The sequence below is a fragment of the Microvirga terrae genome, assembly GCF_013307435.2.
Taxonomy (GTDB): Bacteria; Pseudomonadota; Alphaproteobacteria; order Rhizobiales; family Beijerinckiaceae; genus Microvirga; species Microvirga terrae.
The window spans coordinates 4,507,501-4,622,843 of sequence record NZ_CP102845.1 but is presented as its reverse complement, the minus strand read 5'-3'; the positions used below and the strand labels follow the sequence as shown (position 1 = coordinate 4,622,843).

Sequence of the window (115,343 nt, the reverse complement as noted above, 5' to 3'; positions counted from 1 at the left end):
CTGTGGGACATTGAGTCCGGCCAGCAGCTCACCGGCCAGCAATACGTGACGGACGCCAATTTCTGGCGCCGCGTCGGCCACATCATCTCCGATGCGGTCTATTCCAAGGTGACGGGCTTCGGCGGCTTCTTCGACACGCGCATCGTGTTCGTCGACGAATCGGGCCCGAAGGAGAACCGGCGCAAGCGCCTGGCGATCATGGATCAGGACGGGGCCAACGTGCGCTACCTGACGCAAGGCGACACCTCGGTGGTGACGCCGCGCTACTCGCCGGCCACCCAGGACATCACCTATTCGGCCCAGGTCGAGGGCCAGCAGCCGCGCGTTCAGGTCATCAACCTGGAGACAGGCACCCGTCAGGTGCTGGGCAACTTCCCCGACATGGCCTCCTCGCCGCGCTTCGCGCCCGACGGGCAGCGCATCGTCATGAGCCTGCAGCAGGGCGGCAACGCCAACATCTTCATGATGGATCTGGGCTCGCGCAACACCACGCGCCTGACATCGACGGCCGCCATCGACACCTCGCCGTCCTTCTCGCCGGACGGCAGCCAGATCGTGTTCGAGAGCGACCGCGGCGGCAAGCAGCAGATCTACGCCATGAACGCGGACGGCTCGAATCAGCGCCGCATCTCCTTCGGCGACGGCGCCTATTCGCAGCCGGCCTGGTCGCCCCGCGGCGACTACATCGCCTTCACGAAGCAGCGCGCGGGCGGCTTCGCCATCGGCATCATGAAGCCGGACGGCTCGGGCGAGCGCATCCTTACGGAAGGCTTCCACAACGAGAGCCCGACCTGGGCGCCCAACGGCCAGTACATCCTGTTCTTCCGCGATCCGGGCGGACAGGCCGGCGGCAAGCTCTACATGGTCGACATCACCGGCCGCGTGGAACAGCCGGTGCCGACCCCGTCCTTCGCGTCCGACCCCACCTGGTCGCCGCTTCTGAGCGAGAGCCGGCAGAGCAACTGAATCGACGTCGAAAGGGCGCCTCTGGCGCCCTTTCCCTTATTTAGGCGGCCATCGGGGCTGCGCTGCCGGTCTCGTCCTTGTGGCCCTTGAGCTTGAAGGCGAGGACCAGGAGGGAGATGCCGAAGACGAGCGCATAGGCGCCGAGCCACCAGGTCAGCACCACGGCGCCGACGAGGGGGGCGAGCAGCAGCGCGACGCCGAACAGCACCGACACGATGCCGCTGAAGATCAGCCAGCCGCGGCCGTAGGTCGGGTTGAGCTTGAACGCGGCCACGATCATCAGGACGCCGGTGATCAGCGACCACACGGCCATCAGGGTGACGAAGAACAGGACCGTCAGCCCGGGCATGATGAACGCGACGACGCCGACCAGGATGTTGAGGATGCCCTCGAGGATCAGAAGGCCCCAGCGCTGGTTGTTGGACGCGGCCCGGACCGCCGCCACGATGCCGAACACGCCGTCGACCAGCATGTAGGCGGCGAAGACCCAGACCAGGGACAGGAGCGTGGCTCCCGGCGAGAAGAAGGCGATGAGGGCAAAGATGATCGCAAAGACGCCGCGGAGCGCCAGAGCCCACCAGTTCTGCGCCAGAAGCTGGCTCATGGCGTGGGTGCGATCAAGGGTGTTGAAAGAGCCGGTGGTGCCTGTAGCCATAGGAGTCCTCCTCGAAAAGGGACGCACTGCTTTCAGCATCGGACGTGGCAAGCGGATCTCCAGTCCGGACCCATCCGATGTTCACTCCCCTGGGGCGCATTCTGATGAACGTCTTGCGGACGCGGTCCTTCCGGCCCGCGCGATGCGCCTGCTCGAGGTCAACGCCAAGCTTGACCGTTGGTTTCCTTTTATTCTTCTCGATGCCTATTCGCCGGGCGACGCCTCGTTCTGCTTGATCTTGCTCAGTTTGCGCCGGAGGGCAAGCTTCCGGTGCCTCAGGCGCACCCGCCGCTTGAGCCGGAAGGCGCGGATCAGGAGCGCGATCCCGAGCCAGGCCAGCACGATGACGATCGGAGAGACGATCACGACAGGGAAGGCCGTGACCAGCGCGGCGAGGGCCAGGAATGCGAAGCCGATGATCGCGACGCTGCTCGCCTCCGTGGCCGTGAGGGAGCGGGATCCGACTGCCTTGCCGACCGTGCTCGACAGCGCCAGGGCGCCGGCCGCGAGCCTGCGCACGCCGCCTCTCTTGAAGCGATGGCCGCGGCGCGAGCGCATGTTCCTGGCCTGGCGCCGCCTCGACTGCCAGCCGGGGACGATCTCCGTCGCGTTGGCTAGATCCTCCAGGTACATCGCCTCCATGGCCTCGGCGAAGCCCGGATCCTCGACCACCACGTCGAGCTCCCAGTTCGTCGCCCAGCTGGCGATGTTGAGGTTGGTGGACCCGACCCGGGCCCAGCGTCCGTCTACCACCGCCGTCTTGGCGTGGAGCATCGAGCCGTTCCATTCATAGACCCTGATGCCGGCTTCGATGAGGGAGCGGTAGCCGGCCCGCACCACCGGCTGCAGGGCCGGCACGTCGCTCGATCCGGGAACGAGGAGACGCACGTCCACGCCGTCTCGCGCCGCTTCCCCCAGGGCCTGCACGTAGGACGTGGTGGCGACGAAATAGGCGTCGGTGAGCCAGAGGTTGCGCTGGGCGGTCGCGGCGATGAACTGGTCGACCCGGTAGGTACGGAACATGCCGGGCTCGCCGCTGATGACCCGCGCCGCCACGGAACCGGCATGCGGGATCAGGTCGGCGTGGGGCATCTCGGACCTCGGGATCGGCTTCATGCCGGCGAGAACCCAGCTCTCGGCGAAGGTCGCGTCGAGATCCGCCACCACGGGCCCTTCCAGGGACAGGCCCGTATCACGCCATGGTTCGTGGCCGTTCTTGCCGACCCAGTTGTCCGAGATGCACAGACCGGACACGAAGGCGATGCGCCCGTCGACGGTGATCAGCTTGCGATGGTCGCGGCGAACCCAGAACGGGTCGGTCAGCCGGGGAGGGTTGAAGACCCGGGCCTCGACCCCGGCCTCGCGCAGGCGTCGCCAGTAACGGGGCAGGGCGCGGAAGGAGGATCCGAGCCAGTCGTAGAGCACCCGGACCCGCACGCCGGCACGGGCCCGCTCCATGAGGGCTTCCGCGAAGGCCTGGCCGGTCTCGTCGTCCGCGATGATGAAGTTCTCGAAATGGATCACGGTCCGCGCCGACCGGATCGCCTCCAGCCAGGCCGGGTAGTTCTCCCGCGAGTCCCGCAGCAGGGCGATGGCGTTGCCGTGGCGCAGGTCGCTGTCGGCGATGCGCGAGAACGCCCTCTCCAGACGGAGATCGTCCAGGGCTTGGCGATAGGGATGTCCGCGGCTTCCGGACTGGGTCGTCACGATATTCATCACCTCTCAACGCTCGAGACGCACAATCGGCAGCAGCCGAGCTTCGCGTGGACCACCTTGCGGGATGACCTTACGATAGGAATGAAGAACGCCGCATGAAGGTTTTTACGGGCGGTTAACCCTAACCCGAACTTCCACAACTTGGCCATAATTCACCTTAATCCCGCATGTCTCCTCACGGTTGACGGAACCCTCCTTTAACCATCCTCCCGATATGAAAGACACAACGTTCGGCAAACGTATGTGTAAGGAGTATTGCCAATGATGACGCTGCGCGCCGTCAAGTTCGCCGCTGCTATCGTCCTCGCCCTCGGGGCGGCGGCGTGTTCGTCCAACAAAGATGGCATGGCCGATGGAGCTGGAGCCGGAGGCTTCGGGGCCGGCGGCGCCGCCACCCCGGGCAGTGCCCAGGATTTCGTCGTCAACGTGGGCGACCGCGTGTTCTTCGAGACCGACTCGACCGACCTGACCCCCACGGCCGTCGCCACCCTCGACAAGCAGGCGCAGTGGCTGCAGCGCTATCCGAACTACACCTTCATCCTCGAAGGCCATGCGGACGAGCGCGGCACCCGCGAGTACAACTACTCGCTCTCCGCCCGCCGCGCCCAGGTCGTCCGCGACTATCTCATCTCCCGCGGCATCCCGGGCAACCGTTTCCGCACCGTGTCCTACGGCAAGGAACGTCCCGTCGCGGTCTGCAACGACATCTCCTGCTGGTCGCAGAACCGCCGCGCGGTCACCGTGCTCGGCGGCGGCGCCGGGGCATAAAGCCTCACCCGGCGCATCGTGCCGACAAGTGGATCCGGTTTTCCGCCCGGACGATGCGCTCTTCAATGAGGGAGCATTGGCTTTGATCCCACGAACCGGGTCCATGGTCGGGTTCGGGTCTCGAGTTCAAGCTCTCGTGACATCGCAAAGCGCCGCCACGGTATCGCCGTGGCGGCGCTTTTGTGTTATCGGCCTCCTCGTCCGAGGACCCTCACGGTATCCCAGCATGTTTCGACGTCTGTTTGTCTTTTTCGCCTTTGCCTTGGCTCTGGCTGCAACTGCGGTCTCCCCTGCCGCTGCGCAGGATGCCGCCGATGCGATCGTGCGCCTGAACCGGCTCGAGAGCCAGTTCCGCCAGCTCTCCGGCCAGATGGAGCAGCTTCAGCACGAAAACCGCCAGCTCAAGGAGCAGCTCCGCAAGTTCCAGGAGGACGTGGAGTTCCGCTTCCAGGAAGGCCGTGGCGGTTCTCGGCCTTCGTCGCCCACCACCACGCCGGCACGCCCGGCGCAGCCCCAGGCCCAGCCGGCCCCAGCCCAGCCGCAGCGCCGGAGCGACGTGTTCGACCCGTCCGAGACGCCGGACGCTCCCGGGGCGCCCAGGCCGCTCGGCACCACGACCCCGTCTGCCCCTCTGACGGCGGATGCGGGCCGTCCCGTGCCGCTGCCCGGCGGGCGGCTCGCCGGGATCGGCGACCTGATCGAGCAGGACGAGGAGGGCGGCCTCGACGGAGTTCCGATGGATGGCGGCGGTGCGCACGAGCGTGTCGCCGGGCTGCCGCAGGGAGCCCTTCCCCAGGGTGCCCTTCCCCAGGGTGCCCTGGCCGAGCGGCCGGGCCCGAGCGTCGCGGCAACGAGCGTCGGCAACCCTCGCTCCGATTTCGATGCCGCCTATGCCTCCTTCGCGCAGAAGCAGTACGACCAGGCCGAGATGGGCTTCCGCCGTTTCCTGCAGTCCAATCCCCGCGACAAGCTGGTGCCCGAGGCGACCTTCTGGCTGGGCGAGACCTACCTCCAGCGCAACCGCTACCGCGAGGCCGCCGAGCAGTTCCTGAACGTCACGGCCGAACACCCCGACGCCGCCAAGGCGCCCGATGCCCTGCTGCGGCTCGGCATCTCGCTGAACGGGCTCGGAGCCAAGGACCGCGCCTGCGCGGTCTTCGCCGAGCTCGACCGCAAGTACCCCCAGGCCTCGGCCCCCGTGCGCCAGGCCTCCGACCGCGAGCAGAAGCGCATCAAGTGCAGCTGAGCCGCTGACCGATTCTGCGAGGGCCGGGTGATGGCCTCTCCTCCGCCCCCCGAGGATGCGCTCTCGGATGATGGGCTGGAGCGCCTTTTCGCCTCTCTGAGCCAAGCCTCGGGCATCGTTGCCGCCGTGTCGGGCGGGCCCGATTCGACTGTCCTGATGCATCTGCTCGCCCGCTGGGCCGCATCCGGCTCACGGCCTCCTGTCCTGATCGCCACCGTCGATCACGGCCTGCGGCCGGAAGCCGCCGCCGAGGCCGTGTTCGTCGGGTGGGAAGCCGCCGCCTTGGGCCTGCCGCACACGATCCTCGCCTGGACCGGCGACAAGCCGCGGACGGGCATCCAGGAGGCGGCGCGCGAGGCGCGCTACCGGCTCCTCGTCGGACATGCCCTCCAGGCCGACGCGACCCATCTCGTCACCGCCCATACCCGCGACGATCAGGCCGAGACGGTGCTGATGCGGATGGCCCGGGGCTCGGGCCTTGCGGGTGTTGCCGGCATGCGCCGCGAGACCGACCGGTCCGGTATCCGGCACGTGCGCCCCCTGCTCGACTGGCCGAAGGCTGCCCTCCTCGATCTCTGCCGGGAGCGGGGCTGGCCCTTCGTGGAGGATCCGTCCAACGCCAGCGAGCTTTACGCCCGCGTGCGCTGGCGCAGGCTCATGCCGCTCCTGGCCGCGGAGGGGCTCGATGCCGAGCGGCTGGCGCGCCTCGCCGGGCGAGCCGCCCAGGCCGAGGAGGCGCTCGGCCTCAAGGCGCGCGAGGTTCTGGACCAGGCGGATCCGATCTTCGAAGGCAACTGTCTCTCGTTCCAGGCCGGCATCCTTGCAAGCGAGCCTTTCGCCATTGCCGTCCGGGCGCTGGATCAGGCCCTGGTCAGGGCGGGTTTCGCGGCCGGCCGTCTCGACCGGCTCGAAGCCTGTACGGAGCGGCTCCGGGACGCCCTCAGGGCAGGGGAGGGCTCGAGCCTCACCATCGCCGGCGCCCTCGTGCGGCTCAATCGCGCGGGGCGGGTGTCCATCCGGCCGGAACCGCCCCGGCGCCGGGGCCGTTAGCCGAATCTCTTAGCCAACGTTATCGGATCGCGCCCCATGGGTGCCGCATTCCCTTGGCAAGGCGGGACGGTGTGCCTACATTGAGTTTAACCGTGCGGGGAGATCTCCCTGCGCTTCATCTCCCTCTGGGGCAGAACCTGATCCGATGAATTCAAATTTCCGCAACTTCGCCTTGTGGGTCGTCATCTTCCTCCTGGTGCTGGCGCTCGTGACCCTTTTCCAGAGCCCGGGCCAAAGGGGCGGCGGCAGCGATATCGCCTACAGCCAGCTCCTCAGCGAGGCCGATGCCGGACGCATCACCAGCGTCGTCATCTCCGGGCCGGAGATCAGCGGCACCTACACGGACGGGCGCACCTTCACGACTTATGCGCCGAGCGACCCGATGCTGGTCACGAAGCTGCAGCAGAAGGGCGTGCAGATCACGGCCCGCCCGCAGTCGGACTCGACCCCCTGGTTCATCGCGGTCCTCATGAACATCCTGCCCATCGCGCTCTTCATCGGGGCCTGGGTGTTCCTGTCGCGCCAGATGCAGAGCGGCGCCGGCCGGGCCATGGGCTTCGGCAAGTCCAAGGCGAAGCTCCTGACCGAGGCGCATGGCCGCGTCACCTTCGACGACGTGGCGGGCATCGACGAGGCCAAGGAAGACCTGCAGGAGGTGGTGGAGTTCCTGCGCGACCCGCAGAAGTTCCAGCGCCTGGGCGGCCGGATCCCCCGCGGCGTGCTGCTCGTCGGCCCTCCCGGCACCGGTAAGACCCTGACCGCCCGGGCGGTCGCGGGCGAGGCCAACGTGCCGTTCTTCACCATCTCGGGCTCCGACTTCGTCGAGATGTTCGTGGGCGTCGGCGCCTCCCGTGTCCGCGACATGTTCGAGCAGGCGAAGAAGAACGCCCCCTGCATCATCTTCATCGACGAGATCGACGCGGTCGGCCGCCATCGCGGCGCCGGCCTCGGCGGCGGCAACGACGAGCGCGAGCAGACCCTCAACCAGCTCCTGGTGGAGATGGACGGATTCGAGGCCAACGAGGGCGTGATCATCATCGCGGCCACCAACCGCCCCGACGTGCTCGACCCGGCGCTTCTGCGCCCGGGCCGCTTCGACCGCCAGATCGTCGTCCCGAACCCGGACGTGGTCGGCCGCGAGAAGATCCTGCGCGTCCATGTCCGCAAGGTGCCGCTGGCGCCCGACGTGGACCTGAAGATCATCGCCCGCGGCACCCCCGGCTTCTCGGGCGCCGATCTCATGAACCTCGTCAACGAGGCGGCCCTGCTGGCCGCCCGCCGCGGCAAGCGCATCGTCACCATGCGCGAGTTCGAGGACGCCAAGGACAAGGTGATGATGGGCGCCGAGCGCCGCACCCTCGTCATGACCGACGACGAGAAGCGCCTGACCGCCTATCACGAGGCCGGCCATGCCGTCGTGGCGCTGAACGTGCCGGCCACCGACCCGGTGCACAAGGCCACCATCATCCCGCGCGGCCGTGCGCTCGGCATGGTCATGCAGCTCCCCGAGCGGGACAAGCTGTCCATGTCCTACGAGCAGATGACCTCGCGTCTCGCCATCATGATGGGCGGCCGCATCGCCGAGGAGATGATCTTCGGCAAGGACAAGGTCACGTCCGGCGCCCAGTCCGACATCGAGCAGGCAACCCGCCTCGCCCGCATGATGGTGACCCGCTGGGGCTTCTCGCCCGAACTTGGGACGGTTGCCTACGGCGAGAACCAGGACGAGGTCTTCCTCGGCATGCAGATGGGACGCCAGCAGAACGTGTCCGAGGCAACGGCTCAGAAGATCGACTCGGAGGTCCGCCGCCTGGTCGAAGACGGGCTCAACGACGCCCGGCGCATCCTGACCGAGAAGGCGCACGAACTCGAAGCCCTGGCCCGCGGCCTGCTCGAGTACGAGACCCTGACCGGCGAAGAGATCCGCAATCTGCTCGACGGCCAGCCGCCGGTGCGCGACACCGGGGAGCCTGCCACGCCGAGCCGCGGCTCCGCCGTCCCCACCGCCGGCCGCGGCCGGCCTCGGGAGAACGATGGCGGCATGGAGCCCCAGCCGCAGGCCTGAGAACCATCGAAAACCCTCTGATCCAGTACGCCCGCCCCCCTGGCGGGCGTACTTTTTTGTTTACCTCAAAGATCTAATACTCCGTAAGGACCAGGTTGAGACCTGTAACAATCGCTTATCACTTGTGATGGCGCGCATTGGCTCGGGTCCCTTGACCGAATTCAGGGAGGTTGCTTTGAAAAAGCCAAAGCGTGGATCAGCGCTACGGAATGCGGAGACAAAGCACGTGCGGAAATACTTCGGGACCGATGGCATTCGGGGCCGCGCCAACGGCATCATCACGCCGGACCTGGCCCTGCGGGTCGGGCAGGCGGCCGGCCTCATGTTCCAGCAGCGCGGCGATTACCGCCACCGGGTCGTGATCGGCAAGGATACGCGGCTCTCCGGCTACATGATCGAATCCGCCCTTCAGGCGGGCTTCACCTCGGTGGGCATGGACGTGCTGCTCCTGGGCCCGATCCCGACCCCGGCGGTCGCCATGCTGACGCGCTCCATGCGCTGCGACCTGGGCGTGATGATCTCGGCCTCCCACAACCCCTACGAGGACAACGGCATCAAGCTGTTCGGCCCGGACGGGTTCAAGCTGAACGACGAGATCGAGCTTCAGATCGAGGCGCTGATCGATTCCGACCTGACCCGTCGGCTGGCCGGGTCGTCCACCCTCGGCCGCGCCAAGCGCATCGAGAGCGTCCAGGCCCGCTACATCGAGTTCGCCAAGCGCACCCTGCCGCGCCAGATCGACCTGGAGGGCATGCGCGTCGTGGTCGATTGCGCCAACGGGGCCGGCTACAAGGTCGCCCCTGAGGCGCTGTGGGAGCTCGGCGCCGAGGTGGTGTCCATCGGCGTTGAGCCGAACGGCTTCAACATCAACCACGACGTCGGCTCCACGGCGCCGGACGCCCTGATCCACAAGGTCCGCGAGCTGCGCGCCGACGTTGGCATCGCCCTCGACGGCGACGCGGACCGGGTGCTGATCGTCGATGAGAAGGGCCACAAGGTCGACGGCGACCAGCTCATGGGCGTGGTCGCCCGCTCCTGGAAGGAGGACGGCCGCCTGGCGCAGCCCGGCCTCGTGGCGACGATCATGTCCAATCTCGGCCTGGAACGGTACCTGAACGGCCTGGGCCTAGGCCTCGTGCGCACCGCCGTCGGGGACCGCTACGTGCTCGAGCACATGCGCGCCCATGGCTACAATCTCGGCGGCGAGCAGTCGGGCCACATCATCATGTCCGACTACACCACCACGGGCGATGGCCTCGTGGCGGCCCTCCAGCTCCTCGCCGTGGTGAAAAGCCTGGGCAAGCCGGTCTCCGAGGTCTGCCATTGCTTCGAGCCGCTGCCGCAGGTGCTCAAGAACGTGCGCTACAAGGCCGGCAAGCCCCTGCAGGAGGCCTCGGTCATCCAGGCCATCGAGGCGGGCCGCGAGACCCTCGGGCATGCGGGCCGCCTCGTGATCCGTCCCTCCGGCACCGAACCGGTCATCCGCGTGATGGGCGAGGGCGACAACGAGGATCTCGTCAATCGCGTGGTGGACGACGTGGTGGAAGCCGTATCGCAGGCGGCCTCCAGGGCTGCGGCGTAGGACGCGACGTCCGTTCGGTCGTCGGAATCAAAAAAAGCCCCGGCGATCGGCTCGCCGGGGCTTCTGTTTCGAGCCGCTTTTACGTCATCACCGGCCTCGTGCCGGTGATCCCGATTGGAAGAACTCAGCGCTTCACAGCATCGGGATGGCCGGGACAAGCCCGGCCATGCCGGGACAGGGTATTGCTTCCGGCCTGACCTTGAGGGCTGAGGGCCACTAAGCCCTCAGCCACTCGTCCTCAGATCACTCCGCCGGGTGGGCCGGCGGCACGTCCTTCGTCCGCGACGGCAGGTCCTCGCCATGCGCGACCTGGCCGGTCTCGGCACGGAGCCTGTCGAGCAGCTCGCTCACATAGGTGGCGGGCTTCGTGAAGCCGCCGAGGAGCAGGTAGATCGAGGGCACGACCAGCATGGTCAGGATGGTCGACACCGTGACGCCGCCCACGATCACCGACCCGATGGCATTGCGCGCCTCGGCGCCGGCGCCGGTGGACCAGGCGAGCGGGATGGCGCCGCCGATCATGGCGATCGACGTCATCAGGATCGGCCTAAGGCGCAGCACCGAGGCCTCGACCACCGCATCGCGCACCGAATACCCGCGCTCGCGCAGCTGGTTCGAGAACTCGACAATCAGGATGCCGTTCTTGGTCATGAGGCCGATGAGCAGGATCATGCCGATCTGGCTGTAGATGTTGAGCGTCTGTCCGGTGACGAACAGGGCCAGCAAGCCGCCGGTCACCGCGAGCGGCACCGTGAGCATGATGATGAACGGGTTGATCCAGCTCTCGAACTGGGCGGCGAGCACCAGGAACACCACCAGGAGCGCCATCGCGAACGTCACGTAGATCGCCCCGGTCGAATCCAGGAAGTCTTTGGACTGGCCCGTATAGCCGATGCGCACCTCCGCCGGCAGGTTGTCGCGCACGATCTGCTGGAGGATCTCCAGGCCCTCCCCGATGGATACGCCCGGCGCCAGGGACGACTGGATCGTGATCGACCGCAGGCGGTCGAACCGGTTCAGGGCCTGCGGGGCGGCCGATTCCGTCAAGGATACGAAGGAGGAGAGCGGAACGAGCTCGCCGTTGGCGGCACGGATGAAGGTGTTGGTGAGATCGTTGGGCGTCGCGCGGTCCTGGGCCCGGGCGCGCATGATCACGGGATATTCGTCGCCGCGGCTGACGAAGGTCGAGACTTCGGTCTCGCCGAACATAAGCTCCAGCGTGCGGCCGATATCCTCCACCGAGACGCCGAGGTCGGCGGCGCGCTGGCGGTCGATCTGGACGCGGATGTCGGGCTGGGACTCACGGTAGTTTGAGTCCATGTTGACGAACTTGCCCGTCTCCTGAGCCTTCTGCATGACGATGTCACGCCAGCCGCGGATCGTCTCGTAATCGGGGCCGCCGAGGACGAACTGGATCGGCTGGCCGAAGCCGCCGGCGCCGCCGAAGGCCGGCGGGTTGACCACCGAAACGCGCGCGCCGGGGAAATTCGATACCCTCGGGGTGATCTGACGGACGATGTCCTGCTGGCTTTCGGTCCGGTCCTCCCAGGGAACCAGGCGTACGATCACGATGCCCTCGTTGACCGGGGAGGGACGGGCGAAGCCCGGAGCGACCTGGCTCAGCATGGAGGCGACGAGGCCCTTCTCCTGCAGGGGCATCAGGGCCTTTTCGACCTCCTTCACCCGATCGCGGGTGTAGTCGAGGCTCGCGCCCTCCGGCGCCTGGAGCCGGACGATGATGGCGCCGCGATCCTCGGTCGGGGCGAATTCCTTCGGCAGGGACTGAAACAGGCCGTAGGCCGACAGGGACACCAGGACGCCGATGAACAGGATGACGACCGGAATCCTCAGGGCCCGCGAGAGCAGCCAGCGATAGCCGCCGTTCATCTTCTCGAAAAGCGGCTCCGTCATGCGCTGGATCCGGCCATGCGCGGGAACCATGAGCTTGGAGCACAGCATCGGGGTGAGCGTGCGGGCGACGACGCCCGAGAAGAAGATGGAGGCTGCGAGCGTGATGCCGAACTCGCGGAAGAGCTTGCCCGTGTTGCCGGTCATGAAGGCGAGGGGGACGAACACCGCCATGAGGGTCGCCGTGGTGGCGATCACCGCGAAGCCGATCTCGCGCGCGCCGTCGAAGGAGGCGAGCAGCGGCGGCTGGCCCTCCTCGATGCGCCGGTGCACGTTCTCGATCTCCACGATCGCATCGTCCACCACGATGCCGATGGCAAGCACGATCGCGAGGAGCGTCAGCACGTTGATGGAGGCGCCGAAGAAGGCCATGACCATGAAGGCCGCGGTGATCGAGACAGGAATCGCCACCATGGCCACGATGGTCGAACGCCAGTCTCGCAGGAAGATCAGGATCACCAGGATCACCAGGGCGACGCCTTCCACCAGGGTGTGCAGCACGCCTTCGATCGAGGCGCGGATGAACTGGCTCTCGTCATAGGCGATTTCCGCCGTGGTGCCGGGCGGCAGCGAACTGCTCAGTTCATCTAGCTCCTTGCGAACCCCGTCGACTACGGACAGCGTGTTCGCGGTCGACTGACGCACGACGCCCATGCCGATGGCGGTCTCGCCCGATTGGTAGAACTCGAAGCGCGTGTCCTCCGGACCGACTTCGACCTGGGCGACTTCGCCGAGCCTGACCAGATAGCCGTTCTTGTTGGTGACGATCACCTGCGAGAACTGCTCGGGCGTCGCGAGGCGGGAATCGGTCTTGACGGTGAATTCGCGCTGGCTGGACTCGATCCGGCCGCCGGGCAGCTCCACGTTCTGGCGCTTGATCGCCGTCTCCAGGTCCTGAACGGTGAGGCCGCGGGCCGCGAGCGCGGGCCTGTCGACCCAGATGCGCATGGCGTAGCGCCGCTCGCCGCTCAGGTTGACGTTGGCGACGCCCGGCACGGTGGAGAGGCGGTCCACATAGACGCGCTTGAGGAAGTCGCTGAGCTCGAGCGCATCGAGGCTCGTGGACGTGACGCCGATCCACATAATGGCCGAGGCGTTCGCATCGACCTTGCGCACCACGGGCGTATCGGCGCCGTCCGGCAGTCGTCCGGCGACGCGGGAAACGGCGTCGCGCACGTCGGAGGTCGCGGCCTCCGGATCGCGGGAGACCTCGAACTCGATCGAGACGGACGAGCGGTCGTTCTGGCTCTGCGAGGTGATCTGGCGGATGCCCTCGATGCCGGCGACCGCGCCCTCGATGATCTCCGTCACCCGGCTCTCGATCACCTCGTTCGAGGCGCCGCGATAGACCGTGGAGACCGACACGACGGGGCGGTCCGTTTGCGGATATTCGCGGACCGGCAGGTTCATGAGCGACGCGAGGCCGCCCACGATCAGCAGGAGGCTCACCACGACGGCGAAGACCGGGCGGCGGATGAAGAGGTCTGAAACCTGCATGGCGGTTCGGCTCTATACCAGTCAGTAAAACGAAAACCTCCCGCCGGGGCGGGAGACAGAAATCACTTCCGCTCGGCCGCCTGGGCAGCCCCGATGGCCTGCGGCACGTTCAGTGAGGAGCGGGAGGGCTGCTCCCGATTGGCCGCCGGGACAGGGGCCGCCGGTGCGCCCGAGCCCACCGGGCGGGCGACGACCTCGGCTCCCGGCCGCACGCGCTGGACGCCCAGCACGACGATGGTCTCGCCGGCCTTGAGGCCATCCACCACCTCGACCTTGCCGCCCTGGCGCTGGCCGATGGTGATGACGCGGCGCTCTACCTTGTTGTCCTTCACCGGATAGACGATGTGGCGCAGGCCCTCGCTGACCACGGCCTCCTCCGGGACCACGACGGCATCGTCCTTGGTCGAGACCTCCAGGGCCACCGACAGGAACATGCCGGGCTTCAGGGCTTCGTCCGAATTCTCGAACTCGGCCGTCAGGCGCGCCGTACGGGTCGTCTGGTCCACGCGCGGATCGATGGTCGACACGCTGCCCTTGAAGGTGCGGCCCTTGTAGGCCGCCGAGATGGCGTTGACCGTCTGGCCCGGCTTCAGGCGGCCCAGCAGGTTCTCCGGCACGGCGAAGTCGAGGCGCACCTTCGACAGGTCGTCCAGGGAGGTGATGCGGGTGCCCGGGGCCACATAGGCGCCGAGGGAGACGGAGCGGGTGCCCACGCGGCCCGCGAAGGGCGCGCGGATGATCAGGTCCTCGAGCCTGGCTTCGGCCGCCTTGCGCTGGGCCCGGGCGGACGCAATGGAGCCCTCGAGCGACTTCATCTGAGCCGTCAGGTCGTCGACCTGAGCGCCAGTGCCAGCGCCGGTGCGGTTGAGCGCCTGAGCACGCTCCAGCTTGATGGCGACCTCGTTCCTCAGCGCCTCGGCGCGGCTTGCCTCGGCGATCGCCTGCTCGATCTCGGCGCGCCGTTCGGCAGCGTCGAACTGGACCAGCATGTCTCCGGCCTTGACCTTCTGGCCTTCCTCGAAGCCGATCTCATTGACGATGCCAGCCACCTTGGCGGTCACGGTGATCGATTCAAAGGCACGGACCGTGCCGACGGATTCCCGCATCTCCACGATGCGTCCGGTCTTGACCGTGTCGACGTCGACCGTTGCGGGACCGGTCGGGCCGCCGCGCCCGCGTCCGCCCTGGGCGGCCTGCTGGCCTGCGGGTTGGCTCACATACGCGCCGATCACGGGCACATTGGCCAGATGGCCGCCCTGGTAGGCGTACCAGCCGCCAAAGCCTGCTGCCCCCAGCACGGCAATGACAGCGAGTTGACCGGACACACGCATGCTCGCTCCTTACTCAGTCGTCGGCCTTTTCGGCATTTTTGGTCACAAATGTCGGAAGTTGTCCTAGCACAATATAGGCCGGGCGCTGCGAACATAACGCAGCAAACACGATGTTTTGTATTACGATTTCGTAATCTGACCTTTTGCTCCGGCGACCAATGCCTTGACCGTGGCCTTCGCCTCATTCATACCAATCGGCGGGACACCTCTCCCCACCGAGAGGCGCCCATCTGAAAGGATGGATACCATGACGAGCCTGCCCGCCGCGCGTCCGCGCGCGCCCTTCTTTTCATCCGGACCCTGCGCGAAGCGCCCCGGATGGTCTCTCCAGAACCTCAAGACCGACAGCCTCGGCCGCTCGCACCGCGCCAAGCTCGGCAAGGCGCGCCTGAAGCTCGCCATCGACCTCACCCGCGAGGTGCTGGCGGTGCCGGCCGATTACCGTATCGGCATCGTGCCCGCCTCCGACACGGGTGCCGTGGAGATGGCCCTGTGGTCGATGCTGGGCGCCCGGCCGGTCGACATGCTGGCCTGGGAGAGCTTCGGCGAGGGCTGGGTCACGGACGTGGTCAAGCAGCTCAAGCTCGACGACGCCCGCGTGATCACCGCGCCCTACGGTGAGCTTCCTGACCTCGCGCAGGTCGATACGAAGACCCGCGACGTGGTCTTCACCTGGAACGGCACCACCTCGGGCGTGCGCGTGCCCAACGCCGACTGGATCGCGGCCGACCGCGAGGGCCTGACCATCTGCGACGCCACCTCGGCGGCCTTCGCGCAGACCCTCGATTTCGCGAAGCTCGACGTGGTCACCTTCTCCTGGCAGAAGGTTCTGGGCGGGGAGGCGGCCCACGGCATGCTCATCCTGTCGCCCCGCGCCGTGGAGCGGCTCGAGACCTACAAGCCGGCCTGGCCGCTGCCGAAGATCTTCCGCATGACCAAGGGCGGCAAGCTCATCGAGGGCATCTTCGAGGGCGAGACCATCAACACCCCGTCCATGCTGGCCGTCGAGGATTACATCGACGCGCTCGAATGGGCGAAGTCGATCGGCGGCCTGAGCGCCCTGGTGGCCAAGGCCGACGGCAACGCCAAGGTCATCCATGACTGGGTGGCCAGGACCCCGTGGATCGCCAATCTTGCCAAGGTCCCGGCCACCGCGTCCAACACCAGCGTGTGCCTCGTGATCGCCGACCCCGATGTGGTGGCCAAAGGCCCGGAGGCCGTCACGCAGGTGGCCAAGGGCATCACGGCGGCGCTCGAGAAGGAAGGCGTGGCCCTCGATATCGGGGCCTACCGCGATGCGCCTCCCGGCCTTCGCATATGGTGCGGCGCGACCGTCGAGCAGTCGGATCTCGAAGCCCTGACGCCCTGGCTCGACTGGGCCTTCGCGCAGGAAAAGGCGAAGCTCGCGAAAGCGGCTTGAGGCCACACCTCTCACGACCGTCATCCCCGGGCACGGCCCGGGGATCCACGCCTTTCAAGGGCTGAGCTTGCGATACCGGCGGACGTGGATGGCCGGGACAAGCCCGGCCATGACGCCATGAGGTTCAACCCATGCCCGCTCCCCGCGTACTCATTTCCGACGCCCTGTCCCCGGCCGCCGTGCAGATCTTCAAGGATCGCGGCATCGAGGTCGACTTCCAGCCCGATCTCGGCAAGGACAAGGAGAAGCTCGCCCAGATCATCGGCCAGTATGACGGCCTCGCCATCCGGTCCGCCACAAAGGTCACGGCAAAGATCCTGGAACAGGCCAGAAACCTGAAGGTGATCGGCCGCGCCGGCATCGGGGTCGACAATGTCGAGATCCCCGCCGCCACGGCCAAGGGCATCATCGTGATGAACACGCCTTTCGGCAATTCCATCACGACCGCCGAGCACGCCATCGCCATGATGTTCGCGCTCGCCCGCCAGATCCCGCAGGCCGATGCCTCGACCCAAGCCGGCAAGTGGGAGAAGAACCGCTTCATGGGCGTCGAGCTCACCGCCAAGGTGCTCGGCGTGATCGGCTGCGGCAATATCGGGTCCATCGTGGCCGACCGCGCCATCGGGTTGCGCATGAAGGTGATCGCCTACGATCCCTTCCTGTCGCCGGAGCGCGCCCTCGAACTCGGCGTCGAGAAGGTGGAGCTCGACGACCTGCTGCGCCGCGCCGACATCATCACCCTGCACGTGCCGATGACCGAGAAGACGAAGAACGTCCTGTCGGCGGAGAACATCGCCAAGACCAGGAGAGGCGTGCGCATCGTCAACTGCGCCCGCGGCGGTCTCGTCGACGAGGTCGCGCTGCGTGCCGCGCTCGATTCCGGCCATGTGGCGGGCGCCGCCTTCGACGTGTTCGTCGAGGAGCCGGCGACGTCCAATCCGCTCTTCGGCCATCCCAACGTGGTCTGCACGCCGCATCTGGGCGCCGCCACCACGGAGGCGCAGGAGAACGTGGCCCTGCAGGTGGCCGAGCAGATGTCGGATTACCTGCTCCAGGGCGCGATCCAGAACGCCGTGAACTTCCCGTCGATCACCGCCGAGGAGGCGCCTCGCCTGAAGCCGTTCGTGGCGCTCGCCGACAAGCTCGGCTCCTTCCTCGGGCAGCTCACGGAAGCTCCGATCAAAGGCATCCGGATCGAATACGAGGGCGCCGTGGCGGAGATGAACACCCGCGCGCTCACCTCGGCCGCCGTGACCGGCGTGCTGCGTCCCTTCCTGCAGGACATCAACATGGTGTCGGCCCCCGTGGTGGCGCGCGAGCGCGGCATCACCGTGGAGGAGGTCAAGCGCGAGAGCGCGGCCCGCGACTACGAGAGCTTCGTGCGCATCATCGTCGATGCGGACGACATGCCGCGCCATGCGGGCGGCACCGTGTTCCAGGACGGCAAGCCGCGTGTGACCGAGATCCGCGACATCACGGTCGACGCGGAGTTCGCGCCGAACATGATCTACGTCCGCAACGACGACAAGCCCGGCTTCATCGGCCGCTTCGGCACCCTGCTCGGCGAATCCGGCGTGAACGTCGCGACCTTCGCGCTCGGCCGCGACAAGCCCGGCGGCGATGCCATCTGCTTCGTGTCCGTCGACCAGCCGGTCTCCGACGAGCTCCTGCGCCGGATCGAGGAGATCCCGCAGGTCAAGCGCGCCCGCGCGGTGCGGTTCTGAGAAGAGGTTTCGAGATGGCCTCCGTCCCGTCGCAGCGCTTCGTCCTGACGCTCGCCTGTGCGAACCGTCCCGGCATCGTGGCCGCGGTCGCGGGACATCTGTCGGATGCCGGTCTCAACATCCTCGACGCCCAGCAATACGACGACACGCAGACGGATCGCTTCTTCATGCGTGTCGTGTTCGATCCCGTCTCGGGAACGAGCGACATCGAGGCCCTCAAGAGCGGCTTCGCGCCGCTCGCCGATCGCTTCGGCATGACATGGACCCTTCGCGATCCGGGCGAGAAGCGAAAGGTCATGCTGCTGGTCTCGAAGTTCGACCATTGCCTCGCCGATCTGCTCTACCGCTGGCGCATCGGCGAGCTCGATTTCGAGCCCGTCGGCGTCATCGCCAATCATCCGGCAGACACCTACAGCCATGTGGATCTGGGCGACGTGCCGTTCCACTGGCTGCCCGTCACCAAGGACACCAAGCTCGAACAGGAAGCCCGGGTCTGGGAGATCATCCGCGACTCGAAGGCCGACCTGGTGGTGCTCGCCCGTTACATGCAGGTGCTGTCGGACGGCCTCGCGGCGAAGCTCGCAGGTCGCTGCATCAACATCCACCACTCGTTCCTTCCGAGCTTCAAGGGCGCCAAGCCCTATCACCAGGCCCATGCCCGCGGCGTGAAGCTGATCGGCGCGACCGCGCATTACGTAACGTCCGATCTCGACGAGGGGCCGATCATCGCGCAGGACGTGGAGCCCATCACCCATCGCGACTCGGCCGAGGATCTGGTCCGCAAAGGGCGCGACATCGAACGGCGCGTGCTCGCGCGCGCCGTGCGCCACCACCTCGAGGACCGCATCCTGCTCAACGGTCGCAAGACCGTGGTGTTCGCGGACTAGAGCATCGGACCCAAAAGTGGACTGGCACTTTTGGAATCCATTCCGATGCTCATCCTCTGAGCTCGCGCATCGTTCGGGGCGGAAAACCGGATCCACTTTTCCGTGCGATGCGCCAGTCCTGCAGGTCACCATACCTCCCACGTCATCACCGGCCCTGTGCCGGTGGTCCCAATGAGAAAGGCGCCCGAGGCCGGCCATGACGGGGAGGCTGGCATCGCGGGTGAGCGTAGCCAGGAAGGCTTGCCGCACTCCGTCCCTACCGCCGCCGTTCCGCCAGCCCGATTCCGCCGAGCACCAGTGCCAGCCCGATCGCGTGATAAAGGGCGAAAGGTTCGCCGAGCAGGACCACCGCGAGCAGGGCGCCGAAGACCGGCACGAGGTTGACGAAGAGGCCCGCCCGCGCAGGGCCGATCAGCTCGACGCCGCGGATGAAGAAAATCTGCGAGAGCAGCGAGGGGAGGAGCGCGACGTAGAGCAGGATCAGCCATCCATTGGGGGTCGGAAACTGCGCCGTGCCCTGGATCATCTCCACGCCGACCAGAGGCAGGGAGCTGGCGAAGGCCACGAGGGCCATGGCGGCGAAGAACACGAGGCCCGGCATCTCCGGACGGTAGCGCAGGCCGAGCGTGTAGACGGAATAGAACACGCAGGCGATGAGCATCCACACGTCCCCGATATTGATCGCCAGCGCCTTCAGGATCTCCCAATCGGCCTTCACCGACACGGTGATCACGCCCACCAGGGTGACGACCATGCCGATGATCTGCAGCGGGATCACCCGGGCGCGGAAGACCACGATCATGCCGATGAGCACGAAGACCGGGATCGAACCCTGAAAGATGGTGAGGTTGACGGCGCTGGTGTGATGGGCGGCGGCGTAGAAGAGCGCGTTGAAGGCGGTGAAGCCGAAGACACCCATGACCAGGGTGAAGAGCCAGCGCGCCCGGAACTTCGCCCGCTCGGCCACGAGCTGGCGCCCGACGAGGGGCATCAGGATCGCCACCACGACCACCCAGCGCAGGCAGGTGAGCACCATGGGCGAGACCTGCCCGATGGCGAGCCGGCCGGCGATGCCGTTGCCGGCCCACATGAGCGTGGTGAGGACAAGCAGCAGGTAGGCCTGTCCCCACAGCCCGTGCCGGAGCGAATGCAGTAATTTCATCGGAGGCCGGACCTCTCTGGCGCCTCGCGGGCAGAAGCGGCTCCACTTCTGCGCGGCCGACGATGCGCCGACTCCATGAAGATCGTACCGGATCGACCCCAAGAGCGGATTCGACGTTCGGGTCCGGTACGATTGCCCTTGCCGCCGCGCGCCGTTCGGCTAAACCGGCATGACGAGGAGCGGATGACACGCATGGCCTTACGGTTTCTGGTGGTTGAGGGCAATACGCGGGGTGCAAGGCAGGCCCACAGGCAAGCCTATGGACTCACGCTGTCGGAATCCTATGCGGACGTGATCCAGGGCATCGACCGGGAGGCCGTCTGCGACATCGCTTTCCCGACGGACGAAGGCGCGAACCTGCCGGATGCGGCCGGGCTCGAATCCTATGACGGCATCGTGCTCACCGGTTCGCATCTCAACATCTATGACCGCACCCCCGATATCCTGCGCCAGATCGACCTGATGCGGGCGGTCTACGCCTCCCGCACCCCGTCCTTCGGCTCCTGCTGGGGCCTGCAGGTGGCGGCCGTCGCGGCAGACGGGGACGTGCGGCCCAACCCGCTCGGGCGCGAGGTGGGTGTCGCCCGCAAGATCACCCGGACCGAGGCCGGCCAGGGCCATCCGATGCTCGACGGCCGCCCCCCGGCCTTCGACGCGCCGGCCATCCACCTCGACATGGTGACGGCCCTGCCGGGCGACTGCACGGTGCTCGCCGGCAATGCGATCTCGCCGGTGCAGGCCGCCGAGATCCGCCAGGACGGGGGCGTGTTCTGGGGCGTGCAGTATCATCCCGAGTTTTCCCTGGGCGAGCTCGCGGCCATCCTGGGCCGCCGGACCGATATGCTCGTGACGGAGGGCTTCTGCCGCACGACCGAGGACGCCGTCGCGTATACGCAGGACCTGGCGGCCCTCGACCGGGACCCGACCCGCTTCGATCTCGCCTGGCGGCACGGCATCGACGCGGAGGTGCTCGACCCCCAGCGTCGCGTCCGCGAGATCCGCAACTTCATCGAGCATCGGGTGAAGACGGCAAAGAGCGCCCGCGGACGGGCCTGACGGGAGGGCCTGCTCTCACGGTGCCGTCCCTTCGTCTCGCCACCTTCCGCCCTTCCTCGCCACCCTCCGTCCGTGCTGGCACCCACCTGTGTCGGCCACCCTCCGCCCGTCATTCCACTCTCCCCGTCATGGCCGGGCCTGTCCCGGCCATCCCGATGCGGTGAGGCGCGTCGCTTCCCGGATCGGGATCACCGGCACAGGGCCGGTGATGACGTGGCAGGGTCTGCGCAACGATGTGTTCTCACTTTGTTCTTGACAGGCGGTGCCAAGCTAAGCTATATCATGGCGCAGATCGGTTCCTTCGAGGGGCGCGCTCGCGAGGCGTCGCAAGTGTGGGAGCCGGCACGGTCCTGCGACAGGCTTCGCACCCCTGGGCGCGCAGGAGGCCGACCTTGGGCTCTGCCCAGCTGGTCCGCCTGAAAAGAACCGTGCGCGACGAGCAGCTTGGCTCTCGCTTATCACCTCAGACATCGAGCCGGGCTGCCACTCGCGCCACCCTCGATCATCCTGAAGGCTCGCAGCGCAAGCTGCGGGCCCGCAGGTGCTGGCTCTTTGACATCACCACAGATCACAAACCGGCACCGCAGCGCGACGCTCCTCCGTCATCCGACCCTGCCACGTCATGGCCGGCCCTGTGCCGGCCATCCCGATCCGGTGAGGCACCGGCGCTTCAGACAGGCGAGATCACCGGGACAAGCCCGGTGATGACGGGAGAGGATCAGGACGGGCCATCCCGATCCGGTGAGACGCGGCGTTCCAACCAATCGAGATCACCAGCACAGAGCCGGTGATGTCGGAGGGGGTGTCAGGACCCGCCACTCCAATCCGACAGGCCCCGCGCCTCGCAGCATCGGCACACGCCCGGCAATGCAGGAAAGGGGATCCGCCCATCGACCTCCAGGCGATCGCGGCTCGATGCAAAATCATATTCCCGCCGCGCAGGGCTCCTATGATGGCGGAATCGAGGCGCATTCCGCCTTGACCTGAGGCGCGCGATCCACCATGAGGGTTTGCAAGGTTTTTGACCCAACCCTGGCCTTGCGCCGGGGTTTTTTTGTGTGAGGCATTGAGCGATGGCGAACGTGGTTGTCGTGGGCGCCCAGTGGGGCGACGAAGGCAAGGGCAAGATCGTCGACTGGTTGTCCGAACAGGCGGACGTGGTCGTGCGGTTCCAGGGCGGGCACAATGCCGGCCATACCCTCGTGATCGGCGACAAGGTGTACAAGCTCTCGCTGCTGCCCTCCGGGGTCGTGCGCCCGGGCAAGCTTTCCGTCATCGGCAACGGCGTGGTTCTCGATCCGCATGCGCTCGCCGGAGAGGTGGAGCGCCTCGCCGAGCAGGGCGTCTCGATCACCCGCGAGTCCCTGCGCGTGGCCGAGAACGCCACGCTGATCCTCTCGATCCATCGCGAGCTCGACGCCCTGCGCGAGAGCGGCAGCGCCGGCACGAAGATCGGCACCACCAAGCGCGGCATCGGTCCGGCCTACGAGGACAAGGTCGGCCGCCGCGCCATCCGCCTCATGGACCTCGCCGATCTCTCGGCTCTGCCCGAGAAGATCGAGCGGCTGCTCACCCACCACAACGCCCTTCGCCGCGGCTTCGGCCTCGATGAGTTCGAGCCGAAGGCGATCTACGAGGAATTGGCCTCCGTGGCCCCGAAGGTGCTGCCCTACATGGACGCCGTATGGCGCCTGCTCGACGAGGAGCGGCGGGCCGGCAAGCGCATCCTGTTCGAAGGCGCGCAGGGCGCGCTGCTCGACGTGGATCACGGCACCTATCCCTTCGTCACGTCGTCCAACACGGTGGCCGGCCAGGCGGCGACCGGCTCGGGCCTCGGGCCGGGCGGCGTCGGCTACGTGCTCGGCATCGCCAAGGCCTATACGACCCGCGTCGGCGAGGGGCCGTTCCCGACCGAGCTGTTCGACGAGATCGGCGAGATGATCGGCCAGAAGGGCAAGGAATTCGGCGTGGTCACGGGCCGCAAGCGCCGCTGCGGCTGGTTCGATGCCACCCTGGTGCGCCAGACGGTGCGCACCTCCGGCATCGACGGCATCGCGCTCACCAAGCTCGACATCCTCGACGGCTTCGAGACCATCAAGATCGGCGTCGGCTACAGGCTCGACGGCGAGACCATCGACTACTTCCCGGCGAGCCAGGGCGCGCAGGCCCGCGTCGAGCCCATCTACGAAGAGATCGAAGGCTGGAGCGGTTCGACCGCAGGAGCACGCTCCTGGGCTGACCTTCCGGCACAGGCCATCAAGTATGTTCGCCGCGTCGAGGAACTGATCGGAGCGCCCGTCGCGGTGCTCTCCACCTCGCCGGAGCGTGACGACACAATCCTCATGAAGAACCCCTTTGAGGGTTGACGACGGAGCCACGGCGGGTCATTCCCAGAGAGAAATGGCAGATTATTACCCTCTCATCGCACGAGCCGTCGAAGGCTTGCCCGAGCAGACGCCCGACAAGCGGCGCGCCGTCTACGAGCGCGCCCGCACGGCTCTGATCGCCCAGCTGCGTTCGCTCAATCCGCCTCTGAGCGAGACGGAGATCCAGCAGGAGGGCCGCTCTCTCGACGAGGCGATCGACCGGGTCGAGGCGGATTACGTCGTACCTGCCGCAGGGTTCGATCCCGATCCCTTCCCGCCTGCGCCGGCTCGCGACCGGGCGGGGCCGGAGGAGACCCGGAGCTCAGGTTCCGTTCACGGCCTCCGGGCTCCCGCCCCTCAGGCTGCCGCCGACGAGGGGGCCGCGGACGCCTATGCGGAGCCGGCCGTAGCCCGTCCCAAGATCGACAGCCGCCCTCATCCGGCCATGCAGGGCAAGGGACGGCGCCGGACGATCATCTTCGGCTCGGTGCTCGCTCTCGTGATCGCGGCCATCGCGGCCTTCGCGTTCCTATGGCGCGACAAGCCCGAGGATCTCGCGCCCGAGGCCCCCGTCGCGACGGCGCCCCAGCCGGCCCCGGCCGATTCCAAGATCAACGAGCGGGTCGGCGGACAGGCTCCTTCGACGACCGCTCCCGCCTCGGCGCCCCGCCAGGAGACCGGCGTGGTGCAGCGTGCGGTCTTCTACGAGGAGGATCCGTCCAATCCGCAGACCCCCAAGGCGCAGGTCGGGCGCGTGACATGGCGTCTTGAGGACGTGAATCCCGGTCAGGGGCAGCCGCTCGAGAAAGCGGTCAGCGCCCTGATCGAGGTGCCCGAGGCCGGGTTGACGATGCGCATGGTCTTGAGGCGCAACCTCGACGCGACACTGCCCGCCTCTCATACGGTCGAACTCACCTTCACGACCCGCGAAGGCGACGTGAACCGCGTCATCCGGGATGTCGGGCTGCTCCAGTTCAAGGATGAGGAAGCCGCGCGCGGAACCCCGGTCGCCGGGCTGCCGGTGCCCGTGCGCGAGAATCTGTTCCTGATCGGGCTGTCGAACCTGCAGGTCGACGTGGCGCGCAACACCCAGCTGTTCGTTCGCCGCAACTGGATCGACCTGCCGGTCCGGATGGTGTCCGGTCAGCGCGCGATCCTGAGCTTCGAGAAAGGCGGCTCCGGCAGCCAGATCCTCAACGACGCCTTCAACCAATGGCAGTAGGGCAACCCTGCTCCTGACAGCAAAAAAGCCGCGCTCGCTGCGCGGCTTTTTTCATGGTTTCGTCGCCAGCCGGCTTATGCGTCGGCCGACGAGGTCTCGATCTGGGTCAGGTTCTTCTTGACCGCTTCCTGGATCTTCTCGAAGGCGCGGACCTCGATCTGGCGGACGCGCTCGCGGGAGACGCCGAACTCGGTGGAGAGCTCCTCGAGCGTAATTGGATCATCCGAAAGACGGCGCGCTTCGAAGATGCGGCGCTCGCGTGGATTGAGCACGGAGAGCGCCGAACGCAGGGCGGTCAGCCTGTTCTGGCCTTCCTCCTCCTCGACGAGCACCTGTTCCTGGCTCTGACTGGTGTCGACGAGCCAATCCTGCCATTCGCCGCCGCCTTCACCCTCGTCACGCAGGGGCGCGTTGAGGGAGGCGTCACCGCCGAGGCGGCGGTTCATGTCCACCACGTCCTGCTCGGTCACCCCGAGCTGGGTTGCGATCTGCTTGACATGGTCGGGGCGAAGATCGCCTTCCTCGAATGCGGAGATCCGGCCCTTCGCCTTGCGCAGGTTGAAGAACAGCTTCTTCTGGTTCGCCGTGGTGCCCATCTTCACGAGGGACCAGGAACGCAGGATGTATTCTTGAATCGCCGCTTTGATCCACCACATGGCATAGGTGGCGAGGCGGAAGCCCTTGTCGGGTTCGAAGCGTTTGACGGCCTGCATCAGACCGACATTGCCTTCCGACACGACCTCGCCGATCGGCAGGCCATAGCCGCGATAGCCCATGGCGATCTTGGCGACCAGGCGCAGGTGGGACGTCACGAGCTTATGGGCCGCTTCGCGATCTCCATGCTCGCGCCAGCGTTTGGCGAGCATGTATTCCTCATGCGGCTCAAGCATGGGGAAGCGACGGATCTCGTCGAGATAGCGCGAAAGGCCCCCTTCATTGGCAAGCACCGGAAGCGCTGCAGCCATATCTTCTCCTCCTTTGGCTCCCTCACCATGAGGCAAGCCTGGGGCGGCCCCCCTCCGAGGCCGGCCGCCCTAACCCCCTATATAAGCGGTTCAACGTTGTCCGAATAGAGGCATCAGGCTTCAAGACGTGGTGAACGCTCCAGAGTCGCAAGGGTGCCAGCGTGACGTCATTTTGCGACCGATTGACGCTAAATTTCAGCCCGCAAAGCTTCCAGAAGTGCCGCCATGTCCGACGGGAGAGGGCTCTCGAAGCGTAAGAATTCCCCGCTGCGCGGATGTTCGAACCCGAGGATGGCGGCATGCAGGGCCTGCCGATTCAGGGCATCGAGCGCCTCCTTCTGTGCGCCGGAGAGCCGGTTCGCCTTGGTCTTGAAGCCGGACCCGTAGGTTGCATCCCCCAGAAGCGGATGGCCGAGATGGGCCATGTGGACCCGGATCTGATGCGTACGCCCCGTCTCCAGTTCGCAGCGGACGAGGCTCGCGAGAGGCTGGTCCGGGGGCAGTCCTTCCAGCACCTCGTAATGGGTGATCGCATAACGGCCACGGTCCTCGCCCACCACGACGATCTTCTCTCGATTGTGGGTGCTGCGAGCGAGCGGTGCGTCGACGGTTCCTCGCCGGCGCTCGGGCACGCCCCAGAGGATCGCCAGATAGGCCCGTTCCAAGGGACCCGTGCGGCCGTGATCGGCGAACTGCGCCGCCAGCGCCTGGTGGGCGAGATCGTTCTTGGCGACCACCAGCAGGCCTGAGGTGTCCTTGTCGAGGCGATGAACGATCCCGGGCCGCTTCACACCTCCGATGCCTGAGAGGCTCTCGCCGCAATGGGCGATGAGGGCGTTCACCAGGGTGCCGGAATCGTGCCCGGCGGCCGGATGCACGACGAGCCCGGAGGGCTTGTCGATGACGATCAAGTCGTCGTCCTCGTAGACGATGGTGAGATCGATCGCCTCGCCGGCAGGTTCGGCCGGGACGGGCGGCGGCACGGTCAGGGTGATCCGGATGCCGCCGGCAACCTTCCGGTTCGGATCGAGGACCGGCACGTCGTCGATGGTGACCTGCCCGTCCCGAATGAGAGCCTGGACGCGGCTTCGTGACAGATCCGCCTGCAGGCGTGTCAGCACGCGGTCGAGCCGATCCGCCGTCATGTCGTGTTCCAGAAGCCATTCCTGTCGCGTCGCGCCGTTCACCGCATCCTCATTTGATCTGAGCCGTTCGCTTTTTTCAGCAAAAGGGCTTGAAGGGATTCGGAAGGGTGGTTATACGAGCGGCCTCAACCTTGCTAGCTCCCTTCGTCTAGCGGTCTAGGACGTCGCCCTCTCACGGCGAAAACAGGGGTTCGAGTCCCCTAGGGAGCGCCAAAGGTTCGATAGGACAGCCCCGCCAAGAGCGGGGCTTTCTCTTTTCTGGACACGGCCAATCGAGCGCCCGCGCCGAGCTGGAATTCCGCAGGCGCGAAGGCGTGTGGGTCACCGCCGCGGTGAATGCGGGGCAGCAGGGGCTGCCCTTCGGCATGCTGTCACTCGGCAGGCGTCAGGCGGGCTGTCGGCGACGCAGCGATGTCCCGCGCCGGCCTGAAGACGAAATAGGCGAACAGCATCATCGCAGCCAGGACGATCAGGGAAGCGAGCGCGGCAACCGGATCGAACGCCGTATAGCCGAGATGAAGCGCGGCGACCGCGACCGTCAGGATGACCGTGCCGATCGACCAGACAACCACTTGGATCATGGCGAGGCGGCTTCTGTCGAGCGCGGGACGACGCTCGTAATAGATGCCGAAGAGGAACAGCGACACCCAGCCGAGCAGGTTGAGATGCGCGTGGGCCGGCATGATCGAATGATCCTGGGAAGCCGCCATCCCGATCCCCATCGCCATGCCGGCGATGACGAAGAGTACAGCCAGCTTGAAGCTGAGCGACGATGCAGTCATGAGGTCCTCCTAGAAGTATTCCCTGGGTCGTTTGCTTTTGTTTTCACTACAACCGTGAGCACAATGTCCGATGTGTGGGAAAGCACAATAGATCTTCTAGGGTATTATCACTACAATATTGTTATAACAATTCAAATGTCTCCGGTGATAAGGTGCCACTCAGGAATCTCGACTGCTATATGAAACGACCCGCTTTCGCGGGCCGCCGGAGCAGAATTCAGCGAAGTCAGCTGCGTTGGGTCACTCGCTCCTTGCGGGATCCCAAGATCTTCCGTTTGCGGGCCTTCGCCTTCTTCCAAGACGGTCTCATACGGGCTTTGCGGGCCATCGCGTACTCCTATGGCGTGCTGCGGCTGTCCGCCGTCGAGGTTGCCGGATCGGCTTGTTCCAACCCCTCGCGCTGATCGTTCTCGTCCAGTCGGCGGTCGCTGGCAGAACGATCGTCGCGGCTTCGATGGACAGAGTTCTCCTCGGTCGGAGGGACGATGCTGGCGTTCAGGCTCCGCTCGGCCAAACCTTGAGCGCGGTCGTCAGCCTTGCCGGCCATGACTTCAGCCTTTGCTTTGAATATCGCTGCGGTGCGCGCCCGACCCCATGCCTTGCTGGTCTTGGAGCGCATGTTCGCAGCGCTCCACATGACTGGCCGCGCGCTGCTGCATCTCCTGGGCATTGTGGCAAGGGTTCTCGATTTCCTGGTGGCAGAACTGGCACTTCATGACGGCCTCCTTCTCAGCAAGAGCAGAAGGCCAACGTAGAGGTGCAGTCGGGGTTCCGCGGCTCATGCGCCTCGTGAGAGTATGGAGACAAGCCAGATTGCACTGGGGAATGTCGGATAATCCTGGTTTCAGCCACTCCGATGGTCGTGCCGCGCCCGGCTCAGGTCCGGTGCACTGCAGGTTCGGATGCAGCAGGTGCGCGCCCCACAGGAACCAAGCGTCCTGTGGCCTGTTCACATCCGTTGGTGATGGCGCGCAATTGCTTCGTGCCACGAGGAAGCGGATCCATTCCTGTTTCTAGCATCATCTCCGGAGGAAGATTTCTATGAAGAGAGCATTCATTCTGGCCGCTGGCCTTGTCGTCTTGGCGACCGGCGCGTGGAGTCAGGAATCATCGCGAAGCCGTGACGATTTCGGTCGCGGAAGCTGGCGCGAGAGCCACGACGGATGGGATCGCGACCGAGACCGCCGCCGCAGCCCGATCATGCGGGACGATGACGATGATCGGGATGAGCGGCCCGAGCGCGGAGCCCGGTTCTTCCTGCGCAGCGGCGATACGCAGCTTCGGGTCGTCTGCGGGAATCGGGAATCGACGCAGTCCTGTGTCGATGCGGCCCTGCGCATGTTCGACCGGGTGCAGTCTCAGCAGGGCACCGGTGCGCGGTCGCCCGCAACGTCCGCGCCCTCGCAGACGCCGCAATAGATCGGCTCAAGAGTATAGGTTCGCGCTCACGCGCGCTCGAGAGCACCCGTGAGATCGGCCAGCAGGTCGTCACGATGCTCGAGCCCGATTGAAAGGCGCACGAGGCCGTCCGGAATGCCCATCTCGCCGCGCTGACCCGGCGTGAATCGCTGGTGCGTGGTCGTGGCCGGGTGGGTGACGAGGCTCTTCGCGTCACCCAGATTGTTCGAAATCCGGATCAGGTTCAGCGCATTCAGGAAACGGAAGGCTGCTTCCTTGCCGCCCTTCACCTGGAGGGCGATCATGGTCGAGCCACCGCTCATCTGGCGCCGGATCAACTCGGCCTGAGGATGGTCAGCCCGACCCGGATAGGTCAGCCGCTGAACCTTGGGATGATCATGGAGGGCGTCCGCAAGATAGCCTGCCGTTGCCGTCTGCCTCTCGACACGCAGGGGAAGGGTCTCCAGGCCCTTCAGGAGCACCCAGGCGTTGAAAGGTGAGATCGACGGCCCTGTCATGCGCAGGAACTGCTGCACTTTCGTCTCGATGAATTCGGTCGAGGCCAGGATCACGCCTCCGAGACAGCGGCCCTGTCCGTCGATGTGCTTGGTCGCGGAATAGACAACGCAGTCCGCCCCCAGGACCAGGGGCTTCTGGAAGAGGGGTGTGGCGAAGACGTTGTCGACGGTGAGCGTCGCGCCCGCCTCATGCGCGATTGCTGCGACGGCCGCGATATCGATGATCTCAAGGCTCGGGTTGGTCGGGGTCTCGAGCAGGAAAGCTCTTGTTTCCGGTCGCACCGCCTCGCGCCATTGGTTCAGATCGGCGCCGTCGACGAGAGTGCAGCCGACGCCGAAGCGGGGCAGGAGATCCTCCACCACCCACCGGCACGAGCCGAAGAGAGCGCGGGCGGCCACCACATGATCTCCCGCCTGGACCTGTCCGACCATGGCGGCGGTCACCGCTGCCATGCCGCTCGCCGTAGCCCGGGCCGCCTCAGCCCCTTCAAGGGCAGCGATCCGCTGCTCGAAGGCGTCGATCGTCGGATTGGAGTAGCGGCTGTAGCTATAGCCGGGCTCCTCGTTCAGGAAGCGCCTCTCCGCGCTCTCCGCACTCTCGTAAACAAAACCCTGGGTGAGGAAGAGCGCTTCCGACGTCTCGCCGAAGGGCGTGCGTTGATGGCCCTCATGAACGAGGCGGGTTTCCAGGTGATAGTCGGGTTGGTGCGGCGAGGTCATGAGGGGATCCTACGATTGTTCTTTAAAAAGAACAATCGTCTTTTCTCGCGGAAAGTTTCATAATTTCCTTCTCCGATCCGGTCGTCAGCGCGCCACTTCCTTGCGCGCTTCCTCGATCAGACGCTTGACGCAAGGTTCCAGGGACGATCGCCAGAGCGGCAGGACCACCCCGTGGACGTCTTTCAGCTTGCTGCAGTCGAGCCGGGAGTTGGCTGGCCGTTTGGCCGGCGTCGGGTAATCCGCCGTTGCGATCGGCCGGACCTTCGCCGAAGGGCCGCCGAGCCGGGCCGACAGGGCGAAGATCTCCGTGGCGAATTCCGCCCAGCTCGCGAAGCCCGTCCCCGTCATATGGAACAACCCGCGCAGCGTCCGGTCCTCCCGCCGCTCGAGAAGGTTGCGGCTGATGGCGAAAATGCCGTCCGCGATGTCGAGGGCGCTGGTGGGCGATCCATGCTGGTCGCCGACCACGCCGAGCTCTTCACGGTCGGCCGCGAGGCGCAGCATGGTCTTCACGAAATTCTTGCCGAACGGACTGTAGACCCAGGCGGTGCGCAGGATGACATGATCCTCAGCCTCGGCCGCCACGGCTTCCTCGCCCAAAAGCTTCGACGTGCCATAGGCTCCCAGCGGCGAGACCGGATCGTCCTCTCGATAGGGCCGGTCGGCCGTGCCGTCGAAGACGTAGTCGGTGGACAGGTGGATGACGGGCACGTTCATCGCCGTGGCGGCACCGGCCACGACGCCCGCGCCGATGCCGTTGATGGCTTCCGCCAGTTCAGGGTCCGTTTCCGCCTGGTCCACGGCCGTGTAGGCGGCGGCATTCACGATCAGGTCGCCGCCGGTTTCGATCAGCGCGTCCTCGATGCCTGAGGGATCGGCGAGATCGAGCTTGGGGCGGCCGACGAGGACGGCCTGAGCGCCGTGCGCCCGCGCGCGCTCCGCCAGCGCACGGGCGACCTGTCCTTCCTTGCCGACGATGATGATACGCATGGACACCTGCAATCCTCTATGATGGTGAGGGCGGCCTAATCGAGCAGAGCCGCCCAGGCAAGATCAGTTGCCGATGGCAACGCCTTCGCGGCGGCTGTCGGCGCCGCCCACCAGCCCGGCTGGCGTCACGACGATAGCATGGATGCCGGAGTTCTGGTCGATCAGCTTGACCTCGTGGCCCTTCGCCTCCAGCGCCGCCTTCCATCCTTCGGCCTCCGTGCCGGCCTCCAGCTCGGTCGGGCCGTTGCGGCTCCCGACATTGGGAAGATCGGCTGCGACCTGCGGATCGAGCTTCCAGTCCAGGATGCCCACGAGGGTCTTGGCCACGTAGTTGATGATGAGGCTGCCGCCCGGGGAACCGACGACCGCGTAGAGCTTGCCGCTGCCGTCGAGCACGATGGTCGGCGCCATGGAGGAACGGGGGCGCTTGCCCGCCTCGACGCGATTGGCGACGGGCTTGTCGTCGTCCGTCGTGGCGAAGGAGAAATCGGTGAGTTCGTTGTTGAGCAGGAATCCGCTTTTGGTCATCAGCCTCGAGCCGAAGCCATCCTCGATCGTGGTCGTCATCGACACCGCGTTGCCGTTGCGATCCACGATGGACATGTGGCTCGTGCCGAATTCGATTCCGTCCGACGGCCCCCACAGGAAGGTCTTCTGGAAGGGCGGATCGCCGGGCTTCGCCTTGCCCATGGACTTGTTCGGGTCGACCAGGGCCGCACGGCTCTTGAGATATCCCGGATCGGTCAGGCCCCTGACCGGCACGTTGACGAAGGCGGGATCGGCCAAAAAGAGTGCCCGGTCCGCATAGGCGAGGCGGCCTGCCTCGGCGATCCAATGAACCGCCTCCGGGTCGGGCTTCAGCGACCCCATGTCTTGCGTCTCCAGGACGCCCATGATCTGCTGCACCGCGACCTGACCCGAACTCGGCGGGCCCATGCCGCAGATCCTGTAGGCCCGGTAGTTTCCGCACACGGGATCGCGCTCCTGGACCTTGTAGCCCTTCAGATCGTCAAGGGTCATGTCGCCCGGATTCGTGGCGTGGCCGGTCACCGTGGTCACGATGTCCTGGGCGATCTCGCCCGTGTAGAAGGCATCCGCGCCCTTGTCGGCAATGGCCCGGAGGGTCTTGGCGAAGGCCGGGTTCTTGAGGACCGTTCCGACCGCCTTTGGCGTGCCGTCCGCCTCATAGAAATAGGCGCGGGCCACTGGATCGTTCTGGAGATACTTTTCCTGCCCCAGGAGCCCGTTGAGCCGCGGCGAGATCGCAAAGCCCTCCTCGGCGAGACGAGCCGCGGGTTCGATCACCTGCGGCCAGGCCAGCTTGCCCCAGTTTCTGTGAGCCGTTTCCAGCAGGCGCAAGGTGCCCGGAACGCCGACCGAGCGGCCGCCGACGACGGCATCGTAGAATTTCATCGGCTTGCCGTCGGGGCCGAGAAACCGCTCCGGCTTCGCGGCAGCCGGAGCCGTTTCGCGCCCGTCGAGCGTCGTCATTGTCTTTCCGTCCCAGAAGACCATGAAAGCGCCGCCGCCGATGCCTGAGCTCTGTGGCTCGACGAGATTGAGGACGAGCTGAACGGCGATCGCGGCATCGACCGCACTGCCGCCAGCCGCGAGAATGTCCCGGCCCGCTTGTGCGGCCAGGGGATTGGCGGCGGCAACCATGTCTTTCGTCGCCGTGCCGGCGGACTTGAGCGTTCGCCCCGTGGGAGCTTCTGGAGCAGGAGCGAGGGCTTGGGCCAGAACCGGCGCGGACAAAGGCAGGCTGGCAAGAAGACCGAGCCCGAAGAAACCCCGCCGAAGAGCATTCCGATTGGTCATGCTGATAAGCTCCCTCTTCCGTGGTTGGACCTACCGGTCTGGAACGAGCCTAACAAAGGATCGTCTCCTTGCGCCACTTCGTTTGGACAGAGTCAGAGAAGAAATTCTGTATTTGCTGCGCTGCAATATCACACTCCTGTCACTCTTTTCCGGCAGGGTGCGATTCGTGAGGCCGACACAGGAGCAGGGACATGTACTCATATAATCTGTTCCAAAGTACGCAGCCGGACGGTCTGGTCTGTGCCGTCCCGGAAGAGCGCTCGGTTCCCTCGTTCGTCGTGGGACCGCACTGGCAGTTCGGCGGTCGGATCGAAAGCCAGGAGGCACCCCTCGGTTTCGACCGGAAGGCTGCCATGGAGGGCGTGCGCTTCAACGGCTTCTACCTCTTCGCCAGCTTCCAGAAGGATCGCCGGGGCCGGTGAGGCCTGAGGGGACATGCGTGCGTGTCCGGCAGCGCGGCCGGGCCGATCGGGCCGACTAAAGAAAATCGATAGGGTTCGGATCAACTCTTGATCTTGCGTGGCACCTGCTTTCTATCTTGGTGATCTTTGCGGCTGCCGCTTTGCATCACCGATTCGATTGTGAACTCATCCCTCGCACTTATCTGGACCATCACGGCTGCAACCACCTTGCTGCAAGCCGGCAACGGCCTGCTTCAGGCGCTCATGCCCTTACGCATGCAGGCCGAGGGGATTTCCGTCGCATCCATCGGCGTCGTGGCGGCGGCTTATGGGCTCGGCTTTTCGACGGGCTGCTTGCTGGCCCCAAGTTTCATCCGGCACGTGGGGTATATCCGGGCCTTTGCCAGCCTCGCCGCGGTGGTATCCGTCCTGATCCTTGTCATGACCCAGGCTCATTCGACCCTGGCCTGGATCTTCCTGCGGGGGCTGACGGGTGTGACGCTGGCCTGCATCTTCACCGTGACGGACGGGTGGATCAGCGCCCGCGCGATCTCCAGCCATCGTGGGCGCATCCTGTCGATCTACATGATCTGTACCAAGGTTGCCCTCATGGTATCCCCGCTCGGGATTGGTTTCGGCAATATCCGCACCGATGGCTTGTTCATGGCGGTGAGCGCACTGATCACGCTCTCGCTCCTTCCGATCGCCGCAACGACCACCAAGGAACCGGCGGCGCCTCAAGGCGTCCGGATCGAAGTCAGGAAGCTGTTCGCGACGGCGCCGTCTGCGGTGGTCGGCGCCTTCGTGGTCGGCTTGGTCAATGGCCCGGTCATCGCCATCACGCCCGTCTTCGGGGTCACCATCGGATTGAGCCAGGATCAGGCGGCAGCCCTTCTGTTCGCCCTCCAGGCCGGAAGCCTCGCGATGCAGTGGCCGCTCGGGTGGCTATCCGATCGGGCGGACCGCCGCTACGTGATTGCCGGGCTCGCTGCGGGAACGAGCCTCGTTTCACTTCTGATTCTGTGGGCGAGCGCACAGGGCGCGAACGTGTTGATCCTGTGGTCGTTTGCGGCCTGGGGCGGCCTTGCCCTGTGCATCTATTCCGTCTGCGTCGCCCATGCCTGCGATATCGTTGATCCAGGACAGATCGTCTCCACCGTCGGCACCCTGCTGTTCTCCTGGGCGACGGGCGTCACGGTCGGTCCCCTTTTCGGCGCCCTGGCCATGGAGATGATGGGGCCGAAAGGCCTGTTCATCTACTCGGCCTTCGCCTCGCTGGGCCTTGTCGCCTTCATCGTGATGCGGATTCTTCAGGTGCAGCGGTCTCCCGCCCGGGGTGGCTTTGCCGATATCGCACCGACAAGCACGGCGACGGCCAGTCTGACACCCCGTGCAGACGTCGATGGCCTCGACGATCAGAGCCTCGCAACAGCCGGCTCCCGCAAAGCGGAGGCGTCGGATCAGAAGGCCGAGCCATCCGCCGTGGCCCGGGCCGATACGGCCTCGTAGCGGTTGAGGCGCTTGTCGATCATGTCGTCGATCTTGTCGTAGACCTCGGCGACGCTCAGCTGACGGGTCTTCTTGCCATCCTTGGTGAAGAACAGAGACTTGTTCGACTTTGCGGCGGCCGGGAAGGCATCGGGTGCGCTTTTCTTGGGCGTGTCGTCCACCAGAGCGATGAACCGACTTGCACTATCGACTCCGAAGAAGTGGGAGAGATAGAACTCCGAGCGACTGAGCTTGCGTCCGAGCTTCGTCTCGATCTTCCCCTTGTCGCGCTTCATCATCTCGGCTGCCATGAGAGCCGAGATGTAGGGATTTCGGCGCAGGCCGAGGATATGCTCCCGCATCGTCGCGTCGGTCACCTCGATCTTAGCCCCCGAACCGACGACCGCCTCCGCTTCGGCGATCAGGCCGTGCATGGGGCCGAATGATTTGACGGCTTCCAGCCATGTGCTGGAAATGAACTGAAACAGGCCGAGCGCGGACGAGGTTGACGCCTTGTTGCCTGGCAGGAAGCTCGATTCCTTGTCCGCCAGGGCCATCATGTACACGGGATCTGCACCCGTTGCCTTGGAGGCGCGCAGGATCGTGTCGACGATCCAGACGGGCACGCGCATGTCCTCGAACTCCATGAATTCCGTGAGCTCGCGGGAGACAGGTTCCTCGGTCGCGGTGCTGCCAGAGGTCGGTGCATCGGTCAGGGGAATGGACAGGATGATCTGCTTCTGCAGTTCGGCCGGCGTCGCGTTCACGGCCCCGACAGAAGCGATGGCTTCGAGCGGGTCCGCCGGCGCGGTGTTCCCGGCCGACAGGGTGGACGGTGTCATCGGCTGCACAGGCGGCACCCGGATGGCGTTCTGGCCGGCATCGAGGGCCGGTGGCAACGCCGTCCACGACTCAGCCGCCGAGGCGCTGGGCGTGTGGACGGCCGTGCCGATGGCAATCGTCAGGCATGCGCCAAAACCGAAGGACTTGGTGAGGTCGAGGAGCGTTCTCCCACCCTGCAGCCGTGAGAGCCGGTCAACGGCGTCACGGACGGTAGAAGACCCGCTCCTGTTCTCGCTTTCGAGGCAAATGGCCGTCTGCTGGCATGCGTCATGAGACGCTGTCAGAGGGATTTGCATATGGATAAGCCCCCAAGAGTGCGCCGCTTCTCCGCCAAGGCGGGTGCACGGCCGTTCTTCGTTCAACGGAGGCAAGTATGTGCTAGGGTGATATGTCCAGAATAGGTCAGCTTGGCGTTAAAATTTCGAATTTGTTCCCGGGTGCGACTATTTGTTCAGGCTGATTCATGAATGATCATCTTCATGGAAGCCTTATTTCCCAACGAAAATCTTAGAATGAGAACCATATAACTGATGGCGAGATGACGCAGGGGTAATAATACAATTTGATGAGCCGACAATAGGCAAGCTTTACTCATTTGCCGCAACGTAATACTCGACGTCACAACGTGTGGATCTCAAGTCCTCCTCGGGAAACCGCACTGTGGGATCTGCCATCGAGAGCGATCCTGCGCCTCGGCACCAAGGCTGCCCATGGACATGCGCGTGCTTCCGCCGATGGATCGTCGGGTATAAAGAGCCTGCAGCTCGCAGACCCGGTCCACCCACGATGCTCCTCAGATCCATCCTCCGGCATGCTTGGTTGCTCCTTCTGCCGTTCCTGACGACATTCATTCCCGGAGACACGCAGGCTCACGCGCGGCCTGAAAGGATCGCGTCTCTCAATCTCTGTACGGATCAGCTGCTGCTCGCGCTGGCGGATCGCAGCCAGATCGCCTCGTTAAGCCGGCTCGCGCGGGATCCGTCCATTGCCTTTCTGGCCGATCAGGCTGGCGCGGTTCCCCTGAATGACGGCAGTGCCGAATCCATCATCGTCGAGCGGCCGGATCTCGTGCTGACGGGCACCTACGGCCAGCGGGAGCAGGTCGCGCTTCTGTCACGGCAAGGGATAGACGTGCTGTCGCTGGGACCCTGGGAGAACCTCGCGGATGGACGCAGCCAGATCCGCACATTGGCCCGTCGGCTCGGTCAACCGGAGCGCGGGGAGGCTCTGATCGCCCTGATCGATGCCGCTCTGGAGCGGGCGCGCGGAACCGTGCCTGAGGGACAGAGCATCCTGTCCCTGGAACGGGGCGGTTGGGTCACGTCACCCCGTTCGCCCCTCGGCGAGATTCTGGTCCGCATGGGCTTCAAGCTTCACCAGGAGGCTCTGGGGCTGGTCGAAGGAGGAGTGGCGCGCCTCGAGAGGATCGTCACGACGCCACCGGCCTTCATGCTTCTCGATGCGGCTACGGACCAGGCGGTCGACAACGGGACGGCGCTGCTCCTTCACCCGGCCCTTGCCGAGGCCGTGCCCCCGAGCCGACGTTTGGTGCTTCCCGGCAAGCTGACGATCTGCGGCGGGCCCTCGACACCCGCGGCCATCGATCATCTGGGAGCCGAGGCCCGGGCGAAGGTGCGCTGATCGCGGTCTATTCCAGGTGCAGCCGCAGGGGAGGGGCGGGTTTGAGCAGGATTGGTTGGCCAGCCGCGACAAAGATCACGGCATCGCAGACCTCAGCGACCCTTTGATTGAGGCGGCCCTGCTCGTCCCGGAACGAGCGTCCAAGAGGGGTCGACGGGACGATACCGTGGCCGACCTCGTTCGAGACCAGGATGAGGGGACCCCGGGCGTCCCGGACAGTCTGAACGAGCCGATCGGCCTCCCGGGACGGATCGCGCCCCGCCAGCATGATGTTCGAGAGCCACAGCGTCAGGCAATCGACCAGCACGGCGTGTCTGGGGGCGGCCCGTGCCTGAACGGCCTCAACGAGATCCAGGGGCGCGTCGATCGTCTGCCAGGATCGGTCGCGCTCGGCGCGATGCCGATCGATGCGCTCGCGCATCTCGTCGTCGAAAGCCTGAGCCGTCGCGATATAGTCTCGCTCAGGCGATGTGCTCTCAGCCAGCTGCAGCGCAGTGCGGCTTTTCCCCGAGCGTGCTCCGCCCAGTATCAGGACGCGGCGGTGAATGGTCATGACCGCTCAGGCGCTCAACCGGCTGACTGGCAGGATCATGTGGACGCGCAAGCCTTCCGGCCGCCATTCGCGGTCGAGAGTGCCGCCCAGTTGTCCGGTGATGCTTCTCTGGGACAGTTGCGTGCCGAAACCCTCGAAGGTCGGGGGGCTCTCGATGGTCGGGCCACCGCTCTCGGTCCACAGGAGGTCGACGTCGTCTCCCTGAAGGGTCCAGTGGATGGCGAGGTCCCCCTCTGCGCATGAGAGACAGCCGTATTTGGCGGCATTGGTCGCCAGCTCATGCAGGACGAGCGCGAGGCTCGTCGTCGTGTTGGACCCCACGAGCACGCGCGGGCCTTCGGTGGCGATCCTGTTCTGGCCGGACTGCCGGTAGGGTTCGAGAACAGCCTCGATCAGCCGGCCAAGTTCCACGTCGGGACCTTGCCCTGTCTCTCCTCCCGCGACGGGCTGCACCAGTTCGTGCGCCCGCGAGAGAGCGCTCAGACGCCCGCGCAGGGCATTGGCCATGTCCTTGGGGTCCTTAGCCGTGCGGGCGGTCATCGAAACCATGCCGTTCGCAATCGCGAACAGGTTCTTCACACGATGGTTGAGCTCGCGTGTCAGAAGCTTCTGGGCCTCTTCCAGAGCATGTCGCTCGGTGATGTCGCTGACGACGCCATACAGGCTCACTGCGCGATGGGTCCCGCCCTCTTCGGTGTAGAGCGCCTGTCCGTGCGAGCGGAACCAGCGGAGTTTCCCATCAGGCAGGATAGCCCGGTACTGGCTGTCATACTTGCCGTCGGCTCCGGCAGAGGCGGCCGCAGCAATCCTGGCCCTGACCCCCTCCACGTCCTCGGGATGGATCATGGCCCAGGCCTCTTCGAGAGTGAGGCTGTACAATCCGTTATGAGGAAGATGGTAGAGGGCGCACGAGCCCTCGTCCCAGGTGATCAGGTTCTTGTCCAGGTCGATCTGCCAGGTCCCGAGATCGGCGGCCTCGAGGGCGATCCTGTACTGGTTCTCGAGCATGCGCACGGCTTCCTCGGCGGTCTTCTGCGCATTGATATTCGTGCTCGTGCCGAACCATCGGGTGATCTTTCCGGACAGATCCTGGATCGGGATGGCTCGGCTGAGAAACCATTCGTACCCGCCTGCAGCGGTTCGGACCCGGTACTCCCATTCATAGGCCTGTCCGGTCTCAAGGGATCGTTGCCAATGTTCCCGGACCTGAGGAAGATCGTCGGGATGAATGGCAATCTCCCAACCGGATCCGAGGAAATGCTCGCCTGGAAGTCCCGTGAACTCGCGCCACCGGCGATTCACGTAATCGACAGATCCATCGGGACGGGATGACCAGACGAGTTGAGGCAGAGACTCCGCCAGAACAGCAAATTGCGTTTCTGTTTCCTTGAAATCCACTCAAAACTCCCGGGCCATCCTTGCGGCCAAGTCTCCGATGCCAAAGGAAGCATTGTTGTAGGCCTTTTTCGAGGCTGACAACCCACATCGGGCGCCCGCGGCGTTTTCTCCGGCGAAAGAGTAGCGCCAGCCTTGCGAAACCATTAAAAGGCCGGTGCCGACTGGCGGTTGCCCATGCCAGCGCATAGATGCAGGACAGCCTTCGTACCCGATGCGACCTTTCTCACGCTGAGGCTGATTGACCGATTTCATGAATGATATGAGCTCCCGTCCGGCGCCGCCGCCGGAGATGTCCTCTGCCGAAGCCCTTCATCCGAAGGAGCGCCGTTCCCGCCGGTTCGCCTGGATCGGGATGGCAGCGAGCATCATTCTGTTCGGCGCCTCGCTGGTGGTTCTCTGGCATATCGTGTCAGAAATCGACGTCAATGAACTGAAGGCGGCCTTCACGGCGGCCAGCCCGCGCCAGATCGGCCTCGCCGTCCTCCTGACCGCCGTCAGCTACAGTCTTCTGACCTGCTACGATGCCATCGCCCTGCGGCAGCTCAAGCTGCAGATCCGCTATCGCACAACGGCGCTCGCCTCCTTCACCAGCTATGCGGTGAGCTTCACGCTGGGGTTCCCCCTGCTGACGGCCGGCACGGTCCGCTACTGGATCTACTCGCCGAAGGGGGTGAGCCCGGGGCGGGTGGCGAGCCTCACGGTGATCGCCGGCGTGACCTTCTGGCTCGGCATGGCCCTGGTCCTGGCCTGGAGCCTGATCAGCAAGGCCGATGAACTGGCGAGCCTCGTCTACACCCACATCTGGATGAACCAGCTGGTGGGCCTTGGCGCCGCCATATTCGTCGTCGGTTACATGATCTGGGTTTCGATCAAGCGGCGCGCCGTGAAGATCCAGGGCTGGAAGCTGGAGCTGCCGGGATTTCGCCTGTCGCTGGCCCAGATCCTGATCGGCGCGGGGGATGTCTGCGCCGGCGCCGGAGTTCTCTTCGTGCTCCTGCCCGGGGGACACAATCTGAGCTTCGAGACCTTCCTGGCGGTCTATATCTTTGCCGTCATGCTCGGCGTGGCCAGCCATGCGCCGGGCGGCCTCGGGGTCTTCGAGGCCACCATTCTGCTGGCCCTCTCGAACTATCCCCGTGAGCCGGTCCTGGGCGCGCTGCTCCTCTACCGCCTGTGCTATTACCTCGTCCCCTTCGTGATCGCCCTGGCGATCCTGGGCGCCTATGAGATCCGCAACCGCATCCGGTCGGCCCGCCTGGCCTTCAAACCGGACGAGAACGAGATCTCCGGCGACGTCGAGCTTGGCGGGAGATGACACAGGGGCCGCCGTCCCCTAAAGAGGGCAGGCCCCATCCCCGAGACGTCCTGGCCCGATGACCGATCCTGACGACCTCACGCCGGACGCCCTCCGGCAGAGCGCCACTCCGATCCGGGACGCTGCCCTGCGCGGCGCGGTCGTCGCCTGCTTCGTGCTGGTCGCCGTGGCGCTGGTGCGGGGCTATGGGGACGGGTGGCTTCTGGTCTGGGCCGGAGTGGCGATCCTCACCGGTTTCCTCGTGGCGAGCCCCAAGCGCCCGCTCGGAACGGCCGTCAGGTCGCAGACGAAGGCGTCCCCGCGCTCGAGCGTCGCCGAGGCGGTTCTGGCGCAGATCCCTGATCCGGTCATCCTGGTGAACCAGCGGGCGCTGGTGATCGAGGCCAACAGGGCCGCCTACGACCTCCTGGCGGGCCTCAAGACGGGTCACCCCCTGTCCTTCGCCCTGCGCAGCCCGGACGTGCTCGACGGCATCCAGGAGGTGCTGGAGACCGGCGAACCCCTCAAGGTCGAGTATTCGGAGCGGATCCCGACGGAACGGACCTTCGAGGTGCATATCGGCCCCCTGCAGGCGGACGTCTCGGATGCGGAGGTCCAGGCCGGTGTCGTCCTGTTCTTCCGCGATCTCACCTCGGCCCGGCGCCTCGAGGCGATGCGGGCCGATTTCGTGGCCAATGCGAGCCACGAGCTGCGCACGCCCCTGGCTTCGCTTCTCGGCTTCATCGAGACCCTCCAGGGACCCGCCCGCGAGGACGTGAGGGCGAGGGAGCGTTTCCTCGATATCATGAAGGGGCAGGCGCAGCGCATGAAGCGCCTGATCGACGATCTCCTGTCCCTGTCGCGGATCGAGATGCGCGCCCACCTGTCACCCACCCAGACGGTCGATCTCGCCACGATCGCCTCTCAGATGGTGGAAACCCTCTCGCCGCTGGCCCGGGAGAGGGGGATGGTCATCAAGGCCTCGCTGCCCAACCGTCCGGCGCTGGTCCTCGGCGATCGGGACGAGCTGCTGCGCATCGCCGAGAACCTGATCGAGAACGCCGTGAAATACGGCGAGAGCGGTGGAAGGGTGGATGTCGAGGTCGCCCGCATCGACGGGCCGGTGCCGCAGATCGCCTTCTCGGTCCAGGATTATGGCCCCGGCATCGCCCCGGAGCACCTGCCGCGTCTGACCGAGCGGTTCTACCGGGTCGATGTCGTGCAGAGCCGGGACAAGGGCGGGACGGGCCTGGGTCTTGCCATCGTCAAGCATATCGTCAACCGCCACCGGGGGCAGCTGGCTATCGCCAGCGAGCCCGGGCAGGGCGCCCGGTTCACGGCGACCTTTCCGGAGGCCGGCCCGCGCCAATAGTTCCGTCCCGTCGCAATGCTTTTGGCCGCCTCAAGGGATCCTTTGGGGGTGTCATCTAATTGTCATCCAACTGTCGTAGAGGAGACATCCGTCGGGCCTAGCTGTCCCATCGCGAGACACGGCCCGGGCTTTTCAGCCGCCTGTCGCTCTTGCATGAACAGGAGACCTATCGTGAAGATTATGTCCTACGCCATTGCGGCCGGCCTTGCCGTCGCGAGCCTTACGACCACGGCATCTGCGGCCGACATCACGGGCGCGGGCGCGACCTTCCCGTTCCCGATCTATGCCAAGTGGGCCGAGGCCTACAACAAGGAAACCGGGAACCGGATGAACTACCAGTCCATCGGGTCCAGCGGCGGCATCCGTCAGATCCGGGCCAAGACGGTCGATTTCGGCGCGACCGATGCTCCGCTGAAGGGCGAGGATCTGCAGAAGGACGGCTTCGTGCAGTTCCCGGCTGTCATGGGCGGCGTGGTGGCCGTCTACAACGTCCAGGGCGCCGGCCAACTCAAGCTGACGGGCGAGGTGCTGGCCGACATCTTCAACGGCAAGATCTCCAAGTGGAACGACGCCAAGATCGCCCAGGTCAATCAGGGCGTGAACCTTCCCAACGCGGCGATCACGCCGGTCTACCGCTCCGACGGATCGGGCACCACCAGCGTGTTCACCACCTACCTGTCGCAGGTCTCGGAAGGCTGGAAGAGCGGCCCGGGCGCCGGTTCCTCCGTGCAGTGGCCGGTCGGTCAGGGCGGCAAGGGCAATGAGGGCGTGGCGGCTCTCGTGAAGCAGGTGCCGAACTCGATCGGCTATGTCGAATACGCCTATGCCAAGCAGAACAGCATCCCGTTCGCGCAGCTTCAGAACAAGAACGGCAAGTTCGTGGCGCCGGAAGCCAAGACCTTCCAGGCTGCCGCCGCCAACGCCGATTGGAAGTCGGCCCCCGGCTACGGCATCTCGCTGACGAACCAGGCCGGCGACGAGGCTTGGCCCATCACGGCGCCGACCTTCATCCTCGTGCCCAAGACCCCCGAGAAGCCCGAGCAGGTGGCGGAGGCCTTGAAGTTCTTCGACTGGTCCTTCAAGAACGGCGACCAGATGGCTATCGAGCTCGACTACGTGCCGCTCCCGAGCCAGCTGAAGGATCAGGTTCGCGCCACCTGGGCGAGCGAGATCAAGAACGCGTCGGGCCAGCCCGTCTTCAAGCAGTAATCTGATCTCGGTCGATTGAACAACAAAGCGGATCGGCGAATGACAGCTCTCTCGCAAGAACGTCTCGTGACGCGCGCGGATGCTCCCGCCCGCCGATCCTCCCAATCGGGCTTCGACCGGATCTTTCGGCTCGCAAGCCTCGGATCGGCCCTCCTGGTGCTGATCGTGCTCCTGGGCATCATCGGTGCCATGATCTATGGAGGCCTGCCGGCCTTCCGCGAGTTCGGCTTCGGTTTCATCACGTCGAGCGTCTGGAACGTCAACGAGGACCAGTACGGTGCCTGGGTGGCCATCGTGGGCACCCTGTCGACGGCGCTGATCGCCCTCGTGATCGGCGTTCCCCTGTCGCTCGGCATCGCGATCTTCCTGACGCAGCTTTGCCCGCCTTGGCTCAAGCGTCCGGTGGCGACCACCATCGAGCTGCTCGCGGCGGTGCCCAGCATCATCTACGGCATGTGGGGCCTCTTCGTCTTCGCGCCTCTCTTCGCGAACTATGTGCAGATCCCCGTGTCGAACATCGTCGAGGGCATGCCCATCGTGGGCACCATTCTTTATGCGCGCACGCCCTCCGGCGTCGGCATCCTGACGGCCGGCATCATCCTGGCGATCATGATCATCCCGTTCATCGCGTCGATCGCGCGCGACATTCTCGATCAGATCCCATCCGTGCTGCGCGAGAGCGCCTACGGCATCGGCTGCACCACCTGGGAGGTGGTGCGCAACGTGCTGCTGCCGCAGGCGGGCGTCAGCATCATCGGAGCGGTCATGCTCGGACTCGGCCGCGCGCTCGGCGAGACGATGGCCGTCACCTTCGTGGTCGGCAATGCCAACCGGCTGTCGGGCTCGGTCTTCGATCCCGGATCCACCATCGCGTCTCGCATCGCCAACGAGTTCAACGAGGCCATCGGCCTCCAGCTCAACGCCCTGATGGCGCTGGGCTGCATCCTGTTCCTGGTCACGTTCACCGTGCTCGTGCTCGCCCGCCTGTTGGTGGCGCGCGTGAAGGTCGGGTAGGAGGTTCATGATGGATACCGCTCTCCAGACCCGCACGCCGGCGAAGCCGTCGACGACCGCTCCGGCCCCTTGGGGCCGGGTGCGCCGCAGCCGCCATGTGGCCGACCAGGCCCTCAAGATCATCTGCACGCTCTTTACCGTCCTGGGCGCTTTCGTCCTCGGCTGGATCCTGCTCATGCTTCTCGTCGAGGGCATCGGCGGTCTCTCGCCTGCCGTGTTCACGCAGACGACGCCCGGTCCCGGAAGCCAGGGCGGCGGCATTGCCAATGCTATCGTCGGCAGCCTGATCCTGACCGTTCTCGGCATCGTGGTGGCCACGCCCGTCGGCGTGCTGGCCGGCACGTATCTCGCCGAATACGGCAAGGGTTCGAAGCTTGCCGAGATCATCCGCTTCGTGAACGACATCCTGCTCGCCGCGCCCAGCATCCTCATCGGCCTCTTCGTCTACATGCTCATGGTGCAGCCGATGGGCGGCTATTCCGGATGGGCCGGCGGCGTGGCGCTCGCCATCATCGCGGTTCCCGTCATCGTGCGCACCACCGAGGACATGCTGCGCCTCGTGCCCGGTTCTCTGCGCGAGGCCGGGGCGGCGCTCGGGGCCCCGATGTCGACGGTCATCATCAAGATCAGCTGGAAGGCGGCCCGCGCCGGCATGGTCACGGGCGTGCTGCTCGCGACCGCCCGCATCGCCGGCGAGACGGCGCCCCTGCTCTTCACTGCGCTCAACAACAATTTCTGGTTCAGCCCGACCCTGATGGGCGGCGTCTCGAACCTGCCGGTCATGATCTTCCAGTTTGCGCTCTCGCCATACGAGAACTGGCGCGAGCTGGCTTGGGCCGGCGCCCTCATCATCACCCTGTCGATCCTGGCGCTGTCCATCGTGGCGCGCCTCCTCCTGAACAAGGATAAAGCCCGATGAGCACCATCGCCCTCAACACGAGCAGCGCCATCGGCAATGCGGCCGCGGCCGATACCGGCGCGCCGGTGCGCATCGCGGTCAAGAACCTCAACTTCTTCTACGGCGATTTCCGCAGCCTGAAGGACATCTCGCTCGACTTCTACGACCGGCAGGTCACGGCTCTCATCGGCCCTTCGGGCTGCGGGAAGTCGACCCTGCTGCGCACCTTCAACCGCATCTACAGCCTGTACCCCGAGCAGCGCGTGGACGGACAGATCCTGCTCGACGGGCAGAACGTGCTCTCGCCTTCGATCGATGTGAACGAGCTTCGCGCCCGCGTCGGCATGGTGTTCCAGAAGCCGACGCCGTTTCCCATGTCGATCTACGACAACATCGCCTTCGGCATCCGCCTTTACGAGAAGCTGCCGAAATCCGAGCTCGACGACCGTGTCGAGGAAGCGCTGCGCAAGGCTGCGCTCTGGGACGAGGCGAAGGACAAGCTGCGCCAGTCCGGCATGGGCCTGTCGGGCGGCCAGCAGCAGCGCCTGTGCATTGCGCGCACCATTGCCCAGCGGCCGGAGGTGATCCTGCTCGACGAGCCGACCTCGGCCCTCGATCCGATCTCCACCGGCAAGATCGAGGAGCTGATCGAGCAGCTCCGCTCCGAGTTCACCATCGTGATCGTCACGCACAACATGCAGCAGGCCGCACGCATCTCGCAGTTCACGGCCTTCATGTATCTCGGCGAGCTCGTGGAGTTCGGGCCCACGACCAAGATGTTCATGAACCCGACCAAGAAGCAGACTCAGGACTATATCACGGGCCGCTTCGGCTGATCGAAGCTCTTCGAGGGAGACTTAATCCAATGGCGGAACATATCGTCAGCTCCTACGACAACGACCTTCAGGGTCTCCGGCAGCGCATCTCCGAGATGGGCGGCATCGCCGAGAAGATGCTCGTCGAGTCCATCGCGGCGCTCGTCCGCCACGACAAGGCGCTGGCCCAGACCGTGGTGATCTCCGACAAGCGCCTCGACATTCTCCAGCGCGAGGTGGAGGAGAGCGCCATCCTGACCATCGCCCGACGCCAGCCGCTGGCCGTCGATCTGCGCGAGACGATCTCGGCCATCCGCATTTCCGGCGACGTCGAGCGCATCGGCGACATGGCCAAGAACATCGGCAAGAGGGCCCTGGCGATCGGCGACGACTTCCAGCCGCAGAAGATCGTCGTCGGCCTCCAGCACATGGGCGATCTCGTCCTCGGCCAGCTCAAGGATGTGCTCGACGCCTATGCGCAGAAAGATACCGAGAAGGCCCTGGACGTGTGGAAGCGCGACGGTGCCATCGACGCGCTCTACACGTCCCTGTTCCGCGAGCTCCTCACCTACATGATGGAAGATCCGCGCAACATCTCGTTCTGCACGCATCTCCTGTTCTGCGCCAAGAACATCGAGCGCATCGGCGATCACACCACCAACATCGCCGAGACGGTGCATTACCTGGTGACGGGCGAGACGCTGGCCATCGACCGGCCCAAGAACGACCGCTCCATCGACACGACGGTCGCAGCAGGAGCCTGATGCATGGGACCGCGCGTTCTGATCGTCGAGGACGAGGAGCCCTTGATGCTGCTCCTGCGCTACAACCTCGAAGCCGAAGGCTACGAGGTTGACAGCGTCTCGCGCGGCGACGAGGCGGAGATCCGCCTCCGGGAGCAGGTTCCCGACATCGTGCTGCTCGACTGGATGCTGCCCGGCCTGTCCGGGATCGAGCTCTGCCGGCGCATCCGCGCCCGCACCGAGACCGAACGCCTGCCGGTGATCATGCTCACGGCGCGCGGCGAGGAGGGGGACCGGATCCGCGGCCTCTCCACGGGCGCCGACGACTACATCGTCAAGCCCTTCTCGGTGCCGGAGCTGCTGGCCCGCGTGCGTGCGCTGCTGCGGCGGGCCAAGCCCGCGCATATCGCGACCCTGCTCAAGGCCGGTGACATCGAGCTCGACCGCGAGACCCACCGGGTGCGGCGTGCCGGCCAGGAGCTGCACTTGGGACCGACCGAGTTCCGGCTGCTCGAGTTCCTGATGCAGAGCCCCGGGCGCGTTTTCTCCCGCGAGCACCTGCTCAACGCCGTCTGGGGGCATGACGTCTATATCGACGAACGCACGGTCGACGTCCATGTGGGCCGCCTGCGCAAGGCCATCGGCCTGCCGCGCCGCCCCGACCCGATCCGGACCGTGCGCGGCGCCGGCTACTCCTTCGACGAGACCTTCGCCCGCGAGGAGCAGCAGGCGGCGAGCGCCTGACGCATTCTGAGAGCGCAACTCTCCCGATCCCGAAGTTGCCGTTCCACCCCACGTCATGGCCGGGCTTGTCCCGGTCATCCCGATCCGGTGAGGCTCTGCGTTTCGAACAATCGGGATCACCGGCACAAGGCCGGTGACGACGGAAGAGAGATCCGATCCTGACCCCCTTGCTTTCTCGGACCGGTGGTTCTGCAGGATTCTGTGACGGGCCAAGGGCAAAAGCGCAAAAGGCCGCGCCGGACATCGTCGGCGCGGCCATTTTCTTGAAATGATTGTCCTCAGGCCCGGGCGAGCCGGCGCTCACGCTTGCGGTCGGCCACCGGCTGGTAGGCGATGCGGGCGTGATGGGTGCAATAGGGCAGGCCCGTGATCGAGCGGGCGCCGCAGAAGCGGAACTCGGGCTTCGTCGGGTCGCCCATGGGCCAGCGGCACATGGACTCACGCAGATCCATGATCGTCACCCGCTCGGACATGGGGATGGCGACCTCGTCCTCGGCGAACACCACGGGCTCCTCGGCCGCGGGCTGCAGCGGGATCGGGGCCAGCACCACGTTGTTGTTGTGCGGCTGGGGCGCAATCGGAGCCGGCGCGCTCGGGGCGCGGGTCGCCTTGCGGGGACGGGCGGCCGCCGAAGCGACAGGCTTCGCATCCTTGGCCCGGCCGGACAGGCCGAGGCGGTGAACCTTGCCGATCACCGCGTTGCGGGTCACGTTGCCAAGCTCGGCGGCGATCTGGCTCGCGCTCAAACCATCGGTCCAGAGCTTCTTGAGAAGCTCGACCCGCTCGTCCGTCCAAGTTCCGCCCGCATCCATCATTTTTAAACTTTCCTCCTTCGCGACAGGCGTCAAGCTCAGAATCCCGGATGCCTCGCGGACAGGGTTTTGTGTCCGACCGCGTTGCGAGGATCGCTCCTGAGGGTGAATGCCGTGGCACGAATGCTGTACTCGACTACCCCGAAGGTACAGGATGGGTGGACTCGGGCGCAAGAGTCCCCGTTGAGGCCCTGTCGTTTTCCCCAAGGAACTCACCCTGGCCCGAAATCGGCAAAAATTCCTTGTGATGAGTGACTTCATTTCTCTTGAATTGACAGGGTCCCGCACCTCGTTAGAATCCCTTCCCGTGCCGCCCCCGTTGGGGCGGCGCTTTCTTTTTCGGGCCCGGGTGCGACCTTGGGCCTCTCTTCAGGCGGAGACAACCCGTGACATCGCCATTGCTGCCGACTTTTGCCCGCGCCGAGCTTTCCTTCGAGAAGGGAGAGGGCCCCTGGCTCTACGGCCGAGATGGCGAGCGATATCTGGATTTCGGCGCCGGCATCGCGGTGAATGCCCTCGGCCACGCGCATCCGCACCTGGTCAAGGCCCTGTCCGAGCAGGCCGCCAGGATCTGGCACAGCTCCAACCTGTTCCAGATCCCCGAGGGCGAGCGCCTCGCCCAGCGGCTCGTCGACGCCACCTTCGCGGATTACGTGTTCTTCACCAATTCCGGCGCCGAGGCGAACGAGGCCGCGATCAAGATGGCCCGCCGTTACCATTATGTGAACGGCAACCCCGAGCGCTTCCACATCGTGACCTTCGAGGGCGCCTTCCACGGCCGCACGCTCGGCACGATCGCGGCCGGCGGCCAGCCGAAGTACCTGGAGGGCTTCGGTCCCAAGGTGCAGGGGTTCGACCAGGTGCCGCCCGAGGATCTCGAGGCTCTCAAGGCGGTGATCGGCCCGCAGACGGCAGCCCTCATGATCGAGCCGATCCAGGGCGAGGGCGGCGTCAGGACCGTGTCGGCCTCCTTCCTGCGCGAGCTGCGCGCCCTGTGCGACAGCCAGGGACTGCTCCTGATCTTCGACGAGATCCAGACCGGCGTCGGCCGCACCGGCAAGCTGTTCGCCTATGAATGGAGCGGCGTGACGCCCGACATCATGACGGTGGCCAAGGGGATCGGCGGCGGCTTCCCGCTGGGCGCGTGCCTCGCCACGGCCGAGGCCGGCAAGGGCCTGACCCTGGGCACCCACGGCACCACCTTCGGGGGCAATCCGCTCGCCATGGCGGTCGGCAACGCCGTGCTCGACGTGATCCTCGAACCCGGCTTTCTCGACGGGGTCGAGCGCAAGGGCCTGCTGCTCAAGCAGCGCCTCGCCGAGCTGAAGGACCGCCATCCCAGCGTCATCGCCGAGGTGCGGGGCCAAGGCCTCATGATGGGTCTGCGCACCGTCGTGCCCAACACGGACTTCGTCAGCGCCGCCCGCGACCAGAAGCTCGTCGTGATCGGGGCCGGCGACAATGTCGTCCGTCTCCTGCCGCCGCTGATCATCACCGAGGCCGATCTCGGAGAGGCCATCGATCGTCTGGATGCCGCCTGCGCGGCCATCGAAGCTGGTCAGCAGGCAGCCGCCCAGCCGGGAGCAGTTCAATGAAGACCCGTCATTTCCTCGATCTCAGCGACTTTTCCGGCGCGGAGATCCGGCACCTCCTTCAGATCGGCCTGGACATCAAGGCCAAGCGCCGGCGGGGCGAGAAGGCCAAGGACCGCCCGCTCGAAGGCAAGGTCCTGGCGATGGTGTTCGACAAGCCGTCCACCCGCACCCGCGTGTCGTTCGACGTTGGCATGCGCGAGCTTGGCGGCGAGACCCTCATGCTCACCGGCAAGGAGATGCAGCTCGGCCGCGGCGAGAGCATCGCCGATACGGCCCGGGTCCTCTCGCGCTACGTGGACGCCATCATGATCCGCACCCTTGACCATGCCATGGTGACGGAACTGGCCCAATATGCGTCGATTCCGGTGATCAACGGCCTGACCAAGGTGACGCATCCGTGCCAGATCATGGCCGACATCATGACCTTCGAGGAGCATCGCGGCTCCATCGAAGGGAAGACGGTCGCCTGGACGGGCGATTCCAACAACGTACTCGCCTCGTGGATCCATGCGGCCGCCCGGCTCGATTTCACCCTGAACATCGCGTCTCCGCCGGAACTTGCTCCCCGTCCCGAGCTTTTGTCCTGGGCGAAACGGGAAGGGGCCAAGATCGGCGTGACCACCGATGCCTTCGAAGCCGCCGAGGGCGCCCATGCGGTCGTCACCGATTGCTGGGTCTCCATGGGCGACGACGACGAGTTCCGCCGCCAGAACCTGCTGAAGCCCTATCAGGTCAACGGCAGGCTCATGGGCGTGGCCGACAAGGACGCGATCTTCATGCATTGCCTGCCCGCCCATCGCGGCGAGGAGGTGACGGATGAGGTCATGGACGGTCCGCAATCCGTGGTCTTCGACGAGGCCGAGAACCGGCTTCACGCACAAAAGGGCATCCTGGCATGGTGCCTCGGAGCAGCAAGCGCATGAGTTCAGCCCCGCTTGAAGGAAACGATGACGTCGTCCTGCCTTTCGCCGTCGAGCCGCTCGACGTGCGCGGGCGCGTGGTGCGTCTCGGGGCCTCCATCGACACGATCCTGGCCCGCCACGGCTATCCCGACCTAGTGGCCCGCGTCATCGGCGAGGCGGCCGCCCTGACGGTCATGCTCGGCGCATCCCTCAAGCTCGAGGGACGCTTCCAGCTGCAGACCAAGACGGACGGCATCATCGACATGGTGGTGGTGGACTTCAACGCACCGGACCGCCTGCGCGCCACGGCCCGTTTCGACAAGGACAGGCTCGAGGCTCTTGGAAGCACGTCGCCGGGAAGCGGCGAACTCCTCGGCTCAGGCTACCTCGCCATGACGATCGATCAGGGCTCCGAGCGCAGCCGCTACCAGGGCGTCGTCGCGCTCGAGGGTCAGGGGTTCGAGGAGGCGGCCCATCAGTATTTCCGTCAGTCCGAGCAGATCCCGACTCAGGTGCGCCTGGCCGTGGCGGAGCAGTTCGAGAACGGCCGCCACACCTATCGCGCGGGCGGCCTGATGATCCAGTTCCTGCCGTCATCCCCGGACCGTCTGCGGCAGGCCGACCTGCATCCCGGAGACATCCCCGAGGGGCATCCGTCGAACGATCTGGCGGCGCCCTCGGAGGACGATGCCTGGCTCGAAGCCAAATCCCTGGTCGGCACGGTCGAGGATCATGAGCTTGTCGATCCGACTGTCTCCAGCGAGACGCTGCTCTACCGCCTGTTCCATGAGCGGGGCGTGCGCGTTTTCGAGGGCCAGCACGTGCACGAGGAATGCACCTGCTCGCACGAGCGCATCATGGGCATGATGCGCCGCTTCTCCCCCGAGGACCGCCGCGACATGGTCGGAGACAACGGCCGCATCGGTATCACGTGCGAGTTCTGCTCGCGCTTCTATGATCTCGATCCGGCCGAGGTCGAAGCCGAGATCGCGAAGTCCGAGGCTTGATGTCCAATCTTCCGTCATGGCCGGGACAGGCCAGGCCATGACGGCAGGGGCGCTCAGGAATTCGCGCAGGTCGCCGCAAGCCGGCGCATGAAGGCGAGGCCCGCCTCGAATTGTTCCAGCGTGATGTACTCGTCCGGCTGGTGCGCCTGATTGATGGAGCCTGGACCGCAGACGACGGTCGGAATGCCCGCAGCCTGGAAGTGGCCCGCTTCCGTGCCGAAGGGCACGGTCTGCGTGTGGTTCCGGCCTGCAAGGCGCAGCGCCAGAACCTCCGCGGCCGAGCCCGGATCCGGCGCGAGACCCGGCACGTCGGCGTGCAGGATGGTCTCGATCCGCCCGAACTCGCCGAAACGGTTGAGGCGCTTCAGGGCGACTTCCTCGACGAACCGGTTGAGACGATCCGGAATCTCGTGCGGGTCGAGGTTCGGCAGCCCGCGGAACTCCCAATGGAAGGTGCAGGTCTTCGACAGGATGTTGCGCGCCGTGCCGCCCGAGATCGTGCCCACATGCACCGTCGTGTAAGGCGGATCGAAGCGCCCGCTGGCGTCGCCGCGCTCCATCATGTCGTCGCCGATGCGGTTGAGCTCGGCGATCAGCTCGGCCGCCGTCATCACCGCGCTGGCGCCGAGATAAGGCTTCGACGAATGGGCCTCGAAACCATGCACCGTCGTCGAGAAGGTGACCACGCTCTTGTGGGCGTCCGCCACCTCCAGCATCGTCGGCTCGCCGACGATCACAGCCTTCGGCATGGGAAGGTCATGTCCGAGACGGCGGATCGTATCGACGACGCCGAGGCACGTCGTCTCCTCGTCGTAAGAGAGCATGATGTGGATCGGCGTCGTGAGACCGGCGGCCTGGAACTCCGGGATCAGCGCGAGCGCCAGCGCGTCGAACGCCTTCATGTCCACCGCGCCGCGCCCGTAGGCGCGGTCGTTCTCGATCCGGAGCGTGAAGGGGTCGGACGTCCACGCCTGGCCGGTGACCGGCACCACGTCGGTGTGACCCGACAGCACGATCCCGCCCTGGTCCCGCGGTCCAAGAGTGGCGTAGATCGCCGCCTTGTCGCCGGACTCGTTGGGCACGCGCACATAGGGCACGTTCCAGCTCTGCAGATAGCTTTCGACGAACTCGATGAGTGGCAGGTTCGACTTCGAGCTCACGGTGTCGAACGACACCAGCTTCGCCAGCATCTCGAGCGGCGTCAGCCGTAGACCGGTAGAAGACATCAGGAACCTCAGTGCAGCACGCGCTTGGTGCGGGGTATATCGAGCGAGAAAGCGGGGATTTCGGCCTCGAAAGTTTCGCCGGTGGCGGTCTCCATCAGGTAGGTGCCCTGCATGGTGCCGCTCGGCGTCTGCAGCGGGCAGCCGCTGGTATAGCTGAAGCTCTCCCCGGGACCCAGCACCGGCTCCTCGCCGACCACGCCGGCGCCGCGCACCTCCTGGACCTGACCGTGTTCGTCGGTGATCCGCCAGTAGCGGGCGCGGAGCTGGACCCTGTCCAGGCTCGTGTTGATGATCTCGACCGTATAGGCGAAGAAGTAGCGGTTCTGATCGGGGGAGGATTCTTCCGGCATGTAGCGGGGCGTCACCGTCACAGAGATGCCGCGGGTCACGGCTTTATACATGAGCTTGCCTCACGCCGGTCGAAGAATTCCATGCGGTTCTGGTACGGCGGCCTTCGAGCCCCGTCAATCGACCGGGCGGCGAATGGGTCCAGCCTCCTTCGCCGGGATATCGTATCCCCAGGACGCCGAAAGCCGTTGAGAATTCCGCAGCAATCCTTACAGATATTGCCAGGCTCAACATTCAATTGGGGGCAGGCCCCTCGGAAGACGGACATGGTTGCGTTGAAGGACGGGATCCAATCGGCTGATGCCATCATGCACCTGGCCGAGGCAGGGGCCATCAGGCCGGAGACGCCCTTCGCGTCCGACCAGGTCCAGCCGGCGAGCCTCGATCTCAGGCTCGGGCGCCGGGCCTACCGGGTGCGCGCCAGCTTCCTGCCGGGCCGCAACCATACGGTCCAGGATCGGCTCGACCAGCTGAGCTTTCACGAGATCGACCTCGGCAAGGGGGCAATCCTGGAGACCGGCAGCGTCTATATTGCCGAGCTGCAGGAGGAGCTGGCCCTGCCGGAGGATCTGTCGGCGGCGGCAAACCCCAAGAGCTCGACCGGCCGCATCGACGTGTTCACCCGCGTGATCACCGACCGGAGCCAGGAATTCGACACCATCGGGGCCGGATATCGGGGACGCCTCTTTGCCGAGATCTCGCCGCGGACCTTTCCCGTGCTGGTCAGGACCGGCACGCGGCTGTCGCAGCTGCGCCTGCGCAAGGGCGATGTGCGCCTGAGCGATGCCGAGCTCCTGGCCGTGCACGAGCGGGAGCGGGTCGTGACCTCGACCGAGCCGTCGATCCAGGACGGGGTCGCGGTCAGCGTGGATCTTGCGGGCTTCGGCCCCGACAACCTCATCGGCTACCGGGCCAAGCGCCATACGGGTCTGGTCGACGTGGACAAGCCCGGCTCATGCCGCGTCGCGGACTTCTGGGAGCCACTCTATGCCGATGCCAGCCGAACCCTGATCCTGGATCCGGGCCAGTTCTACATCCTCGCCTCTAAGGAGGCCGTGCACGTGCCGCCGGACTACGCCGCCGAGATGGTGCCCTTTGATCCTCTGGTGGGGGAGTTCCGGGTTCATTATGCCGGCTTCTTCGATCCGGGCTTCGGCCATGCCGAAGCGGGAGGGGAGGGGGCCCGCGCGGTGCTCGAGGTCCGCTCCCGCGACGTCCCCTTCATCCTCGAGGATGGGCAGATCGTCGGACGGCTCGTCTATGAGCGCATGGCCGAGCGCCCCAGGGTGCTCTACGGCGCGGGCGCCGGTTCGAACTATCAGGCGCAAGGGTTGAAGCTCTCCAAGCATTTCCGCTGATCTTCGCCGGAACTCCGGTCGAACCCCCTTGCCGGATCGCCGGAAGGCCGGATATGAATAGTGCAACGCGGGCGTAGTTCAGAGGTAGAACGTCAGCTTCCCAAGCTGAATGTCGTGGGTTCGATTCCCATCGCCCGCTCCACCTAACTCATTGGTGGATGAAGCTTTCAACGTTCTGCCACTGATCTCGCGTTCCCCACGTTCCTCATCACGTTCCCTATGGGCTGTTCAGGCCCCGTTCTTCGCGTTCCGGTATGCGATTCGAAGTTCCGATACCTTTCGCGACTTCTCGATGTTCCCGCCACGTTTGTAGCGTTCCGTCGTAGAAGACTGAGTGTGCCCTGTCTGAGCACGAATGCTATCCGTATCCGCTCCGGCCTCATCGGCTTCGGAGACGCCACCGGCGCGAGCGTCCATATTCCAGACGTGATCCGGAACCCCGGCCGCGCGTGCGACGATCCGCCATTCCCTACCGTAGGCGTCCTCAGCGTAGGGCCGACCGGCTTTCTCGTCGATGATTAGAGGTCCGACGCGGCGCTCCGGCGGCACTTTATCCAGAAGCTGAAGGACGAGAGGGCAATAATTCAGATCGTGCGCGACGATCGCACCCGTCTTCGTCGTCTCCTTCCGGATCTCAAGGCGATCTGAGATATCCGCCCAAGTCAGGCCGTTAACCCACCGACGCCGGTTCATGACGATCCCGGTCTCCGCCTCGCCTGGATCGAGTGGCGACCACTCGCCGATCACGTCGCGCTGACGCATCGTCGTTTCGAACTGGATAGCCGTCCCGAGGGCGAGAGATAGCCGTCCCATCTCGATAGCCTTCGGGATGAAGGATTGGAGATGGTGGATCTCTAGCCGGACCCGCCGCCGGCTCGGCTGCTGGAATCTTGCCTCGTCGAGGATCGCCTTCAGGCGAGCGCATCCGGTCAATTCAGCCATGACGCCATAGGCGACGAGGCGCCGAAGCATCGCAATGATGCCGTGAGCCTTCCGGACCCGTTCGGGACCGCCCGGAGTCTTTGGCTTTCTCGCCTCATCGTACCAGCGATAGAAGTCGCCGATCTTGAGAGCCGCGAGTGCCCGTTTGCCGAACGCCTTCTCGATGATGGCGAGCGTATAGGTGTCCTTCTCGCGCGTGTTCCATTTACAGCGCTGAAAGGGACTCGCCGGATCGGTCTGGTACTTCCGGGAGAGAGACAGAAGGGTTCCGTCAAAGCGGTTTAGCTCCCGCTTCCGACCGGAGGACCATTCCAGCATCTCCGCTTGATACCGCAGACATGCAGCCGTGATCAGCGGATGTTGCTCTTCGTTGTTGATATCGTAGCGAAGGGGAATGGTCTCCGGCTCGTACCCGGCTTTCGCGAGATCGGCTCTCGCCACCCAATAGAGACGGATTGTCCCGTCCTTATTCAGCCGCCTCTTGAGCCCTGGCGCTTTTAGTTCAAATTGCATTGAGGTTCTCCTCTCCGTCTGGTTGGAGGGGCTCAATGCTAGACAAGCCGTAGCGACGATTGAAATAGGCCATAACAGAAGGCCAATGTCGCCCGCCCATCATGGGATCGATTGGGGGTAGGCCATCACGCTCAAGAACTTTGGCCTTTGCAGCCCATTCGGCCGGTTCTTGGCTCAGGCGCCGTGCAATTTCCGCTTCAGAAGGGAAGAGCCCGCCCGCCTTAATTCTCTTGTCTGACGCCACTAAGTACATTTTGCGTGGCTTAGAGCCAAGCTGGTGTTTGTCCGCACGGGCCATTCTCTATTCGCCCATCTTCATCGGCGCCCAGCCAGCCACGCCCTGGACGCATTTAGGGTTCGCAATTTTGCGAAACCGGGGCCGATGAAGGTCTCTGGTTCCGCGTCCCCGCCGTGGCTGCGGCGGAATTTGATGAGCCACTGCGTCTTAAGCGAGGCCCTGAATCAGCGCAGTGATACTTGTTGCCGAAAATGGGCTTTGATGGAAGATAAAAAGTGTCTTCTAAAAAAAATATCAAGAATAAAGCTCTGGAATGCTGCAATTATTGTCGATGAAAGTAAGCATAGATATCAATTGTCCGATATACATAATTAGGAGTCATAAACGTATTGATGGAATAATCTGTTGTCATAACTGCTTCGATCGAATTATATGTTGTCATAAACGTGCTTATGAGATTTAGGGAGCCATCCAGGCGTTACTGCTCCGACCGGCAATATTCCCGAGAGATGCCTTACTTGTGATAGGCGCTCAGTCGTATGGCTCAAAACCAGATCCTATTCTGGGAGGCTAACTCATATGCCAGAAGGATTTGGGCAGTTGATGGTTATTCGCTGAAGCACGTTCTTGCGACCAGAGTCAGTGTGCTTGCAGGCTTCGTATCAAGTGGCGCTCTCATTGTGTGACGAGCGATTGCACGCTTGAAATCTCGGCTGACAGGTATTTCCCGAAAAAGTTCGTTGAGGGGAGGAGAACCGGAATATAAAATATCTAGCATTTACAACAACTTAATTTTCGCCATGGATGAGTTCTGTACCACAGGTGTGTACCAAAAATCGGTGGCAAGCGATTACAGTGTGCAGCGACTTTAGCTTAGGTTAGGTAACGACAAACCAAGCGTGATTGCCATACATCCAGGTTCTGAAGTTCGACGGGAGTGGCGGAGGCCTGCCCGCGTCTGGTTCGGACTGCTTCCACGCTGTTCCCGCAGACTGCCAGTTCTGCTAATTCACGGCCTGCGACAATCATAAATAGGCAGCAGTAGGGGAGCCATGAAAGGCAGTCTCGCAGTTTGGTACGAGCCGCTCCACATCGGAGATGTCAAAGGGCGTCCCCCTGAGGTTGAACTGCATTTCAATCTATGGCGCGACCTCAATATTGAGGTGAACTTCTTTGACGTTGGTATTTTGTTCAAAGATGTTCAGGACCTGAAAGAATTTTCGTTCTTCCTCCCAATTGAGCTTGAACTTTCGGACATTGAGGACTTGTTCCCAAAGATGTCTGAGGGCGAAACATTGAACGCAGTATTCAATGATGTCGTCGAAATAATGCGCAATGACGGAAGTCATATAATAACAACCACGAGAAATGGTCCCTTCCATACGCTGCATCGTGTCGAACCCATCGCGGATTTTACCTTAAAAGCCATAAATATTGACAGCGAGAGAAGGGGCGCGGTCGTAGTTCTAAGCAGGGAGTTCTGCCAAAGAATTCGTGGGATGCCAGGAGACCACTATATCCGGCTCCGATTTCGTTTAGAAAAGAAGAAAGGGGAGCTGTTCAGCTCATATTTCGCACCTGAGGACGCGCCGCTATTAAGCTCATTTGGGTTGATAGAAATAACAGAATTTCGCTTGAATGAACGTCGTAGCTATCCAAAAGCTATTGTCAGCCTATCCAATGCAGGCAGCCCGCGTCTTTCCGCGATACATTACTTTCTAGTTCGAGACTTGCGTTATGAGCTTGTTGCTTCCCACACCGATTTCCGGAAAGTTCGACGTTTAGAGGCGGACCTCTGGCAGCATTATATTAACGATTTACCTGCTAATGCAGGGAACCGCATGGTCATTTACCATTGGAAAGCTGATGGCAAGGACGGAAAAGGGATCGAGGATTTCGTTGCGCTAGCTAATTTCCGAGTGCCTCAACCAAACCTTCCTATTTACCTTGTGCTTCTTCTGGTGTTCGGTGCTCTTGGTGGAGTACTTCAAGATAGTATGGTTGCAGGGTTCCAAGGATTGTTTGGGCTATTCAGTGCCGAAGACAATGAGGTGCCGAGTACACTTCTGGCTGGGGCCATCTTGCTCGGAGCAGCGTTCTTTGTACTCAAATCAAAGGCTGTGCAGAGCCGTCTTCGGAAGTTGACTTCCGGGGTATGACCTGAGAAACCGCGATAGCGGAGATGCTCGGACCCGTCTCGCTCTTGCGGCGTTGAGTAGGGGCGCGTACGCTGGGAAGCTGGGCTGGAGAAGATGATGTACCTTTCAGAGGCGGTCGGATCGCGGCAGGCCCCAGTAGCTGAGACGCTGCAGTTGGGGCGCGTGTACGCGCACTTGGCCGAGCTTGAGGCGCTCTATCCAGATTTCGAACAGTGGTATTGGGGCAAAGTAGCTCCCGACCTATCCGACGGTCGGAGAGGGCTCTTTTGCGAAGAGCAGGCAGGCACTTTGGCAGGCGTGATCATCGCTAAGCGCGATGGTCTTGAGCGGAAGCTATGCACCGTCTGGGTTGACCAAAAATTCAGGCGGACCGGAGTTTCCCACAGGATTTTTAAGAGGGCGATGAAATGGCTCGGCACTGATCGGCCAATGATCAGTATCCCTCATAGTCGCCTTCACGAGTTCCGTGGGCTGCTTGCAACCAGTAACTTTAAGCAGACGCAGATTGCTCGTTCGTATTACCGCCCAGGATGCGATGAGTACGTATTCAACGGCTCCCTCCCGCTAGATTGAGTTGCAATCCTTCACTGGAGCAGCTGGCTTACTGCGGCTACATCGCCTGCAAGTGCCTTCAGATAAGGAATTTCCATCCGCTTCGCTTGCGTCCGCGCATGGGCTTCCTCCAGTTCCTGGAGCGCTTCAACTTCGGACGCGGTGGTTGACCATCCACGGGCGTGTCGCCGTTCTGAAATGATAGCTGGGCTGTCCACAATGCAGACGATGCTTGAGGGGGTCAGGCTATCGAACACCCAATCAGGTAGCAGCATCGGGCCTGAGGTAGTTTCGATCATCGCATGGCCATCGAATAAAACTGTCCCTGTTAGGCTAAGCGGGCGGGGCAGGTTCTCTATCAACACCCTCTGGTTCTCAAATACGTCCTTTTCTGTGATGGGACGTAATGGTCGGGATGCCGCTCTTAGTATGCTGCTTGCTCTAATATGATGTGTGTTTGGAAACTGCTCCTGCAGGCGCTGTATCGTGTAAGTCTTGCCTGAAGCAGATATGCCAACAATCATAATCATCAATCAGAGCCCGCCATTAGTCTTTTTAGATCATCTCTGGAAATGGTGCACCAGGACACCGGGGGGTGCCATTTTGCCCTCTTCCGCATTGCTTCTAATAAAACTGGTTCAGGAAGGCGCCTTGCAGCTTCGAGCCGCAGGCCAAAACCTGATTGGAGATCCGCAAAGTAACGGTGAAACAAATCTTCGGGAACCGCCGAAGCCTTGCCGGCTAACGTCCAAAGCTCCTTTAGGGGGGCTTGAAGGATTTCCGTAATTCGGCAGGTCGCGACGAATGCAGAGGTCGGGCTCGTTTCGTATATGATGACCTCCGCCCCGATATGACGTGGATTGATGCCTCTGCGCCTGAGTTCAATAGTCTTCTTGCCGGATAGGATAAGTTCGACCCATCGAGGATGGATACTCAGCACAATCGCATAATCATCTTGGAGAGATGATCGTGATTTTCTCTGGGGGCCAGAAGCACTACCGGACACATTCCACTCCTCGTTCGGCGCGGGCAATCCGGCCCCGATGCGCCTTCATAAAGTCGAATGGGTGATATTCTCAAGACTGCCTCGGCAGAGGCTCACAGGCGCGAAGTGGCAGCACAGTCCAAGCCTTATTGGTTAAGTGCGCGATGCACCGAACCCTTCCCGATCTCAAGACGCTTAGCGATCTCGCCCATGCTTAGCCCCTGGGCATGAAGGGCTTTGATTTCATTGGTCTTGGCGCGAGCTGTAGGCTTGCGACCCTTGTATTTGCCTTCGCTCTTGGCCTTGGAAATGCCTTCGCGTTGTCGCTCCAACATCATTTCACGCTCGAACTGAGCAATGCCACCCATGACAGTTAGGATGAGCTTGCCAGTGGGGGTTCCAGTATCCACACCAAGATTGAGAATGCGCAGAGCGACACCCTTGGCGGTGAGTTGATCGATGAGGGCGCCAAGATGGGTCACAGACCGAGCAAGGCGGTCGAGCTTCGTTACGACCAGTGTATCGCCCTCGCGAGCGAATTCAATTGCAGCCTCAAGAGTCTTGCGGGGGCCAACAGATGAGGTTTGTTCCTGAAAAAGTTTCTCGCATCCGAGCACACGGAGGTCGCGTAACTGAGCCTCAAATCCTGCTTCCTGTTCGAGGGTCGAGGTGCGGGCATATCCGATTAGCATTTGACGTACGGTCCATTCGTTCCAATGACTTCTAAGAAGTTTAAACCGCCTCGTTCCATAAATCAAATCTGAGTTTATTGGAACGACCGGGGCAGGCTTATGGAACGTTCCACAGAGGCAGGGTCCAATGGAACGGTAGCTCTGCAGCGGAGGACGGCTTTCTAGGTCAAAGCGGACTCTCACACGGACAGGCTGAAGGGCAGTCCGTGACCCGAAGTGGGCGTTCGACCGTGAACGAGCCACGTGTGCAACCTATCGAACGGTTATCCGCGTTACCGCAGTCACTCAGACGGCTCATCAGGCTGGTAGTATCGGCGAGATGCGTTTCGGAAAGTCCACTTCTGCCACCAAGTGAGACAGCTTGTCCGGGTTCTTGACGATGTAGATCGCGGCTATCCCGTCCTCGCGGATGTCGAGTGCGGTTGTCTGAAGCAGGCCGCCTCCATCGAGGCTGACGTAGCCTGGTAGGCCGTCGATGGTGACGACACGAAGCAGCGTCGGCGGCACGGCATCCTTGCGCCGCTGCCGGGCAAAAAGGCGCAGGGCCCGCTCGATGCCCCGGACGACATTGCGGAAGGCAAGGACCTTGCCGCCGCCATCGGTATGGATCTCGACATTCCTTGCCAGCAGCACTGATAACGCCGCCACGTCCCCGTCGCGCGCCGCGGCGAAGAAGGCACGGGTGATCCGGTCCGCATCCGCGGGTTCGACGTTGAAGCGGGGACGTGCGGCCTGCACGTGCTTGCGGGCGCGCGCCGCGAGCTGACGAACCGCGGCCGGCTCGCGGCCGAGGGTGATGGCCACTTCGGTCAGCGGCACGTCGAAGACGTCATGGAGAAGGAAAGCAGCCCGCTCCAGAGGCGACAGACGCTCGAGGGCCAGCATCAACGTGACCGTGACGTCGTCGGCCATCGTCTCGTCCGGCTCCACGGAACCCACGAGAGGATCTGGCAGCCAGGGTCCGACGTAGGTTTCCCGCCGCGCCCGCGCGGAGCGGCGTCGGTCGAGGCACAGGTGTGTGACGATGCGGGTGAGATAGGCGGGAGGCGAATCGATGCCGCCCTCCACCCCAACCCACCGCAGCCATGCGTCCTGCACGACGTCCTCCGCCTCGGTGAGCGAGCCCGTCATCCGGTAGGCCAGGCGTGTCAGGCGCCTGCGCTCCGCCTCGAATTCGGTGGTCTGCCGATCGTCCATCGCCTCCATCCGCCCCGTTTCCTCGCCGACCATAGCCGCTCTCCCGTCGCTCGCGCATCCCGAACCCGAGGATAAGACGATCGGACGGGCCCGGATGTGACATCGGTCGCTTCGAGCGGAAATGCCGAGTGGCATGTCACACCCTGGCCGCTTGGCCCGTCATGGCTTCGAACGTCGATCTCCGGCGTTCCGAACATAGAGACGTGTCATGAGCGAGAACAAACGGCTGGTCTGGAACGAGGTGGCGCCGCAGGGTGCGAAGGCCCTTTTCGGCGTCCACCACTACATCACCACGGGCACCGACCTGCCCCACGAACTGATCCACCTCGTCTTCCTGCGTGTTTCGCAGATCAACGGCTGCGCGCACTGCATCGACCTGCACACCCGGGACCTCCTGGAAACGATGCCGATCGAGAAGGTCGCCCTCGTTCCGGTCTGGGCCGAGGTGCCCCACCTGTTTCCCGACAAGTACCGCGCCGCGCTCGCGTGGGCGGAGGAAGTCACGCTCGTCAGCGAGACGCATGCCTCCGACGAGGCCTATGCGGCCGCAAGCGCGGCTTTCGCGCCCAAGGATCTCGTGGACCTCACGATCACGATTGCGGCCATGAACGCGTTCAACCGGCTGGGCGCGCCCTTTCGGCTCCCGGTCAAGGCCAAGGCCTGATCCGCTTCTTTGCATCGTCACGGAACGGCCCCGGCGCCGTTCCGCTTCCGCCATTCACGATCCAACCCATGGCTGTGAGCGTCGGGCTGCGAGACACTGGCCTAACCCTTCAGTCCACACCGCACACCGGCTACACAGACGGGACCAGTGTCTGCTGCGTGGCCGCTGGACCCGAAAGCCGACAGTCCACATTCTACTCGTAGCCGACCATTAGACGCGAACAGAATTGCTTCTCCAGACATGCCCGGTCAGGTGCTCGCTCAATGCCCACAATTGGCTAGCCATGTCAGGATCGATCGCCCACGGCCGCACTCCCCGGGGTTCCTCAAGATTGTCCGAGGCTACAATCGCGACGTCACAGTCCTCGCAGTAGACCCCGCCCAGTCCCTGAAGCTGCGAACTCGTGGCGCACCACACGCTGGTTGCCGCGCCTTGTTGCGCGTTCTTAATACCGCGGGCAGGATCGATGATAGGGCTGCCATCCTCGTCGAGGGCACCTTGGGCTTGAATCTGCTCGCGTGTCATATGCCTCGACAGATTTGTGAGGATCGCCCCGGGATGGAGGGAGAAGGCCCGAATGCCGTCGGACTCGCCGAGCCGATCCAGCATCAATGCGAAGAGGATATTGGCGGTTTTCGACTGTCCGTAGGCAATCCAGGGATCGTAGGCGCGCCGATCGAAGTTCGGATCGTCCAGATCGATCCCAGAGATCCAATGCCCTCGGGAAGAGACGGCGACGACGCGTGCTCCCTCGGCTCGCCGCAGGGCAGGTGCTAAGCGCACAGTCAGTTGGAAATGTCCAAGATGATTGGTGGAGAGTTGGGACTCGTACCCTCGGCCATCGCGGGCGAGAGGATTGGCCATGATGCCGGCATTGTTGACGAGGATATGAAGCGCCTTGCCTGACGCCAGGAAACGGTCGGCAAAGGCATCGATGGACCCCGGTTCCATCAGGTCAAGCACCTCCAACGATGTGCCAGGCATGTCTGTCAGTGCTTGACGGGCCCGGTCCGGATCGCGTGCTGGCACGATGACACTTGCCCCAGCCGAGACGAGGGCGCGTACGGTCTCCAGGCCGATCCCAGCATAACCGCCAGTCACGATAGCGACCTTGCCGGAAAGGTCACGACCTGCGACGACCTCAATCGCGGTCGTCGACGGGCCGAACCCGGAGTTCAAGGGAGTCTGGAAAGTCATGGGCTTCTCCTTCGCCAAGAGCATGCTCCACCATGGACGGATTTTGAATGCTTGATCGTGCGCCAGTTCTGCGCGATCGTCCGGAAATGAATGATCCCTTGTCCGATATGCTGGCTATGGTCGAGGCGCGAAGCCTCTTGTCCGGCCGTCTCGTTGCCGGTGGCACCTGGGGCGTGCTCTTTCCGCCTCCCGAGAAGATCAAATTCAGCGCTCTCCTGTGGGGCGAGTGTTGGCTCATGATGGAAGGGGCGGCCGATCCCATCCGTCTGGAGGCTGGAGATGTGATTGTCGTCAATGGTCAACGATCCTTCACACTGACCAGCGATGTGGATGTCGACCCCGTCGATGCGAGAGAGTTGTTTCGGGACGCTCCGGATAACGTGGCAAGGATTGGCGTCGGGGACGAGGTGTCCTTGTTCGGCGGGCACATTGCGCTCGATGCCGTGCGTGCAGACCTGCTGATGAATGTGCTGCCACCCCTGATCCATGTCAGATCCGCGAGGTCTGAGGCGGGAGTCCTACGCTGGCTGTTGGAGCAGTTGGTAGGGGAACTGGGCGCTCATCGCCCCGGAGGAGCGCTCGCGTCCTCTCACCTCGCTCAACTGATGTTCGTGCAGGTTCTGCGGGCTTATCTCGCCACCAGCGCCCATTCATCGGACGCCAGTTGGCTTCGGGCCCTGGCTGATGATCAGATCGCCCCAGCCCTGCGTCTGATCCACGCCAACCCCAGTCGCTCCTGGTCGCTGGAGGAACTATCCCGCGCGAGTGCAATGTCCCGAACGACCTTTGCTGCCCGCTTCAAGGAGGTGTCTGGCGTGTCTCCGGTCGCCTACCTGCTGGCTTGGCGCATGCGACTGGCTGAACGTGCACTTCGTCATGGCGACGCGCCGATCGCCTCGGTTGCACTGTCGGTTGGTTACACATCAGAGAGCGCTTTCAGCAATGCCTTCAAGCGCAGCTCAGGGATGTCCCCCAGAAGCTATCGCTCCAGGTTGCGCATGGGACAAACGGACGAAGATGCTCCGGCTTGAAACGGTAGTCGCAAGATCGGACAGCGGCCGTCAGGACAACCGCTACGCCATGTCATGATGCTCAATGAGCATCATGGAAGTCGAACCGTAGTTTGGATCAGGCGATCAAAGGACGGAATGCTTCCCAAAGACGCTCAGCATTTCCGGTATCGAGCGCATAATGCGCGACGCCCTTCCAATCGTCCGGGCGCTTCATCACGCTTGGAGCCTCGTTGCAGTCCTCGAAATATCGTCCACCGATTCCCTCCAGTAAAGGCGAGGCGGCCAGCAGGACGGACGTGGCAGCGCCCTGCCGCGGTGTCTTCTGGCGCTCGGGCGGCGTCTTCAGGCCACCTGTGTGCCTCTGGAGATTGGTGGCGATCGCGCCAGGGTTCAGGGCATTGGCGACGATGCCGTCATCCGCCCAACGCCGCGTCACCTCCACAGCCAGGAGGGCGCAGGCGGTCTTGGACTGCCCATAAGCCACCAGCGGATCGTAGGGCAGGAAGTTGAAGTGGGGATCGTCAAAGATCACCGGAGCGATCAGGTTCCCGCTTGAGCTGACCGAGACGATACGGGCTCCACTCGCGTCCGCAAGCGCCCGATGGAGACCCACGGTCAGCGCAAAATGCCCAAGGTAATTGGTGGCGAACTGCATCTCCCAGCCCTCGTGGGTGCGCTCGAGTGTGGGAAGGGCCATGATGCCTGCATTGTTGACCAGAATATGCAAGGGGCCGTCCCAGTCGGCTGTGAAAGTGCGAACGCTGCCTTGATCGGACAGGTCAAGGGACCGGACACGAACGCCGGAATTGCCCGTCGAGGAACGGATCGCGGTGGCCGTTGCCTCTCCGGCTTCCAGGTTGCGTACGGCCAGCGTTACTTCGGCTCCGGCATGGGCGAGAGTCCGTGCGGTTTCGATTCCAATGCCGGAGGACGCTCCGGTCACGATGGCACGTTTCCCGGTTAGATCGACGCCAGCAAGGATCTGGTCGGCAGTCGAGTGAAATCCAAACGGTGTCTTGACGGGGCTCATCATTCATTCCCTTGGAAGATAGACATTCACTAGGCTGAAGGTCGCAGTGATGGGCCGGATCCGGCGATCGTAGCGACCGAACCAATCAAAGGCGCCTGTTCGCACCGATGCCTATGAGGAACGTATCCACGCACGCCTCGACATAGTGCCGGATCTCCGCAGCCGATGGCGGTGGGCGAAGACCGAGCACGACCTCAAGATGCACGTTGTTGCGCATCATCGCGACGAATTGTTCGGCTAGGATCTTGGTATGCACGATGTTTTCAGGGAGTTCCCCGCTGTCCCTGGCGGCATCCAAAACTTGAGCCAAGCCGGCGGTTGCCCGGGCCGGACCCTCCTCGAAGAAACGGCGGGCAAGATCCGGGAAGCGGCCGCTCTCGGCAATGACGGTCCGATAGATGCCGACCAGGGCCGGACCTGTGTAGATGTCCAGCACATGCAATCCATAGGCCAGCAAGGCCTCGCGCAGGTCCCGTGGCTGCGCGCGATCCACCTCAAGGCTCGACAGCACGTCCTTCGCGGTTTCGAGCATCAGGGCGATGAACAGTCCCTCCTTGTTCCCGAAGGCGCTGTAGATGTTCCGCTTCGACCCTCCGGCCCGCTTGATGATCGCGTCGATGCTCGTGGCGGCATAGCCGCGCTCGAAGAACAACGCAGCCGCGGCCGCGAGGATCTCATCCTGTCGCGGCGCCCGAGACACCTCAGGTTGGTTCAGATCGCTCATCCGATCTCACATCCTCCAGTTACCTCTTGACTGGTAATGATCGTTACCACATATGTCAATCCGGTACTAATCATTACCGGAGCGGGTCATGACCCTGTCGCCAAAGAAGAAGCTTGTCGGTGTCGCTCTATGCCTGGGTGGCATCGTCGCCGGAGGGGCCATCTTCCTGATCGGAGGCGGCGCGGTCAGCACCGACAATGCCTATGTCCGGACCGACATCACCTCAATCGCGCCGAGGGTCGGCGGCTACGTCAGGGAAGTCGCTGTCTCGGACAACCAGAGCGTGGCGGCCGGCGACATCCTGTTCCGAATCGACGACGAGGATTACCGTGCCAAGGTGGCTCAGGCTGAAGCCAACGTGGCTGCTGCCAGGGCGCGCCTGACAGGCGCGCAGGCCGAGATCGACCTCCAGCAAAGCATGATCCTTCAGGCCGAGGCGCAATACCTGACGGCAACGGCCGAACTGGAGCTGGCCGAGAAAATCAGCGCCAGGCGGCTCAGTCTCGTTCGCACCAACGCCGTCAGCACGGCGCAGGTCGATGAGAGCGAAAGCGCTCTTTCACGGGCGAAGGCCGGATTGGCCGGTGCGGAGGCCGCCACGGAGGCGCAGCGTCGCAGATTGGCGTTGCTTGAGGCTCAACTCCAGGGAGCGCAGGCCGCGTTGAGGCAGGCCGAGGCTTCTCGTGACCTTGCCCGGATCGATCTCGACAACACGATCGTGCGCGCTCCCGTCGCCGGCCGCATCGGCAATCGCCAGATACGCCAAGGCCGTCTCGTCGCACCGGGAGTGAGCCTCCTCGATATCGTGCCGACCCAGGATGTCTGGGTGGTCGCAAACTTCAAGGAGACCCAGTTGCCCCATGTCGCGCCGGGCATGGCCGCTCGGATCAAGGTCGATGGCCTGCCGGATGTTCCCTTGAACGGAAGGGTCGAGAGCATTGCTCCGGGCAGCGGCGCGACCTTCTCGCTCCTCCCGCCCGACAATGCGACCGGTAACTTCGTCCGCGTGGTCCAGCGTGTGCCGGTCAGGATCCGGTTCGAGTCCCATCCGATGCTGGATCGGGTCCTGCCGGGCCTCTCCGCACGCGTGACCATCGATCAGGGTTCAAGCCAATGAGCAGTTCGCGCGATGAACCGGCGTGCGCCCCGCGCGCCATGGCTGGGGTGCTCCTGATGACCGGCATCATCCTTACCGCGTTCGCCGATGCAGTCTCGGGAACACTTCCGGCGCTTGGACGTGCCGACATGTCCGGCGACCTGGCGACAACGCCCGATGAGTTCGCCTGGCTCGACATCGTCCATACCACGGCCAGGATCATGGGATTCGCCGCAGCGCCCTGGCTCGTCTCCCGCGTGCGACCGACCGACGTTGTCGTGGCCGCGAGCCTGATCCTCGCCACGGCCAGCGGCCTTGCTGGGCTGATCATCAATCTGGAAACCCAGGCCATCCTCAGATCGGTCCAGGGTCTTGCCGGCGGCGCACTGCTGGTAGCGGGCCAGAGCATCGTGTTCTGGGTGTTCCCGCGTGCGCATCAACCGCTTCTCCAAGCCGTTTTTGCTGCGGGCGCCGTGGTCGCTCCGGGCACCATCGCTCCGGCGTTCCAGGGCTGGATCATCGATGTATGGTCATGGGAATGGGTGTTTATAACTGTCGTTGCGATCGGTGCCCTGGCCGCAGGATTGATCATCCTCTCCGGCGTCGCCGTCCAGCGTGTGCGTCCAACGCGCCCGTTCGATCTGATTGGGTTCGCGCTGCTCAGCATGGCCGTTCTCCCGTTGACGTTCGTGCTCAGCCAAGGGAGCCGCTGGGATTGGCTGGCCTCGGAGCGCATCGTCCTTGGCCTGACAGCCGCCGTGCTTGCATGCGCAGCGTTCCTGGTCCGACAGCAACGGAGCGGCTCCCAAGCCCTGCTCCAAACCTCTGCATTTGCGACGGAAACCTTCGCTTTTGCCTTTGTGATCAGCTTCGTTGCCGGTGCCGCCCTGTTCGGCAGCGCATTCGTGCTCCCCGCCTTCCTGACGGGCGTTCTGGGATACACTCCCCTGTCGGCAGGGTCCTTGCTCCTGCCGGGGTCTCTTCCATTCCTTGCCGCCCTCATCGTTGCGGCGATCCTGGTCCAAAAGGCGAAGCTGCCGGGACTGGTCCTGGTCCCGATCGGGATCCTGATGGTCATGTCGGCGATGTGGCTGCTCGCGCAATCAAATCTCCAGAGCGGCAGCGGGGACATGACCCTGCCGTTGCAGATCCGGGGATTCGGGCTTGGGCTGATGTTCCTGGCGCTGACCCTGATGGCATTCGGTCAGTTGCGGGGAGCCGAGGTCGCATCGGGGATTGCATTCTTCAACATCGGACGCCAGCTAGGAGGCCTGATGGGCGTCGCCGGTCTCCAGACGCTGATTGACCACCGGGTGGCACTGAGTTCCAGCGTTCTCGGCACATACGTGACCTCGGGTGTGACCGGGGTCAGCGAACGTTTGGCCGCGACAAGTGCCGCCCTCATGGCCCGCGGGCTTGATGCGGCCCCGGCCGCCAATGCCGCGCGTGCACTCCTCAATCGGGCACTAGGACAGCAGGCGTCCATCATTGCCTTCGACACCGCCTTTGCGACGCTGGCGCTGATGTTCATTGCCGCAGTGCCGATCCTCGTGTGTGTGAAGATCGGACTGTCGATCATCGCCCGGCGCGCCCGTCAGCCAGTTGCGGTTTGATGGGATGCGGATGCGCAAACAACCGCTCGACAGCGCAGGTCATGCCGGGCGGTAGGTGAAAATCCGAATGGGATGGGAGATGCCCCTGACGGATTCGGTCCCGAGATAGGCCATGCGGGTTGTGGTACCGCACTCCAAGGCATCCGCCAGATCTCCGGACGCAACGCAGGCGACTCCATGGATCCTGGCTACCTCCTCGAGACGGGCCGCGATATTGATCGGATCCCCGTAGATGCCGATGGACCTCTTGGTATCGCCCTGCTCGCTGATGACCACTTCTCCGCCATGGATCCCGATACGGTATGACGGCATCAGTCCGAAGCGGGCCTGAAATGCATCATGCTGGCTTCGGATCGCCACATCCATGGCGTCGACGGCCCTGAGCACGGCCTCGCGCCTGACCGCCTTGTCCCAGTCCCAGGTCGCTATCAACCCATCTCCCTTGTAGAGATAGACGTCTCCTCCATGGTCGGTCAGCGGCTTGGAGATGTCGAAGAAGAACTTCGCGATGAGGTCGCGTGCCTTAAGCGCCCCGAGATGCTCGGCGATGGCGGTCGATCCGTTGATGTCGAGGAACAGGATGACCTTTCGGGTCAGGACAGGTCGATGATACGTGCCGAGCATGAGGTGGAGCAGGTCAGCCATGCCGATGAAATGGATCACGCGGATGATCAGGATGCTGGCGACCGCAAAGCCAAGGAAGACCGGGAGGGCGATGGGCAGGCGCCCGTAGAAGGCCTGGAGTTCGTCCCCGCTACCGTAGATCAGCATGGTCAAGTGGACGCCGACGAGATAGATCGCCCACACCATCAGCGCATAGATCGCCAGATACTTCAGAGGGTGGATCGATCGCATCCAGCGTCCCCGTTTGCCTTGGACGTAGAATTCCTCCAGGCATCCCACCCCGGCTCCCACGATCAAGCCATTGGTCATCCCGCCATGAAAATGCTCTCCGACCGCCACGACGGCGAGGGTCGCCAGCGTCGTGAAGACTACTGTGGCCGTGAGGATGGAGACCAACTTGTTCCGGGCTGTGATCGGCATTGCCATGATGGGTCACTCATGCCTGTGCCTGAGTCAGGCGGCGGCAACGGAGCTGCGCAGCCAGTCCTCAAATCGCGTTCCACCGATCCGCCAGGGCTTGCTTGAGACAAGCTCCTCGTTTCCGAGCCGCGTGCCTAGGTATTCCGCAGCTCCGTCCGGGACGATGCCTCTGGGATCTTCATCCGCCGCCATGATCTGCGCAGCCAAGTCCGTGAGCCGCAAACTCTCCGGCCCCACGACTTCGATGATCTCGCCGAATGGCGGGCCAAGCGCCGCACAGACAAGAGCATCGGCCACATCATCCGCGGCAATCGCCTGCATGTGGACGGGAGGGAGACGTAAGCGATCGCTTCGAGCCCCATCTCCGATGATGGCGTAAAGAGATTCGAAGAACGGAGCCGAACGTAGGATCGTATAGTTCTCACCCGAGGTCCTGATTGCATCCTCCTGCATCAGCTTTGCCAGATAATAGGCGTTCAGCGCCAGACGATCCGCCCCGAGCACAGACAAGGCAATGTAGTGCGTCACCCCAACAGCTCGGTTGACCCGCGAGATGTTTATTTCGGCTGTTACGAAGAACGCGGACATCTCGGATGGATTGGGGAATCGAGCGTCTATGGTGTTGATCACGATCTCGGCGCCTGTCAGGGCCGATGAGAGGCCAACGCCTGTCAATACGTTGACCCCGTGCCCCCTGGACAGCGCGCTCACCTGATGTCCAAGGCGTTGCAGTTGGCCAACGACCTTCGAACCGATCAGTCCCGTTCCTCCGATCACGGCGATTTTCATTGTCTCCTCCCCAAGGCGTTCGGTGGGCATCTTTCCCTCGGCGGGCCGCGGGGTGTCGCTCAGGCGTTTCAATCGGTCGCCGCCAGGATAGGTCCGGCCGCAGGGGATTCCTGCCGTCCGTTGCATGGCAGTCGCAGGGTCACGGTCGTGCCTGTGCTGAGGCTGCTCTGGATGTCGACGCTCCCGTCGACCTCGAGGGCGAAACTCCTGACCATCGAGAGGCCGAAGCCGCCAAGCCCGCCATCCTTCGTGGAGAAGCAAGGGTCGAATGCTCGCGCCATTGTCTGCTCGCTCATCCCTAGGCCCGTGTCCGTGACACGGATGATGACGGCAGCCCCCAAGGCGTAATCCTCCGCGACCGCCGAGATCGAGATTGTCCCGCCGTCGGGCATGGCATCGCGAGCGTTGAAGATTAGGTTCAAGACGGCATTTTGCAGGCCAATCCGATCACACAAAACCGCCGGAAGATCGGAGCCGATCAGGAGATCGAGCCTAATGTTAGGTCTCCAGGATGGCTGGATCAGAACCTCGAACTCATTCAGGAACAGGGCCACATCGACGAGATCCAATGCCTTGCCCGCAGCGCGGGCCATGCTCATGGTCTGCCGGATGAGGGCACCAGCCTGCTCGAGGGATGTCGTCGCACCGGCAACCGCCCGTACGGTCGATGGATCGGAAGCATCGCCCAGCCGGCTTGCTACGACACTCACCGCCGACGTTGCGATCTGGATCAGGTTGCCGAGGTCATGCACCACGCCGGGCGGGATCGGTGTGAGGCTCGAATCCTGACTTCGGTGGACCTCGGAAGACCCTGCCCGGTACGCATCACGCACTTCAAGTGTCGTTGGCGACATGGTTCCCTCCTGTCGACGTCAGTGATTGCTAGTCCTCTTGACTCACTTCTGGCTGTGTTTCGTGCTTCTCTTGCTCACGGTTTCCTAGTGCAGATCGGCCTTGTCTAGGCCGTACAGCTTGTCGGCCGAGCCCGGCTCGGCACGGAAGGCGATGCTGGCCCGATTCCAGGCGTTGATCGCCATGACGGCGAACGTCAGATCCGAGATCTCCTTCTCGGAGAACTGACCACGGACCTCTGTGTAAAGGTCGTCCGGCACACCCTGCGCGGGCAGGCGGGTGACCGCCTCCGCCCAGGCAAGCGCTGCTCGCTCCCGCGCGTCGAAGAGCGACGACTCGTGCCAGATGGACAGATGGTGAATGCGCAGTTCCCGCTCGCCATGGATTCGCGCTTCCTTGATGTGCATGTCGAGGCAGAAGGCGCAGCCGTTGATCTGCGAGGTTCGGATCTCGACGAGGGAAAGGATCCGCTTGTCGATCGCGCCGGACTTCACGGCACCGGAGAATTCCGCCAGCTTCTTGAAGAGCTCGGGCGATTGGTGGGCATAATTCAGACGCTGCGTCATATCCGTTGCTCCTCGAACTCAGAAAGTGGACATCGTCCACGACAGACTGAGTGTTCGTTTCCAGTGGGGGTAACCGTCAGTCGGATCGAAGGCCCTTCAATTCCTGTCTGGTATTGTGAGCTCGGTGTCGCCGTCGTCGACGACGAAGACGGCGAGGATCTTCGCCGGCTCAGTCCTGCTCGCGTTCGCACTCACGCCATGGTGGTCGCCGGGCAGTTCAGTCCAATTCTCCCCGACGCGGTAGATCCTGACCGGCCCGCCGTTGATCTTGCTGCTCACCGCACCCTCTATGACCGTTGCATAGATGAGGGCCGATTTCGCATGGGTATGGGCCGGCGATTGACCGCCCGGACCGTACTCGACCAGCACGCCCTTCAGGCTCTTGCCGGGAAGCCCCGGCAGGGCGTGTTCGTAAACCAGAGTGACCTTGGCATTCACGGACCCTGCAATCCGGCTAGCCTCACCAGGCTTCCTGGTTTGGGCAATGGCGGCGGAGGCAGCCGACAGCATGCAGAGCGCGACTGCGCCTGTGAGCATCTTCATGGGTTTTCCTCGTGATGGTGTGGTGGCTGCGGCTTTGGTCTCGCCGCAGCGCTATAGTTGGCTTCAGCCTTTGATGAACGAGAGGAGGTCCCGGTTCACCACGTCGGCGTGCGTCGTCGCCATGCCATGGGGGAAGTTCGGGTAAGTCTTCAAGGTACCCTTCTTGAGGAGCTTGATCGACAGTCTCGCACTGTCGTCGACTGGAACGATCTGATCGTCCTCGCCGTGCATGACCAGGGTCGGGACCTCGATGACCTTCAGATCCTCGGTGAAGTCCGTCTCGGAGAACGCCTTGATGCTGTCGTACTGCGCCTTGGCGCCTCCCATCATGCCCTGGCGCCACCAGTTCTGGACAACACCAGGGATGGTCGTCGCGCCCTCGCGATTGAAGCCGTAGAAGGGTCCGGACGGAATCTCGAGGTAGTACTGCGCTCGATCGGCCGCGAGGTTCTTCCGGAAGTCGTCGAAGACGGAAATCGGCAGCCCTCCCGGATTCCTGTCGGTCTTCACCATGAGCGGTGGAACGGCGCCGATCAGCACGAGCTTGGCAACGCGCCCCTTGCCGTGGGCCGCCACATAACGTGTCGCCTCGCCGCCGCCCGTGGAATGGCCGACATGGACTGCATTGCGCAGGTCGAGGTGCTCAAAGACGGCGGCCGCATCGGCCGCATAATGATCCATGTCGTGACCGTCGCTGACCTGGCTCGACCGTCCGTGCCCCCTTCGATCATGGGCCACCACGCGGTAGCCGTGGGACACGAAGAAGAGCAACTGTGCATCCCAATCGTCAGAACTCAGGGGCCAGCCATGGTGGAAAACGATGGGCTGTCCGTTACGCGGTCCCCAGTCCTTGTAGAAGATCTGGACACCATCCTTCGTGGTCACATAGCTCATGGAATCGGCCCTCGATGGGGTGGCGGGATGGCTCGTCATGGCCTGTTGGGCCGTGGCCGCCAGGGGAAAGCCCGCGATGGCGGCAGCTCCCATGCCGGCGGCCAGAAGGTCACGCCGGCCGATGGCGGAAATGTCTTGATGGGATTGGTGTGGCATTGGGATCTCCTCGATGCCTTCTGGCCAGTGCGGCCCCACCTGACCGCTCCGACGGGTGTGCGCAGACGCAACGCAGTGGATGCAGCAACCCTGGCATGGGCCCTGGCTGAAATCCTTGCAGGGATCGTGGATTTTCCTTGTCAGCCCCTTGGAATTCCGTTCAAGGAGCTGCCATTCAGGTCGTCCCATCCCATTGATGGATCGGAAGAGGTGTGTTCGCTATTCGGGCAAGCCCGCTCGACGGAGGCCGTCCTCGAAGACATCGAGGTCTTCCTGGCGACGGAGATGGACCCAGTTCCTGACACCGGAAAGGCGCAGCTCAGGGCCATGCTGCCTCAGGAGTGCCATCGCCCGAGCAGCCTCCTGGCCTCTCCCGCAAAGCGCATGGCTCGCCGCCAGCAGGCCGATCGCCCGTGGCAGGTCAGGCGCAACCGCGAAGGCCTTTTGTGCCCATGATCCGGCCTCCTCGACACGGCCCTGGAGCATGTGGGCCAGGGAGGACAGGATCGCAATTTCGCGCACTTCCGTCTTGCCTGGATCAATGAGTTGTGCCTGCGAGATGCGCTCCAACGCCTCCTCGTGCCGACCGGCCGACAGTTTCTGTCCCCCGCTCAAGTACCAGGGTTTGGAGAGGTGCGGACTGATGTTCAGCGCCCTGTTCATATGAGTCGAGCAGACGTCGAGATCCTCGCCGAAATGCCCCAGGGCATAGGTGCCCCACGTCAGGGCCCGTCCATCCTCGTTTTCGACCTCGACGGCAAGGCGCGCCAGACGGGCTCCCTCCGCGCTCTCAAGTGCAATGTCATCCATCCAGAAGGATTGCTTGAGCAGGACGTAACACCAGGCTGCGGTGCAATAGGCCATCCCGAACTCGGGATCGAGCTCTATCGCCATGTAGAAAAAGGTCAGCGCCTGGCGCAAGCCCCTGCGACCGCCCCGGTTGAAACAGGCCATGCCCCGGAGATAGTGTTCGTAGGCATCCATGCTTTCCGTCGGCGCATGCATGGCTCTGTTGATTTCGGCCTGCTCCAACTTGGGCATCATCGCCCCAACGACGCTGGTGGCGATGTAGTTCTGGACGTCGATGATGTCGTCCACGACACTGTCGAAGCGGTCAGCCCAGATGTTCCTTCCGGTCACTGCGTCGATCAGGTGCACGCTGACCCTCAATCGATCCGCTGCGCGACGCAGGCTTCCATCGAGCACATAGCGGACGCCGAGTTCGCGCCCGATCTGCTGCACGTTGATCGCTCGGCCCCGATAGCTGAAGCTCGAACTGCGCGCCGCCACGAACAGCCTGCGAACCCGCGTCAACGCCTCGATGATGTCTTCCGTGATACCGTCCGCAAAATATCCTTGAAGGGGATTCTCGCTTAGGTTGGTAAACGGGAGAACAGCGATCGATGGCCTTGCGGGAACCGGGGGGATGCCCGCCAGCGGGTTCCCCGACCCATTGAAGATGGTGGGCATCGGACGTGCATCCAGTTCCGAGACCAGACCGACGAAATGGACGCCCTTGCGCGATACAGTCCTTATGAGACGCTGTTCCTGACCGTTATCGCCCAAGGCGTGGCGCACGGCATTGATGTGGCTGTTGATCGTCGATTCCGATACGATGCGGCCGCCCCAGACGCTTTCCAGCAGGCGGTCCCTGCTGATGACCAGATTGCGGTTTTGTATCAGAACGACGAGCAGATCGAAGGCTTGAGGCGTCATTGGTATCGCCTGCTGACCTCGCTTCAACTCCCGTCGCTCCAAGTCGAGCGTATAGTCCTCAAAGAGAAACCGCATGGCCGTCACCTGATGAGTTCACCTACCTTCCGGTAAGCTTGTCGCCCAGTCAAAACTGCATAAGGTCTATTGGCCATAGACTTCCGTACAAGCTTTAGTGCATAACATAATACGATTGTTATATTGTTAGTTTTGTGATCCGATGTTCGGTGCACTTGCGCGAAAATGTTGCCCTCAGATTGGAAGGTCAGGTTCTGGCACTTCTCGGACCAAATCCTTAGGTCAGCTTTGGACTAGAAGCGAGACATAGAGGCTTGGCTTCTACCAGTGTGCCGATACCTCCACGCAACTCGGTCGTTTTGTCCTTCTAAGCCCCCGCAGTTTGTCATGCTCCCATGCTACCGGCATGAGGATTTGATTAGCCCGGGACTGGGGGAAGACATGATTCAAGCAATGCGTGCACAGCCGCGATTGAGTCTCGATTGTACTGCTGCCTCTGCTCGGGGGTGATTTTTTCCGGCTGCGGTTCTGGTTCGAGTTGGCGCGGCCTTCCGTAGCCGCGATCAAGGATTGCGTTGGCCGCAGAGACGCGTGCTGCCTCACTCTGCCCTTGCCGGGCGATCTCAACCAGCACATTAAGTGCTGCTTCAGTGTGCGATCGGGCTAGTTCTTCAAGGGTCAGCTTATGGGCAACCGTTGCTTTGTTCCTCCGGCCTTGAGGGCGTCCAGCCCCGGAACGCTTCCCACCACGCTGTGCCATTTGATTTCCTTTTGATTTCTGAGGCTGTCACTTGGACGCTGACTAGGTTCGTTTGATTAGGAGGCAGGATCCATCCAAATCTAGGACGAGCTTTGAATGTTCCTCTTTCGTTCGTTTTGTCCCGGCTGTCCCACGTGTCCCAGTCCTTCGCATTCAAGCCTCTGTCCCGCTGTCCCACATGCAAGAGAGTGGGACAGCGGGACACGATAGTTCTGCTAATGCCGAAGTCGTCCTTCTTCTCGCAGTTTCTTCTGCATGCGGTTTACCCTCGATCTGCTGAGACCGGTTTGTGCAGCGATGTCCCTCACGGACATTCCCGCCTGGGAGAGCTCTTCCACCTGGACGAGCTCATGATCTTGTAACGTCTTGCAGGTCCAATGAGCCTGACCATCAATCACCTCGAGTTTGGCTTCGAACGGCAGGGCGTCTTCGCCAAAGACACCCCGAGCTTTGGTGAGGTGAACTTCGAAGCGGGCGCCCTCCTCGGGATCGTAGTCTTCCGGACGCTTGAGCTGGATGACCGTATCCAGAACATCCTCGCGCTTGGAGGTGCCACGAGCATTATCGCCTCGGCCAGCATGATGGATGAGCAGAACGCTGATCCCCTTGCGTCTCAGTTGCAGGAGCCAAGCCTGCATGGCGTCCCAGGAGTCCGCATCGTTTTCACGGCCGCCACTGACCAGGGTCGAGATGTTGTCGATCACGACAAGTTCGACGCCGATCAGGTGGGGCTCCAAAGCAGCTTGGTGCTCTGGCTTTGCCAGATTGAGAGACAACCCCAAAGACTGCCTGTCCATCGACAGAAGCCGGAAGTAGTCCTCTGCAGGAGGCTGGTGCGGACTTGCGGCGATAATCTGCCGAGCACGCTCCTGAAGAGCCTGCGCGGGCATCTCTCCATCAAGATACAGGACTCGGCGCGGCTTGTGTGCCTGCCATCGGAGAAACGTGCTGCCACAGCTCACTGCATAGCTCAGCCCCAAGGCCACGTGGGTTTTGCCGATTCCGCGCGCTGCATAGAGCATGGCTAATCCTTGTACAGGTATGATGGGAGCGATGACCTGCTGCCGTTTTGGGAGGTTCAGTCGGACAAGTTCGCCCAAGGTGATCGTCTCAAAGCTCAGTTCCCCAGGGATAAGGTTTTGATATGATGAGCCCGCATTAGGGTGAAGGTGTTCAATGATGTATGGAGAGTTCACCATCAGATCCCTCCCGCCATCAGAACATCGTTCAAATCGGCACCAGCGGTCGAAGGGGTTGCCAGGAACACCTCGGCTCCGGACGCTTGCCAGCGCCGCCCGGTTGAACGAGCCACCCTCAACCCGGTCTCGTCGTGGTCGACGGCAATCCAGAGACACTCGATACCCGCAAGAACCGGGAAGTGCTCAATCCCGCCTGCTGAGATCAGTGACCACACAGGGGAGGAACTGAACTCTGGTGTGTGGCGGAGGCTGAGAGCACTTTCGAGCCCCTCACCAATGCCGAGACAGGTTGTTACCTCCTCGTCGGGTGTGAACTTGATGGCACCACCTGCCACTGGTCCCAGACTAAGGCGACTCTGACCTCTGACTTGTGCCTTGTCGCCCTGAGGGGTGAGAGCCGTGCGATGGATCGCCTTCGGCTCGTTTGTCACAATGTCACGGATCAGACACACCATCGCTGGCACGTACTCGCCAGCAAAGGGGCAAGCGGGATGGTAGCGAACCGTCTCGCCCGACGCCTGCTCAATGAGCTCAATCTTCCGATTCTGGAAATAGGCCTCAACTCTTGTACCCCGCGGATCCTGGCTCTCCCTCCAAACAGCGAGAGCTCGGCTACGAAGGTCTTTGGCTGCAGCGGGAGTGCTAACAGGCGCTATGAATAGCGTTCCTTGAAGGATGGCCCGCCCGAGGCACTCACGGACATGGTCCCGGATCGGAAGCGGATTATCACCCGCAAAGGAGTGGACGATGAAACCGCCTGGGGCCTGAGGGCTGAACTTGAGTGATGCTGACCGGTCCCGCTTGGAATGCCCTGGGGCGGGAAAGACGATTTGTTGCCCAACGACAGCACCGTTGAGTAACCGGGCATACGTCCTCAGAAGTGTCATAGAGCACCTCCAGCCCAAGAAGTGTCGATAGCTGGAAAGGGGAGGGGGGTTCCTCGGAGTTGCCACTGATGGTCGGCACGAGCAACTCGGATGAACCTGACGCTTGTAAGAGGCGCAACCCTGGGGCATTGTTGCGAGTAGCGGCTCTTCACAGCCCTCAATCGATGAAGCATTACTCCGCCGCTCCGGGATCCAGCCGGGGCGGCGGTTTCTCTTTGTATTAGTCTCTTCTCCGTCACGAGACGTTCCTTTCGTCCGTTTGGACGAGGAACGCAGCTCAACTAGATCAATGGCTTGCCTGAGCTTCCCAAGCTGAATGTCGTGGGTTCGATTCCCATCGCCCGCTCCACCTTTGGAGGGCGACAGACTCTCTGAGACTCGATCCCACTGAAATGCCTAGCCAATTTCGCCCCGGCGACATCGTCTTTGGATCAGAACGACATCACTTCGAGATAGGCCGTCCTTGCGCGACAGGATCCTGAGATCGCAGGATCTTGAGATCGTTAGGAGACCGCAAGTGAGCCCCTTCCCTTCTGAATTGCGCTTCTGCAATGGCATGGTGAGCGGACCTTCGCTTTGTCCGTTGAACGCTACATTCTGACCCGGTGCTGACTTTCAGGGTCGGAGCGATCCGATGGCTGTGCAGGAACTGAAGCTTCGGCCACACGTCTCTGTGGCCGATCCCTTCTCGGATTAGCCTTGGTTCTGATGCGCCGCCCGCCCCAAGGCCGTGACCTATCCGTTGGCTTCGGCTACTCGACCAGCTCGATATCTCCGGGCTTCCAGCTCTTGTCGAACCAGGGCTCCAGCGGACCATATAGCCGCAACAGCACATTCCAGCCCTTGCCTGGCATGGTCTGGACCCAATTCCTCTCCTGCCCGGCCGGGGCCTTGGGAGCGAACCAGACCGTCGCGGAGCCGTCCGGATCGGTCTTGAGACCGGGCTGCGTGCTGTCCACGCCGGCGAGCTTCTGATCAGTCTCCAACAGCGAGCGGGTCTGATTGTCATAGACGACGAAGGACCAGAACTCCTTGGCCGGGATCGGCCCCGGCAGCCGGACCTTGTAGGTCTTGACCCCGTCGAAATAGCGTCCCGTCGCGTCGCGGAACGTGGCCGCATAGGCGGAGCCCGACCCAACCCGCGCCATGGCCATCGCCGGAGTGATGCCGGTGGCGTAGTAGAAGAACATCGACTTCGCATCGAGCAGACGCTCGGCCCCCTCCTGGAACAGATAGCTGCCCCCGACGAAGGCCGTGACCCACTGGCGATCCGGATAGAACTTCGCCTGCTGGTCGCGCGAGGCGAACAGGAACGATCGCCCCGTGGCGTTGCCGACAGCGACTGCATCGGTCAGGATGCCCTTCATCCGGGCATCGGGCGCGAAGCGATGTCCTTTCCTGATGCCGATCGCAGCGAAGAGCCCGACCTGATCGGGATCGAGAAAATCGGCGGGCTCGGTCTGCACGACCTCGTTCAACTCCTCGTAGAAGCGGAATGTGTTGGCACTGATCGTGTTGAACTTCACCCCGGAGGTGTTGATGAACTGCGCTTTCGCGGGCTCCCCGCTTTCCGACGTCGCATAGAGCGGAAACACGTTGGCGCCGGCTTCGACGTGTTGAACCGCCGCCGCGATGTCGCCGCCCTTCACGAACGCCCGGAAGAACACGAGCAGGGTGTTGGTGCGCGGCCTGGCAATGAAATAGCCGTCCGATGGCAGATCGCCGGTGTAGCCGGGCGGAACGTAGAGATACTCTCCACCCCGGCCGCCGTCAGGCCCGGTCACTCCGATGTCCTTCACCCAGCGGAAATAGGCATCGTCAACCGTCCCCAAGACGCCCGTCGGCACCTGGAGCACCATCGGGCCATTCCGGAGGTCGAGACAGGTGAAGCCGTAGACGGTGGTCGTGTTGGGGGTCAGGAAGAGGGAGCGGGCATCCATGAGGTCTTCGGTGATGCCGAACGCCTGGTTCCGCTTGACCCCGGCTTGCTCGATGCCGTTGCAGAGGGCGCGCACGGAGGTTGCCGGCATGCCGGTCAGGAACGCCTCGACCCCGCGGGAGAAATCAAGCTGATCATAGACGCGCCTGACGGTGTCCTCGTCAGGGACGCCGTTGCGGAACCGGAGGGGGCCGATCCGCGTCTCGACGCTGTCCGGCGTGGTGATCCAGGCGGGGACGTCGGCCGAGTATGTGGGGGACGGGCCGTAGGCCAAGGCTGGTCCGACGGACAGGGGCAGCACACTGGCGGCAGCGGACAGCAGGAAGGAACGGATCACGCAGCGGCTTGTCATGGCGGCTCTCCTCCGATCGATTGGGCGGGGCGTTCCGGCAGAGCCCCGCCGTTGGCGATCGCTTCCGCGACCGTGTGCTCAGAAGTCGTCGTTCGGCCCGTCCGCGCAGCGGTAGCCGACAAAGCACTGGGCCGTGTCGTCACTCGGCACCCAGGCGGGCTGCGGGTATTGATCGACCTGGCAGTATCGGGCATCCCGCACGAAGCGGCCATATGTGTATTGGCCCGTGCTCAAGACGACCGCACCACGGTCATTGACCAGTGCGCGGTCGGCCGAGCACGGCCGGCCCGTGGTCGAGGGGCCGACCTGCGCCAGGGCACCTGTCGTCAGGAAGGTCAACGTAAGAACAGCAATCAGTCGTGTCATGGCGGCGTCTCCATGTGCTTGTTTGCGATCGGGGCGCTGCGGGATGGCGCCCCGCCATCGCTACTCGTTGCTCGCCCGCACGAACCGGGGCATGGCTTCCAGCGACTGCCTGGTCGCGTTCGGCAGCATGATCTCGCCGTCCTTCAGGGTGAACTGGCTGACGGGCACCGCCGTCAGGTGCTCCCCGAGGTCGAGGAAGCCGCCGGTTCCGACGATGGCGTAGGTTGCCACCTTGTCGGGTGCCACGATCAGATCCGTGACATGGCCGACGCGCTCACCCCTGTCGTTGTAGATCTCGCGCCCGAGGATCTGGTTCTTGACGCTGTAGCCGCTGTAGAGCGTCCGCACGTCCACGATCGCGACGCCGACTGTCGAGGAGCCCGCGACAGGGCCTGGTCCGGCACTGCCGGTCTCTGCCGGGATGCCGGCGCTGGTCGGCACGAGCCTGCTCTGCTCCAAGGCGGCACTGGCCTGCCGATCGCTGGCCCGCTCCACCTTCGGCGGCTCCCAGGTGCCGTTCAGGATCGACGGAGAGGTCTCCTTGGGCCAGTAGAGCCGTAGCATCAGGTTCATGTCGCTGGCCGGAGCCGGCAGCCAGTTGGCCTCCTTGCCGGCTCCGGGCGGCTCGCTCTGGAGATAGAGGTCGATTGACCCGTCCGGATTCTGGGCGAGCTGGTTGCGCTGGCTCAGGGTATAGCGGTTGAGGGGATTGGCGACGAAGAAGTAGTTCGCATCGTACATGGTCAGGGACCAGAAGCCGTTGACCGGCGGCAGTCGGCCCTTGTCGAAATGGATCACGTACTTCTCGGACCCGGTCAGCTTCCGGCCCGCCGAGTCGACGCTCGTCGTCGGGTAGACGGCATCCTGCGGCAGGTTCGCGCCCAGCCCGACGGCGGTGACCGTGGCGCGCTTGAGATAGTCCGTTCCATAGCGCCCGAGCGTCGTGGCGACCACCCAACCGTTTTCTAGGGTGCCGACCGTGCGGATGCCCGCCATGATCTCTTCCCAGCCGGCCCGGTGGGCACGCTCGACGCCCTTGGCGATCTCGGGATCGAGCTGGCGCGTGTCGAAGTTACGCCCCGGGGCGATGCCGATCTTCGCCATGCGGGCGAGCATCGGGGCATCCTCCGGCGGGGGCGGATTGTCCTTCATCAACTGCGCCAGCAGGTTGAAGTAGGGGCCGGGCTCCAGGCGGTTGACCTGGGTGCGCACGGCCGTCTTCATGTCGATGGCCGGGTCCACCTTGCCGGGCGGCGGAGTGTAGGGCTTGCCGTAGGCGCTGAGCGGCACAAGCTTGATCTGGTCCTGGATTGCCCAGACCGCCTTGTAGTCTTCCGGCGTGCCCGTCGAGTAGAGGCGGCCGATGAACCAGACCATGTCGGTCGGTGATTTGATCTCCTTCACACCATCTGGCAGCGCACCCTTCCAGCCCGGCCCTGTGATGGCGTAGGTCTGAGGTCCGGTTCCGGTGGTGCGCGTGCCCGGGTCGGCGATGACGTTGGTCCAGGCGGAGAGCATCGGGAACAGGTAGTAGCGCCCGTTCATCTCCGGCAGGGAGAGCACGTAGGGTTCCTGGCCGATGTTGATGAAGCCCGAGGTGTAGAGAGTGTCGGCGTTCGGGGCCGTCACGTCCCGGTAGGCGGCGGTCGGGTATTCGCGCTTGCTGACCAGTTGACCCATCGGGGCGCGCGATCCGCCAGGCTGGTCGACGTTGGTGAAGACGCGCCGGGTCATCTCCATGGTGACGAGCGGATAGCCATAGACATAGGCGTCCTTGGCGATGGCAAAGGCCTCGTGCTCCTTGAGGCTCGTGGCCGACAGGGCCCGGCCGGCCTCGATGGGCTGCGCCCAGGCAGGGACCGTGCCGAGGGAGGTGAGGGCGGTCGCCATCAGGGCCGCCGTGGCGATCCTCGAAAGACGTAAATGGGTCATGAGGCAGGCTCCTCTTGCGCAGGTCGTGGCAACGGCGAGATGACTCGCGGCCTCCACGGGTTCAACCGGCCCACACCCCAACTCGGATCAGTCGGGACTTGGCCGTCTAGGCTTGAAGGGACGGTCGGATTGATGCGCTCACTTGACGACCCAATCCGTCCCTGCGTCGGCGTGCTGATCGCACGGACCTTGCATTCCCCCGTTCAATCCAACCGCACCGGCTCGAGCTTGAGGTTGAGCTTGTTGATCTTGCCGTTGAAGGCGAACGGCACCTGATAGTCGGCGTCGTTGACCCCCGTGCGCAGGTCGGCTCCGATGTCGAACGTCTCATCGACCGGACACAGCAGTGGGATCGTTTTCGGCATCTTCACCGTCGCAACATCATTGCCGTCGACCTTCAACACGCCGGTGCCGCTCTTCGCCAAGCCCGGCCCATCGTAGGTGAAATCGAAGACGATCGTGTGCTTGCCGGCCGACAGCGGCTGCGATCCCTCCGCACGGAATCGGGCGAGCATCAGGCCGTTGTAGTTGAACACCGGCTTGCCCTTGTGCAGGTAAAGTCCAAACCCGCCCCATCGGCCGCCCTGCGTCGCGATCATTCCGTCGCCGCCGTCCGGCACATCGACGTCGGCCGTGATCGTGAACGACCGGTTCAGCACGCTCGGCGCGTCGCTGAGCGGAATGCCGAGGTTCACCCCGCTGTAGGTGAAGTCCGTCTTGCCGGCGGTGGCGCTCGGCCGGGGCGTGATGGCGCGCTGGAACTGCGTGTTGTCCAGCGGCAGGACCTGGTACTTGGCCGCCTCCTCGATGAAGAGGGCCTGGAGCTCCTTGAGCTTGTCCGGCATCTGCGCCGCGAGGTCGTTGGCCTGGGAATAGTCCTTGGTGAGGTCGTAGAGCTCCCACTTGTATTCGTTCACCGGCGGCCGGGGGGTGTTCAGGACCCACGGCGCCACCGGCGGCGTAGTGGCGGCGTACCAGCCGTCGTGATAGAGGCCCCGATTGGCAGTGATCTCGAAATACTGGGTATGGCGGGTCGAGGGCGCGTCGGCGTTCGCCCTGTCCCAGGTATAGGCCATGCTCACGCCTTCGATCGGCTTCTGCGCAATCCCGTCGACGATCTGCGGCGCCTCGATGCCGGCGGCCTCGAGGATGGTTGGCACGACGTCAATGACGTGATGGAACTGGCTCCGGATGCCGCCGGCATCCTTGCTGCGGGACGGCCAGGCGATCGCCATGCCCTGCCGCGTGCCGCCGAAGTGCGAGGCGATTTCCTTCGTCCATTTGAATGGCGTGTCGAACGCCCAGGCCCATTGGACCGCCATATGCGGATAGGTCGTCGCGGAGCCCCATTGATCGTAGTACTTGAGCTGCTCCGCGACCGGAACATCGAGGATGCCGTTGAAGGCTGTGTACTGGTTGGGCGTCCCGCGCGTGGTTCCTTCGGGGCTCGTCCCGTTGTCCCCGAAGATGTAGATCACCAGCGTGTTGTCGAGCTTGCCGAGATCATCGATGGCCTGGATCACACGACCAATCTCATAGTCGGCGTAGGCCGAATAGCCCGCGAAGACCTCCGCCTGCCGGGCAAACAGCTTCTTCTCGTCCGCCGACAGCGTGTCCCACTTCGGCAGGGCATCGGGCCAGGGGGTGAGCTGGGCGTTCTCGGGAATGACGCCCAGCCGCTTCTGGTTTGCGAAGATTTGCTCGCGCAGCGCATACCAGCCCATGTCGAACTTGCCCTTGAACTTGTCGATCCACTCGGCCTTGGGCTGGTGCGGGTCATGAGCGGCACCGGGCGCATAGTACAGGAAGAACGGCATCTCCGGCGCGACGGCGTTCAGGCCGTTGAGGTACTTGATCGCCTCGTCGGCCATGTCGGTGGTGAGATTGTAGTCGGGCTTGCCGACCCACGGAAAGATCTGGGTGTGGTCCTTGAAGAGGAACGGCTCCCATTGATCCGACTCGCCGCCCATGAAGCCATAGAAGTAGTCGAACCCCATCCCGGACGGCCATTGGTCGAAGGGACCGGCTATGCTGTACTGGAAGGCGGGCGTGTTGTGGTTCTTGCCGAACCACGAGGTTGCATAGCCGTTGTCCCGCCGGATCGTGCCGATGGTCGCGCTCTCCGGCCCGATGATCGAGTTGTAGCCGGGGTATCCCGTCGACAGCTCCGTCACGATGCCGAACCCCACCGAGTGATGGTTGCGCCCGGTGATCAGCGCCGCCCGCGTCGGCGAGCACAGGGCCGTCGAGTTGAATTGGGTGTAGCGCAAGCCGCCATTGGCGATCCGGTCGAGCGCCGGCGTGGGGATCACGCCGCCGAAGGTGCCGGAAACCCCGTAGCCCTGGTTGTCGGTGAGGACGAGGAGCACGTTGGGCGCGCCCTTCGGCGGCACGACGCGGGGCGGCCACCAGGGCTTGGAGTCTTTCGCCGATTCCCTGATCGTACCGCCGAACCGCGGCGGCGGGGGCGGCAATTGCCGGCCGTCGATCGTGGTGGTCGCGTCCGGCGAACCGGAGGTTCCGGTGGTCTGCTGGGCCTGGGCGGCCGAGATCGTCAGGACGCTGGCGGTGGTCAGGGCAAGGGCAAGTGACATCGCTTTCATGGCGTGATCCCCTCGAGGGCGCCGACGCCCGACTCACGCCATTGCAGCGGACAGACCCGCTGCCGGATGGTGCGACGTCCTGGCTGATCGCCAGTATCGCCCGAGGAGACCCGGCTGTCCCGCCATCAGGGCCAATCCTGAAAGTGATGGGGGCAAACCCTGATTTGTGGCATCGGCACTGACCCGCCGGGCCGGAAACGCACCTCAACGGGAGCGTCTCCAGCTATCGGGCGAACGGATCTAAGCCCTGACCGGGCACCTGGGAATGCCTTGGTTGGCACGCCAACCTAGGCGAACGGCGGAATCCTCTCCTGACCTTTCAGGGCCTGTCCCCGCCAGTTTCAGGGTTTTGCCCAGGTGGATTCGGCATCCGGTAGGTATATCCTGCATGAGGGTCAGGGCGGGGCTGGCATCCTCATTCGGGAGACATCTCGATGCGCCGTCACCTTTGCCTCGTCACCCTTGGTACGCTGATCGCCTCAACTCCCGCTCTGTCGCAGGACAGCAACCGACCGTTCACGCCCTCGGGAGAGATCCAGATCCCGTCCGGTGCAGCGATCGATCGGATGCTCGACAGCACCACCGTGCCTGCGCCGAGCAAGGAATTCTCGACCAATGACGCCAAGGCGATCCAGCAGATGGATCAAAGGGCCAAGCGCATCGATCAGGAGGTCAAGCAGGGCATCTGCACGGACTGCTGATCGACTGCCGCGTCAATTGTGACGGAGCTGGGATCATGCGATGGCTGAACCGCCTCCTGCAACGCCTGATCATCCTCGGGCTGGGCGTCTTCTCCGTCTGGCTCATTGTTTTCGTCGTCTTCGATACCGCCGACCGAAGGCTGCCCTGGATCCTGGCCGTGGGCTTCACCTATGCCATCGCCGCCTACGTGATTCTCCCATGGGTCATCCGCATGGGACTCAAGCTCCTCCATCGCAAACGGGTGCCCAGCTTCACGACGACCGGCGATGGGCTGCCGGGTGATCCGGTCAACGTGGCGCTCGTGGGAACCCTCGCGCAGCTTCGCGCGGCCTTTGCGGCGCTTGGCTGGTCGGAGGCCGACCGATTGGGCCTGGTCAGCTCCTGGGGCATGATCCGGGCCTTCGTGTTCGACTCGCCCTATCCGTCGGCTCCGTTCAGCACCCTTTATCTGTTCGGACGCGGTCAGGATGTCGGGTTTCAGAAGGCCATCGGCGACAGTCCCCGCAAGCGCCATCACATCCGGTTCTGGTCCTTGAGCATCGTGCAGGCCGAGAGCACGTGGGCCGGGGGGGCGGCAGGCTTCTGGCTCAACACCGATCGTCCACCCGAGGACGAACGGGTGCTCTGGATTGGGGCGGGCACGAGGGATACGGGTTTGTCCCTGACCCATCTCACCTTCCAGGTCACCCACGCCACGGATTCGGACACGAATGTCGAGCGTGATTTCATCATCGCCGAGCTGGAGACCATCGGGTCCATCACGGACGTGAAGGTGTATCAGGCCGGTCAACGTCTCGCCACGGAGCATGTCAACCACTATAGGTCCGATGGACGGGTGACCTTGGCGAGCCTTGTGGTCCGCGCCACTTGATGCGCGCTCCCATCACGCATGCTTGACCGGGTGAGGCATCGGCTCGCCAGATCCGGGCATCCCTGGCACCAACCAAGGTGCCAACTCAACTGACGGCGGTCATGCATGCGGACGGCACCCCGGACCTTAGCCGGAGGAGCTATGGTCCCAGGTCTGCGGCGCTAGCCGCAGTCACCATGCCCGCGAAGCAACACTGGCTGCCAAACATCCAGGTTCTCCCCGCGGTTACTGATTCCTGCCTTGACGGTAGGCAGGGCCTCCGCTGCCATGGGGTGCCTCGGAGACACGGGACATGGCAATCCAAGGGGGAATGATGCGCTACCTTCCGCACTGGCTGTCGTGTGGCGTCCTGGCTTCGGCCGGACTTCTCGGTGGCGGCCTAGATCCCGCGCTCGCGGCCGACTTGGGCCCTCCTCCGGCTCCCGTGATCGAGGCGCCCGCCATGCCCTCGTGGAGCTACCGTGTCACGCCCTATGGCTGGCTCACGGCGCTCAACGGCACCCAGACGGTGCGCGGGCGCTCCGTGAAGGTGAATGCAAGCTTCGCCGACATCGTCGAGGAGAGCGACACGCTCGTGGCCCTGATGGGCGATGTCGAGGCCCGCAACGGCCCATTCGCCCTGATGGCCAACGTGGTCTGGAGCAAGATCGGGGTCGAGCGCAGCAATGTCAGGAGCCGTGCTCTGGCTCCGGGCGTGACGGGCAGCCTCGGCACATCCCTCGGCCTCGACATCGAAATGGCCATCGCGGAGGTCGGGGCAGCCTACGAGGTCGCCCGCTTCGGCGCGCTCGCCGTCGACGTGCTTGGCGGCGCCCGCTACTGGTACCAGGAGGCAGACCTGTCGCTCGATGTCACGGCTGCGGTGCAGGTCGGCGACCTTGAGGTGGCCGGAGCCCGGGCCTTCGCCCGCTCCGGTTCCGTCGACTGGCTCGACCCGCTGATCGGCGCGCGGGTGCGCTACACGGTGGCGCCCGGGCACGAACTGTGGCTGCGCGGCGACATCGGCGGCTTCGGGGTCGGCAGCGACTTCTCCTGGCAGGCGATCGGCGCCTACGGGTTCGAGCTCGGCACCTACCAGGGCATCACGTTCTCGGGTGTGGTCGGCTACCGGGCGCTGTACGTGGATTATGTCCAGGGCGAGGGCCGGCAGCGCTACGAGTTCGGCATGCTCCAGCACGGACCCGTCATCGGCATCAGCGCCAAGTTCTGAATGGGTCGGCTCGACGCATGAGATCGGCTTGCGTCAACAGCGTCTTGCATTCGTGACGGCCTGCGCGGCCTCATTGGCCCAGGCAGCCGCGACTGGCGAAGAGAGTGGCGTCCACTCGCGTGAACCGACGTTGCGCCGACGATATCGGCAGGGTTATCGTGACGTTGTTGGCTGACGGACCAAGCGGAGGAGCAAGCTGGATCGGATTGAAGGCATTCCTCGGCTCGTAGGTCGACCCGACGGGATACGACGGGGTCAGGCGGTAGAGGCTGCGCGGTCTCACTCCCAGGACGAGGGGACCACTATCCTGCACCTGTTGACGGCGCGCTTGGGCATCGACATCCGCAGGGATGATCATGGATGCGATAGCCGCAAAGGCAACGAAAGCGGATGTGCGGTGCATGCATACTCCTCCTCGAAACGGATATGCGTCCGCCCTGGATTAAGACGTTGGCGCGATCGAGGGCATGATCAGCCCTCCACGATCTTGTTCTTGATGGCGTAGCGGATCAGGGCGGCGGTGGTGTCGAGGTTGAGCTTGCGCAGGGCCAGGGCGCGATGGGTCTCGACCGTCTTGGTGCTGACGCTGAGGATGTCGGCGATCTGCTTGTTGGTCTTGCCCTCGGCGATCAGTTGCACCACCGCCTTCTCACGCGAGCTCAGCACAGACCGCTTCGTGCAGCCCTTCGACAGGTAGGTCTCGAGCAGGGCCTCGGAGACCTTGCCGGTGAAGAACGGCTTGTGCGCCGCCAGGCTCTCCACGGCGGACACGAGGAACTGCTTCGCGTCCGACTTGAGCAGGAACCCACGCGCTCCCGCCTCGAGCACGTCCCGCATCAGGCTGTCGGTGTCGTGCATGGTGAAGATCAGCACCTCCACGCCGGGAACACGGCTGCGGATCTGCCGCGTGGCCTCGACTCCATTCACCAGCGGCAGGCCATAGTCGAGGATGACGATGTCAGGTCGCAAGGCTGTCGCCTGGTCGACGGCCTCCTTGCCGTCCCGCGCCTCACCGACCACCTCCCAGCCCTCATGCCCTTCCAGGATGGTGCGGACGCCGGAGCGGACCACGTCGTGATCGTCGGCGATCAGGATGCGCGTCATCATGCAACCTCCTTCGGCGGAGGCCCGGCTCGTCCGGCGGGCTCGAACCCAAGGCAGGATACACCTACCGGCCGTCGGCCTCACCTGAGCAATACCCTGAATCTGCTGGATGCAAACCCTGAAACATCAGGAGGGAGCCTCGCCGTCGAGCCTTGTCGCGCTGGGCAGCCAGGGATCGAGCATGCGCCGGGCCTGGCTCAGCGCCCGTCCCGCCACCGTGATCGGAACGACCGCAACGACCGACGTGCCGCTATAGCCGGACCGGATCCGGAGGTCGCCGCCGAACTGCTCCAGGCGGGCCCGCATCCCGGCAATACCGACGCCGAGCCGGATGGGCCCGGTGGGCCGATCCGGGCCCGCCATGCCATGTCCGTTGTCGCGGATGCGGATGACCAAGCGTCCGGACCGGATCCGGGCATCCACCGACACGCGGGAGGCCCCGGCATGACGATGCACGTTGGTGAGCGCCTCCTGCACCACCCGCAGGATGGCGCGCTGGAGATCCGCCGGGGTCTCGTCGACCTCCTCCGGGATCCGGATGCGGGCGACGAGCCCCGTGCGGCCGGCAAAGCCTTCGGCGAAGTCCCGCAGGGTCGCCTGGAGGCCATCCTTGGCGAGATTCGGCGGATGCAGCAGATACGTGAAGACCCGCAGTTCCCGCAGCGCCTCGCTCTGGAGGTTCTCGACCTCCGCCAAGGCCTTGCGGGCCGCCGGGATCTGCGAGACCACTCCCTCCAGGCCAGCAAGCCCGAGGTTTGCCGCCACAAGGTGCTGGGCCGTCGAGTCATGCAGTTCGCGGGCGATCCGTTGTCGCTCGTCCTCCTGAAGAGCAAGCAACTGGCCGGACAGCTCGTTGACCTGCCTTTTCGCCCCCGAGACCTGGTCGGACAGCGTCCGGAGGGGCTGCTCGACCTGGCGGGCCGTGAACCAGGCCGCAATCCCTCCAGCTAGCAGGAGCAGGGCCGCGGGGCCGGCCATCCGCCACAAGGCGGCGGTAATCGGCGCATTGAGATCCGCCTGCGGCACCGAGACGATGGTCGTCCAATTCGTCGCCCCCGACCGGCGGAAGGCAACAAGGACCGGAACCCCACGGTCGTCGGTGGCTTCAACGGTTCCCGTGACCGTGTTGTCTGGACCTGCATCGGCGAGGCGGGAGGCGAGTGCTGCGGGAACCGGCAGATCGGATCCCTTGTGGCCGTCCCTGTCGGCGACGATCGGCTGGAACTTGCGGTCGTAGAGGCCCTTGACCCAGGCAACCGGTACCGCTTGATCATCAAGGATTGTCCCTAGACGCGCCTCCGCCAGCGCAATGCTGAGGTGACCGCTCATCCGCCTGTCCGGACCATCGAGCCGAAGGCTGAGGGCCACGACGATGCGGCCCTTCAAGGGGGCCAGCATCCGGCCGGACACGGACCACCGGCGATCCCGGATTCGGTCGAGTTGCTCTTGGTAATTCGGGAAGTCCACATGCCGCGGGAGCGGCGATCCGAATGGTCGGAGAGTATTGGCGACCTGCCGCTCGAGATCGTTCAGGACCAGCCAGGAGCCTTCCGGAACGGGGGTGGCCCTGAGCTGATCGTAAAAGGCCTTGATGTCCCCCGAGAGGAGCGCCGGAGATTTGGACAAGCCCTTCAGCAGGTAGTTGACCGCGGCCACTTCCTGATCGAAGCCGAAGGAGAGCGCCTTGGCGGCCTCTTGCGCGCGATGCTCGATCGCATGTCGCTCGTCCGCCGCGTGCGAGATCAACAGAGCCGCGGCGACGAGACATGCCGCAACGGTGATGGCCATGAAGGTCAAGGCAAGCCGGCCCCGCAGGCGGGGCACGAAGCCCTGGGGAGTTAGTGCAACCATCGGGGTGGTGCCATCAGCCATGCCGGCGCTCTTCGGCCGCAAGGACAACGCAACGGGACCGGCGGTCGCGACGCAAGCCGCGGTCCGGTTGCACAGGTTAAACCCTGACCGGCGTGCTGTCGATCCGGTCCGGCAACTCCCTGTATGCTAAATCAGGGTCTGCCGCCGTCAGTTTCAGGGAGGACCCCAATAGACCTGTATCGGCGTTCGAGACGACACTTCCGGTTCGCCAGGATGGGAACACAGCCCATGTCGCAGGTCACACTTCGGCATCTCCACGACCGCAGGCCAGAGGGCCCGCCCGATGCAGGCATGCTTCGGATGCCGGGCGGCACGTTCCGCATGGGATCGGACCTCCACTATCCGGAGGAGGCCCCGTCCCACCGTGTCATGGTCGACGGCTTCTTGATCGATCCGACGCCCGTTACGAACCGGCAGTTCTGTGACTTCGTTCGCGCGACGGGTTACGTCACGTTCGCCGAGCGGCAGCCGGACCCGAAGGATTATCCGAAGGCCCTGCCGCATCTGCTCAAGCCCGGCTCGCTCGTGTTCAGCCCGCCGGATTATCCGGTGGACCTGCGGGATTGGCGGCAGTGGTGGGCCTATGTCTTCGGCGCCAACTGGCGCCGCCCGCACGGGCCCGGCTCCTCGATCAAGGGCCTGGAGGACCATCCGGTCGTGCATGTGGCCTATGACGACGCCGAGGCCTATGCCGCCTGGGCCGGCAAGAGCCTGCCCACGGAAGCCGAATGGGAATTCGCGGCCCGCGGAGGCTTGGACCAGGCGGAGTTCGCCTGGGGCGACGAGTTCACGCCGGGCGGCCGCCACATGGCCAACACCTGGCAGGGGCAGTTCCCGTTCCAGAGCAAGAAGGAGGATGGCTACGAGCGGACATCGCCGGTCATGACCTACGAGCCGAACGGCTACGGCCTCTACGACATGATCGGCAACGTCTGGGAGTGGACGTCCGACTTCTATGTGCCGAAGCACACGGCCGACGCTCCGAAGGCCTGCTGCATCCCCGAGAACCCGCGCGGTGCACGTGCGGACCAGAGCTACGATCCTTGTCAACCGGAGACACGCATTCCCCGCAAGGTCGTCAAAGGGGGCTCGCATCTGTGTGCCCCGAGCTACTGCCGCCGCTACCGCCCGGCAGCACGCCACCCGCAGCCGATCGACAGCTCCATGAGCCATGTCGGCTTCCGGTGCATCATCAGAGAGAGAGGAGCAACCCATGAGCAGTGACCGTGCGTCCTCACGACCTTCAGGCAGGAAGAGCAGTGTCTGTCCGATGAAGACGAAGGCCGCGTTGATCGGGGCGACGGCCCTGATCGCGGCGGCGGTTGCGGGTCCGGTCATCGCGCAGGCCCCGCAGCAGAAGCCCAACATCCTGTTCATCATGGGCGACGACATCGGCTGGATGCAGCCCGGCATCTACCACCAGGGCCTGATGGTCGGCGAAACGCCGAACATCGATCGCATCGGCCGGGAGGGTGCGAAGTTCATGACCTATTACGCCGAGCAGAGCTGCACGGCAGGTCGCAACGCCTTCTTCACCGGCATGCATCCGCTCAGGACCGGCATGATCCCGCCGCAACTGCCAGGCAGCCCGTCCTATCTGCGCCCCGGCACGCCGGCGATCGCCAAGTTCCTGCTCGACCTCGGCTACAATACCGGCGAGTTCGGCAAGAACCACCTCGGCGACCACACCGATGCGCTGCCGACCGCACATGGGTTCCAGGAGTTCTGGGGCTACCTCTATCACCTCGACGCCATGCAGGGCGTGAGCTTCCCCGACATCAACAAGACGCCGACCGAGCAGACGGTTGCACCGGTCTGCCGCAGCTCGCCGATCCCCGGCCTGCCCCTGGATCCGGCGGCGGTCGATCCCTTGACCACCCCGTGCCTGACGCCGCCGCGTCCGGTGATGTGGTGCAGGTCGTCCGACGGCACCGCGGCAAACCAGACCTGCAAGGACGAAGGTCCGCTGACGCTCGAGCGTTCGAAGGGCGTGGACGAGGAGATCTCGGCCAAGGTCATCGACTTCCTCGACCGCAACGACCCCGAGAAGACCAAGAAGCCGTTCTTCGTCTGGTACAACCCCGCGCGCATGCATGTCACGACCGTGCTGCCGGACAAGTACATGGCGATGGTGGGCGAGCCCGGCGGCAAGGACTGGGGCGTCAATGAAGCTGGCATGAAGCAGATGGACGACAACATCGGCTACGTGTTGAAGAAGCTCGAGGAGATGGGCGAACTCGACAACACGATCGTCGTGTTCACCACCGACAACGGTGCCGAGACGATCACCTTCCCCGACGGCGGAACCACCCCCTTCAAGGGCGGCAAACTGTCGACCTGGGAGGGCGGCATGCGCGCCCCGCTGGTTGTGCGCTGGCCGGGACACATCCAGCCGGGAACGGTCAAGAACGACATCTTCGCGTCCCTCGACTGGCTGCCCACGCTCGTCGACATCGCCGGCGGCCCCAAGGGCAACGAGTTGAAGGCGCGGATCGAGCGGGGCGAGTATCCCGGGATCGTCAAGACGACCCTCGATGGCGTCAACCAGCGAGCCTACCTGGAAGGCCAATCGGACAAGTCCTCCCGCGACACTTTCTTCTACTACTCGGGCAAGGATCCGTCCGCGGTGCGCTACAAGAACTGGAAGATCTACTTCGCGATGGTGTCCGATGCGCCCACCGGGTTCCTTGCCGGGGTCCTTCCCTATCACTGGAGCCAAGTCGTCAACATCAAGCGAGATCCCTTCGAGACATCAATCGGGCAGCAGGCGAAGTCGCTCTTCGGCATGGCCGGCGCACTCGCAGGACCGGCCACAGCGTACGTCTACGACTGGAACCTCCTGCCGATCGGCCAAGCACTCTGGCTGAGGGAGCTCGAAACCTACAGGAAATTCCCGCCGATGCAGGATCCCGCGAGCTACAATCTCGAGCAGGTGATGGAGCAGCTCAAGAAGCCACCAGCGACCCCGGGTCAGTGACCCGAGCTGAAGCAGAAACACGCACTGGAACACACAAAATCAGCGGGCACCGCTCTAACCCGATGCCCGCCGATTGAAGGCCAGCAAGACCCATCACAGGTTCTCATCCACACCGACAGTTTGGTGCGTCGGACGCTGACGAAAGGGAGTTCTCGCCATGTTCAGCAAGCACGTCGCCTGTCTCATCCTGGTCACCGGCGGCCTCGGCACGATGACGATCAGCGCTCCCGCGCAGGACGCGGGCGCCAAGCCGCCGATGCCGACGAAAGCCATCGGTCGGGTCACGCCCACCGGCCCGGTGCCGTCGCTTGCCGTTCTCAACGCCGCGGGCGCCAAGCTCGAGGGCAACCGGCTGACCCTGACGGGCGTATCGCCGAGTTCGATCGTGTTCGCCGATCGCCCGGTGCGGGCGGCCGGTCACGTCATGACCCAGCAGTTCATCATGCAGTGGGACGAGGGCAAGGACAGCTTCGCCAAGGATCCGCCCAACGCCACCGTGTCGGTCCTGGGCGGCGACGGCTCGCAGGTGAGCGATGCCGTGGTGACCCTGAAGGCGCCCAAGCTCGAGGGCGGCACCCTCACCTTCGACGTGGCGGTGCTGGAGGGCAATCTGAACGGGGCGAGCGGACCGGCGGCCCTGTTCATCGATCACTTTGGTGGCTTCGGCGGTGGCTTCGGCGGGTTCCATGGTGGGTTCGCCGGCGGCGGCTTCCGCGGCGGCGGGGTGGATCGTTTCGGCGGTGACCGCTTCGGCTATGCGCGTGTCGGCGACGTCAACGTCGTGCATGGCACCTACTGGCATGCCCCGGTCTATCATGGTGCTTGGTACGGGGCCGGCGCCACGGCGGCCGGCATTGCCGCAGGGACCGCCATGGGAGCCGCCGAGGCGGCCTATCCGGACATTGGATACGGCGGTGGCGGCCTGTGCGGGTACTACCCGTATGGGCCTTGCTACTGAACGGAGTGCGTTTCGAGGTGAGTGAACCGGCGCGAATGTGCGGGAGACCGTTCGCTCACCCAATCCCTTTAAGTTGGAGCCTCAGAGATATGAAAGCCCATGCGAAGCTCGGTTTCGGACTGGCCACGTTGCTTGCCTCCGCGACGGTCACCGGCGCGCCGGCGGTCGCGCAGCAGCAAAAGCCTAACATCCTTGTCATCATGGCCGACGACATCGGCTACTGGAACATCAGCGCCTACAATCGCGGCATGATGGGCTACCGCACGCCCAACATCGACCGCATCGCCAATGAGGGTGCGATCTTCACCGACTACTACGGCCAGCAATCCTGTACGGCGGGGCGTGCCGCCTTCATCACCGGCCAGAGCCCCTTGCGGACCGGGCTCCTGAAAGTCGGATTGCCTGCCGCGAAGGAGGGCCTGTCGGAAAAGGATCCGACTATTGCCGAACTGCTCAAGCCGCAGGGCTACGTGACCGCGCAATTCGGCAAGAACCATCTCGGGGACCGCAACGAGTTCCTGCCGACGGTGCACGGCTTCGACGAATTCTTCGGCAACCTCTACCATCTCAATGCGGAGGATGAGCCCGAGCATCCGGATTATCCGAAAGACCCCGCTTTCAGAGCGATGTTCGGACCGCGCGGCGTGTTGCGCTGCCGTGCCACCGCGACCGACACGCCGGGCAGCGATTCCCGCTTCGGCCCATGGGGCAAGCAGACCTGCGAGGACACTGGCCCTCTCACCAAGAAGCGCATGGAGACGATCGACGAGGAATTCCTCAATGCGTCACTCGACTTCATCGACCGGGCGAACCGGGACCGGAAGCCGTTCTTCGTCTGGCTCAACCCGAGCCGCATGCACATCTGGACCCGGCTCAAGCCTGAGTCGCAGGGCAAGACTGGTCTCGGCATCTACCCGGACGGCATGGCGGAGCACGATGGGCAGGTCGGGCAGGTTCTAAAGAAGCTGGACGACCTCGGCATCGCCGACAACACGATCGTGATCTACACCACCGACAACGGGGCGGAGGTGTTCTCATGGCCGGACGGCGGCACGACGCCGTTCCGTGGCGAGAAGAACACCAACTGGGAGGGCGGCTATCGCGTTCCGGCCATCGTGCGATGGCCCGGCACGGTGCCGCCGCGCAGCGAAGTCAACGAGATCGTCTCTGCCGAGGATTGGACGACAACGCTTGTGGCCGCCGCCGGCGAGCCGGACATCAAGAGCAAGCTGCTGCAAGGCTACGATGCGGCCGGCAAGACCTTCAAGGTTCACCTGGACGGCTACGACCAGCGCGACCTGCTCGGACGCAAGGGACCGAGCAAGCGCCGCGAGTTCTTCTACTGGACCGATGACGGCAATCTCGCCGGCCTCCGCTATGACCAATGGAAGGCCGTGTTCCTGGAGCAGAAGGCGCATGGTCTTGATGTGTGGGCGCAGCCGATGATCGAACTGCGGCTGCCGATGCTCTTCAATCTTCGCTCCGATCCCTTCGAGCGCGCCCAGAACGAGTCCGGCGACTACGTCCGTTGGTTCATCGAGCATGCCTTCGTGGTTGTCCCGGCCCAGGCGATCGTCGGCCAGCATCTGGCGAGCTTCCAGCAGTTTCCGCCTCGCCAGCGACCTGGGTCCTTCTCGGTCGAGCAGGCCATGGAGAAGCTCAGGAATCCACCATCCAGCAATTAGCTGCGTCATCGCGGATAGGAATGGAGACGACATGAAACCGATCAATCCTCCCTCCGGCATCAACCGTCGCCTCATGCTCTCGTCCCTGGCGCTGCTGCCGGCCCTGTCCGGGCTCTCCCGTCCCATCCCGGCGGCGGCGCAGACGTCAACCGAAGGTGGCCCGCTGCCGTCGTGGAACGACGGGGCGGCGAAGCGTGCCATCCTCACCTTCGTGCGCGCCACCACCGACCCGTCGAACCCAGGCTTCGTCCGGCCGGAGGATCGCATCGCCGCCTTCGACCAGGACGGCACGCTGTGGGTGGAGCACCCGATGTACACCCAGGTGGTCTATTGCCTGGAGCGCGTTCCTGCCGTGGTGGAGAAACAGCCTGAACTCAGGGACGTCGAGCCCTTCAAGACCGTGCTCTCGGGTGATCGCGAGGCCATGGCGCGCCTCCCGATGGCGGACCTCGAACGGATCCTTGCCGCGACGCTGACAGGCATGTCGGTCGAGGAGTTCACCACCGAGGTACAGAGGTGGCTCGCTGCGGCGCGGGACCCGCGCTGGAAACGTCCTTACACGGAGCTCGCCTACCAGCCCATGCTCGAGGTGCTGCGCCACCTGCGCGACAACGGCTACAGGACCTACATCGTCACCGGCGGCGGCCAGGATTTCGTGCGCGTTTATGCGCAGCAGGTCTACGGGATCCCGCCCGAGCAGGTGGTCGGCACCGCCGGCGGAACGAAGTTCGGCTATGACACGGACGGCAAGCCGTTTCTGACAAAGGAGCCGAAGCTGCTCCTGAACAACAACGACGCCGGCAAGCCGGAGGGGATTCACCTGATGATCGGCCGGCGGCCCAATGCCGCCTTCGGCAACTCGGTCGGTGATCGGGAAATGCTGGAGTGGGTCGGTGCCGGCGATGGAGTGCGGCTGAAGATGCTGGTGCTCCACGACGACGCCACCCGCGAATACGCCTACGGCCCGGCGCAGGGCCTGCCCGACAGCAAGGTCGGCACCTTCTCCCCGGGCCTCTACGACGAGGCGGGGAAGGACGGCTGGACGGTGATCAGCATGAAGAACGACTGGAAGCGCATTTTCGCGTTCGAGTAGCCACTGCCGGATCGCGGCGCCAGGCTGCGGCAAGGAGCAAGGCCGGGGCAAGACGCAAGGAGCGAATCCTGATCGCCTCAAGGGAGGAGCAGCATGCACCGATTCACACGCCAATCGCGGGCCGCACTGCCATTCGGCTCGTGCGACGCGGCTCTGACACTGCCGGGCGCCGCAGCTGTGGCCCAGCAGCCGAAGCCCAGCGTCGTGTTCATCCTCGCCGACACCGTCGGCTCCAGCGATCCGGGCTACGACGGCGGCGGCAGGATGCGCCGAGCGCCGACGCCGCGCATCGATCAGAACTTGGCCGCTCGCTTTTGCGGGAGGCTGTCCGCGTAGACCGAGCCGTTCCCGTCGAGATCCCAGCCACCTGGAGGGTAACAATGCAGATCCCATCGATCCTGACGCTTGGCGCAATCAGCCTGGCCTTGTCCGCATGCCAAACCCCGCAGCAGGCTGTTCAGGACAAGGAAGATCTGCTCGCGGCAGCCGGGTTCACGCTTCAGCCCGCCAATTCCCCGGCACGGATTGCCGCCATGAAAAAGCTTCCGCCGAACAAGTTCGTTCGTCAGACCTCAGGTGGGACGGTGGTCTATGTCTATGCCGATCCTGCCGGGTGTCAGTGCGTCTATTTCGGCAACCAGGCAGCTTGGTCGAGTTACCGTGCCGCCGTCTTTGCCAAGCAACTGGCCGATGAGCAGCAGATGACCGCGATGATGAACCAGGATGCCTTCGACTTCGGGCCGTGGGGGCCCGGTTTCTGGTAAGTCGTTCCTTCCGCTCGCATGCGCAGCCGTTTTGCCGCGAGTGGGGACCGCACGAGCGACCATCGACAATTCGATCATGATCCCGGTCGGTCGGTTCCTTTGCGAGGTAGCTTACCGGGTTTCAACGTAACGCTTCGTTGAAGGAGGATTTGATGACGGTGAGACCTGTCATGCTTCTGATCTTGGCCTACGGAGCCGCGCTCACGGGGTTGATCGTACGACCGACTGCTGCCGCAGCCTTCACCTGCCCGGAGACCGTGACGACCGATGCGCTGAGGAATACGCCCTTGCTGAGCGCCTTACCTTCGGACGCAACGAACCTCACAGCCGACACTCGGGTCGGTGAGCTTGTGGCCGACTTTCGCAAGAATGGAATGAAACCGGCTCTCGTCGTCGACTATCTGGTTGGCGCCTATTGTCCGCTCGTGGCAAACGACGCCACCCTCTCGGACCCGCAGAAGACCGACCGGGTTCGGCGGTTCGCGCGGCAGGTGACGGGGCTCGCCTACGGGCAGTCGGGCCAAGAGGAGTTGGAGGTTCTCCTCGACGTGCCCTTGGTGCCGACGGTACTTAGCCAAGTAGAGCAGGCAGCGGCGGGGGCTGGGATGTCACGGGCTGCATGGATCGAGCGAGCGATCAAGCGACAGTTGGCGGTACCATGATCCAACGATTTCGATTCTGACCTCGCGTGACGCCGCCGTCATGGAAACTGAATGGCACCGGCCAGGGCGCGGAATATCGAGTGGATCCGGAACATGACGTGAGGCGGGCGAGCTGATCGCCATCGACATGGACGGCTGTACGGTCTACCCGGCGTTTCAGTTGGAAAAACCCGACGACAATCCTGCACGTGCGCAAGATCCTCCTGATAACTTCAGAACCTCGCCTGCCTTGGTCATCTTGAAGAGCATCTGCTTGATGCCGTTGCTGCTCCGTCTTCCAGCTCCGGAGGCAGGTTGAGAGGGCGCCGCGCTGGTGTGGGGGGAAGGTGCTCGACAGTGTACGCTTTGGGATCAAGCATGGTGCCGGTCCCCTTTCGGACAATTATTGAGATCAGAGGACTCGGCATGAGCCGTCACGACGAAGACTTCACGGCCGGCTTCACGCCACCGTTCGGAGCAGGTGCTTGCAGCCTTTTGGCCCGCTGGGTCATTGTCGACTGCCATCCAAAGGCACTCGACACCACCAAGGACCGGTAGGCTGCTCACTCCTCCAGCGGACAGGAGGCACCAGATAGGGCCAGGACCGAACTCATGGGCGAGCCGGAGAGACAAGGTGCTTTCCAGGCCTTCACCCACACCAAGGCATAAGGTCACGTCTGGGTCGGGTGTCAGCTTGATCGCACCGCCATGAATCGGACCAAGAGACAGGCGTCATGGCCTGATACATTCCCCTTGTGCCCCTCGGCGGTCAAAGCGGTCCTGTGGATGGCCTTGGGTTCGTTGGTGAGAATATCCCGCACAAGACACACCATCGCCGCTGTAGAGCTTCCCGCGAAGGGACAAGTGAGATGGAAGTGGATGGCTTCACCCGCGGCAGCGCGTGGCAGATCGAGCCCACGGCGCCGGAGATAGGATTCAACGGGAGTGCTGTGTGGATCCATGGCCTCGGCCCAGATGCGCAATGCCTGGGCAGAGCGAGCCGCATAGGTAAGACCGTCATGGGCACACCATTTCAGCGGATCCAGCGAAATCCCTTTTTCGGAAGTCTTTGAATAAGTGAACGGAAGGCCCAGCTTGTCCCGTACATAATCCTTGGCCTCCAGAGGGCCGTCGCCGCAGAAGCTATGAACGAGGAAGCCGCCGGGGGCCTGCGGATCGAGCCGCACGGCAAGAGAGCGGTCCCGGGTGAATGCTTCGGGCCAGGCGCCAGAACCTGTGAGCCAGACACCCCACCGCCGAGTGTGTCGGCGAGGGAGGCGAGGGAGAGGGTACTCATCGCGCCGCCACCCAGCCATAGAGGTAGCCCTCATCACTGAAGCAGGCGACCACGCGCACCCTTGTCAGGGACAGGGGGCTCGTCCTAAAATCGTTGGCGGAAGTTCTACCTAGCTTCTTGACCACATTGCCGCCGTTCCGGGGACCAGCCGGTGCGGCGGTTTTCTTTTGAATCCTTCGTTTGTCCCTTACGAAATGTTCCCTTTGTCCTTGTGGACGAGGAGCGTGGTCTAGCTAGATCCTAGCTAGATCAATGACTTGCAAGCGCTTCCCAAGCTGAATGTCGTGGGTTCGATTCCCATCGCCTGCTCCAAATAAAGCCCTGCATTTGCAGAGCTTTTCGTGTCTGGACTCCGTGGGGTCGACCAGAGTGCCCCGGCGGTCCGGAGAGACCAGGCGGTTGCGCCGAACAACCGCCGAGCAGTCTTCCCCTCCAGGACAGGTTCAGCTCAGCGTGGCGACGCTCATGTCTCCTTGTTCGGACAGGCGCGGTCCGAACTGGGAGGTGCTGACCGTAGGCCGGCCGGTGATGAGCTCGGCGCAGCGGCTTCCCATCATCATGGCGGGGGCATTGGTGTTCCCCGCGTTGATGTTGGGCATGGCCGAGAGGTCGCAGACGCGCAGGTTCTCGACCCCGCGGACGCGGAGCCTGGAATCGAGGACGGCCATCGGATCGCTCGCCGTTCCCATCCGGCATGTCCCGCTCGGGTGATAGTTCGTTTTCACGAAACGCCGGCAGTGCTTCATGATCGCCTCATCGCTGAGGTCGTTCGGATCGGGGATCGACACGCGCTCGATCCGCTCCTTCAGCGGGCTGGTCTCGAAAGCCCGGATGAAGAAGCGCTGACCGTCGATCATGGCCTGGGCGTCGTCCTGATGCTTCAACAGATTGGGCGAGACCAACGGCATGGCGTCCGGATCGGCGGAGCTCAGGCGGACATAGCCGCGGGATTTCGGTTTCACCACCACGGTCGTGATCGTCAGCCCGTAGGTGTCGTCCACGAGGCCGAGCGTGTCGCGATCGAGATAGATGATCGGCACGCAGAAGGCCTGGATGGTGGGTTCCGCATTCGGGTCGGTCGGATTGACGAAGGCGCCGGCTTCGACGCCCGCCGAAAGGATCGGGCCCGAACCGAAGAGCCGGAAGTGGATGCCGTTGCGGAGCATCCGCCACCCGACACCCTGCTTGTAATAGCCGTAGGGTCCGTTCGCCTTCGCGATGAGCGGCACCTCCGGATGATCGATGAGGTTCTCCCCGATGCCCGGCAGGTCGGCGATGCAATCGATCCCGTGCTCCCGCAGCTGATCGGCGGGGCCGATCCCGGACAGCATGAGGAGCTGCGGCGTGACGAGCGCCCCGGAGGCGACGATCACCTCGCCATCCGCATGGACCGTGTGATCCATCCCCTTGGCATCCCGATAGGTGACACCCACGGCGCGGCCGTTCTCGATCTCGATCCTGCGCACCCGGGACTGGAGGCGGATGACGAGGTTCGGGTTGTCCGCCAGCGGAGCCAGAAACGCATAGGCGGCGCTGCTGCGCCGGCCGCGCCGGTTCATGAACTGGTAGAACCCGACACCCCGCTGCGTCGGCCCGTTGAAGTCCGGGGAGAACGGCTCGCCCAGGGCCTGGATGGCCTGAACGAACCAGCGCGACATGTCGTTGATGTGGCCCGGGTCGGAGACGAGAAGCGGCCCGTCCGCCCCGTGCAGCTCGTTGTAGAGCCTGTTGTTACCCTCCATGGTGCGGAAATGGGGCAGGACGTCGGCCCAGCTCCAGCCGGGATAATCGTTCTCCCCGTGCAGCATGTCGTGCCATTCGTCGTAGTCGGATGGGCGGCCGCGCATGTAGACCTGCGCATTGACCGAGGAGCCGCCGCCGAGGACGTTGGCCTGCGGAATGTCGTGGACCCGGCCCTCGAGATGCTCCTGCGGGACCGTGTGGTGATACCGCATGTACTTGCTGCCGTTGATCATCTTGAAGATGCCCGGCGGCATGTCGAGGAGGGGATGGCGGTGCGAGTAGCCGCCTTCCAGCAGCAGCACGCGTCGACCCTCGTTGACCAGGCGCGCGGCCGCCACCGAGCCCGAGGAGCCGCCGCCGACGACGATGTAGTCAAAACGCTCTTTCATGGAGACACCTGTTTCCTGCCGACCCATCGGGTGGGTTCAGGCCCTGATCGTTTCAAGGCCCTTCCAGTCGAACGCGATCCCGTGGCCGGGTCGGTCCGGCGCTAGGGCAAAGCCGTCCCGGATCGCGAGCGGCTCGGCGATGTAGCGTTCGAGCCCGAAGCCGTGGGCCTCGAGATAGGAGCGGTTCGGACACGCCGCGAGAAGATGCACGGTCACGTCATGAGCGCCGTGGCTGGTCACCGGCAGATTGAAGGCCTCGGCCAAGTGGGCGATCTTCATGAACGGGGTGACGCCGCCGCAATTGGTAACGTCCGGCTCCGGATAGGTCACGCCGCCGCCGGCCACGTAGAGCTTGAACTCCCAGAGCGTGCGCAGGTTCTCGCCCGCCGCGATCGGGAGCCCGCCCTCGCGCACGATGCGGGCGTGGCCCGCCGGATCGTCGGGAATGGTCGGCTCTTCGAGCCAGGTCAGGTCGAAGGGCTGAAGGGCTCTGGCGGCCCGGATCGCTCCGTCGACGCTCCACTTCATGTTGGCGTCGGCCATCAGGGGAAAGCCGGCGCCGAGATGCTCGCGCATGGCGCCGACGCGCTCAACGTCCTCGAACAGGTTGGCGCGGCCCACCTTCATCTTGATGGCGCGAAAACCCTTGCCGAGATTGTCGTCCGTCTGGCGCAGGAGCTTGTCGAGGGGCAGTTCGAGATCGATGCCGCCGGCATAGCAGGGCACCTTGGCGTCGAAGCCGCCGAGGGCCTTCCACAATGGGAGATTGGCGCGTTTCGCCTTGAGGTCCCAGAGGGCCATGTCGAAGGCCGACAGCGCCAGGACGGTCGGGCCGCCGCGGCCGCCGTAATGGAGCGCCCACCAGGCCTTGTGCCAGAGGCGCTCGATCTCGTCGGCCTCCTCGCCGTCCATGATCTCGGGCAGTTCGCGGGCGAGAACCGTGTCGATGGCGGCGCCGTTGCGGCCCACCGTGAAGGTGTAGCCGACGCCCTCCGCTCCGTCTGCGTCGCGGAGGCGCACCGTGTTGAGCTCGAAAGCGCGCATCTCGCCATGCATGGAATCGGTCAGAACGCTCGGCAGCGGGATGCGATAGAAGCCGGGTTCGATGGAAGTGATGCGGGGCATGGTCGTCCTTCTTCGCTCGGTGGTCGAATGCGGGGCTGGCCCTATGCGGCCTCTTCGGTGCGCATGCTCAGCCGCGCCTGAATGGCGACGACGAGCAGCAGGAATGCGCCGCGGATGACCGATTGCCAATACGCGGAGAGGCTGATCCAGCCGAGGCCGTTCTCGAAATTCAGGATGTTGAAGATGAGCCCGAGCAGGAGAACGCCCGCGAGGGTGGATCCGACGGAGCCGACGCCCCCGGTCAGCAGCGTGCCGCCCACGACCACGGCCGCGATCGCGAAGAGCTCCCAACCGACGCCCTCGATCGGCTGGCCCGCGCCGAACTGCGCCGCCAGGATGACGCCTGCCAGGCCCGCGAGGCCGCCGCTGGTGAGATACACGAGCGCCTTCACCCGGCTCGCGGGCAATCCCATGAGACGAGCCGCATCCTCGTTCCCGCCGATGGCGAGCACGGTGCGCCCAAAGGAGGTGAGATTGAGGACGAGGGAGCCGACGAGATAGGCAAACAGGGCCATCCAGGCCGGGATCGGAAAGCCGAGGAAATCTCCCTGACCGAGTTCGGTGAAGCCCGATTCGTAGGACACCGAGACGGACTGGTTTTCCGCCAGCAGCAGCGCGCAGCCGCTCGCCGCCAGCATCGTCGCGAGGGTTGTGATGAACGGCAGGATGCCGAGCCGGGTGATGATGAACGCATTGCACGCGCCGACTGCCAGACCGGCAGCCAGTCCGCCGAGCAGGCCGGGCAGGACCCCGTAGGGAGAGAGCAGGGCGGCCACGACGCTGCCGAGAGCAGCCGTCGATCCGACCGAGAGATCGATGCCCCCGGTGATGATGACGAAGCACATCCCGAGCGCGACCAGCGCGAACATGCTGTTGTAGCGAAGGACCGACAGGACGTTGAAGGCGCCGAGGAAGTTCTCGTACCGGAGCCAGCCGAACACGATGAGCGCGAGCAGAGCAATCAGCACCCCGTAGCGGCCGATGCCTTGGAATATCCTGAGGGAGGTTGTGTTCATCGGCGACCTCAGCGATGGCTCTGCCGCTGCAGCCAGACGGCCAGGACGATGATGACGGCCTTCGCCACGAGGGCCGCCGCATCGGGAACGCCATTGGCGAGCAGTGTGTAGCGCACGAGCTGGATGATGAGCGCGCCGACCAGGGTGCCGAGCACGGTAGCCCGTCCGCCGGTGAGCAGCGTCCCGCCCACCGCCACGGCCGCGATGGCGTCGAGCTCCATGCCGAGGCCGACGAGATTGGCGTCGGCCGCGGAGTTGCGGGCGATCACGATGAGGCCTGCGACCCCGGACAGGAGCCCGCTGATCAAGTAGACCCGTTGCTTCACGGACGTCACGGGAATGCCTGCGAGCCGGGCGGCGCGCTCGTTGCCGCCGATGGCCAGGATCTGCCGGCCGAAGACGGTGCGCCGGAGCATCCAGGCGGCCGCCGCGACGATGACAACCATCAGGATGGCCTGAAAGGGGATGCCGAAGACCCGTCCCAGGCCGATGAACTGAAAGCTCGGCAGGTTGAAGACCTGCAGGTTGCCGTTGGTGAAGACCTGGGCGATGCCGCGTCCGGCGATAAACAGCACGAGGGTGGCGATGATCGGCTGGATCCGCAGGCGCGTCACTAGCCACCCGTTGAACCATCCGAGCGCCGCCGTCACCAGAACAGGCACAACGAAGGCCAGTGCGATGCCGATGGCCGGGTGGGGGAGGGGAAAAAGCTTACCGAGGAAGATCAGCGGCGCCAGGGCTCCGGCAATCGCCATGAGGGCACCGACCGAGAGATCGATCCCTCCGGTTGCGATGACGAGCGTCATTCCGACGCCCACGATCACGATGGTGCAGACCTGGGTGAGGTTGACGTTGAGCGTCTGCCAGGTGGCGAAGTTGGGCGTGATCACGAGGTTGACGAGGATCAGAAGCACGAGGGCGATCCAGGCTCCATGGCGCGTCAGCACGGTCTTCACGTCGAGCCGAGGAGCCCTTTGTGCCGGAGGCAGGGTCGTGGCGGTCTCAGCCATGCGCGGCCTCCGGAACGCTCTCGTGCCCGTGAGCCATGGCGGCCATGACGTTCTGCTCGGTCACGGCATCGCCTTTCAGTTCCGAGGCCGTGTGGCCGTCGCGGAGAACGAAGATGCGGCTTGCCGCCTCGACCACCTCCTCGAGCTCCGACGAGATCATCAGAACGCCGAGTCCCTGGCCGGCCAGTTCCCGGATCAGGCTGAGGATCTCGGCCTTTGCGCCGACATCGATGCCACGGGTCGGCTCGTCGAGGATGAGGAGCCTGGGGTTCATGCAGAGCCAGCGCGCCAGCAGTACCTTCTGCTGGTTGCCGCCCGAGAGTTCGCGGATTCGCTGCTCCGGTCCCGAGCAGCGAATGCCCAAACGCTTGATGAAGCGGTCGACGATCTCGCGGCTGCGGGCTTCGTCCACGATGCCGCGTCGCGACAGCTGCGGCATGAGCGCGAGCGTCAGGTTCTCGCGCACGGACATGTCGGGAATGATGCCTTCCAGCTTGCGGTCTTCCGAGCAGAAACCCATGCCGGCCCGGATGGCGTCCGACGGGGCCGCGATGGCGTTCTCCCGTCCGGCGAAAGCGATCGTGCCGGAATCCGGCTTGTCGGCTCCGTAAACGGCACGGACGGATTCGGTCCTGCCCGCGCCGAGCAGTCCGGCGAGACCGACGATCTCACCGGGGCGCACTTCGAAGCTGACGTCCCGGACCTTGCGCCCGGCGGCGAGGTTTCGAACCTCCAGAACGGGCGCGCGAGCGTCGGCGGCCGATGGGTCCGCATCGTGCGGCTCCTGCAGGACCTGCGTCAGTTCGCGGCCCAGCATGGAGGTGACGAGATCGAGCCGGGACAGACGGGTCATCGGCGCGACCTGCACGGTGCGGCCGTCGCGCATGATGGTGACGCGGTCGCAGACGGCGTAGAGCTCGTCGAGCTTATGGCTCACGAAGATCACCGAGACGCCGGCTGCCTTGAGCTGGCGGATCACCCCGAACAGAACCTGGACCTCGCGCTCGTCGAGGGACGACGTGGGCTCGTCCATGATGACGAGCTTGGCATCGAACCCGATCGCCCGGGCGATGGCGACCATCTGCTGCACGGCGGTCGGGTACACCATGAGTGGACGGTGGACATCGATGGTGATGTTGAAGCGCGCGAGAAGGGTGCGGGCTTCCGCGTGCATGGCGGGCCAGTCGAGCAGGCCGAAGCGCCGCTTCTCACGGCCGAGGCAGATGTTCTCGGTCACGGACCGGTAGGACACCAGGTTGATCTCCTGGTAGATCGTGCTGATGCCGGCCCTCTGGGCTTCCTGCGGGGAGGAGAACTCGACGGGTTTGCTGTCGAACAGGATCTCGCCGGCATCCTTGCGGTAGTAGCCGGTCAGGATCTTGATCATCGTCGACTTGCCGGCACCGTTCTGGCCGATCAGCGCATGAACCTCACCCTTCTCGACCGCGAGTTCGGCCTCGCGCAGAGCCGGGATGCCGGCGAAGCGCTTGTCGATGCCACGCATGGTGAGGAGCGGCGCCATGAAAGCTCCGGTAAGGGGTTCAGCCAAACAGGAAAGGCGCTGCCTGCGCAGGCAGGCAGCGCCCCGGCGTTCAGTACGCGTCGGAGATGAGCTGGGCCGCGTTCGACTTGTCGAAGAAGCGGTCGGTGTTCACCACCCATGGCTTGATCTGCTCGCCCTTGGCATAGCGTGCCAGGGTTTCGAAAGCCTTCGGTCCGAACTTCGGATTGCACTCGACGGTGGCCAGCATCTTGCCGTCGATGATGGCCTGCAGCGCATCGCGCGTGCCGTCGACGGAGACCACGATCACGTCCTTGCCCGGCTTCTTGCCGGCCGCCTCAAGGGCCGCGATGGCGCCGATGGCCATCTCGTCGTTGTGCGCGTAAATGGCGGTCGCGTCCGGATGGGCCTGCAGCAGCGTCTCGGCCACCTGGCGGCCCTTGTCGCGGGCGAAGTCGCCCGACTGGGACGCCACGATCTTCATGCCGGAATGAGCCTTGATGTAATCCTCGAAGCCCTTGCGGCGGTCATTGGCCGGCGAGGAGCCCGTGGTGCCTTCGAGCTGAATGATCTTGGCCTTGCCGTCCATGGCCTTGGTCAGGGCCTCCGCGGCGCGTTTGCCTTCGTCGACGAAGTCCGAGCCGATGAAGGTGACGTAGTCCTTGCCCGCCTTGGCGAGGTTCTGGTCCACGTTGCGATCGAGCAGGATGACCGGGATGCCGGCTTTCTTGGCGGCCATCACGGCCGGGATGAGGGGTTTCTCCTCGCGCGGGGCGAGGAAGATCAGGTCGACGCCCTGAGCGATCATCGAGTTGACGTCGGCGACCTGCTTGGCGGCGGAGCCGGCTGCGTCCGTGTAGACGAGCTGGTGTCCGAGCTTTGCGGCCTCGGCCTTCATGCTCTCCGTCTGCGCGATGCGCCATGGATTGTTCGACTCCGTCTGCGCGAAGCCGACCTTGTACTTGTCCTTCTGCTTCAGCTTGGGCAGCTCCTGCGCGGACACGCCGCCGAGACCCAGGCCGATGGCGGCCACGCCTGTCGCGAGGGCCAGGAAAGTTCTTCTGAGCATAGTTTTCCTCCATGAAGTTTTTCGCCCCTTTGTCGGGGTTCTTTATGGATTGCTGCAGCCGTTCGGGGCTGCAGGCCGTCACCAGCGGACATAGGTGGTCTGCTTCCGCAGGTATCCGTCGAAACCGTACTTGCCGTCCTCGCCGCCGAGCCCCGAATGCTTCCAGCCCGTGTGGAAGCCCTGCACGAGCTCCCCGCACGGGCGGTTGACGTAGAGCTCGCCGAAGGAGAGCTCCCGGGACAGGCGCATGACCCGGCGCAGGTCGTTCGTGTAGACATAGGCCGACAGGCCGTAGCTCGTGTCGTTGGCGAAGCTCAGGGCCTGCTCGAAGCTGTCGACCGTCATGACAGGCGCCACGGGGCCGAAGATCTCCCGCTGCATCACCGGCGCCCGGTTGCTGTCGACCCGCAGCACCGTGGGCTCGAACCAGTGACCCCGGGCGAACTCGCCCCGGGTCAGCCGGTGCCCGCCGGCGAGCACCTCGGCGCCTGCCGCCATGGCCTCGTTGACGATCTCCTCGACCTTGTCGACCTCGGGCCGATTCACTTTGGGACCCATGTCGGGACTCGTCATGGGATCGGCGAGCCTGAGCGCCTTCACGCGCGAGACGAACTTGTCGAGGAAGGGTTCGGCAATGTCCTTGTGCAGATACATGCGCTCGTTGCAGGTGCAGATCTGCCCGCAATTCGTGAAGCGGGAAATGATCGCCGCTTCGACGGCCGCGTCGACGTCGGCGTCCTCGAGAACGATGAAGGGTGCCTTCCCGCCCAGTTCCAGCCGGATGACCTTCAGGTCCTGGGCGCCTGCGGCGTAGATCTCCCGTCCCGCCCGCACGCTGCCCGTCATGGTCACGAGGTCGGTAAAAGGCGAACGCACGAGGGCGTCGCCGATGGATCGTCCGTCGCCGGTGACCACGTTGAGCACGCCTTTCGGCAGCCCGACCTCATGGGCGAGCCTGGCGATCTCGATGGCCGACAGGGGAGTGGATTCATGACCCTTCACCACGATGGTGTTGCCGGCCACGAGGGCAGGGCCGATCTTGCGGGCGGCCAGAGCCGCCGGATAATTCCAGGCGGTCAGGCCGACGACCACGCCGAAGGGCACGCGCCGGATCCAGACATCCTCGTTCGGATGGTCCGAAGGAAGGAGATCGCCTTCGATGCGCCGGGCGTTCTCGGCCGCATAGGTGAGAAACGTCATGACGGCGTCGATCTCGCCCTCGGCCTGGTTCAGGGGCTTCCCCTGCTCCAGCACCACGATCCGGGCGAGATGCGCCTTCTCACGGCGGATGGCGGCTGCAAGATCGGAAACGTAGCCCGCGCGCACGATGGGCGGCAGAGCCGCCCAAGCCGGCTGGGCCCGTTTGGCAGCTTCCAGGGCGGCCGTCGCATCCTCGACCGAGCCGACCGGCACGGTCGCGAAAACTGACTCGTTGGCAGGGTTTTCGACCTCAAGGCGGCCAGGCGCCCGGCCATCGGTCCAGGCCCCGTCGATATACATCTGATAGGGGGTCACTGTGTCGGCGTGGCGGGCGGACGTGGGAGCACTCATCGCGAGCTCCCGACAAAAGAGGTTGCTTGAGGGGCAAAGGCGAAGCCTTGCCCTGGGGTGCCTGCAAATGGCGTCACTCGTGTTTCCTCCGAGTTTGCTCAGGCTGAGCAACATCACACCAAACGTCGCTGATGAATCTATTTGGTATGACCGAAACTAGGATGGAGCAGCGGAATATGGGCTGTCAAGGAGATAGGATGATCCGATACTCCTTGATCGTCTGACGGAGACTGGCATTTGGTCCGACCATATGTTAGCCGAGGAAGAGCGCGCCAAGTCTCACATGAAGGACTTGTCCGCGCGGAAGAACGGACGGGGGACGTCATGGATCGAGACGTGGAGCTGCTTGGCAAGGATCCGATCGGGCGTCGGTCGGACGCGGTTGCGGAGGCGCTCGCGCGCATGATCCAGTCGGGCACTCTTCAGGTGGGCGATCGCCTTCCTGCCGAGCGAGACCTGATGCACCGTTATGGCGTGAGCCGCTCGGCGGTCCGGGAGGCCATCGTCTCGCTGGCCAATCGTGGGCTCGTGGTGACTCGGCTGGGGCACCGCCCCATCGTCCGCAAGCCCGATTACGAGATCGCCATCGACAAGGTCGGGAATCTCGTTGGACATCTCGTGGTGGAGCGGAACGGGGTCTGGAATCTGTTCGAATCCCGCATCTTTCTCGAGGCGGCGCTGGCCCGCTGGGCTGCCAGCCATGCCCGGCGTGACGACCTCGAGGAGCTTCGCGCCGCGCTGGAAGCCAATCGACAGGCCATCGGCCACCCCCTTCAGTTCGACGCAACCGACGCCGAATTCCATGCGGTCCTCTACCGGATGCCCGGCAATCCCATCTATCCGGCCGTGCACAAAGCCTATGTGGAGTGGCTCGTCCAGCACTGGCGGTCCATGAAGCGCGGCGCCGACATCGACCAGATGAACTATGCCGGGCACGAGGCGATCTTCGATGCCATCGCGGCCCGAGATCCGGACGGTGCAGAGGAAGCACTTCGTCGCCACCTCGTCGCGGCCTGGGAGTTCGTGCGGTCGACATTCGCCGCCGACCGTCGCGGGCGCAGTCAGCCTCCGCTCGGAGAAGCATAGGTCCCGCATCCGCACGGCAGGCTGGGCTCCCGGGTCCGCCAGGAAGCGGACCTGTTCGGATCGAGGTGCCGGGCTCGCCTCCGCCCTTCCGACCGGAGGGCTGGGTGGAGGCTGAGGGGCGCCGAAATCCGTTGCGCAGGCCGGCCGTCCCGAAGCGGCCTTGCCATCTCCGGAGCATCGTCTTGGCTGTGAGCGTCTTCCTGCTGCGCCCCCCATACTCCGTGTTCGAGCCATGAAGCCGAACGCGGTTCCGGCCAGGGGGAGGGGGCAAGTCATGGGTTCGAACCCCATCGTTCGTTCAGGGGGTTCGTGCACCTTCCAGGTGCCACCACTCCCGGAAAGCGTCCGTGTCCGGGATGATCGACACCCTTTCGGGTTCGTCAGGAGTTGACAAACGATCCGGGAATCGACATATCCGCAGCCCCGCCGGAACTTGGTTCGGGCGAGCTTCACTCCCATACGACGCCGACGCTGCCGAGATCCTCGGATCTCGCCTTTCGTCTGTGTCCCGACCGCAGTCTTGTTTGACCCCGGTCAACGGCAAGAGCCATGGACGCCAGTATATGGCATGTCTCCAAGGCTCCTCTGACGCAAAGAGGAAGCATCCAGATCGAAATCATCGATCCGGATGAGACCAACGCGGAAGCGAATACGCTTCCGCGAACGGTGAAGCTTGTCTGAATACTTTCTGACGGCCGGGCGGCGCCGGTTTCGAGAAAATTTCTTCGAGAAAGGTGTTGACCTGGGGAAGGGGTTCGAGTAGAACAACTTCATCGGCGGCGGGGTTCTTTGGACCTGAGCTGCGGCGGACTTCAAGGCCTGGCGGGCCCGCAAGGGTGGTCGGGAGGCTTGGGGTTCTCTGGCGTCTTCGGGTGCTGGGATTTTGCTCTTTGACATTGTTGAGAGGGAAGAGAAGCGTAGGCGGCGGTGTCCTTGCGCCGGTCCTTTGGGGCCGGATGGAATGAACATCGACCTGATCTATGCTTTGGTGAGTACACCGCTTCAGTGGCAACGCTGGAGATGGAGGTGCTCTGTCAATTTGCGTAGTGACATAGTCGAGATCAAATTCTTCAACTTGAGAGTTTGATCCTGGCTCAGAACGAACGCTGGCGGCAGGCTTAACACATGCAAGTCGAACGCATCCTTCGGGGTGAGTGGCAGACGGGTGAGTAACGCGTGGGAACGTGCCCTTCAGTTCGGAATAACCCAGGGAAACTTGGGCTAATACCGGATACGTGCGAGAGCAGAAAGATTTATCGCTGAAGGATCGGCCCGCGTCTGATTAGCTAGTTGGTGAGGTAATGGCTCACCAAGGCGACGATCAGTAGCTGGTCTGAGAGGATGATCAGCCACATTGGGACTGAGACACGGCCCAAACTCCTACGGGAGGCAGCAGTGGGGAATATTGGACAATGGGCGCAAGCCTGATCCAGCCATGCCGCGTGAGTGATGAAGGCCTTAGGGTTGTAAAGCTCTTTCAGTGGGGACGATAATGACGGTACCCGCAGAAGAAGCCCCGGCTAACTTCGTGCCAGCAGCCGCGGTAATACGAAGGGGGCTAGCGTTGTTCGGAATCACTGGGCGTAAAGGGCGCGTAGGCGGCTTTGTAAGTCGGGGGTGAAAGCCTGTGGCTCAACCACAGAATTGCCTTCGATACTGCATGGCTTGAGACCGGAAGAGGTTAGTGGAACTGCGAGTGTAGAGGTGAAATTCGTAGATATTCGCAAGAACACCAGTGGCGAAGGCGGCTGACTGGTCCGGTTCTGACGCTGAGGCGCGAAAGCGTGGGGAGCAAACAGGATTAGATACCCTGGTAGTCCACGCCGTAAACGATGAATGCCAGCCGTTGGCGAGCTTGCTCGTCAGTGGCGCAGCTAACGCTTTAAGCATTCCGCCTGGGGAGTACGGTCGCAAGATTAAAACTCAAAGGAATTGACGGGGGCCCGCACAAGCGGTGGAGCATGTGGTTTAATTCGAAGCAACGCGCAGAACCTTACCAGCCTTTGACATGTCCCGTATGGATCCTGGAGACAGGGTTCTTCAGTTCGGCTGGCGGGAACACAGGTGCTGCATGGCTGTCGTCAGCTCGTGTCGTGAGATGTTGGGTTAAGTCCCGCAACGAGCGCAACCCTCGCCCTTAGTTGCCATCATTCAGTTGGGCACTCTAAGGGGACTGCCGGTGATAAGCCGAGAGGAAGGTGGGGATGACGTCAAGTCCTCATGGCCCTTACGGGCTGGGCTACACACGTGCTACAATGGCGGTGACAAAGGGCAGCGAACCCGCGAGGGGGAGCTAATCCTTAAAAGCCGTCTCAGTTCAGATTGCACTCTGCAACTCGAGTGCATGAAGGCGGAATCGCTAGTAATCGTGGATCAGAACGCCACGGTGAATACGTTCCCGGGCCTTGTACACACCGCCCGTCACACCATGGGAGTTGGTCTTACCCGACGGCGCTGCGCCAACCGCAAGGGGGCAGGCGACCACGGTAGGGTCAGCGACTGGGGTGAAGTCGTAACAAGGTAGCCGTAGGGGAACCTGCGGCTGGATCACCTCCTTTCTAAGGATGTTCTCTTACTGGGGGCATCTGTTCGTCTCGAACAGGCTGTCGCTCATATCGGAACACTTGGAACAATAGGGTCAGTCAGACCCTGCTATGCGGGACGCTGCCGTCTTCGCTTCTCTTCTCAATTCCGGATACATCGGTCGAGGCTCGCGCTTCGATTGGGGCCTGTAGCTCAGGTGGTTAGAGCGCACCCCTGATAAGGGTGAGGTCGGACGTTCGAGTCGTCCCAGGCCCACCATCTTATCTTGACGGGGCCTTAGCTCAGCTGGGAGAGCGGTAGCTTTGCAAGCTTCAGGTCGTCGGTTCGATCCCGACAGGCTCCACCATTTTTTATGGGTATCCGGATGTCAAAGGAATTCGCCTCCCCTGCTTTGCGGGGGAGCGCGGATGTTTGAAATCGTAAAGAGGCGGCATATTCGACCAGCGGACGACCTAGTTCCGCGAACCAGCCACGGCCCGCAGCCGTGTGCGTCGGATATGCTTGGCAAGCAAAAATCGTCTTCAACGTGTGACGCGTTGAAGACAGGTCTTTCTTGAAGGTCATGTCCGGTCTTTGCCGAGCGGACATTGATCATGAGAGTAATCAAGTGTCGTAAGAGCATCTGGTGGATGCCTTGGCGCTGAGAGGCGATGAAGGACGTGGTACGCTGCGATAAGTCTTGGGGAGCTGCGAACGAGCTTTGATCCAGGAATCTCCGAATGGGGAAACCCCCCTTCGATCCTTTGTCTTGTGACGTCATTGGAAACAGTGCTGTTGCAAGACGGAGGATCAGATGAAGGGATTAGGCCCTGAATACATAGGGGTTTAAGGCGAACCCGGGGAACTGAAACATCTAAGTACCCGGAGGAAAGGACATCAATTGAGACTCCGTTAGTAGTGGCGAGCGAACGCGGACCAGGCCAATGCCAACCTGATTGTCATCGGAACTGTTTGGAAAAGCAGGCATGACGGGTGATAGCCCCGTACGAAGCAGCGAGATGGTTGGATATGAGTAGGGCGGGACACGTGCAATCCTGTCTGAACATGGGGGGACCACCCTCCAAGCCTAAGTACTCCTCAGCGACCGATAGTGAACCAGTACCGTGAGGGAAAGGTGAAAAGCACCCCGACGAGGGGAGTGAAACAGTTCCTGAAACCGGATGCTTACAAACAGTCGGAGCCCAAGGTTCGTCCTGGGTGACGGCGTACCTTTTGTATAATGGGTCAGCGACTTAAAGTAACGAGCAAGCTTAAGCCGATAGGTGGAGGCGCAGCGAAAGCGAGTCTGA

Annotated in this window: 98 protein-coding genes, 4 tRNA genes and 2 rRNA genes (2 of these 104 only partly in view); 52 read left to right on the top strand and 52 right to left on the bottom strand. The window is 63.9% G+C overall.

Going from position 1 to position 115,343, the window contains the following annotated elements:
• A protein-coding gene (tolB, locus tag HPT29_RS21700) for a Tol-Pal system beta propeller repeat protein TolB (protein ID WP_173948014.1) crosses the window boundary here: on the top strand, positions 1-966 show its 3' portion. The gene continues 369 nt to the left of window position 1, outside the view; 966 of the gene's 1,335 nt are visible here — the last part of the coding sequence; its start codon lies off the left edge, out of view; its stop codon occupies positions 964-966.
• 40 nt (positions 967-1,006) lie between these two features.
• Here tolB and HPT29_RS21695 read toward each other — a convergent pair whose 3' ends face one another.
• Together HPT29_RS21695 and HPT29_RS21690 are read right to left on the bottom strand one after the other, a co-directional pair.
• Positions 1,007-1,621, bottom strand: a complete 615-nt coding sequence (locus tag HPT29_RS21695; RefSeq protein WP_173948013.1) for an HdeD family acid-resistance protein — start codon at positions 1,619-1,621, stop codon at positions 1,007-1,009.
• Positions 1,622-1,825: 204 nt separating this feature from the next.
• A complete protein-coding gene (locus tag HPT29_RS21690) occupies positions 1,826-3,337 on the bottom strand; it encodes a phospholipase D-like domain-containing protein (protein WP_173948012.1) in 1,512 nt (503 codons plus the stop codon).
• A 261-nt stretch (positions 3,338-3,598) separates the two neighbouring features.
• Here HPT29_RS21690 and pal point away from each other — a divergent pair, with 261 nt between their 5' ends.
• The 5 genes from pal (at position 3,599) to glmM (ending at position 10,048) form a co-directional block, all read left to right on the top strand.
• Positions 3,599-4,105, top strand: a complete 507-nt coding sequence (gene pal / locus HPT29_RS21685) for a peptidoglycan-associated lipoprotein Pal (RefSeq protein WP_173948011.1) — start codon at positions 3,599-3,601, stop codon at positions 4,103-4,105.
• Between the two features lie 226 nt (positions 4,106-4,331).
• Positions 4,332-5,351, top strand: coding sequence for a tol-pal system protein YbgF (ybgF, locus tag HPT29_RS21680; protein ID WP_173948010.1), 1,020 nt, complete (start codon positions 4,332-4,334; stop codon positions 5,349-5,351).
• Between the two features lie 30 nt (positions 5,352-5,381).
• Entirely contained in the window at positions 5,382-6,401 is a 1,020-nt protein-coding gene (gene tilS, locus HPT29_RS21675; protein ID WP_173948009.1) for a tRNA lysidine(34) synthetase TilS, read from the top strand.
• A gap of 145 nt (positions 6,402-6,546) precedes the next feature.
• Positions 6,547-8,466 carry an ATP-dependent zinc metalloprotease FtsH gene (gene ftsH, locus HPT29_RS21670; protein ID WP_285892597.1) on the top strand — a complete coding sequence of 640 codons (1,920 nt, stop codon included), beginning with the start codon at positions 6,547-6,549 and terminating at the stop codon, positions 8,464-8,466.
• A 226-nt stretch (positions 8,467-8,692) separates the two neighbouring features.
• The gene (gene glmM / locus HPT29_RS21665) at positions 8,693-10,048 is read left to right on the top strand and encodes a phosphoglucosamine mutase (protein WP_173945153.1); all 1,356 of its coding nucleotides are present in this window, start codon (positions 8,693-8,695) and stop codon (positions 10,046-10,048) included.
• A gap of 243 nt (positions 10,049-10,291) precedes the next feature.
• Here glmM and HPT29_RS21660 read toward each other — a convergent pair whose 3' ends face one another.
• A complete protein-coding gene (locus tag HPT29_RS21660; RefSeq protein WP_173945154.1) occupies positions 10,292-13,453 on the bottom strand; it encodes an efflux RND transporter permease subunit in 3,162 nt (1,053 codons plus the stop codon).
• A gap of 62 nt (positions 13,454-13,515) precedes the next feature.
• Positions 13,516-14,784 (bottom strand): efflux RND transporter periplasmic adaptor subunit, encoded by a 1,269-nt coding sequence (locus HPT29_RS21655; protein ID WP_173945155.1) that lies wholly within the window; start codon positions 14,782-14,784, stop codon positions 13,516-13,518.
• A 247-nt stretch (positions 14,785-15,031) separates the two neighbouring features.
• Between HPT29_RS21655 and HPT29_RS21650 the strand changes: the two genes are divergently transcribed.
• The 3 genes from HPT29_RS21650 (at position 15,032) to purU (ending at position 18,815) form a co-directional block, all read left to right on the top strand.
• Positions 15,032-16,204, top strand: coding sequence for a phosphoserine transaminase (locus tag HPT29_RS21650; RefSeq protein WP_173945156.1), 1,173 nt, complete (start codon positions 15,032-15,034; stop codon positions 16,202-16,204).
• A gap of 131 nt (positions 16,205-16,335) precedes the next feature.
• Positions 16,336-17,928, top strand: a complete 1,593-nt coding sequence (serA, locus tag HPT29_RS21645) for a phosphoglycerate dehydrogenase (RefSeq protein WP_173945157.1) — start codon at positions 16,336-16,338, stop codon at positions 17,926-17,928.
• A gap of 14 nt (positions 17,929-17,942) precedes the next feature.
• A complete protein-coding gene (purU, locus tag HPT29_RS21640; RefSeq protein ID WP_173945158.1) occupies positions 17,943-18,815 on the top strand; it encodes a formyltetrahydrofolate deformylase in 873 nt (290 codons plus the stop codon).
• A gap of 256 nt (positions 18,816-19,071) precedes the next feature.
• Here purU and HPT29_RS21635 read toward each other — a convergent pair whose 3' ends face one another.
• Complete coding sequence (locus tag HPT29_RS21635; protein WP_173945159.1) at positions 19,072-19,977, bottom strand: DMT family transporter; 906 nt, start codon at positions 19,975-19,977, stop codon at positions 19,072-19,074.
• Between the two features lie 192 nt (positions 19,978-20,169).
• On the opposite strand from HPT29_RS21635, the gene HPT29_RS21630 reads away from it, so the two are divergent.
• The 3 genes from HPT29_RS21630 to HPT29_RS21620 all read left to right on the top strand — a co-directional run bounded on the left by HPT29_RS21630 (position 20,170) and on the right by HPT29_RS21620 (position 24,621).
• Positions 20,170-21,033: a type 1 glutamine amidotransferase gene (locus HPT29_RS21630; protein WP_173945160.1), complete on the top strand. Its 864-nt coding sequence runs from the start codon at positions 20,170-20,172 to the stop codon at positions 21,031-21,033.
• A gap of 1,073 nt (positions 21,034-22,106) precedes the next feature.
• Entirely contained in the window at positions 22,107-23,399 is a 1,293-nt protein-coding gene (locus HPT29_RS21625) for an adenylosuccinate synthase (RefSeq protein ID WP_173947574.1), read from the top strand.
• A 34-nt stretch (positions 23,400-23,433) separates the two neighbouring features.
• Positions 23,434-24,621: a histidine kinase gene (locus tag HPT29_RS21620; protein WP_173947573.1), complete on the top strand. Its 1,188-nt coding sequence runs from the start codon at positions 23,434-23,436 to the stop codon at positions 24,619-24,621.
• Between the two features lie 74 nt (positions 24,622-24,695).
• Here the strand turns inward: HPT29_RS21620 and rpoH are convergent, their stop codons facing one another.
• Both rpoH and HPT29_RS21610 read right to left on the bottom strand, forming a co-directional pair.
• Positions 24,696-25,586: an RNA polymerase sigma factor RpoH gene (gene rpoH / locus HPT29_RS21615; RefSeq protein WP_173947572.1), complete on the bottom strand. Its 891-nt coding sequence runs from the start codon at positions 25,584-25,586 to the stop codon at positions 24,696-24,698.
• Between the two features lie 188 nt (positions 25,587-25,774).
• Positions 25,775-26,731: an RluA family pseudouridine synthase gene (locus HPT29_RS21610; RefSeq protein WP_173947578.1), complete on the bottom strand. Its 957-nt coding sequence runs from the start codon at positions 26,729-26,731 to the stop codon at positions 25,775-25,777.
• Positions 26,732-26,868: 137 nt separating this feature from the next.
• Between HPT29_RS21610 and HPT29_RS21605 the strand changes: the two genes are divergently transcribed.
• Positions 26,869-26,944, top strand: a tRNA-Glu gene (locus HPT29_RS21605).
• Between the two features lie 158 nt (positions 26,945-27,102).
• Here HPT29_RS21605 and HPT29_RS21600 read toward each other — a convergent pair.
• Both HPT29_RS21600 and HPT29_RS21595 read right to left on the bottom strand, forming a co-directional pair.
• Positions 27,103-27,513 (bottom strand): hypothetical protein, encoded by a 411-nt coding sequence (locus HPT29_RS21600; RefSeq protein ID WP_173947571.1) that lies wholly within the window; start codon positions 27,511-27,513, stop codon positions 27,103-27,105.
• 337 nt (positions 27,514-27,850) lie between these two features.
• Positions 27,851-28,132, bottom strand: coding sequence for a hypothetical protein (locus HPT29_RS21595; RefSeq protein ID WP_173947570.1), 282 nt, complete (start codon positions 28,130-28,132; stop codon positions 27,851-27,853).
• Positions 28,133-28,554: 422 nt separating this feature from the next.
• On the opposite strand from HPT29_RS21595, the gene HPT29_RS21590 reads away from it, so the two are divergent.
• The gene (locus tag HPT29_RS21590; protein ID WP_173947569.1) at positions 28,555-28,932 is read left to right on the top strand and encodes a hypothetical protein; all 378 of its coding nucleotides are present in this window, start codon (positions 28,555-28,557) and stop codon (positions 28,930-28,932) included.
• A gap of 26 nt (positions 28,933-28,958) precedes the next feature.
• Here HPT29_RS21590 and HPT29_RS21585 read toward each other — a convergent pair whose 3' ends face one another.
• From HPT29_RS21585 to ggt, 3 genes are all read right to left on the bottom strand, one after another.
• Positions 28,959-30,149, bottom strand: a complete 1,191-nt coding sequence (locus HPT29_RS21585) for an O-succinylhomoserine sulfhydrylase (protein WP_173947568.1) — start codon at positions 30,147-30,149, stop codon at positions 28,959-28,961.
• An 84-nt stretch (positions 30,150-30,233) separates the two neighbouring features.
• Positions 30,234-31,139, bottom strand: coding sequence for a dTDP-4-dehydrorhamnose reductase (rfbD, locus tag HPT29_RS21580; protein ID WP_173947567.1), 906 nt, complete (start codon positions 31,137-31,139; stop codon positions 30,234-30,236).
• Positions 31,140-31,202: 63 nt separating this feature from the next.
• Complete coding sequence (gene ggt / locus HPT29_RS21575) at positions 31,203-32,957, bottom strand: gamma-glutamyltransferase (protein WP_173947566.1); 1,755 nt, start codon at positions 32,955-32,957, stop codon at positions 31,203-31,205.
• Between the two features lie 191 nt (positions 32,958-33,148).
• Between ggt and HPT29_RS21570 the strand changes: the two genes are divergently transcribed.
• Positions 33,149-33,379, top strand: a complete 231-nt coding sequence (locus tag HPT29_RS21570; protein ID WP_173947565.1) for a hypothetical protein — start codon at positions 33,149-33,151, stop codon at positions 33,377-33,379.
• 159 nt (positions 33,380-33,538) lie between these two features.
• Positions 33,539-34,867, top strand: a complete 1,329-nt coding sequence (locus HPT29_RS21565; RefSeq protein WP_173947564.1) for an MFS transporter — start codon at positions 33,539-33,541, stop codon at positions 34,865-34,867.
• Here the strand turns inward: HPT29_RS21565 and HPT29_RS21560 are convergent.
• Entirely contained in the window at positions 34,819-35,985 is a 1,167-nt protein-coding gene (locus tag HPT29_RS21560) for a transglycosylase SLT domain-containing protein (RefSeq protein WP_173947563.1), read from the bottom strand. The two genes, HPT29_RS21565 and HPT29_RS21560, sit on opposite strands and share 49 nt — an antisense overlap.
• Positions 35,986-36,508: 523 nt before the next feature.
• On the opposite strand from HPT29_RS21560, the gene HPT29_RS21555 reads away from it, so the two are divergent.
• A complete protein-coding gene (locus HPT29_RS21555; RefSeq protein ID WP_259060247.1) occupies positions 36,509-37,330 on the top strand; it encodes an ABC transporter substrate-binding protein in 822 nt (273 codons plus the stop codon).
• A 7-nt stretch (positions 37,331-37,337) separates the two neighbouring features.
• On the opposite strand, the gene cobU is transcribed toward HPT29_RS21555, so the two are convergent.
• Positions 37,338-37,883: a bifunctional adenosylcobinamide kinase/adenosylcobinamide-phosphate guanylyltransferase gene (cobU, locus tag HPT29_RS21550; protein WP_173947561.1), complete on the bottom strand. Its 546-nt coding sequence runs from the start codon at positions 37,881-37,883 to the stop codon at positions 37,338-37,340.
• A 6-nt stretch (positions 37,884-37,889) separates the two neighbouring features.
• Positions 37,890-39,281 (bottom strand): PAS domain-containing protein, encoded by a 1,392-nt coding sequence (locus HPT29_RS21545; RefSeq protein WP_173947560.1) that lies wholly within the window; start codon positions 39,279-39,281, stop codon positions 37,890-37,892.
• 259 nt (positions 39,282-39,540) lie between these two features.
• Between HPT29_RS21545 and HPT29_RS21540 the strand changes: the two genes are divergently transcribed.
• From HPT29_RS21540 to phoB, 8 genes are all read left to right on the top strand, one after another.
• Positions 39,541-40,596: a lysylphosphatidylglycerol synthase domain-containing protein gene (locus tag HPT29_RS21540; RefSeq protein WP_371823188.1), complete on the top strand. Its 1,056-nt coding sequence runs from the start codon at positions 39,541-39,543 to the stop codon at positions 40,594-40,596.
• 58 nt (positions 40,597-40,654) lie between these two features.
• Positions 40,655-41,947 carry an ATP-binding protein gene (locus tag HPT29_RS21535; protein ID WP_173947558.1) on the top strand — a complete coding sequence of 431 codons (1,293 nt, stop codon included), beginning with the start codon at positions 40,655-40,657 and terminating at the stop codon, positions 41,945-41,947.
• Positions 41,948-42,118: 171 nt separating this feature from the next.
• Positions 42,119-43,156, top strand: a complete 1,038-nt coding sequence (gene pstS / locus HPT29_RS21530; protein ID WP_173947557.1) for a phosphate ABC transporter substrate-binding protein PstS — start codon at positions 42,119-42,121, stop codon at positions 43,154-43,156.
• A gap of 39 nt (positions 43,157-43,195) precedes the next feature.
• Positions 43,196-44,170 (top strand): phosphate ABC transporter permease subunit PstC, encoded by a 975-nt coding sequence (gene pstC, locus HPT29_RS21525; RefSeq protein ID WP_173947556.1) that lies wholly within the window; start codon positions 43,196-43,198, stop codon positions 44,168-44,170.
• 10 nt (positions 44,171-44,180) lie between these two features.
• Positions 44,181-45,089, top strand: a complete 909-nt coding sequence (gene pstA, locus HPT29_RS21520; protein WP_173947555.1) for a phosphate ABC transporter permease PstA — start codon at positions 44,181-44,183, stop codon at positions 45,087-45,089.
• Entirely contained in the window at positions 45,086-45,904 is an 819-nt protein-coding gene (gene pstB / locus HPT29_RS21515) for a phosphate ABC transporter ATP-binding protein PstB (RefSeq protein WP_173947554.1), read from the top strand. The genes pstA and pstB overlap by 4 nt, the downstream gene beginning before the upstream one ends.
• 29 nt (positions 45,905-45,933) lie before the next feature.
• On the top strand, positions 45,934-46,647 hold the full coding sequence (gene phoU, locus HPT29_RS21510; protein WP_173947553.1) for a phosphate signaling complex protein PhoU: 714 nt from the start codon (positions 45,934-45,936) through the stop codon (positions 46,645-46,647).
• Positions 46,648-46,650: 3 nt separating this feature from the next.
• Entirely contained in the window at positions 46,651-47,370 is a 720-nt protein-coding gene (gene phoB, locus HPT29_RS21505) for a phosphate regulon transcriptional regulator PhoB (protein ID WP_173947552.1), read from the top strand.
• Between the two features lie 278 nt (positions 47,371-47,648).
• On the opposite strand, the gene HPT29_RS21500 is transcribed toward phoB, so the two are convergent.
• A complete protein-coding gene (locus HPT29_RS21500) occupies positions 47,649-48,185 on the bottom strand; it encodes a GcrA family cell cycle regulator (RefSeq protein WP_173947551.1) in 537 nt (178 codons plus the stop codon).
• 383 nt (positions 48,186-48,568) lie between these two features.
• On the opposite strand from HPT29_RS21500, the gene HPT29_RS21495 reads away from it, so the two are divergent.
• The 3 genes from HPT29_RS21495 to HPT29_RS21485 are packed head-to-tail and all read left to right on the top strand — an operon-like array spanning position 48,569 to position 51,686.
• Positions 48,569-49,777 carry an aspartate aminotransferase family protein gene (locus tag HPT29_RS21495; RefSeq protein ID WP_173947550.1) on the top strand — a complete coding sequence of 403 codons (1,209 nt, stop codon included), beginning with the start codon at positions 48,569-48,571 and terminating at the stop codon, positions 49,775-49,777.
• Positions 49,774-50,700: an ornithine carbamoyltransferase gene (argF, locus tag HPT29_RS21490; RefSeq protein WP_173947549.1), complete on the top strand. Its 927-nt coding sequence runs from the start codon at positions 49,774-49,776 to the stop codon at positions 50,698-50,700. The genes HPT29_RS21495 and argF overlap by 4 nt, the downstream gene beginning before the upstream one ends.
• Positions 50,697-51,686 (top strand): Hsp33 family molecular chaperone, encoded by a 990-nt coding sequence (locus HPT29_RS21485; RefSeq protein ID WP_173947548.1) that lies wholly within the window; start codon positions 50,697-50,699, stop codon positions 51,684-51,686. Before argF ends, HPT29_RS21485 begins: the two co-directional genes overlap by 4 nt.
• A 53-nt stretch (positions 51,687-51,739) precedes the next feature.
• On the opposite strand, the gene argE is transcribed toward HPT29_RS21485, so the two are convergent.
• Positions 51,740-52,912 (bottom strand): acetylornithine deacetylase, encoded by a 1,173-nt coding sequence (gene argE, locus HPT29_RS21480; protein WP_173947547.1) that lies wholly within the window; start codon positions 52,910-52,912, stop codon positions 51,740-51,742.
• An 8-nt stretch (positions 52,913-52,920) separates the two neighbouring features.
• Entirely contained in the window at positions 52,921-53,313 is a 393-nt protein-coding gene (apaG, locus tag HPT29_RS21475; protein ID WP_173947546.1) for a Co2+/Mg2+ efflux protein ApaG, read from the bottom strand.
• A gap of 213 nt (positions 53,314-53,526) precedes the next feature.
• On the opposite strand from apaG, the gene HPT29_RS21470 reads away from it, so the two are divergent.
• Together HPT29_RS21470 and HPT29_RS21465 are read left to right on the top strand one after the other, a co-directional pair.
• A complete protein-coding gene (locus HPT29_RS21470; RefSeq protein WP_173947545.1) occupies positions 53,527-54,618 on the top strand; it encodes a 2'-deoxycytidine 5'-triphosphate deaminase in 1,092 nt (363 codons plus the stop codon).
• 67 nt (positions 54,619-54,685) lie between these two features.
• Positions 54,686-54,760: transfer RNA gene (locus tag HPT29_RS21465), tRNA-Gly, on the top strand.
• 86 nt (positions 54,761-54,846) lie between these two features.
• Here HPT29_RS21465 and HPT29_RS21460 read toward each other — a convergent pair.
• Together HPT29_RS21460 and HPT29_RS21455 are read right to left on the bottom strand one after the other, a co-directional pair.
• Positions 54,847-56,073 carry a site-specific integrase gene (locus HPT29_RS21460; RefSeq protein ID WP_173947544.1) on the bottom strand — a complete coding sequence of 409 codons (1,227 nt, stop codon included), beginning with the start codon at positions 56,071-56,073 and terminating at the stop codon, positions 54,847-54,849.
• Positions 56,063-56,371 carry a hypothetical protein gene (locus tag HPT29_RS21455; protein ID WP_432807268.1) on the bottom strand — a complete coding sequence of 103 codons (309 nt, stop codon included), beginning with the start codon at positions 56,369-56,371 and terminating at the stop codon, positions 56,063-56,065. The genes HPT29_RS21460 and HPT29_RS21455 overlap by 11 nt, the downstream gene beginning before the upstream one ends.
• Positions 56,372-57,363: 992 nt before the next feature.
• Here HPT29_RS21455 and HPT29_RS21450 point away from each other — a divergent pair.
• Both HPT29_RS21450 and HPT29_RS28925 read left to right on the top strand, forming a co-directional pair.
• Positions 57,364-58,470: a hypothetical protein gene (locus HPT29_RS21450; RefSeq protein ID WP_173947543.1), complete on the top strand. Its 1,107-nt coding sequence runs from the start codon at positions 57,364-57,366 to the stop codon at positions 58,468-58,470.
• A 93-nt stretch (positions 58,471-58,563) separates the two neighbouring features.
• The gene (locus HPT29_RS28925) at positions 58,564-59,043 is read left to right on the top strand and encodes a GNAT family N-acetyltransferase (RefSeq protein ID WP_432807267.1); all 480 of its coding nucleotides are present in this window, start codon (positions 58,564-58,566) and stop codon (positions 59,041-59,043) included.
• Positions 59,044-59,054: 11 nt separating this feature from the next.
• On the opposite strand, the gene HPT29_RS21445 is transcribed toward HPT29_RS28925, so the two are convergent.
• The 4 genes from HPT29_RS21445 to sigJ form a co-directional block, all read right to left on the bottom strand.
• Positions 59,055-59,552: an ATP-binding protein gene (locus tag HPT29_RS21445; protein WP_173947542.1), complete on the bottom strand. Its 498-nt coding sequence runs from the start codon at positions 59,550-59,552 to the stop codon at positions 59,055-59,057.
• Positions 59,552-59,962 (bottom strand): ASCH domain-containing protein, encoded by a 411-nt coding sequence (locus HPT29_RS28920; RefSeq protein ID WP_432807309.1) that lies wholly within the window; start codon positions 59,960-59,962, stop codon positions 59,552-59,554. The genes HPT29_RS21445 and HPT29_RS28920 overlap by 1 nt, the downstream gene beginning before the upstream one ends.
• Before the next feature lie 191 nt (positions 59,963-60,153).
• Positions 60,154-60,699: a recombinase family protein gene (locus HPT29_RS21440; RefSeq protein WP_173947540.1), complete on the bottom strand. Its 546-nt coding sequence runs from the start codon at positions 60,697-60,699 to the stop codon at positions 60,154-60,156.
• Between the two features lie 297 nt (positions 60,700-60,996).
• Positions 60,997-61,929 (bottom strand): RNA polymerase sigma factor SigJ, encoded by a 933-nt coding sequence (sigJ, locus tag HPT29_RS21435; protein ID WP_173947539.1) that lies wholly within the window; start codon positions 61,927-61,929, stop codon positions 60,997-60,999.
• Positions 61,930-62,104: 175 nt separating this feature from the next.
• Between sigJ and HPT29_RS21430 the strand changes: the two genes are divergently transcribed.
• A complete protein-coding gene (locus HPT29_RS21430; RefSeq protein WP_173947538.1) occupies positions 62,105-62,560 on the top strand; it encodes a carboxymuconolactone decarboxylase family protein in 456 nt (151 codons plus the stop codon).
• 210 nt (positions 62,561-62,770) lie between these two features.
• Here the strand turns inward: HPT29_RS21430 and HPT29_RS21425 are convergent, their stop codons facing one another.
• A complete protein-coding gene (locus HPT29_RS21425) occupies positions 62,771-63,757 on the bottom strand; it encodes an oxidoreductase (RefSeq protein ID WP_173947537.1) in 987 nt (328 codons plus the stop codon).
• 47 nt (positions 63,758-63,804) lie between these two features.
• Between HPT29_RS21425 and HPT29_RS21420 the strand changes: the two genes are divergently transcribed.
• A complete protein-coding gene (locus tag HPT29_RS21420) occupies positions 63,805-64,788 on the top strand; it encodes an AraC family transcriptional regulator (RefSeq protein ID WP_173947536.1) in 984 nt (327 codons plus the stop codon).
• A gap of 97 nt (positions 64,789-64,885) precedes the next feature.
• Here the strand turns inward: HPT29_RS21420 and HPT29_RS21415 are convergent, their stop codons facing one another.
• Entirely contained in the window at positions 64,886-65,800 is a 915-nt protein-coding gene (locus HPT29_RS21415) for an SDR family NAD(P)-dependent oxidoreductase (RefSeq protein ID WP_173947535.1), read from the bottom strand.
• 85 nt (positions 65,801-65,885) lie between these two features.
• Complete coding sequence (locus tag HPT29_RS21410; protein ID WP_173947534.1) at positions 65,886-66,524, bottom strand: TetR/AcrR family transcriptional regulator; 639 nt, start codon at positions 66,522-66,524, stop codon at positions 65,886-65,888.
• A gap of 88 nt (positions 66,525-66,612) precedes the next feature.
• Here HPT29_RS21410 and HPT29_RS21405 point away from each other — a divergent pair, with 88 nt between their 5' ends.
• A complete protein-coding gene (locus tag HPT29_RS21405; protein WP_173947533.1) occupies positions 66,613-67,641 on the top strand; it encodes an HlyD family secretion protein in 1,029 nt (342 codons plus the stop codon).
• A complete protein-coding gene (locus HPT29_RS21400) occupies positions 67,638-69,233 on the top strand; it encodes an MFS transporter (RefSeq protein WP_173947532.1) in 1,596 nt (531 codons plus the stop codon). The genes HPT29_RS21405 and HPT29_RS21400 overlap by 4 nt, the downstream gene beginning before the upstream one ends.
• 39 nt (positions 69,234-69,272) lie before the next feature.
• On the opposite strand, the gene HPT29_RS21395 is transcribed toward HPT29_RS21400, so the two are convergent.
• The 13 genes from HPT29_RS21395 to HPT29_RS21335 all read right to left on the bottom strand — a co-directional run bounded on the left by HPT29_RS21395 (position 69,273) and on the right by HPT29_RS21335 (position 85,837).
• Positions 69,273-70,283, bottom strand: coding sequence for an adenylate/guanylate cyclase domain-containing protein (locus HPT29_RS21395; RefSeq protein ID WP_173947531.1), 1,011 nt, complete (start codon positions 70,281-70,283; stop codon positions 69,273-69,275).
• A 27-nt stretch (positions 70,284-70,310) separates the two neighbouring features.
• Positions 70,311-71,066 (bottom strand): SDR family oxidoreductase, encoded by a 756-nt coding sequence (locus HPT29_RS21390; protein WP_173947530.1) that lies wholly within the window; start codon positions 71,064-71,066, stop codon positions 70,311-70,313.
• Between the two features lie 68 nt (positions 71,067-71,134).
• Positions 71,135-71,920: a sensor histidine kinase gene (locus HPT29_RS21385; protein ID WP_173947529.1), complete on the bottom strand. Its 786-nt coding sequence runs from the start codon at positions 71,918-71,920 to the stop codon at positions 71,135-71,137.
• A gap of 84 nt (positions 71,921-72,004) precedes the next feature.
• A complete protein-coding gene (locus tag HPT29_RS21380; RefSeq protein ID WP_173947528.1) occupies positions 72,005-72,484 on the bottom strand; it encodes a carboxymuconolactone decarboxylase family protein in 480 nt (159 codons plus the stop codon).
• A gap of 96 nt (positions 72,485-72,580) precedes the next feature.
• Positions 72,581-73,027 carry a cupin domain-containing protein gene (locus HPT29_RS21375; protein WP_173947527.1) on the bottom strand — a complete coding sequence of 149 codons (447 nt, stop codon included), beginning with the start codon at positions 73,025-73,027 and terminating at the stop codon, positions 72,581-72,583.
• 63 nt (positions 73,028-73,090) lie between these two features.
• Complete coding sequence (locus HPT29_RS21370; RefSeq protein WP_210272112.1) at positions 73,091-73,921, bottom strand: alpha/beta fold hydrolase; 831 nt, start codon at positions 73,919-73,921, stop codon at positions 73,091-73,093.
• A gap of 375 nt (positions 73,922-74,296) precedes the next feature.
• The gene (locus HPT29_RS21365; protein WP_173947576.1) at positions 74,297-75,868 is read right to left on the bottom strand and encodes a winged helix-turn-helix domain-containing tetratricopeptide repeat protein; all 1,572 of its coding nucleotides are present in this window, start codon (positions 75,866-75,868) and stop codon (positions 74,297-74,299) included.
• 915 nt (positions 75,869-76,783) lie between these two features.
• The gene (locus tag HPT29_RS21360) at positions 76,784-77,767 is read right to left on the bottom strand and encodes an AAA family ATPase (protein WP_173947525.1); all 984 of its coding nucleotides are present in this window, start codon (positions 77,765-77,767) and stop codon (positions 76,784-76,786) included.
• Positions 77,767-78,654, bottom strand: a complete 888-nt coding sequence (locus tag HPT29_RS28915; RefSeq protein WP_173947524.1) for a DUF7146 domain-containing protein — start codon at positions 78,652-78,654, stop codon at positions 77,767-77,769. The genes HPT29_RS21360 and HPT29_RS28915 overlap by 1 nt, the downstream gene beginning before the upstream one ends.
• A gap of 752 nt (positions 78,655-79,406) precedes the next feature.
• Positions 79,407-80,945: a DUF1254 domain-containing protein gene (locus HPT29_RS21355; RefSeq protein WP_173947523.1), complete on the bottom strand. Its 1,539-nt coding sequence runs from the start codon at positions 80,943-80,945 to the stop codon at positions 79,407-79,409.
• A gap of 78 nt (positions 80,946-81,023) precedes the next feature.
• A complete protein-coding gene (locus HPT29_RS21350; protein WP_173947522.1) occupies positions 81,024-81,311 on the bottom strand; it encodes a hypothetical protein in 288 nt (95 codons plus the stop codon).
• Positions 81,312-81,371: 60 nt separating this feature from the next.
• Positions 81,372-83,243, bottom strand: coding sequence for a DUF1254 domain-containing protein (locus HPT29_RS21340; protein ID WP_173947521.1), 1,872 nt, complete (start codon positions 83,241-83,243; stop codon positions 81,372-81,374).
• A 203-nt stretch (positions 83,244-83,446) separates the two neighbouring features.
• Positions 83,447-85,837, bottom strand: a complete 2,391-nt coding sequence (locus HPT29_RS21335; protein WP_173947575.1) for an arylsulfatase — start codon at positions 85,835-85,837, stop codon at positions 83,447-83,449.
• A gap of 443 nt (positions 85,838-86,280) precedes the next feature.
• Here HPT29_RS21335 and HPT29_RS21330 point away from each other — a divergent pair, with 443 nt between their 5' ends.
• From HPT29_RS21330 to HPT29_RS21320, 3 genes are all read left to right on the top strand, one after another.
• Positions 86,281-86,547, top strand: coding sequence for a hypothetical protein (locus HPT29_RS21330; protein ID WP_173947520.1), 267 nt, complete (start codon positions 86,281-86,283; stop codon positions 86,545-86,547).
• A gap of 35 nt (positions 86,548-86,582) precedes the next feature.
• Positions 86,583-87,419, top strand: coding sequence for an LssY C-terminal domain-containing protein (locus HPT29_RS21325; protein WP_173947519.1), 837 nt, complete (start codon positions 86,583-86,585; stop codon positions 87,417-87,419).
• Between the two features lie 292 nt (positions 87,420-87,711).
• Positions 87,712-88,629, top strand: coding sequence for a hypothetical protein (locus HPT29_RS21320; RefSeq protein WP_259060240.1), 918 nt, complete (start codon positions 87,712-87,714; stop codon positions 88,627-88,629).
• Between the two features lie 70 nt (positions 88,630-88,699).
• On the opposite strand, the gene HPT29_RS21315 is transcribed toward HPT29_RS21320, so the two are convergent.
• The 3 genes from HPT29_RS21315 to HPT29_RS21305 form a co-directional block, all read right to left on the bottom strand.
• A complete protein-coding gene (locus tag HPT29_RS21315; protein ID WP_173945058.1) occupies positions 88,700-89,032 on the bottom strand; it encodes a hypothetical protein in 333 nt (110 codons plus the stop codon).
• 68 nt (positions 89,033-89,100) lie between these two features.
• Positions 89,101-89,733: a response regulator gene (locus HPT29_RS21310; RefSeq protein WP_210271870.1), complete on the bottom strand. Its 633-nt coding sequence runs from the start codon at positions 89,731-89,733 to the stop codon at positions 89,101-89,103.
• A gap of 126 nt (positions 89,734-89,859) precedes the next feature.
• Complete coding sequence (locus HPT29_RS21305; protein WP_173945060.1) at positions 89,860-91,605, bottom strand: sensor histidine kinase; 1,746 nt, start codon at positions 91,603-91,605, stop codon at positions 89,860-89,862.
• A 291-nt stretch (positions 91,606-91,896) separates the two neighbouring features.
• Here HPT29_RS21305 and HPT29_RS21300 point away from each other — a divergent pair, with 291 nt between their 5' ends.
• The 8 genes from HPT29_RS21300 (at position 91,897) to HPT29_RS21265 (ending at position 99,744) form a co-directional block, all read left to right on the top strand.
• Positions 91,897-92,829: a formylglycine-generating enzyme family protein gene (locus HPT29_RS21300; RefSeq protein WP_173945062.1), complete on the top strand. Its 933-nt coding sequence runs from the start codon at positions 91,897-91,899 to the stop codon at positions 92,827-92,829.
• Between the two features lie 154 nt (positions 92,830-92,983).
• Complete coding sequence (locus HPT29_RS21295) at positions 92,984-94,582, top strand: arylsulfatase (protein ID WP_259060763.1); 1,599 nt, start codon at positions 92,984-92,986, stop codon at positions 94,580-94,582.
• Positions 94,583-94,739: 157 nt separating this feature from the next.
• Positions 94,740-95,540 (top strand): hypothetical protein, encoded by an 801-nt coding sequence (locus tag HPT29_RS21290; RefSeq protein WP_259060237.1) that lies wholly within the window; start codon positions 94,740-94,742, stop codon positions 95,538-95,540.
• Between the two features lie 89 nt (positions 95,541-95,629).
• Positions 95,630-97,225 carry an arylsulfatase gene (locus HPT29_RS21285; RefSeq protein WP_173945348.1) on the top strand — a complete coding sequence of 532 codons (1,596 nt, stop codon included), beginning with the start codon at positions 95,630-95,632 and terminating at the stop codon, positions 97,223-97,225.
• Between the two features lie 31 nt (positions 97,226-97,256).
• On the top strand, positions 97,257-98,318 hold the full coding sequence (locus HPT29_RS21280; protein ID WP_210271900.1) for an HAD family hydrolase: 1,062 nt from the start codon (positions 97,257-97,259) through the stop codon (positions 98,316-98,318).
• Positions 98,319-98,411: 93 nt separating this feature from the next.
• Positions 98,412-98,654 carry a hypothetical protein gene (locus HPT29_RS21275; protein ID WP_173945347.1) on the top strand — a complete coding sequence of 81 codons (243 nt, stop codon included), beginning with the start codon at positions 98,412-98,414 and terminating at the stop codon, positions 98,652-98,654.
• Positions 98,655-98,698: 44 nt separating this feature from the next.
• On the top strand, positions 98,699-99,082 hold the full coding sequence (locus HPT29_RS21270; RefSeq protein WP_173945346.1) for a hypothetical protein: 384 nt from the start codon (positions 98,699-98,701) through the stop codon (positions 99,080-99,082).
• Between the two features lie 152 nt (positions 99,083-99,234).
• Positions 99,235-99,744, top strand: coding sequence for a hypothetical protein (locus HPT29_RS21265; protein ID WP_173945345.1), 510 nt, complete (start codon positions 99,235-99,237; stop codon positions 99,742-99,744).
• A gap of 351 nt (positions 99,745-100,095) precedes the next feature.
• Here HPT29_RS21265 and HPT29_RS28910 read toward each other — a convergent pair whose 3' ends face one another.
• The 9 genes from HPT29_RS28910 to aldA form a co-directional block, all read right to left on the bottom strand.
• A complete protein-coding gene (locus HPT29_RS28910) occupies positions 100,096-100,380 on the bottom strand; it encodes a toprim domain-containing protein (protein WP_432807266.1) in 285 nt (94 codons plus the stop codon).
• A 32-nt stretch (positions 100,381-100,412) separates the two neighbouring features.
• A complete protein-coding gene (locus tag HPT29_RS21255; RefSeq protein WP_173945343.1) occupies positions 100,413-100,910 on the bottom strand; it encodes a DUF7146 domain-containing protein in 498 nt (165 codons plus the stop codon).
• Positions 100,911-101,463: 553 nt separating this feature from the next.
• Positions 101,464-103,152: a GMC family oxidoreductase gene (locus tag HPT29_RS21250; protein ID WP_173945342.1), complete on the bottom strand. Its 1,689-nt coding sequence runs from the start codon at positions 103,150-103,152 to the stop codon at positions 101,464-101,466.
• 36 nt (positions 103,153-103,188) lie between these two features.
• Positions 103,189-104,277, bottom strand: coding sequence for a mandelate racemase/muconate lactonizing enzyme family protein (locus HPT29_RS21245; RefSeq protein ID WP_173945341.1), 1,089 nt, complete (start codon positions 104,275-104,277; stop codon positions 103,189-103,191).
• Positions 104,278-104,318: 41 nt separating this feature from the next.
• Positions 104,319-105,293 carry an ABC transporter permease gene (locus tag HPT29_RS21240; protein ID WP_173945340.1) on the bottom strand — a complete coding sequence of 325 codons (975 nt, stop codon included), beginning with the start codon at positions 105,291-105,293 and terminating at the stop codon, positions 104,319-104,321.
• Positions 105,294-105,301: 8 nt separating this feature from the next.
• Positions 105,302-106,303, bottom strand: a complete 1,002-nt coding sequence (locus HPT29_RS21235; protein ID WP_173945339.1) for an ABC transporter permease — start codon at positions 106,301-106,303, stop codon at positions 105,302-105,304.
• Positions 106,296-107,825, bottom strand: a complete 1,530-nt coding sequence (locus tag HPT29_RS21230) for a sugar ABC transporter ATP-binding protein (RefSeq protein ID WP_173945338.1) — start codon at positions 107,823-107,825, stop codon at positions 106,296-106,298. The genes HPT29_RS21235 and HPT29_RS21230 overlap by 8 nt, the downstream gene beginning before the upstream one ends.
• Positions 107,826-107,895: 70 nt before the next feature.
• The gene (locus tag HPT29_RS21225; RefSeq protein ID WP_173945337.1) at positions 107,896-108,873 is read right to left on the bottom strand and encodes an ABC transporter substrate-binding protein; all 978 of its coding nucleotides are present in this window, start codon (positions 108,871-108,873) and stop codon (positions 107,896-107,898) included.
• 78 nt (positions 108,874-108,951) lie between these two features.
• A complete protein-coding gene (gene aldA, locus HPT29_RS21220; protein ID WP_173945336.1) occupies positions 108,952-110,424 on the bottom strand; it encodes an aldehyde dehydrogenase in 1,473 nt (490 codons plus the stop codon).
• A 324-nt stretch (positions 110,425-110,748) separates the two neighbouring features.
• Here aldA and HPT29_RS21215 point away from each other — a divergent pair, with 324 nt between their 5' ends.
• The 5 genes from HPT29_RS21215 to HPT29_RS21195 form a co-directional block, all read left to right on the top strand.
• Positions 110,749-111,510 (top strand): FCD domain-containing protein, encoded by a 762-nt coding sequence (locus HPT29_RS21215; protein WP_173945335.1) that lies wholly within the window; start codon positions 110,749-110,751, stop codon positions 111,508-111,510.
• Positions 111,511-112,581: 1,071 nt separating this feature from the next.
• Positions 112,582-114,068, top strand: a 16S ribosomal RNA gene (locus HPT29_RS21210).
• Positions 114,069-114,235: 167 nt separating this feature from the next.
• A tRNA-Ile gene (locus HPT29_RS21205) sits at positions 114,236-114,312 on the top strand.
• A gap of 12 nt (positions 114,313-114,324) precedes the next feature.
• A tRNA-Ala gene (locus HPT29_RS21200) sits at positions 114,325-114,400 on the top strand.
• 255 nt (positions 114,401-114,655) lie between these two features.
• Positions 114,656-115,343 (top strand): 23S ribosomal RNA (locus tag HPT29_RS21195); it runs 2,121 nt beyond the window's last position.
• The 16S and 23S rRNA genes sit together here with 2 tRNA genes alongside, the layout of an rRNA operon.

Bases quoted from the DNA above. Each gene is read 5' to 3' on its own strand.
- HPT29_RS21695 (WP_173948013.1), bottom strand. From the start codon at position 1,621: ATGGCTACAGGCACCACCGGCTCTTTCAACACCCTTGATCGCACCCAC.
- HPT29_RS21690 (WP_173948012.1), bottom strand. From the start codon at position 3,337: ATGAATATCGTGACGACCCAGTCCGGAAGCCGCGGACATCCCTATCGC.
- pal (WP_173948011.1), top strand. From the start codon at position 3,599: ATGATGACGCTGCGCGCCGTCAAGTTCGCCGCTGCTATCGTCCTCGCC.
- ybgF (WP_173948010.1), top strand. From the start codon at position 4,332: ATGTTTCGACGTCTGTTTGTCTTTTTCGCCTTTGCCTTGGCTCTGGCT.
- tilS (WP_173948009.1), top strand. From the start codon at position 5,382: ATGGCCTCTCCTCCGCCCCCCGAGGATGCGCTCTCGGATGATGGGCTG.
- ftsH (WP_285892597.1), top strand. From the start codon at position 6,547: ATGAATTCAAATTTCCGCAACTTCGCCTTGTGGGTCGTCATCTTCCTC.
- HPT29_RS21660 (WP_173945154.1), bottom strand. From the start codon at position 13,453: ATGCAGGTTTCAGACCTCTTCATCCGCCGCCCGGTCTTCGCCGTCGTG.
- HPT29_RS21655 (WP_173945155.1), bottom strand. From the start codon at position 14,784: ATGCGTGTGTCCGGTCAACTCGCTGTCATTGCCGTGCTGGGGGCAGCA.
- HPT29_RS21650 (WP_173945156.1), top strand. From the start codon at position 15,032: ATGACGAGCCTGCCCGCCGCGCGTCCGCGCGCGCCCTTCTTTTCATCC.
- serA (WP_173945157.1), top strand. From the start codon at position 16,336: ATGCCCGCTCCCCGCGTACTCATTTCCGACGCCCTGTCCCCGGCCGCC.
- purU (WP_173945158.1), top strand. From the start codon at position 17,943: ATGGCCTCCGTCCCGTCGCAGCGCTTCGTCCTGACGCTCGCCTGTGCG.
- HPT29_RS21635 (WP_173945159.1), bottom strand. From the start codon at position 19,977: ATGAAATTACTGCATTCGCTCCGGCACGGGCTGTGGGGACAGGCCTAC.
- HPT29_RS21630 (WP_173945160.1), top strand. From the start codon at position 20,170: ATGGCCTTACGGTTTCTGGTGGTTGAGGGCAATACGCGGGGTGCAAGG.
- HPT29_RS21625 (WP_173947574.1), top strand. From the start codon at position 22,107: ATGGCGAACGTGGTTGTCGTGGGCGCCCAGTGGGGCGACGAAGGCAAG.
- HPT29_RS21620 (WP_173947573.1), top strand. From the start codon at position 23,434: ATGGCAGATTATTACCCTCTCATCGCACGAGCCGTCGAAGGCTTGCCC.
- rpoH (WP_173947572.1), bottom strand. From the start codon at position 25,586: ATGGCTGCAGCGCTTCCGGTGCTTGCCAATGAAGGGGGCCTTTCGCGC.
- HPT29_RS21610 (WP_173947578.1), bottom strand. From the start codon at position 26,731: ATGACGGCGGATCGGCTCGACCGCGTGCTGACACGCCTGCAGGCGGAT.
- HPT29_RS21600 (WP_173947571.1), bottom strand. From the start codon at position 27,513: ATGACTGCATCGTCGCTCAGCTTCAAGCTGGCTGTACTCTTCGTCATC.
- HPT29_RS21595 (WP_173947570.1), bottom strand. From the start codon at position 28,132: ATGCGCTCCAAGACCAGCAAGGCATGGGGTCGGGCGCGCACCGCAGCG.
- HPT29_RS21590 (WP_173947569.1), top strand. From the start codon at position 28,555: ATGAAGAGAGCATTCATTCTGGCCGCTGGCCTTGTCGTCTTGGCGACC.
- HPT29_RS21585 (WP_173947568.1), bottom strand. From the start codon at position 30,149: ATGACCTCGCCGCACCAACCCGACTATCACCTGGAAACCCGCCTCGTT.
- rfbD (WP_173947567.1), bottom strand. From the start codon at position 31,139: ATGCGTATCATCATCGTCGGCAAGGAAGGACAGGTCGCCCGTGCGCTG.
- ggt (WP_173947566.1), bottom strand. From the start codon at position 32,957: ATGACCAATCGGAATGCTCTTCGGCGGGGTTTCTTCGGGCTCGGTCTT.
- HPT29_RS21570 (WP_173947565.1), top strand. From the start codon at position 33,149: ATGTACTCATATAATCTGTTCCAAAGTACGCAGCCGGACGGTCTGGTC.
- HPT29_RS21560 (WP_173947563.1), bottom strand. From the start codon at position 35,985: ATGCAAATCCCTCTGACAGCGTCTCATGACGCATGCCAGCAGACGGCC.
- cobU (WP_173947561.1), bottom strand. From the start codon at position 37,883: ATGACCATTCACCGCCGCGTCCTGATACTGGGCGGAGCACGCTCGGGG.
- HPT29_RS21540 (WP_371823188.1), top strand. From the start codon at position 39,541: ATGAGCTCCCGTCCGGCGCCGCCGCCGGAGATGTCCTCTGCCGAAGCC.
- HPT29_RS21535 (WP_173947558.1), top strand. From the start codon at position 40,655: ATGACCGATCCTGACGACCTCACGCCGGACGCCCTCCGGCAGAGCGCC.
- pstC (WP_173947556.1), top strand. From the start codon at position 43,196: ATGACAGCTCTCTCGCAAGAACGTCTCGTGACGCGCGCGGATGCTCCC.
- pstA (WP_173947555.1), top strand. From the start codon at position 44,181: ATGGATACCGCTCTCCAGACCCGCACGCCGGCGAAGCCGTCGACGACC.
- pstB (WP_173947554.1), top strand. From the start codon at position 45,086: ATGAGCACCATCGCCCTCAACACGAGCAGCGCCATCGGCAATGCGGCC.
- phoU (WP_173947553.1), top strand. From the start codon at position 45,934: ATGGCGGAACATATCGTCAGCTCCTACGACAACGACCTTCAGGGTCTC.
- phoB (WP_173947552.1), top strand. From the start codon at position 46,651: ATGGGACCGCGCGTTCTGATCGTCGAGGACGAGGAGCCCTTGATGCTG.
- HPT29_RS21500 (WP_173947551.1), bottom strand. From the start codon at position 48,185: ATGATGGATGCGGGCGGAACTTGGACGGACGAGCGGGTCGAGCTTCTC.
- argF (WP_173947549.1), top strand. From the start codon at position 49,774: ATGAAGACCCGTCATTTCCTCGATCTCAGCGACTTTTCCGGCGCGGAG.
- HPT29_RS21485 (WP_173947548.1), top strand. From the start codon at position 50,697: ATGAGTTCAGCCCCGCTTGAAGGAAACGATGACGTCGTCCTGCCTTTC.
- argE (WP_173947547.1), bottom strand. From the start codon at position 52,912: ATGTCTTCTACCGGTCTACGGCTGACGCCGCTCGAGATGCTGGCGAAG.
- apaG (WP_173947546.1), bottom strand. From the start codon at position 53,313: ATGTATAAAGCCGTGACCCGCGGCATCTCTGTGACGGTGACGCCCCGC.
- HPT29_RS21470 (WP_173947545.1), top strand. From the start codon at position 53,527: ATGGTTGCGTTGAAGGACGGGATCCAATCGGCTGATGCCATCATGCAC.
- HPT29_RS21460 (WP_173947544.1), bottom strand. From the start codon at position 56,073: ATGCAATTTGAACTAAAAGCGCCAGGGCTCAAGAGGCGGCTGAATAAG.
- HPT29_RS21455 (WP_432807268.1), bottom strand. From the start codon at position 56,371: ATGGCCCGTGCGGACAAACACCAGCTTGGCTCTAAGCCACGCAAAATG.
- HPT29_RS21450 (WP_173947543.1), top strand. From the start codon at position 57,364: ATGAAAGGCAGTCTCGCAGTTTGGTACGAGCCGCTCCACATCGGAGAT.
- HPT29_RS28925 (WP_432807267.1), top strand. From the start codon at position 58,564: ATGATGTACCTTTCAGAGGCGGTCGGATCGCGGCAGGCCCCAGTAGCT.
- HPT29_RS21445 (WP_173947542.1), bottom strand. From the start codon at position 59,552: ATGATTATGATTGTTGGCATATCTGCTTCAGGCAAGACTTACACGATA.
- HPT29_RS21440 (WP_173947540.1), bottom strand. From the start codon at position 60,699: ATGCTAATCGGATATGCCCGCACCTCGACCCTCGAACAGGAAGCAGGA.
- sigJ (WP_173947539.1), bottom strand. From the start codon at position 61,929: ATGGTCGGCGAGGAAACGGGGCGGATGGAGGCGATGGACGATCGGCAG.
- HPT29_RS21430 (WP_173947538.1), top strand. From the start codon at position 62,105: ATGAGCGAGAACAAACGGCTGGTCTGGAACGAGGTGGCGCCGCAGGGT.
- HPT29_RS21425 (WP_173947537.1), bottom strand. From the start codon at position 63,757: ATGACTTTCCAGACTCCCTTGAACTCCGGGTTCGGCCCGTCGACGACC.
- HPT29_RS21420 (WP_173947536.1), top strand. From the start codon at position 63,805: ATGCTTGATCGTGCGCCAGTTCTGCGCGATCGTCCGGAAATGAATGAT.
- HPT29_RS21415 (WP_173947535.1), bottom strand. From the start codon at position 65,800: ATGAGCCCCGTCAAGACACCGTTTGGATTTCACTCGACTGCCGACCAG.
- HPT29_RS21410 (WP_173947534.1), bottom strand. From the start codon at position 66,524: ATGAGCGATCTGAACCAACCTGAGGTGTCTCGGGCGCCGCGACAGGAT.
- HPT29_RS21405 (WP_173947533.1), top strand. From the start codon at position 66,613: ATGACCCTGTCGCCAAAGAAGAAGCTTGTCGGTGTCGCTCTATGCCTG.
- HPT29_RS21400 (WP_173947532.1), top strand. From the start codon at position 67,638: ATGAGCAGTTCGCGCGATGAACCGGCGTGCGCCCCGCGCGCCATGGCT.
- HPT29_RS21395 (WP_173947531.1), bottom strand. From the start codon at position 70,283: ATGGCAATGCCGATCACAGCCCGGAACAAGTTGGTCTCCATCCTCACG.
- HPT29_RS21390 (WP_173947530.1), bottom strand. From the start codon at position 71,066: ATGAAAATCGCCGTGATCGGAGGAACGGGACTGATCGGTTCGAAGGTC.
- HPT29_RS21385 (WP_173947529.1), bottom strand. From the start codon at position 71,920: ATGTCGCCAACGACACTTGAAGTGCGTGATGCGTACCGGGCAGGGTCT.
- HPT29_RS21380 (WP_173947528.1), bottom strand. From the start codon at position 72,484: ATGACGCAGCGTCTGAATTATGCCCACCAATCGCCCGAGCTCTTCAAG.
- HPT29_RS21375 (WP_173947527.1), bottom strand. From the start codon at position 73,027: ATGAAGATGCTCACAGGCGCAGTCGCGCTCTGCATGCTGTCGGCTGCC.
- HPT29_RS21370 (WP_210272112.1), bottom strand. From the start codon at position 73,921: ATGAGCTATGTGACCACGAAGGATGGTGTCCAGATCTTCTACAAGGAC.
- HPT29_RS21365 (WP_173947576.1), bottom strand. From the start codon at position 75,868: ATGCGGTTTCTCTTTGAGGACTATACGCTCGACTTGGAGCGACGGGAG.
- HPT29_RS21360 (WP_173947525.1), bottom strand. From the start codon at position 77,767: ATGGTGAACTCTCCATACATCATTGAACACCTTCACCCTAATGCGGGC.
- HPT29_RS28915 (WP_173947524.1), bottom strand. From the start codon at position 78,654: ATGACACTTCTGAGGACGTATGCCCGGTTACTCAACGGTGCTGTCGTT.
- HPT29_RS21355 (WP_173947523.1), bottom strand. From the start codon at position 80,945: ATGACAAGCCGCTGCGTGATCCGTTCCTTCCTGCTGTCCGCTGCCGCC.
- HPT29_RS21350 (WP_173947522.1), bottom strand. From the start codon at position 81,311: ATGACACGACTGATTGCTGTTCTTACGTTGACCTTCCTGACGACAGGT.
- HPT29_RS21340 (WP_173947521.1), bottom strand. From the start codon at position 83,243: ATGACCCATTTACGTCTTTCGAGGATCGCCACGGCGGCCCTGATGGCG.
- HPT29_RS21335 (WP_173947575.1), bottom strand. From the start codon at position 85,837: ATGTCACTTGCCCTTGCCCTGACCACCGCCAGCGTCCTGACGATCTCG.
- HPT29_RS21330 (WP_173947520.1), top strand. From the start codon at position 86,281: ATGCGCCGTCACCTTTGCCTCGTCACCCTTGGTACGCTGATCGCCTCA.
- HPT29_RS21325 (WP_173947519.1), top strand. From the start codon at position 86,583: ATGCGATGGCTGAACCGCCTCCTGCAACGCCTGATCATCCTCGGGCTG.
- HPT29_RS21320 (WP_259060240.1), top strand. From the start codon at position 87,712: ATGGCAATCCAAGGGGGAATGATGCGCTACCTTCCGCACTGGCTGTCG.
- HPT29_RS21315 (WP_173945058.1), bottom strand. From the start codon at position 89,032: ATGCACCGCACATCCGCTTTCGTTGCCTTTGCGGCTATCGCATCCATG.
- HPT29_RS21310 (WP_210271870.1), bottom strand. From the start codon at position 89,733: ATGACGCGCATCCTGATCGCCGACGATCACGACGTGGTCCGCTCCGGC.
- HPT29_RS21305 (WP_173945060.1), bottom strand. From the start codon at position 91,605: ATGGCTGATGGCACCACCCCGATGGTTGCACTAACTCCCCAGGGCTTC.
- HPT29_RS21300 (WP_173945062.1), top strand. From the start codon at position 91,897: ATGCTTCGGATGCCGGGCGGCACGTTCCGCATGGGATCGGACCTCCAC.
- HPT29_RS21295 (WP_259060763.1), top strand. From the start codon at position 92,984: ATGGGCGACGACATCGGCTGGATGCAGCCCGGCATCTACCACCAGGGC.
- HPT29_RS21290 (WP_259060237.1), top strand. From the start codon at position 94,740: ATGTTCAGCAAGCACGTCGCCTGTCTCATCCTGGTCACCGGCGGCCTC.
- HPT29_RS21285 (WP_173945348.1), top strand. From the start codon at position 95,630: ATGAAAGCCCATGCGAAGCTCGGTTTCGGACTGGCCACGTTGCTTGCC.
- HPT29_RS21280 (WP_210271900.1), top strand. From the start codon at position 97,257: ATGAAACCGATCAATCCTCCCTCCGGCATCAACCGTCGCCTCATGCTC.
- HPT29_RS21275 (WP_173945347.1), top strand. From the start codon at position 98,412: ATGCACCGATTCACACGCCAATCGCGGGCCGCACTGCCATTCGGCTCG.
- HPT29_RS21270 (WP_173945346.1), top strand. From the start codon at position 98,699: ATGCAGATCCCATCGATCCTGACGCTTGGCGCAATCAGCCTGGCCTTG.
- HPT29_RS21265 (WP_173945345.1), top strand. From the start codon at position 99,235: ATGACGGTGAGACCTGTCATGCTTCTGATCTTGGCCTACGGAGCCGCG.
- HPT29_RS21250 (WP_173945342.1), bottom strand. From the start codon at position 103,152: ATGAAAGAGCGTTTTGACTACATCGTCGTCGGCGGCGGCTCCTCGGGC.
- HPT29_RS21245 (WP_173945341.1), bottom strand. From the start codon at position 104,277: ATGCCCCGCATCACTTCCATCGAACCCGGCTTCTATCGCATCCCGCTG.
- HPT29_RS21240 (WP_173945340.1), bottom strand. From the start codon at position 105,293: ATGAACACAACCTCCCTCAGGATATTCCAAGGCATCGGCCGCTACGGG.
- HPT29_RS21235 (WP_173945339.1), bottom strand. From the start codon at position 106,303: ATGGCTGAGACCGCCACGACCCTGCCTCCGGCACAAAGGGCTCCTCGG.
- HPT29_RS21230 (WP_173945338.1), bottom strand. From the start codon at position 107,825: ATGGCGCCGCTCCTCACCATGCGTGGCATCGACAAGCGCTTCGCCGGC.
- HPT29_RS21225 (WP_173945337.1), bottom strand. From the start codon at position 108,873: ATGCTCAGAAGAACTTTCCTGGCCCTCGCGACAGGCGTGGCCGCCATC.
- aldA (WP_173945336.1), bottom strand. From the start codon at position 110,424: ATGAGTGCTCCCACGTCCGCCCGCCACGCCGACACAGTGACCCCCTAT.
- HPT29_RS21215 (WP_173945335.1), top strand. From the start codon at position 110,749: ATGGATCGAGACGTGGAGCTGCTTGGCAAGGATCCGATCGGGCGTCGG.